Source organism: Rothia sp. P6271 (assembly GCF_048512995.1).
In the GTDB taxonomy this organism is placed as follows: domain Bacteria; phylum Actinomycetota; class Actinomycetes; order Actinomycetales; family Micrococcaceae; genus Rothia.
In genome coordinates this window covers 173,015-288,357 of record NZ_JBLXXV010000002.1, presented here as the reverse complement: position 1 = coordinate 288,357, position 115,343 = coordinate 173,015, and the positions used below count along the sequence as shown (strand labels likewise).

The window sequence follows — 115,343 nt, the reverse complement described above, 5'->3', positions numbered from 1 at the left end:
CGTAGCGGTATTTCACTATTGTTTATGAAGGTGACATCGCATCTATATGTTTTTGGAGGAATTGCCGTATGGCACTAACGGCTTCGGTTAAAGAAGAACTTGCCCGCTATGAATCGACGAAGTCTTCGGTTCGTAAGGCTGAGGTCTCAACTATTTTGCGTTTTACCAGTGGTTTGCATTTGGTGTCGGGCAAGATTGTGATTGAGTCTGAGGTGGATCTTGAATCTACTGCTTTGCGTTTGCAATATAACATTGCTGAGATGTATGGGCGTGAGTCTGAGATTACGTCGGTCTCTGGTGGTGGTTTACGACGAGGTGGCCGTTATATTGTTCGTGTCACTAGTGGCGGTGAAGCATTGGCTCGTCAGACTGGTCTTTTAGATAGTCGAGGTCGTCCTGTGCGCGGTTTGCCTCCTGCCGTGGTGAACGGTTCGTTAGCTGATGCTGAGGCTGTGATGCGTGGTGCGTTTTTGGCACATGGGTCTTTGACGGAGCCTGGTCGTTCTTCAGCGTTAGAGTTTACGTGTCCTGGTCCGGAGGCGGCTCTTGCTTTGGTTGGTGCTGCTCGGCGTCTTGACGTTATTGCTAAGGCCCGTGAGGTGCGTGGCGTGGATCGTGTTGTCGTGCGTGATGGTGAGACTATCGGCATGTTGTTGGAACGTATGGGTGCTAATGAGACGTTGAATAGTTGGCGTGAACGTCGTGCCCGTAAAGAAGTTCGAGCTACGGCTAATCGTTTGGCTAATTTTGATGATGCTAATTTGCGTCGTTCTGCTCAGGCTGCTGTTGCGGCTGGTGCTCGTGTGGAGCGTGCTTTGGAGATTCTTGGTGATAGGGTTCCGGAGCATTTGCGATATGCGGGGGAGTTGCGTGTTGCTCATAAGCAGGCGTCTTTGGATGAATTAGGGCGTTTGGCTGATCCGCCTATGACCAAGGACGCTATCGCTGGTCGTATTCGTCGTTTGTTAGCTATGGCGGATAAGCGTGCTTCTGAGTTGGGAATTCCTGGTACAGATGCTGGTCATGGTGATTTGTAGCCTGTAGATATAAGCAGGGCTCATGGGTCTGAGGTTTTGCCTCAGGCCCATTGTTTTTTGTGGGATGGGTACACACATCAATGTGGGGATGTGTGTGTATTGTGTATGTTGCTATTCCTCTTTGAGGGATAAAAACTGTAAAAGGCACGAAAAACAACAGTTGTTTTGGGGATAAAACGGAGTTTTCCAAAAATTCACCAAATAAAACTACAGAAACACACCCAAACTCACATATTTTGTCGTAAGATATTAATAGAACCGGACGGAAGCCCAAGGAACTTTAGGGCTAAACCACATAAGGTAAGGTTCTAAGGTCGAGAAAGTGAGACTTTCGCTTTCCGTCCTCTAATAATTCACTGAATAATGAGGAGTTTGATTCCCAGTGACTGTACGTGTAGCAATTAACGGCTTTGGCCGCATCGGTCGTACCTTCTTCCGCGCAGCAGCAAAAGATGGCGCAGGATTCGAAATTGTCGCAGTTAACGACCTAACTGACGCAAAAACTTTGGCACACCTGCTCAAGTACGATTCCATCATGGGCACCTTCGAAAGTGATGTTCAGGTCAAAGACGGCAACCTTGTTGTCGATGGCAAAGAAATCAAGATTCTTGCAGAGCGCGAGCCTGCAAATCTTCCTTGGGCAGACCTCGGCGTAGACGTTGTTCTCGAATCCACCGGTCTTTTCACCGACGGCACCAAAGCTAAAGCTCACATCGAAGCTGGCGCAAAGAAGGTTATTCTTTCTGCACCCGGTAAGAACATCGACGGCACCTTCGTCATGGGTGTTAACGACAGCGATTACGATTCTGAGACCATGCACATCGTCTCTAACGCATCTTGCACCACCAACTGCCTCGCACCTATGGCAAAGGTTCTCAACGACAAGTTCGGTATCGAACGCGGCTTGATGACCACCATCCACGCATACACCGCTGACCAGCGCCTACTCGATGCACCTCACCGCGACCTTCGTCGCGCACGTGCAGCAGCGTTGAACATGGTACCTACCTCCACCGGTGCAGCAGCAGCAGTTGGACTCGTTCTTCCTGAACTCAAGGGTAAACTTGACGGCTTGGCAGTTCGCGTTCCTACCCCCACCGGCTCTGTTGTTGACTTGACCTTCGAAGCTTCTAAAGAAGTTACCGTTGAAGAAGTTAACGCAGCAGTACGTGAAGCAGCTGAAAGCGAATTCGCAGGCATCATCAAGTACAACGAAGACCCCATCGTCTCCAAGGACATCGAAGGTGAGCCTATCTCTACCGTATTCGACGCACCTTTGACCAAGGTTATTGGTAACCAGGTTAAGGTCTTCGCATGGTACGACAACGAATACGGTTACGTATCACGCCTTGTTATGTTCACCAACAAAGTCGTAGCAGCTCTCTAATCTAGACTGCCTTTTAGGTACTTTGTCTCAACCAACTGTATTGGAGAAGAACATCATGGCACACGCTCTCGATGAACTCATCGCTGAAGGTGTATCGGGCCGTCACGTTCTCGTTCGCTCAGACTTGAACGTGCCACTTAAAGGCACCACCGTTACGGACGACGGACGTGTTAAAGCATCATTGCCAGTTTTGAAAAAACTAGCAGATGCCGGAGCACGTGTTATCGTCACTGCTCACCTCGGCCGCCCCAAAGGCAAAGTGGATCCACAATACTCCATCGCGCCGGCAGCTGCACGCCTTGCAGAACTTGCAGACTTCAACGTTGTTGTTGCAACTGACGTTGTTGGCGAAGACGCTCAATCTAAAGCTGCTGCTTTGAAGGACGGTGAAGTACTCGTTGTAGAGAACGTTCGTTACGACGCACGTGAAACCTCAAAAGACGATACTGAACGTGGCGCATTCGCTGACGAGCTCGTAGCGCTCACTGGCGAAAACGGAGCATACGTTGACGACGCCTTCGGTGCCGTTCACCGTAAACATGCATCTGTCTACGATGTTGCAAAACGTCTTCCTTCCTACCTTGGCGACCTCGTCAAAAAAGAAGTTGACGTTCTAGCAAAGACCCTCAACAATCCAGAGCGTCCTTTCGTCGTGGTCATGGGTGGATCCAAAGTTTCCGATAAGCTTGCTGTCATCGACAACCTCATCGGTAAAGCAGACACCCTACTCATCGGCGGCGGTATGGGCTACACCTTTGCAGCTGCACAAGGTTACAAAGTAGGTAAGTCCATCCTCGAAGAAGACCAAATCGAGAACGTTCAGCGATACTTGAAAGAAGCTCCTGAAAAAGGAACCGAAATCATCATCGCAAGCGACATCGTTTGGTCTGATGACTTCTCCAACGAAGCAAACACCGAGATCCGCCCCATCGAAGACCTCGAAGGCGGAAAACTCGGAGCTGAAGCAGAAGGCCTAGATATCGGTCCTAAAACTCGTGAAATCTTTGCTGAAAAGATTAAGGGCGCTAAAACCGTATTCTGGAACGGCCCAGTTGGTGTCTTCGAAATTCCAGCATTCTCTGAAGGAACTAAGAGCGTTGCGCAAGCACTCGTTTCCTCAGAAGCATTCTCTATCATCGGTGGTGGCGACTCAGCTTCAGCTGTTCGTAACCTCGGTTTTGACGATGCACAGTTTGGACACATCTCCACCGGTGGCGGAGCTTCCCTCGAATATATTGAAGGTAAGACTCTTCCCGGATTAGACGCACTAGGTGCCTAAAAATATCTAGAGATGGCGGGTTACCTTTGGGGTGACCCGCCATTGTCGTATAACAGCACCAGTAGATATGCTTAGAGACGTAAGCTCTTCAAAACCGTAAACTAACTCGGTGGCTCACATCTAGACGTACTTTAACATCGCCGCATTAGCGGAGAAAAGGACTCAATACTATGACCCGCAAACCTTTTATTGCCGGTAACTGGAAAATGAACATGGACCACACCCAAGGTGTGACTTTGATGCAGAAGCTTGCGTGGACTCTTGACGACGCAAACTTCAACTACGACAACACCGAAGTTGTTGTGTTCCCGCCCTTTACCGATATTCGCTCCGTGCAGACCCTCGTAGATGGGGACAAACTTCAGGTACGATACGGGGCACAAGACCTATCCGATAAAGACTCTGGCGCATACACCGGAGATATCTCCGGAGCATTCCTCTCAAAACTCGGTGCCCGCTATGTTCTCGTCGGACACTCAGAACGTCGTACCATCCACGCCGAAAGCGATGCTATCTGCGCAGCAAAAGTACAAGCTGCATACCGTCACGAACTCACTCCCGTCTTGTGTGTTGGTGAAGGGCTAGAAACTCGTGAAGCTGGAAACCACGTCGAATTCACTCTAGAACAGCTTCGCGGCTCCATCGAAGGACTCACCGCAGAACAAGCTGAAACACTTGTGATTGCATACGAACCAGTATGGGCAATTGGCACCGGAAAAGTAGCAACTTCTGCTGACGCTCAAGAAATGTCTGCAGCAATCCGAGCCGAAATGGAGAAACTCTACAACGCTGACGTCGCTGAAAAAGTTCGTGTACTCTACGGCGGATCTGTTAAAGCGACTTCTGCACCAGAAATTTTGGCAGAAAACGATGTTGACGGCGTTCTTGTCGGTGGCGCTTCTCTCGATGCTGTTGAGTTCGCTCAGATTGCACATTTCGACGCACGCTAAATAATCTCAAGGGGCTTAAACTTCTGGTGGTATATACAGAACATCAATATCACCAGAAGTTTAAGTACCTATAGATGGCGAAGAAGTTCAGAATATAGAAGAACTCATTAGCCATCGGAGCAAAAATTAGCGTATAGTTTTCTTGTGCCCTTATCGGGCTTAATACACAATTGCGGACGAAAGGCTCTCGTGGAGACTCTCAAAATCACGTTGATGGTGATTATCGCTATTGCGAGCGTACTAACAATCTTGTTGGTGCTCCTGAACCGTAGCAAGGGCGGCGGCCTTTCAGATATGTTCGGGGGTGGCATGACTACCTCCCTGAACTCATCAGGATCTGCCTCAAAGAACCTCGTGCGACTAACCATTACGGTTATTCTCATCTGGGTATTTGCTATTGTCAGCTACGGTTTGGTGCTTCGTTTCGAAAGCGCAATGGTCTAAAGAAAAGTTTTTATATAACAACATTAAAGAGTTGGGGTTCTCACTAATAGCAGTGAGAACCCCAACTCTTTTTTACTTCTTTAAAATTCTATAGGACATCTTCGCAATACCGTACCACTATTTCTGGTGAGCAGAATCTGTGATGAGAATAGTCGTTCGTTCTAATGCCCTCGCCCCACGAGCAGGCGTCTGGCGAAGCATTTGAGCCGTAATTTTCTCATACGGTAAATCTCGCGTCTCTACGAGTCGAGAAGCCGCCTGAACCTTATCTTCGCCAGAGATTAAGAACCATATCCGACGAGCATAACAAATAACAGGTAGCGTCAACGAAACTCGAGTACTTGGAGGTTTAGGAGACTGATGGATAGCAACAGCAATATTCTCGGTATCGAACACTTCATCCCGCTCAGGGAACAACGAAGCAATATGCCCATCTGGTCCCATTCCCAAAAGTAGAACATCAAAAAGAGGAGTTCTCTGATGAGCTGAAGAATGTTCTGCTAACTCACGAACATATGCCTTTGCGGCTTCTTCTGGGCTATCAAAAACATCACTAGCACCCATACGATGAATATTGCCAGAAGGAACAGAAACCTGTGAAAAGAAGGCATCATATGCCTGCTTTTCGTTACGGTCGTCATGCCCCGTCGGAAGGAAACGTTCATCAGACCACCAAAAATGCACGTTCTCCCACGAAAAGTCCTCCAAAAACTGAATATAGTGGGGGAGAGTCTCTAACAATTTAGTGCCCATACTGCCACCGGTGAGACACACATCAGCACGGTTGCGTGCACGTAAAGACTCTTGTATTACCTCAAAAAAATGCTGAGCCGCATTTTGTGCAAGTTCTTCTGGCGTTGTATAAGAAATAATTTCCGGCTTTTTAAGCATCGAAAGGCTCCGTCCATTCTACGCCTTCAGGTTTATCTTCATCGCTGCTCAGCTCAACCAAAATATTACCTTGGTGGAGAGCCTCTTGTAAGACTTCACCATAGACTTCATCGGGGTCAAGACGTCGAAGTTCCTCCGCTAAACACTCAGCAAGGGTCCGCACTGGAAGAGCAATCTGCTGATGAGGAGTACCGGGAGAGGACACTGTAGCAATATTTGTTTCAGGACGATCTATCACAATCGAACCATCTTCACGTTCTAAAACAACTCGATACAAACCACGTTCTAATTTAGTAGTTGCCAAATGGACCTGCGCATCGAGCCGATGACCAAGCCACGCACCAAGCAAAACAACAGAAGGCGATTGAGCAGAACCATAAACCACAACTCGTGTAACCTTTTGAAGTGGCACCTGATCTAGAATAGCCGCTAATTGTATTCTCCATAAGGTGAGTCTGCTCCATGCAAGATCAGTATCACCAGCAGAGTAACTTTCAGAAAGTTTTTCCAACGTAATCATCGGATCTGCCTCACGGGCAGAGTCGGTGATACGGCGCTGAGCTATCCGACCGATAGAATGTCGTGCTGGATGATCAGGAACAGAATGTGGCCACCACACAACAATAGGAGAATCTGGTAGGAGCAACCCCGAGATGAGAGATTCTGTTGCGTGAGCAGCTTGCCCCCAACCTCTCAACACAATGAGGTCAGAAGCTCCAGCTTCTCCACCAACCTCAATCTTTGCATCTAACCGGTTCTTAGCGTCTGCGTCTTCACTAATATGCATGATGATACGACAAGGATGCTCATGAGATGCTCGCTGAGCAGCTTCTAACGCGGCAGAAGAATGCCCAGGATCAGCCAAAATGACGAGGGTAAGAACTCGACCCGATGTGGTATTACCAGTCTCTTCGCGAAGACGCGAGATTTCTTTTTCAATACGAGCAGTATCTGTCTGTTCAAGATGAGAAATCATGGGCGTCTCCAAACACGATGATCGCGAGCTAATAGTAAGTGAGCAGATTCAGGCCCCCAAGAACCGGGAGCATAAGGCTCCGGCTTAACCTGGTGTTCTTGCCAATACTGTTCAAAAGGATCAAGAATTTTCCATGACAGCTCAACTTCTTCATGGCGGGGGAACAAAGGCGGTTCACCCAACAGAACGTCGAGGATAAGACGCTCATAGGCTTCAGGAGATTCTTCTGTGAAAGAATGGCTATACCCAAAGTCCATGTTCACGTCTCGAATCTCCATCTGAGTTCCAGGAACTTTAGAAGAGAACCTAATAGTGATACCTTCATCGGGTTGGACTCGAATCACGATAGCGTTCTGCCCAGCATCATCACTATTGTTAAATAGTAGATTAGGTGACTTTTTAAGTATTAACGCAATCTCCGTTACACGTCGCCCAAGACGCTTGCCTGTCCGTAGATAGAACGGCACGCCCGCCCAACGTCGAGTATTAATATTGAGCTTGATTGCAGCAAAAGTTTCTGTTCGAGAATCCGCCGGAATATCTTTTTCGTCAAAGAAACCATTTGCTTCTTCTCCACCTTGATAACCACCGGCATATTGCCCAATAGCAAAAGCCTCTGCAAGGTTCTCTGGAAGAGTCACCGCATCAAGAACTTTTTCTTTTTCTGCGCGTAGATGATGAGCGTTAAAACTAATGGGCTCTTCCATGGCTGTCAAAGCTAATAGCTGTAAAAGATGATTTTGAATGACGTCTCGAGCTGCGCCGACACCATCATAATAGCCTGCCCGCGAACCAATACCGATAGGCTCTGCCATCGTAATCTGTACATGGTCGATATAGTTAGCGTTCCAAAGTGGCTCAAACATCTGATTAGCAAAACGCATTGCCAAGATATTCTGTACTGTTTCTTTGCCAAGATAATGGTCGATACGGAATACCGAATCCTGAGGGAACACCGACTCAACAATAGAGTTAAGCTCTCGTGCAGACTCTAAATCGTGCCCAAAGGGCTTCTCAATAACAACACGACGCCACTCACGTGAGCCTTCTTGTTGCTGTGCTAACCCGTGCTTTGCAAGCATCTGAAGGACCTGCTCAAAAGCTTTGGGCGGTATTGACAGGTAGAATGCGTGGTTCCCTTGAGTTCCACGGCTCTCCTTCAGTTCGTCGAGAGTCTGTTTGAGCTGCTCAAACGCGTGGTCATCGTCAAAAGCACCTTGAACAAAGCGGATACCAGAAGAGAACTGGTTCCATACATCCTCCCTAAAAGGAGTTCTAGAATGTGCTTCGACTGATTCGCGCACTTGATGACGGAAATCATCATCTGACCACTCGCGACGCCCAAAACCGACAAGACCAAAATTAGGAGGAAGCAAACCACGATTGACTAAGTCATAAACCGCGGGCAGTAGCTTTTTACGAGCAAGATCGCCGGTAACTCCAAAAAAGACCAGAGAACTCGGGCCGGCAACGCGACTCAGTCTTTTATCGCGAGAGTCCCTCAACGGGTTAGTTTCGTGACCGTTAGGCACAGTACATATTCCTTAGAAAGATTGTTGTGTATTGGCGGCAACCTCTCCATCGTAGGGGAAGCTGCCGCCAAGAGCGAGTTCGCGCCAGTAGGGTGATGACGCCTAACGCTAGAAGATTATGCTGAAGCTAGTGCTTGACGAATAGTTTCGAGAAGCTCTTCCCACGAAATATCGAACTTCTTAAGTCCTTCGTCTTCCAAAAGCGTAACGACCTCTTGATACGAAATACCTAGAGACTCGATAGCGTTAAGGATTTTATCGGACTCATCGTAGGTAGAGGTAATGGTATCTCCCGTAACAACACCATGGTCATAAGTCGCTTCAAGAGTTTTTTCGGGGACAGTATTAACACATTGAGGTGCAACAAGACCCGTAACATACAAAGTATCAGGAAGCGCTGGATCCTTAGTTCCGGTGGAAGCCCATAGCGGACGCTGAATATTCGCACCAGCTGCGGCGAGACGTTCCCAACGCTGTGAAGAGAATGCTTCTTCAAAAACCTGATAGGCCAAACGAGCGTTTGCCAAACCAGCTTTACCTTTGAGAGCTTTAGCCTCGTCTGTGCCGATAGCCTCAAGGCGAGCATCAATCTCAGAATCTACACGAGAGATAAAGAACGAAGCTACAGAATGAATCTTTGACAGATCTTTACCATTTTCTAATGCTTGCTCTAAACCAAGCATATATGCATTGATTACTGCGCGATAACGGGATAACGAGAAAATAAGCGTCACGTTAACAGAAATGCCTTCAGCTAGAGTTTGAGCGATTGGCTCAAGACCTTCTTCTGTAGCTGGAATCTTAATCATCACGTTTTCGCGATCAACACGAGAAGCTAAGGCCTTTGCCATAGCTGCAGTTTCAGCTGACTGACGAGCTAGACGCGGGTCTACCTCGATAGAGACGCGACCGTCGCGTCCTTGAGATGATTCATAGACAGGAGCAAAAATGTCGCAGGCTGCTCGGACATCATCTGTTGTAATAGTAAAAACAGCTTCTTCAACGTCTACGCCTTCTTCTGCAAGTTCTTTAACCTGCTCAGAATAAGACTCTCCGTGGGCAAGTGCGCCAGCGAAGATGGTGGGGTTGGTAGTTACACCTGCAACATTGCGAGAAGAGATAAGTTCTTCAAGGTTCCCAGAGGTGATGCGCTCACGGGAGAGGTCATCGAGCCAAATAGATACACCAGCATCGGTGAGTTTTTGGGTTGGGGTCGTCATCAGTACATCCTAACGGTGATAGAGAGTGTCAAAGTTTATCGGGTTGCTGCGGCAGCAATAGATTCTTGAGCTGCTTGTACAACAGCTTCTGGGGTAATACCGAATTCACGGTAGAGAACGTCTGCACCAGCTGAAGCTCCAAAATGTTCTAGAGAGACAGCGCGGCCGGCATCGCCAAGGATGTCGTACCAGCTCATCGCAGATCCTGCTTCAACCGTAACTCGAGCTTTAATTTCTGGAGGGATAACGCTATGGCGATATTCTTCAGGCTGTTGAGCAAACCATTCACGAGAAGGCATGGAGATAACGCGTGCAGCTACTCCCTGTTCCTTCAACAAAGAACGTGCGCTAAGTGCAATTTCTACTTCTGAACCAGTCGCAATAAGCAGAACATCAGCAGTGCCTTCTGTCTCGGCAAGAACATAACCGCCACGTGCAGTACCTTCTGCCGAAGCAAATTTTTCACCCTCAGCTTCAGGATGAAGGTCTTCTCGTGCGATATTCACAAGATTCTGTCGTGAAAGGACCAACCCCACCGGACGATCTTGAATTTCAAGAACTTTACGCCACGCAACTGACGTCTCATTACCGTCTGCAGGGCGCACAACATCCAATTGAGGAATTGCTCGCAAAGCTGAAAGGTGTTCTACCGGTTGGTGCGTTGGACCATCTTCTCCCAAACCAATGGAATCATGAGTCCACACAAAAATATTAGGTACGCCCATCAATGCCGCAAGACGAACTGCCGGACGTTGATAGTCAGAGAACACAAAGAACGTGCCATTGAACGGGCGAGTAGGCGAAGAGAGCGCTATGCCGTTACAGATAGCTGCTGCAGCATGTTCACGGATACCAAAGTGCAAGACTCGACCATATGGGCTGGCATTCCAACTATCAGTGCTATGAGAAACAGGATTGAAAGATGACGCGCCGTCAATAGTGGTGTTATTAGAACCAGCAAGATCTGATGAACCGCCCCAAAGCTCAGGGAACGTATCAGCAATAGCATTAATAACTTTTCCAGAAGCAGCACGTGTTGCAATGCTTGAGCCAGCTTCAAAGGTAGGGAAAGCCTGCTCATAGTTTTCTGGAAGCTCACCGGCATTTAGACGCGCATAAAGTTTAGCTTCTTCAGGGTGCTCCTGCTGCCACTTTTCAAAGAGAGTGTCCCACTGCTGTCGAGACTGTTCTGCACGTTGCTGAACACTGCGGGTATGCTCAAGAATCTCATCATCAATATAGAATGATTTTTCAGGGTCAAAACCAAGAATTTCCTTTGTTGCAGCAACCTCGTCAGCACCGAGCTTAGAACCGTGAATACCGCCGGTATTCTGCTTATTGGGTGCAGGCCAACCAATAATAGTGCGCAGCTCAATAATACTAGGCTTATCTGTAACTTCTTTAGCTCGTGCAATCGCAGCATACAGCGCTTCAAGGTCTTCAACATAGTTACCGCTACTTGTCCAATCAACATGTGCAGTATCCCAGCCGTAGGATTCGTAACGCTTGAGAACATCTTCAGTGAAAGCAACATCGGTGTCGTTTTCAATGGAAATGTGGTTACGATCAAAAATAACAATCAGATTTCCAAGCTCCTGATGCCCAGCAAGAGCAGATGCCTCAGCGGTCACACCCTCTTGAATATCTCCCTCAGAAGCAATCGTATAAATGGTGTGGTCAAAAGGTGACTGACCAGCAGGAGCTTCAGGGTCAAATAGCCCGCGCATCCGTCGTTGAGCATACGCGAAACCTACAGCTGAAGCTAAGCCCTGTCCCAATGGGCCTGTTGTAATCTCGATACCGCGAGTATGACCATACTCGGGGTGACCGGGAGTGAGTGCGCCCCAAGTGCGAAGCGCTTTAAGATCTTCCATCTCAAGACCATAACCACTCAGGTACAGCTGAATATAAGCGGTAAGTGAGCTGTGACCGGGGGAGAGAATGAAGCGGTCACGCCCTGCCCAACGATCGTCACGAGGATCATGGCGCATCACCTTCTGATACAGCAAATATGCCACGGGAGCTAAGCTCATTGCAGTACCGGGGTGCCCCGAACCTACCTTCTCAACAGCATCCGCTGCTAAGATTCGGGCAGTATCAACAGCTCGTTGATCCTTCTCCGTCCAATTGAGTTTCTGATCAAGATGTGGCACGTTGTCTCCCTTTCATAGAGATAGTGATGAGATACAGCGGTTACAGGAACGACATTAGTACAAATAGTTCAGGATGTTTAGCTGCACAACTGCACATTAAGTTAGTTCTAAGGATAATTGAAAATACGGCAGGAAGAAGGACTTTCTAAGACTTCTCGTGATGTCGGTTCTGTTCCTTGATATATCGCGTGCTTTATTATGATTATTCTTCTAAAAGGTATAGCATTAGTTTGACAGTCCGCTCCTTTAACGTGCTCAAAATCGGTTGTATGTATCCCCAAAGTAGAGGCGACACCACCGAAAAGAGTTCAAGAGTGAGGACTTAATCTCACCCGAGAATATTTCACCATATGAAATAAACAACGGGAACACTAACTACACACATACAACGATTCTGGTAGGGAGCCCAACGTTAGTGAAGGGTCTAAATACACATCGCGTCACTGAAGCTCACGCAACAGCATCAGACACGCCCAAAGGATCGCACAAAGTGAGCCTTATGCGTAAGCTCATCGCCTATATTCACCTGACAAAGCCTCAGGTCATTGAACTTCTGCTAGTGACAACCGCTCCAACCATGATGTTTGCAGCGGGCGGTATGCCCCCATTCTGGCTCATCATCAACACCATGGTCGGTGGAGCTATGGCAGCTGGCGCCTCTGGCGCCTTCAACTGTTATATCGACCGAGATGCAGACCGTCTCATGAAAAGAACAGAACGTCGCCCACTCGTCACCGGAGAGGTCAGCGATAAAGAAGCACTCATCTTCGCATGGGCCTTAGCGATCATCTCTATCATCTACCTATGGGTATTAGTTAATCCTTTTGCCAGTATGCTAGGGCTCATCGCTATCCTCCTTTACGTTGTGTTCTACTCGCTTTACCTTAAACGTCGTACCACCCAAAACATCGTTTGGGGAGGACTGGCCGGATGTATGCCCGTATTTATTGCATGGGCTGCCGTCGAAAACACCATCAGCTGGGCAGCAGTAGTCCTTTTCACCGTCATCTTCCTCTGGACACCCCCACACTACTGGCCACTATCTATGAAATACGCCGAAGACTACCAACGAGCAGGAATCCCCATGCTCGGAGCTATCGCACCGGCTAAAAGTGTCTCTGTGCAAGTCGTCCTATATTCTTGGGCCATGGTTATCTGCTCCTTGCTCCTAGTGCCACTGGGTGGGGCAGGATGGGTTTATACTCTCACGGCTATTGCCAGCGGTGCATGGTTCCTCTACCACTGCCACCGTCTGCACGCTTTAGCTATTGCTGGAAAAGCAACAAGCAGAACCGCAATGACCGTATTTCACGGCTCCATCACCTATCTCACCGTACTCTTTATTGCCGTGGCGATTGACCCATTCGTCGGGCACGCACTGATTACCTTATAAAACACCACATAACAAAGGAGGGGTACCCCAGAACATCTGGGGCACCCCTCCTTTATGCATCCATCTATCTTTACACAATACGACGCTGTTGAGCTAATCTTCGTGACGGCTGAGAAGCCATAACAAGCTGACGTTCTGCAGCAGTAATAGCTGCCCACGTAAATAAGGCAGAGCCTAATAGGTGCATCTCTACCAGCCATACAGGAAGACCATTAAAGAACTGTATGTACCCAACAACCCCCTGATAGACGACAACAGCTAGAACCCAATACCAGCTACGGCGTAGAGCCTGAGACCACTGATATTTTCGTGCCAAATAGAGGGAACTAAGAATAACCATAAGATAGGTCCACACTGAGAAAGAATGCATACGAGTTACAACCCACGGATTAAACGCATGTCGGTGTGCGCTAGGATCACCGGCATGAGGTCCGGTGCCAGTTGTTACCGTGCCCATAAAAATAAGGAAACATACCAGCACCAAACTAGTCCAACCCAAATACTTGAGAAAAACTGCACCCTGAGGAAGGGAACTATCGAGAACTCCCTCACTTTCAATAACGCCTGAAGCAAAATATCGACGTACACGGTTGAGATAACATGCACCCAAAGCAATCATGATGGCAGAAAGCATGTAATGCACTGTAACCATCCATGGATTGAGTTTAAGCAGAACAGACAAGCCTCCCACAACAGCTTGAATAGGGATTCCCCAAAGCAACAAGAGAGAAAGATTAAAAAGGTCCGAATACTGGTGTCGTGAGTGAGATAAACCCGTAAAAAGTTTCTTCCACCATTGAGACAGCGAGGATGCTTCAGGCATAGCAATTCGAAGAATTGAGAGAAACGTCAATCCCGTAACAATAATTAAGACAAAGGTCAGCATTCTATTGCCAAACTCTACAAGACCATGAATACCCATCTCTGGTGTCGTTGTCCACGAACCAGAAGACGTACATTTAGGCCAGGTATCACATCCCAACCCCGAACCGGTCAGTCGCACGACACCACCGGAGACAATTAAAACGATATTAGCGATAACCACAGCATAGGCCATCCTCAGAACATAAAGATTTGGTGTACGCGGCAGGCACACAGAAGCAACACGTTCTTTTAGCTCATGAATACGTTCTGTTAACGAAGACAAATAAACCACCTTCAAAGGGGATTGCAGGGTGTGATGTATTTATGCGGACCAGCGGAAAAACTTTGTAGCTAAACCGATACAAAGTGCCGTCCACATAAGAAGTACAAGATGAGGAATCAGAGCAAACTCATGAGCTAAAAATTCGGCTCGTAGAGCATTACCTAGAGCGCCGGAAGGGAGAATATCCACCAACCTTCCCAAAACACTCGGTAAATGATGTGTAGGTAATAAAGTGCCACCGACCGCTGCAAGAACAGCCCACGCCATATTAACGATGGCCAACGTTGCTTCAGCACGCACCGTCCCCGCAATGAGCAACCCCAAAGACGTAAAAGACGCTGCACCTAATAATAATGTGGGAAGAGAAGCCACTACGGCACCCCACTGAGGAGACCAACCAAGCGTCAACGCCACCAACACAACAAGAATGTACTGAAGGCATAACACTCCTAAGACAGCACAGACTTTCCCAACAATAAGACCAGTTTTACCGAGAGGAGTCGTCGACAAAAAACGCAAAACACCATAACGGCGGTCAAAACCTGTAGCGATACCCTGTCCCGATAACGCAGTAGAAATAACACACAAGGCAAGAACGCCTGGAACCGCAATGTCAATGCGAGTGCTTTGTAGTTTTTGAGCAAAAGAATCTAAGAAACTTGTCCAGCTCATCACATAAAGAGCCATCATCGGAAACGCAATGTTGAGCATCAGCTGTTCACCATTTTTCAACATGGCAACAAGCTCATATCGCCCCTGTGCACGTAAGCGTGTACTCAAAGAAGCTGAACGCGGTGTCGAAATCATGATGAGGACGTTTCCTTTCCTGCGATATCAAGAAAGACATCTTCGAGGGTTCGTGAAGAAAGTTCCATACGTTGTGGAAGAATGTTACGGGCCGCTAAAGTAGCCGTCAACTCAGCTAAAACGGGGGGAGTAATCTCACCGGTTAGAGTATAAGAACCAGGATGCGCGGTACTTAACGTTAAACCTTTCGATAAGGTCGGTAGGAGTTGCATCATGCTCAACGATTCATCAGAGAGCGAAAAGTGAAGCGTTTTAACATCTGTTGCTGACTGCTCAACAAGTTCAGGAACAGTTCCTTCTAATACGTTCCGTCCGGCACCAATAATATAAACATAATCGGCGAGCCTCTGAGCATCATCCAGCAGATGAGTTGTCAAAACAATAGCAGTACCCCGCTTTTTCTGCTCGGTAATTAAATCAAAAACTACCTGACGAGAATGTGGATCAAGACCTGCCGAAGGCTCATCGAGAAAGAGAATCTCAGGTTTCCCAATAAGAGCTGCCGCAAAAGCAACCCGTTGGCGCTCGCCGCCTGAAAGCCGTCTAATGCTGGTGCCGTTAAAAGTGTCAATGCCTAGCCTCTGAATGAGTTCATCAAGAGGATACGTCTGCTGATACATTGTCGCGATGTGTTCAAGCAACGGAATAGGGCGCAAAGATTGAGGTAATCCGCCATCTTGTAACATGATGCCAACTCGCGCCCGAAGCTCTGCAGAAGCACCCCACGGGTTATGTCCTAGAAGATGAATTTCTCCGCTTTCGGGTTTTTGAAGCCCCTGCGCACATTCTAAGGTAGTAGTTTTTCCTGCGCCATTAGCACCAAGTAAAACGGTTACTTCTCCGGCAAGAGCTTCAAGGCAGATTCCATCTACTGCTCGAACTGTCCCTCGATGCGTTAGATGATGAGGGTGTTTTTTGCGGTAACTCTTTGAGGGCTTATATTCTTTGACTAACCGAGAAATTCTCAGTGAGGAGGGTTTCTCCCTACTGTCCCGTGAACTCTTGTCTCTATCTTGTGGCACCGTATCATTCTACGTGCTCACACTAGAGTTTTTAGGTAATCGATAACCGAAAACTCCTTAATGATGCCTGTAAAAACCTTGGAAATACCTGTCTATTTCCCTTTCATAAGTTTGCGACACTACTCTAAAAAATATTTTTCTTGTTGTGCACGGTAGTAAAAATTATTCTCAAAAAAGATTTTTAAAACAGCGTATAATTTACAAATTAGCTAGTCAAAGCACATTTTATTGCCTTTATTGACCCTTGTAAAAAGGTGGTAGCCTCATTGCTTGAGGGTGTCAAGCAGTGTCAAAAGTTCCCATCTACACCTAAGTGTGACGCTCCTCTAATCTGAAGATAGGTAAACCTTACTAGAGAACTACTCATAATTAGGACATACTTTAGTTGTGTATTCAGCGAATCAAACTTCCAAAAAGAAGGTACCTGGTACGCGCAATGCAGAGACAGAAGAAAAAACTCGAGACAGAGTTTTGCGTGGCGTACTTAATCACGGTCCAGTTTCTGCTGCTAGTCTCGGCGAGGAACTCAATCTCACTCCTGCAGCGGTGCGTCGTCACCTCGACGCACTCGAAGCAGAAGAACTCATTGTCGTAGCGCCTCTCAAACAATACGGAGCCGGCGCAGGACGCCCTGCCAGACGATACGTTATTGCACCCCAAGGGCACACCCAGCTTGGCAACGACTATCTCGACATCGCTCGAGAAGCACTCAAAATGTTGCAACAACAAGTTGGAGAAGACGCACTACGCGCATTCGCCTCAGCAAGAGCTTCAGAGATGGAACAAAAATACCGTCCCATCGTTGAAGCGGCAGGGGAGAACATCGCAAACCGTGCGCAAGCCCTTGCCGAAGCAATGACCCGCGACGGCTTCGTCGCAACCGCACAGGTGATGGAACCCCCACGCGGCAGGACACTGCCTCGCCACCTACTGGCAAGTATTCAACTCTGCCAAGGACACTGCCCAGTGCGAGACCTCGCAGAAGACTTCCAAATCTTCTGCGACCAAGAAACCAAAATTATTGCTGACTTACTGGGAGTAGACGTCCGCCGTCTATCCACCATGGCAGCAGGAGCACACGTGTGCACCACACACGTACCTCTAGCACGTGACATGAGTGAAAACAGCGAAATACAGGCAAAGAAATAAACATTCTTTCGACCATCACACAACTGATAGATTTCCTACAAGAAAGGCCATGATGACTGAACAAGTTGAACGTAACGTCAACAACACCGTCATTTCAGAGATTCTCGAGGCCAACCCTGAACTCGAAGGTATCGGTACCTACGAGTACGGTTGGAAAGATTCCGACGTAGCTGGTGCAACTGCTAAACGTGGCCTCGACGAAGATGTTGTACGCGACATCTCTGCAAAGAAGAACGAACCCGAATGGATGCTCAAAATGCGTCTTAAGGCACTCAAATTCTTCGAACGTAAACCCATGCCCACATGGGGTGCAGACCTATCAGAAATTGACTTCGACAACATCAAATACTTCGTGCGTTCTACCGAACGTCAAGCAGAAAGCTGGGAAGACCTCCCCGAAGATATTCGCAACACCTACGAAAAGCTCGGTATCCCCGAAGCAGAACGTGAACGCCTCGTTGCAGGTGTCGCAGCCCAGTACGAATCTGAGGTGGTCTACCACCAAATTCGTGAAGACCTCGAAAAACAAGGGGTCATCTTCGTCGACACCGACACTGCACTACGCGAACACGAAGACATCTTCCGCGAATACTTTGGCACCGTTATCCCCACCGGCGACAACAAATTTGCTGCACTGAACACCGCAGTATGGTCTGGCGGGTCTTTCGTCTATGTTCCTCCTGGAGTCCACGTCGAAATCCCTCTCCAGGCATACTTCAGAATCAATACTGAAAATATGGGACAGTTCGAACGTACCCTCATCATTGCTGATGAAGGATCTTACGTTCACTACATTGAAGGCTGCACCGCACCTATCTACAAGTCTGATTCCTTGCACTCAGCTGTTGTAGAAATCGTGGTTAAAAAGAACGCACGTGTACGCTACACAACCATTCAAAACTGGTCCAATAACGTATACAACCTCGTTACCAAACGCACCATCTGCCATGAAGGTGCCACCATGGAATGGGTCGACGGTAACATTGGCTCTAAAGTCACCCAAAAATACCCCGCCGTATACATGGTTGGTGAACACGCTAAAGGCGAGACACTGTCCATCGCATTTGCTGGTGAAGGACAACATCAAGATACTGGATCCAAGATGGTGCACATCGCCCCAAACACCTCTTCCTCTATTATCTCTAAATCCATCGCACGTAATGGCGGACGCTCCGCATACCGTGGCTTAGTGCAGGTTCGTGAAGGCGCATCACACTCCAAATCAAACGTTGTCTGTGACGCGCTGCTTGTCGACACAATCTCTCGTTCGGACACCTACCCCTACGTGGATGTACGAGAAGATGACGTCACCATGGGACACGAAGCAACCGTTTCTCGTGTTTCCGAAGAACAATTGTTCTACCTCATGCAGCGAGGACTAAGCGAAGAAGAAGCAATGGCCATGATTGTTCGCGGATTCGTAGAACCTATTGCTCGTGAGCTTCCTATGGAATACGCTCTTGAACTCAATCGCCTTATTGAACTTCAAATGGAAGGATCTGTGGGCTAACGATGACAGCTAAAGAAACCATCACCCATAACTCTCCTGCAATCCCCGGAATGGACGATGAAGGAGAAAAACTAGCGACTGAACACGCACATGACGACACCCTACGTGTTGAAACTCAAAGCGTGGACTCTTCACGTGCAGGTCGTAAAACCTCATATCGAGTAGAAGACTTCCCTGCGCTCACAGGACGTGAAGAAGACTGGCGTTTTACCCCTCTCAAACGTCTCAAAGGTTTACACACCGACGCACTGACTGGAACACCGGTATCAACATCTATCGACGCTCCAGACGCCGTACTGGTTGAGACTGTCTCACGAGAAGACTCTCGTATCGGTTCTGCCGGTATCCCCGAAGATCGTGTTGCAGCGAACGCGTGGTCACACTTTGCAGAAGCAACTGTGCTCACTATTCCTCAAGAAACTGAGCTAGACCAGCGCATCAACGTAGAAATTCACGGCGAACACAGCGAACCTACTGCACAACATCTACTTATCGAGACGAAGCCTTTCTCTCGGGCTGTTGTTGTACTACGTCATACCGGTTCTGCAGTGTTGAGCCAGAACATTGAGTTCGTCGTCGGCGATTCCTCCACCTTGACCGTTATCTCCCTTCAAGAATGGGATGACGACGCAGTTCACGCATCAGCACAATACGCTTCCCTCGGACGTGACAGCCGATTCAAACACGTGAGCATTTCACTCGGTGGAGACCTCGTTCGTGTCACCCCCTCAACGAAATTCAGTGCGCCCGGTGCCGAAACTGAGATGTACGGACTGTACTTTGTCGATGCCGGTCAGCACCTTGAATCACGACTCTTTGTCGATCACAGTGTTCCTCGCTGTAAATCCCGTGTGACCTATAAGGGTGCGCTTCAGGGACGTAACGCCCACTCCGTATGGGTTGGCGACGTCTTAATCGGTAAAGAAGCTGAAGGAACCGACACCTACGAGCTCAACCGTAACCTTCTTCTTGAAGACGGACCTCGTGCAGACTCTGTGCCAAACCTAGAAATTGAGACTGGTCTTATCGAAGGTGCCGGACACGCATCAACTACAGGTCAGCTCGATGAGCAGCACCTCTGGTACCTACAAGCTCGCGGTATCCCCGCAGACGAAGCTCGTCGCCTTGTCGTGCGTGGATTCTTGAACGAAATCATTCAGCAAGTACGTATCCCTGAGTTGGAAGAACAACTCATGCAAGCTCTTGAAGCAGAACTTGCAATCAGCAATAACTAACGGTTACGACGGTACAAAAGTTTTTAGGAGAACAATGTCTACTCTCGAAATTAAGGAACTCTACGTTTCTGTCATCCTTGACGATGAAAACTCTAAGCAGATTCTCAAAGGCGTTAACCTCACCATTAACTCCGGTGAAATCCACGCTATTATGGGCCCCAATGGTTCTGGCAAATCTACTTTGGCAGCAACTATCGCCGGACACCCTAAATACCGTGTAGATTCCGGTGAGATTCTCCTCGACGGTGAAGACGTCACAGAAATGTCTGTTGACGAGCGTGCTCGCGCAGGTCTTTTCCTTGCTATGCAGTACCCCGTCGAAATTCCCGGTGTAACAATGTCCAACTTCTTGCGTTCTGCAAAGACCGCTGTTGACGGACAAGCACCAGCTCTACGCACCTGGACAAAAGACGTCAAAGAAGCGATGAGCAAGCTCAAAATTGATGCAGACTTCATTTCTCGTAATGTCAATGAAGGTTTCTCTGGCGGCGAGAAGAAACGCCACGAGATTCTTCAGCTTGAACTGCTCAAACCAAAATTTGCTGTTCTTGACGAAACCGACTCAGGTCTTGACGTTGACGCGTTGAAGATTGTTTCTGAAGGTGTCAACCGTGCACACCAAGATAACGATATGGGTGTTATGCTCATTACTCACTACACTCGTATCCTTCGTTACATCAAGCCTGAATTCGTTCACGTTTTTGTTGACGGACACATGGTAGATCAAGGCGGACCCGAACTTGCAGACCGTCTAGAAGAAGAAGGCTACGTTTCCTACCTCGGTAAGTAACGAACGAAAGGGACCTACCCCATGGACGAGACAACCGCAGCTGGTCGTCCCTCACAAGAGGAACTTGAAGAAGTCCTCAAAAACGTGATTGACCCAGAACTTGGAGTCAACATCGTCGACCTCGGCCTACTCTACGGTATGCGTTGGAATGACGAAGGCATCCTTGTTCTTGATATGACACTCACAACAGCCGCATGCCCGCTACAAGACGTCATCGAAGAACAGGTTAAACAAAACCTGGAGCTTATCCTTGACGCTTGGCATGTGAACTGGGTATGGATGCCACCGTGGGGCCCTGAACGTATTACCGAAGACGGACGCGATATGATGCGCGCTTTAGGGTTTAATATCTAATGACTTCATGTATAGATTAGAAACCCATATGTGATTGCCTTGGTGTAAGAATGAAAAGTTATTCTTGCACCAAGGCAATCTGTTCTTTAACAGGGTGTTCTACAGCTCTATTATCAAAGAACGCGTAGAAGACGAGGTGTTCTTGATAAGTCGTACTAGACTAAATAAATACGTTTACTTTAGGTGAAAGGTTTTTCCTTGATTACTGTTTCTGACCTCGAGCTAAGAGCCGGAGCTCGTCTGCTCATGGAAGATGTAAACTTCCGTATTGATAAGGGCGATAAAATCGGCTTAGTGGGACGTAACGGCGCTGGAAAAACCACCATGACCAAAGTTCTTGCAGGGGCAACATTGCCAGCCGGCGGCGAGATAAAAGGCCAAGGAAAAATCGGGTACCTTCCTCAAGATCCAGCAATTGAGGACATGTCTCAACTGGCAAAAGATCGTATTTTCTCTGCTCGCGGGCTAGACGGAATATCACGTAAAATGCGTCAAGCCCAAGAAGAAATGGCCAGCGAAGACCCTGCCATCTGTGCTCGCGGAATGCGCCGGTATGACCGACTTGAAGCAGAGTTCATCGCCGGTGGGGGATACGCTGCCGAATCAGAAGCTGCATCAATTACCAATAACCTTGATTTACCTGAACGTATTCTCAACCAGCCACTGTCGACACTTTCTGGCGGTCAACGTCGACGTGTCGAATTAGCACGCATCCTATTCTCTGACGCAGATACAATGCTTCTTGACGAGCCAACCAACCACCTTGACGCTGACTCTGTGATGTGGCTTCGAGAATTTCTTAAAAACTTCCAAGGCGGGCTGCTCATTATCAGCCACGATGTGGAGCTGATGGAATTAGTCGTCAACAAGGTGCTATACCTTGACGCGAACCGTTGCCTAGTTGACGTCTACAACATGAGCTGGAAAAACTACCTAACACAGCGTGAACAAGACGAAGCGCGACGTAAACGTGAACGAGCTAACGCACAGAAAAAAGCTTCAACCTTGATGGAACAAGCCCAGAAAATGCGCGCCAAAGCAACTAAAGCAGTGGCTGCTCAGCAAATGATGAAACGTGCCGAACGTCTAATGCGTAGCGTAGAAGAAGAACGGGCTGTTGATAGGGTTGCCGCCATCCGTTTCCCTTCACCTGCACGATGCGGTAAAACCCCCATTACGGCAGAAAGTCTCTCAAAATCATATGGTTCTTTAGAGATTTTTACGGACGTAGATCTAGCTATTGACCGTGGCTCTCGCGTGGTGATTCTCGGACTCAACGGTGCCGGAAAAACTACCTTACTTCGTATGCTCGCTAAAGTCACTACCGCTGATACCGGTGAAGTGCATTATGGTCACGGCGCCAAAATCGGGTATTTTGCTCAGGAACATGAAATCCTTGACCCAGAACGGTCCGTAGTTGAAAACATGCGTTCTGCCGCACCAGATCTCGACGATACTAAGGTTCGCACTATCCTAGGATCCTTCTTATTCTCTGGAGACGATGTCGACAAACCCGCAGGCGTACTCTCTGGTGGCGAAAAGACTCGACTATCTCTGGCTACCTTGGTTGCTTCCTCCGCAAATGTTTTACTACTTGATGAGCCGACAAACAACCTCGACCCCGCATCTCGTGCAGAGATTCTTAAAGCTCTAAAAACATATGAGGGTGCAATTGTCATGGTCTCACACGACGAAGGTGCGGTAAAAGCTCTCAAACCAGAACGTGTACTGCTTTTACCAGACGGTGTCGAGGACCTCTGGAGCAAAGCGTATGAAGACCTCATTAGTCTGGCATAAGCATCGACTAAAACTTGATAAAACCGGTTAAAGATATGAGCGCCCATACCACATAGAACATCAGAGCCACGGCGAGAAATTGCTCTCGTCGTGACCCTGACGCCCCAAGAATAGGTAACGCCATATTGCCAGATTTTTTCCAGAAAATGGATGAAATAGGAGCTTTGACAGTTAACGGCCATAATAGGTTAACTCCACGTCGAGTCAGCGCGTCTCCCAGAATATGAACGCTTGAACCCACACCAATTACTAGAGGGAAAAACTCTATAGGCTGTGAAGAATAATAGGCGAAAGAAGCAACAGCAACAGCACCTATCCAACCACCTGGTGCACCAAAAGTTCGTAATGCTAGACCACCGGCATACGCAACCAGAATAATAGATACCCAAGGAACTCCCCACCACAGGTAGTGAGGAGAACTCAGTGCAAGAACCCAAAAGATTCCCACACCGATTAACGAATGAGTGCCTTGACGATGACCACCACTTATACGTTGTATAACTGCACATGTCCAACGAGATATAGGCGGTATGGAATGTGCAATAGTCCCGTTTTTATGGTCAATATCTGGGAGCATTCCTGCCCCTGCACACGCTAATGTCGTCACGAGTATGGTTGGACGATCACTGATAGGAACAACGCCATGATGGACTAACGCTAACCACACGGCTGCAGCGCTTAGAGAATGTGTATAACCCATCATAATTATCTCGCTCTCATCAACAGCAAAGATAAAAGATTAACATATTCTCTAGTCAGAACGCTATTATGGGGTAGAAATTATGGGTTATCATACATTTCTAATAAAGCATCCTCTTCTTCCTCATCACTGGGGCGAGCACGCTTTTTCTGAATTCTTGGGCGAACAATAGATTTCATATGGGCCGGCATATCATCTGCCATTTCCATTTTACGAAGAACAACTTCTTCATCTTCTTCGCCAATATAATTTCCGTGTTCATCGTAAAACTGGCGATAATATTGCTCTAACTCCGCAGCAACTTGGCGATCAATTTCGTCATTGCGTACTTTTTGACGAGCTAACCAAATAAAGGCAATATAACTCATCGCCGCAAAAACATACCATTGCACCGAATATGAAAGATTCGGTCCAACATCTAATTCTGGTTCTTTAAGTTTCTCCGGAGCAACGGGGGGAGCAGGGGATTCCGATACGAGGATTCCATAAGCGCCTTGAGCAATATCTAGCCCAGTACGTTTGGCTGCCTCCGCTAAATTAATAGACGGAATCTGCCCCGATGGAGAATCTTTACCAGTTGATAACTCACCACGATGAACTCTAACAACGACGGAAAGGTGACCTGCTGGAGCCGGAGGAACCTCAATATTTTCAGCTGCAGTATCAAAAAGTTCTGCAGGAATCCAACCACGATCCACCAGCACGACCGTCGAACTATCAGATACTCGAAAAGGAACTAACACCTCAAAACCGTTGAGACCTTCAAAAGGTCGGTTGCGCACAAGAAGCGTCTGGTCTGAAACATACTCTCCACGAAGACTTACCGGATGCCACTGTTCAGATATCTGAAAATCGTCAAAGATATGAGGTACTTCCTCAAAAGGATACGCAACAGCATGATAGTTATCTGTAATCAGAGAATTTTTATAATCTAAAGCTTCTTTACGGCTCATCTGCCATTGCGCAAGATAAAGGCACAACAACGAAAATAAGATACAAAAAATGAAACCAGCAATCCACTTACCAGAGAATAAAAACCTGTACACCATTGCCTCATGCTTTCAAGACCTAAAAGAAGGATTATGCTTGCTTCACCACTACGTAAGGGAACCTCACACTAGTCTACCTTGAAGCACAACTCTCGCAGTACGCTACAGCTCATCCTCTGCAGAAAAAGGCAGAACCTCTTTTAAAAAGGAACGCGAACTTAGAAAATCTTCTAAGAACTGGCGGTGCTCAGAACACGCCAACCACACTTTTCGCCGTTCAGAAGTATGAACTTTAGGATTATTCCACAGTAATTTCCACTGGGCTATTTCTTGGCAACCACGACGAGAACAATACGATAAAGGAGCCTCTACCGGCCCCTCCGGAAACTGTCCCGTATCCGATAACGCACCTAAAATATCCACTTAAACATCACGCCCTAGAGAATCCGAAGGAGGAATAACCTCACCATCAATAACCCACACCTCAGCTGAGTCATTCTCATCAGAGGTACGGTTCCTCGAATCCTGACCCATATCAGTACAAAGAGCTAAAGGCTCCTGACTAGGAACATGATAGGGCGAAAAATCACCACCAGCGCCACGATGATGCCCATTAGCAACTACTACAGCAAACCACGGCAAAAGAGCAGCACCTATAAAGAATACGACAGACACCCACCCGTGAGTAAGTACCGCACCAATAATGCATACCACGCGCAAAGCCATCTTAATGGAGTATAAACGCCACCGATAATCGACACTTTCTGAATGAGGACTAGGAGCGTGAGTAATGGAATACACCTCAGGCTCAGATGAACCGACATACCCTAATTGTTCGATATCTTCTGCTGTCCAATATTTCTTTGACACGGAACCTCCTTCCCTCAACCTCAGAGAGCATCATGCACACACCAGTCTAGAACTTTAACCGAAGAACACAACAATTTTTATGACACTTAAACTAGCAAGTGCAACTAAGAATAGAATTCTGCACAAAACCCCACAATATCTTCAAAAAAGCTTTTAGCCGCAAAAACAACTCCAGTAACCAAAGCCCAAAAAGCGTAGTATTACCCACAAGACACTACGACCAAACCACCAGAAAAGAAAAATAATGACCGAACAAACACCCAAAACTATCCTCGTCACCGGTGGAAACCGAGGTATCGGATACGCTATTGCACAAGCGTTCAAAGTCCAAGGGCACAACGTCTGTATTACCTACCGCAGTGGAGAAGCACCACAAGAATTCTTCAGCGTCAAAGCTGACGTAAAAGACACCAAATCCCTCAACGACGCCTACGAACTCATCGAAAAAACCTATGGGCCAGTAGAAATACTCATTGCTAACGCCGGTATCACACGCGACACTCTCCTCATGCGCATGACCGAAGAAGATTTTACCGACGTTATCGACACTAACCTCACCGGAGCTTTCCGCGTAGCACAACGAGCCGTCAAAGGAATGCTTAAACTTAAACGAGGACGTATTATCTTCATTTCCTCCGTCGTAGGACTCTACGGAAGTGCCGGACAAACAAACTACGCAGCCTCAAAATCTGCCCTTATCGGAATGGCACGCTCCATCACCCGAGAACTCGGCGCTCGCAACATCACTGCTAACGTCATCGCCCCAGGCTTTGTTAACACTGAAATGACTGCCGCTCTACCCGAAAAAGTTCAACAACAATATCGAGACGCTATCCCTGCCAAAAAATTTGCTGAACCAGAAGATATCGCACACGTGGCAACATGGCTTGCCAGCGAACAAGCCCACTACATCAGCGGTGCAGTAATCCCCGTAGACGGCGGATTAGGCATGGGACACTAACAACGCTTTATCGAAAGGTACTAAGACGATGACAGAACTACACCAAAAACACATTATTATTACCGGATCTTCGAGAGGAGTCGGAGCAGATACCGCAGAAATCCTTGCCAATCAAGGAGCAAGAGTCGTTGTTAACTATCGTTCTAAAGCTCCAAGGGCACAAAAAGTTGTGCGCACAATTCACGAAGCAGGTGGCGAAGCCACCGCCATTGGTGCAGACATCACGGTAGAAGCTGAAGCGCAGAAACTGATTCATGATGCAGTCGCAGCATACGGCCCTATTGACTACCTCATTCTTAACGCCTCAGGCGGCATGGAAAGTGGAATGCCAGAGGACTACGCTATGGTTCTTAACCGTGACTCGCAACTACGTCTAGCCCGTTTAGCCACAGAACATATGAACCCAGGATCACGTATCGTCTTTGTGACTAGCCACCAAGCACATTTTATTCGTGACGTTCCTACGATGGCAGAGTACCAGCCTGTAGCTGAATCTAAACGTGCAGGAGAAGATGTTCTTCTTGCAGAGGTGCCAGCACTGCAGAAACAAGGAATCTCTTTAGTTGTTGTCTCTGCTGACATGATTGAAGGAACTGTTACTGCGACGCTATTAAACCGTCTGCATCCGGGGGCGCTAGAACAACGCCGCGAAGAGGCAGGAAAACTCTATACCGTTCATGAGTTTGCTCAGGAAATTGCGCGGATGGTGACAGAAGATGTCCCCAGTGGGCATATTGAATTAGTCGGTGGCGCACAAGGTTTTATCAAATAGAGTTTTTATTGTTGAGTCTCTTTCGAACAGAGTAATTCTTATCGAAGGGGACTCTTCATTTTAAAGACCCATAAAATGTTGCACCGCATCTAAACGTAAGAAATTGAGCTGAACATCAGATGCTAACTGAAGTGAAGGCTTCGCGCAAAAAGCAATTCCTAAAGCCGCTTCCTCTAACATGAGAATGTCATTGGCTCCATCCCCAATTGCAACAACATGCGATAACGAAACATTCTCTTCTGCCGCCCACTTTTGAAGATATAAGCGTTTGGTTTCTGGTGTTACCACCTCACCTACGACTTTTCCAGTGAGCGTTTCATGAACAATCTCTAACGTATTAGCCTGAGCATTATCAAGTCCAATACGTTGGGATAAAGGACGAAGAATCTGTATAAAACCACCAGAAACAGCCGCAATCTTATGGCCTTTCGAGTGGAGAGAATCAATAAGGCGCAAAACTCCGGGGGAGAGCGTTAACTGGTGTGTGACCTGTTCAATGGCTTCAACGGAGACTCCAGCAAGGGCTTTCACCCTCTCTTTGAGCGATTCCTCAAAAACAAGGTGACCGTTCATGGCACGTTCGGTGATGTACTGTACGTGCTCTGCTTTACCAGCGTGCCGTGCCAGTTCGTCAATCACTTCTTCTCGGATGAGTGTTGAATCAACGTCTAAAACTATGAGCTTTTTTGCGGAGGTATAGAGTTCTTCTTGGACGACATGAACACTTAACGTTGCAGTATTCTTCACCTGCTGGTTAAGTTCTTTTCGTAGTTCTTGTATTGAACCCTCATAGTGTGCGCATACTTGTACCATCTGGTAACCGGGGCCGGACGCTTCTTGTGAATGGTGAATGGGGGAGAACACCTCTGATGTTTGGTTGGAATTTACCGATAAAGAAGGTGTGGCTGAAACTACCTGAGAGAGGTGGGAGTGTTGTTGCAAAAAGAACTCTGGTTCGGTGCATAAGGAAGTTATACGTACGGCAATGCTCATAAGAGTTAGTGTACTCAGCCTGATGAGATAGAGAGCGTAACTATGGCCATATAACAGAAGTATTGTTCGTTGAATGTCCAAAGAGAGTGTTGAGAACCGTTAGAGTTAAAGATATGAGCGCAGTTCTTGATTTTGTACAGGTAGATGTTGTCCGTCAGCAAAAGAATCTTTTGCACCATGTTAACTGGACGGTCAACGAAGGTGAGAAATGGATTGTCCTAGGCCCAAATGGCGCAGGAAAGTCTACTCTTCTTGCTATTGCTGGTGCACGTTTGCACCCAACGAACGGGATGGTAGATATTCTTGATGAGATTTTAGGCGCTGTAGATGTCTTTGACTTGCGTCCACGTATTGGTATTTCTTCTTCCTTGCTTGCCGCAACCATTCCTGATGATGAGAAAGTTCTTGACGTTGTCTTGACGGCAGCATACGCGGTCTCAGGGCGTTGGAACGAAGACTACGATACTTTAGATAACACACGTGCAGAAGAATTGCTACGTGACTGGGGTATCGCGGATTTAGCACAGCGTCGTTTTGGAACCTTGTCGGAAGGCGAAAAGAAGCGTACGTTGATTGCTCGAGCATTGATGACAGACCCGGAACTTCTTCTTTTGGACGAGCCCGGCGCAGGCATGGATATAGCCGGACGTGAAGATTTAGTGCAACGTCTACACCATCTAACACAAGACCCGTATGCTCCAGCGACTATTTTAGTAACTCATCATCTTGAAGAAATCCCTGTCGGCTTCACTCACGCTCTTTTACTCCGAGAGGGTGAAGTCATCGCTTCTGGTGAGATTGCTCAGACCATTACAGCAGAGAACTTGAAAAAAACTTATGGTATGGATTTTGAACTGACTATTAACGCTCAAGGGCGTTATTCTGCTTTCGCAAAAAATTCTTAACACAAAGTTTAAGCTGTTGTGCATGGTGTTTTAGGTAAGAAAGAACCTTCTTAATAATGGGTAGAAAAAAGCAGCTTTCTGAGCAAGATATTTATGAGCGAAAACAGCGGGTCTTCTCCTGCCCAAATGTTCTTCCTCTTCGTGAGATGAGCATCAGACACAAAGAATATTTTCATGCATTGACTGACGTTCATTTACGAAAACTAGCAGAACCTCAATGGGGCATTTATATTGCAGAATCATCAAAGGTGATTCGCCGATCCGTGGCTGTTGGGCATCCTATTGTAGCTATGGTCATGAGCGAAAAATGGGCTGACGATCTTTTAGATGTAGTTCTTTCGCACCCTGAGACGGTATGTTACGTTGGCAGTGAAGAAGAACTGGAAGGAATTGTCGGTTTTCACTTGCACCGTGGCGCTCTTGCTGCGGTACGTCGCCCTGAACCGTTGAGTATCAATTCTTTGGTTTCTGGTGCTCATCGTATTGCAATTTTAGAAGATATCGTGGACCACACGAATGTTGGCGCTATCTTTCGTTCAGCTGCCGCGTTATCGGTAGATGCGGTTCTGGTAACTCCCCGATGCGCTGATCCACTATACCGTCGTTCTATCCGTGTTTCGATGGGAACAGTATTTCAAGTTCCGTGGGGTCGTCTTCAATCGTGGCCTGAAGATCTTGAACTCCTTCATACGTTAGGTTTTCGTAGCGCCGCTTTTGCCCTATCTCAAGATTCGCTGTCTCTTTCGGAACTTTCTGCACGTGATGACGAGAAACTTGCACTCATATTTGGTTCTGAAGGTCACGGGTTGACGTCTAAAACTTTGGCTGCAGCTCAAGATACTGTGATGATTCCGATGGCAGCTCAGGTGGATTCTTTAAACGTTGCAGCTGCTAGCGCGGTGGCTTTCTGGGAGACACGTTATCAAAAGTGACGTATTTCTTAGAGTTGGTACGCCATCTTCTCGTAAGAAGTGATATCGTTATTAGCTGGTTGTAAAACTACTAAAACATTCGTTTTAGTGACTCATCATAGTTTCTGGCAAAATCCAGAGACACTAAAGAAAGTATAATTATGAAGGCTGAAATTCACCCAGACTACAATCCCGTTATTTTCCGCGACCTTGCATCTGGCAAGAGCTTCCTCACCAAGTCAACCATGACTTCTGCTAAGACTGAGAAATGGGAAGACGGCAACGAATACCCTGTTGTTGAGGTTGAAATTTCCTCTGAATCCCACCCCTTCTACACTGGCAAGCAGCGCATTATGGACTCCGCTGGTCGTGTTGAGCGATTCAACGCACGTTTCAAGAACTTCGGTAAATCCGCATAAGTTTAGATTGAGAAATCAGAATCACACCTCACACGGGTTTTTGTCACCTGTTGTGGGGTGTTTTTCTATATTCGGTAGCTACAATGAGAGTGAACGACTTTGTTTTTCGCATCGTCGTATCGCACCTGAAACACTCAAACCTTAGGAGAACACACATATGGCAGAACCATCACCGGAGACAGCCCCACAGAAAAAAAGCAAAAAAGGAAAAATCACATTGGGTGTATTGCTCACCCTTTTACTGATTCTCGGCATTGCCGGCTGCTCCTACGTCGCTTCCATCAGCTCAGCATGGAATAACGGTACTCAGAAGTTTAGTGAAGAACAGGTATTCCCCGGCGATGATGGTGCTGTCAACGAAGAAACCCTCAAAGAGTTTAAGAAAAACTATGAAGCTGCGCAGACTAAAGTAACAGAATCTGAAGACGGTAAACAGGAGGAGCAATCTAAGGATTCAGATACCTCAGATACTCGTGCTTCACACGATAAAGGAAAAGTCGTTAATTCACAGGGTATCAATAACGTTACCGAACAAGATTCTGATGGCGATGGTATCCCAGACTCTGTTGAAGGTGGGGCCGTAACTCCTCGCCCAGCCGCAACAGGAGCAAAAAATATTCTGCTCCTAGGTAGCGACTCTCGCGCTGGAACTCCAGAATCAATCCACGTGAGCGGACAGAGAGCTGACACCATCATGATTCTTCACGTTCCCGGTGGGGGAGCTGACCCTTACCTGATTTCCATTATGCGTGATACTTGGGTTAATATCCCCGGATATGGTGCTGCAAAAATTAACGCTGCACTCAACTATGGTGGCGTGGGGTTACAAATTGCAACACTCGAACAGCTCCTCGGCGTGCGTATCGACCACGTTGCTGAGATTGATTTCTCTGGCTTCAAGAGCCTTACTGATGCTCTCGGGGGTGTAACTGTACAGGTTCCTTTCAACTTTACTGCTGACTCTTATAGCTTTACTGCAGGGCCTAACCATATGAACGGTAACCAAGCCCTTGCTTTTGTTCGCCAGCGCTATGCTTTTAGCGATGGTGACTATCAACGTGTACGTAACCAGCGTGCATTCATGCGCGGTTTGCTCCAAACAATTACTTCTAAGGGAGCTTTCACCAGCGCAACAGAGCTTCGCTCCGTGATTGATTCTATTGCACCGTACGTCACCGTAGATAGTGGCCTAAACGCATCTACGCTCTTCTCCATGGGAGCACCTTATATCTCCTCTGGCGGTACTCGGATGCATATGCTCACTCTTCCTAATGCTGGAACGGGTTGGTCTGTTGATGGGCAGTCTATTGTGGTTCTTGATAGCAATGCGACAGCTGCACTTTCGCAAGCATTACGCTCTGATACCATGGGGTCATATACTGCAGTCTATGGTGAAGACTAAAATCTTGTGAATCTTTGATATAGACGATTTATGAGTAAGGCGGGTACGAGGAATCTCGTACCCGCCTTAGGTTTAAAAACTTTTGAGCATAGAAAAGGGGTTCTTTCTCCATCGCTGGCTATGGAGAAAGAACCCCGAAAATTTATGGGATAAGAAATGCTACTTGTGGTGTTCTTCTAAATCTTCTTCATAATGTTCGTATTCTTCATGATCTTCAGGAGCTCTTCCCATAAATAGAGCAAGAAGTGCTAGAGAAAAACCTAAGACAATACTGATGAGTCCAAGCATCGGATAAGAAAAAATGAGGAACACACCAAAGAGTAATACTGCTGCACCTACAACCCCCATCAAAATGGATACCCGTCGGTTAGGATTTAACTCGGTAAACGTATCGTACTCTTCAACGGATTCTTCTTCGGAATGATGACGAGCAGAACTGAACGGGCTCACAAAACCAGAACGCTTTTTCCGTTGAGGAGTTTGAGCGTCAATTTCACCTTGAGTCGGTACATAGACCGTTGTTACTTCATACTCATCAGCTGGGCTCAAGAGCTCTGGAACGTTATTAGGTAGTTCTTCGTACCATTCCGCTGGTAAATCTTCTGCACGAACGGCCTGTACCGTGAGCGACAGCTCAAAGGAATTACCACGAATCGTTCCCCACGCACTCGTGAGCTTATTCTTTTCAAAAGCATAACGAATCACGGGCGCTAATTGTTCAGACATCTGAGTGCTCAGGCGCCCTACTTTTTTGCGGTCGTGGAATACTTCTACTGAATCAATAAAGCTACCGTCTCCTTGACGTAGACGATTTGCTTCAAGCGTGAGAATGACGCGTCCTTCACCACTAGGCGGAAGAATCGAATGAAGATACTCTGCATGGTTTTTCTCGTCAAGAACCTTCATAGAAGGGCCTTGAGGAAGGAGAGCTGCTTGCGTGGGGGCATTATTGAGCGGGAACAAAGACCCCGGTGCGCTCAACGAAAGAATACCGGAACTTTCGATCATATTATGCCCAGATTTTCTTCGAGCAACGGCAGACAGCTGTAAATGCGCTACCGCATCATACCCAGAAGCGATAACGCGAGTAATGGGATTCCAATAGGTTTTAGAATCATGAGGATGCAAACGACCGATTTTAAGTTCGTCAACGTAAACAGCGATGCTACCCGGTTCATAAGGGTTATCCGGTTCTGGTACTAGACGAGCTTGTCCATTCCATACGCGTTCACGATCCATCTGGAGCTCTTCAAAGACCTGAAGAATCTCGGCATCGTAGAAGTCATGAGTAATGACTTCAACTGTTCCACGATCACCCAGTGCATAATCGGTCAAAGTGTTGCTCCTTTATCCTACAGTTTTACTCACCTAATAGCTTCTCATGAATTGCCGGTTTAGCACTAACAATTTAGCGCTAAACCGGCAACAAGTTTTTCAGATGAGAGTATTTACACAGACTCTGCGTTGAATTGCTGTGCTTTGAGGGCACGTTTGCTTTGATCAAGATGCTCTAGAATCAAACGACGTAAAGCTCCCGGCGCTTGACCGTTGTGTTCAAGCCACTGTTGGGCTCCTACGATAACAGGATTTTGCTCTACTGCTTGATCTGCTTGGAGATTAGCTGGAGGGAACAGCCCAGAAACAGTACGTGTCGCCATGCCAATTGAACGGTTTTCCCACACACCATTGAGAGCATCAAAGTACTGCTGAATCAATGACGGGCATAACCGGTATCCTCCTTGCTGGAATCCGCGTGCTGTTGCTGTGAGAATATCGTTAGATACATCAGTTTGGGTCAGAACACGTTCAAAAGCTGCCATTTTAGAATCTTGATGCGGTAAAGAAGCTTGAGCCTGAGCGTAGCTGCGTTCCGAAATGGAACCGGGTAACTGCTGCTGTTGCTGTTGAAGCTCTTCTACGGTGGTGAGCCCATGAACGCTTAGAGCGATGAGCGCGTTCCACCCTAAAGTGGAGTTAAGCTCTAGCCCGGGAATTTCAGTAGACGTGATGGATTCTTCAGAGCTAGCATAACGAGCAATATGGCGTACTAGGGATTCTCCGTTGAGACTGTGGGCGCTTGCTTCTAAGAAAGCGCGAGTAATGATTAGCTGCTCGTCACTTCCCTCCGGTGCCTGATACAAGGCTGTTTTAAGAGAATCTGTGAACTGATCCCATAGCTGTTTTCGAAGAGCCGGTTGCGCATAACTTGAAATAGCAAGGTTTGTTTGAGCTAAGAGGTTTGACAGAATGACAGAAACCGGTTCTGAGCCGAGTGTCTTTTCGACTGCTGTTAAAAACTTTTCAACTTCAAGGAATCCGTCTCTGACTTGATTCCACAAGCTGCTCCAGATAATGCCGCGTGTAAGGGGATTCTCAATAGTATGTACATGTGATAGTGCAAGTTCTTGACCGTTTTCCTTGCTAATAACAGTTTTGGCATACGTCAAATCACCACTATTGAGTACCAAAAGTTCTGCTTGCGCGACGTGTGTTCTTTCTTCCTCGTTGAGTGGCAATTCCATGTCTTCAACGGGGCCAGCTGGAATAGAACATTCGATAAGGCTCGTTGAGATAAGCTGATTCTCCTGAAGCTGGAATGTTTCTAGGAGCAGATGGTGTGGCCTTCCAAGTTCTGTGGGGACGTCTTCTGGTAGAAGCTGAGAAATCGTTAGTGATTTAAACTCTTGTTGCTGAGTGTAGTGACGTTCCACGATGAGGGTGCTTAACCCACTCGTCTGTAACCATGCTTGCGCCCATGTGTAAACGTCTTCGGTGGAGCATTCATCGAGTACTTCAAGAAAATCGTTGAGGGTGGTGTTTAATCCTGCATAACGTTGAAAATAAAGACGTGATGCTGCGATGAAGGTATCAAATCCGACATAGGCAACGAGTTGTTTGAGTGCTGAGGAACCTTTTGCGTACGTGATTCCATCAAAGTTTTGTTTTGCAGCTTCAAGGTTTTGGATATCTGCCACAATGGGGTGGGTCGTTGGAAGCTGGTCTTGAGTATATGCCCACGCCTTACGTTGGTTAGCGAAGGAGACCCAAGCATTATTAAAGCCTGCCGCCTCATGTGCGCCAAGAGTGCCCATATATTCTGCAAATGATTCTTTGAGCCATAGGTCATTCCACCATTTCATGGTGACGAGGTCCCCAAACCACATGTGAGACATCTCGTGGCAGATGACGTTCGCTCGTGCCTCATATTGAGCTTCTGTTGCTCCAGATTCAAAAATGTAGGATTCGGTGAAAGTAACAAGCCCAGGGTTTTCCATAGCCCCAAGGTTGTACTCGGGTACGAACGCTTGCTGGTATTGGGGGTAGGGGTATGGGGTGTCAAAGAGCGTCTGGAAGAAATCTAGTCCAGCTTTGGTGATGGTAAAGATATTGTCGTAGTCAAAATATTCTTTTAGCGATTGGCGACAATAGGCTACGAGTTCAAAGGATGAGTCTGAGACTTTTGTGCGTGGGCTGTAGTGTTCGTACGCTGCAAAGTATTCACCGGCGAGGATTGTCGTGATGTAGGTTGAGATTCTTTCGGTGGGTGCAAAGACTCGTTTAGTGATGTTTTCGTTTGTGGGGTCTGGTATTTCTTCTATGAGTGGGGCGTTTGATGAGACGACCCAGTCTTTAGGGGCTGTAATACGGAAATTGAAGATTGCTTTGAGGTCGGGCTGCTCAAAGTTTGGGAAGACTCTACGGCAATCTGCTGGTTCGTATTGGGTGTAGAGGTAGATTTTTCCGTCTTTGGGGTCGAGATAACGATGTAGTCCTTCGCCCGAGCGTGAGAAGAATGAGCGCCCATGAATGGTGAGGATATTTTCTGCGCGTAATTCGGTGAGCACAATGCGTGAACCTACAACACAGTCATTAATGTTGAGTGTTTTTCCGTTGAGTTTAACGCTTTCAACGGTGTGGTGGATGTAGTCGATAAATGTTTCGGCGTTTTCTGTTGCTGTGAAACGGACTGTTGTTACTACGGGGTAGGAGTCGAATGTTGTGTCTTTGGCGTAGGTAAGGTCGATGAGCACGTCGTAGCTGTCGACGGTGAGTAGTTCTGCTCTGGCGCTGGCTTCTTCTTGGGTTAGGTTTTCATTCATCACAGTTTTAATGTATCGGATAGATGGGGTCGATGAGGAGTTTTTAGGTGAAGTAAAAAAATTTATTCTCTTAAATATGTTCTTGACTAGGCGTTTTTCTGTAAATATGGCTACTGTTAGCATGTGTGTGACGAGCGTCGCTGTAAAAAATGCTGTTTCAAGTTGCAACCCCGTTTCGGGTCGTGTAGATTATTACCTGTTGTCGAGAGATGTTACGAAAAGTCAACATCACTATGTCACCTGCGCGGGTGGCGGAATAGGCAGACGCGCTAGCTTGAGGTGCTAGTCCTCGTATTAGAGGGTGGGGGTTCAAGTCCCCCTCCGCGCACAACAAATTTGAAGCCCCTACGGTTACCGTAGGGGCTTCAATGCATTTAAAAGCACTACAAACATCAGGGGAGGGGTAACCTTCCCTAACAGTTACCCGCTCAAGATATATTCGTTTGACTACCGTCTAGGGTTTTTGCATTGTTACCTCTTCTTGGTCACCATCAGGTGTTGTGACAGTGTAATGCAAGGTTCCATCTTGAGAATATCGGAAAGTTTTTGTCAGTTCACGTGAGGTTTGAGAAGACTCTGCATCTTTCTCTACTGCTGTCTGCGATACCCATGTGTAGTCACCTGTTGCCTGAGGAGCCTCAAAGCTACCTTCCCAATACAAAGTGCGCGCTCCATCTTCTTCATGAACCCAATGAATACTAATGGTGTTGTCATGAACAAGAGCTTCTAACCATATGCCGTCAGTTTTGGGGTTTCTCTGGCTCCACGTACCCGTCAAATTTGGGGTTTGAGTATTCGTGTTCTGCCTTGTTGCTGCATTAGAGCTGTTCACTGTTGTGTTGGTTGACTGGTCGGGACTCTCTGATTTTTGAGAAGAACTGCTGCATGCACACACGCTGCATGTCAGAAGAATTACAGCAAGAGATGCTGACAGGTGTTTCATATTTCCTCACATGTTATTTAGGGTTACCTAAGTTAATAAGGATAATAGGTTAGAAAAAGAAAAACAGTTGATTACTGTAGATTAAAGAAAACCCTGTTGGTGCCTCATCAAGGTGAGGTACCAACAGGGTTTTTCTGGATATGAAGGAATTTTAGATTACCAGCGATAGAGCGAAGACCCAGAGGCACGTCCATGCTAAGAGCACGACACTATATTTAAATGCTGCAGAAGTAATCTTTGACTCTTCACCAGATAGTCCTACAGAGGCAGCTGCAATAGCAATGGATTGCGGGGAAACAATTTTAGCCATCACGCCACCTGTAGTATTTGACGCAACGAGAAGGGTAGGGCTTGTTCCAATCTGTTGTGCAGTGGTTGCCTGTAACGCGGCAAAGAGGGTGTTGTTATTAACGACAGATCCCGTTACGAATACACCAATCCAGCCAATAATAGGGGAGAGCAACGGGAAAATAGATCCTGCTGCCGCAACTGCTAGAGCGATAGAAGAGCTAAGGCCTCCAAAATTCATGACATTTGCTACCGCCATAACGAGGCAAATCATCACAATAGGCTTCCATAGTTGTTTAACTGTTCCTTGGAGCTCTTGGATAGCAGCGCCGATGGTGATATTTGAGGTAACAATGGTTAGTAACGCTGCAATAAAAATAGCAGTTCCTGAAGCGGAAAGGATGCCCCAACTAAAGATTGCCGACATCGGTTTAGGTTCTGCAACAATAGGGGCTACTTGGAGAATACTCTGGTGCAGATAGGGCATAGAGAACTTAATGGTTGTGAAGTCTAATGGTCCGCCGACAGCCCAAAGAGCTTTCATAAAAGGTGTAGACCAGAGCAGAATCATTCCTGAAAGAATGCAGAAAGGGCTCCATGCTTTTGCTACTTCTACAGCTGTAAATGTCGGGGCATTTTCTGATGTAATTTCTGGTGCCCCAGATTCTCGGTAGATATGCGCAGGTTGCCAACGGCGCATCACAAGAGCGAGGATTACGAGTCCAATAAGGGGCGGAATAATATCTGCTAGCTCTGGCCCTAGCGTCCAAAGCATAAGTGCCTGTAACCCTGAGACCACAAAACCGATAATGAGTGCAATGAGCCCAGTTTCTTTGACTGCTCGAATTCCGTCTTGAACAAAGACGAGAATGAGCGGAATAAGTGCGGTCGTGAGCTGAATCGTGAGAATCATTTCGACACTTAATGCAGATAGCTCGACGGATCCCTGTTTTGCTCCAACGATAACAGGAATACCAATTGCTCCATATGCTCCGTAAGCAGCATTTGAAATAAGAGCATAGACAGAAGCTTTAATAGCATCGAATCCTAATGTTACGAGAAGTGCAGCGCAGATTGCGATGGGGATACCAAAGCCTGCGGCACCTTCAAGAAACCCTCCAAAACAGAATGCGATGAGGAGGACTTGGATACGTTGGTCAGCTGATACGGCAGAGATAGAATCTTGAATAATTTTGAAGTTTCCAGCTCTGACTGCAATGCGGTAGAGCCAGACCGCCATGAGAACAATCCACCCAATAGGCCATAGTCCACCGAGCGCACCATATGTTAGTGCAGATAAGGACGCTGTCCACGGCATATGGAAGACAGCGACAGCGATGATTAAGGCGCTGGCTAGAGAAATACTTGCTGCTTTGATACCAGTGAGTTTGAAGACCGTTAGTCCCAGAAGAAAGATGATAATTGGTAGTGCTGCGATAACGGCTGAGAGCGCACTTGAGCTGAGCGGGTCATAAATCTGTTGCCACATGCGGCGTTCCTTTCGGGTGAAGCAAGGGGCATCTTTATGTGTTGTGAAAGGGAATATATGGTGTGTGGTTAGATGCCATATTTGAAGTTATCACTGTTGTTTTATCTTTCACTAGTGAAATGTTTGGATGTTTTCGGTGGTTGAGTCCACCATAAAATTGTTGTTTTGATTGGTTTTAGTTGATTTTCTGCACCAGTTTTGACTATTAGTGTCTTAGACTCTAAGGAGAATATTGTGACGAATGGTACAAATAGTGCCGAGTAACAATCGTTCACAATGCTAGATATGGTGATCCTGTCATACTTACTAAGGGTTTTGTAATATTTTTTTCATGATAGAAAATGTGACCAATGCCAAAAAGTAACCTTTAAGCGTTGTTTTTTAGCGGGTTTTTGGAGCGATTATCAACTATTTACCCGCTAATTATCAAACGAAAACCCAAAAATCCAACATAAACCCTCATGTTTTCGTGCCATACTTGTTATGCCATGTCCCAGCTAACAAAATTGAAAGGAAAGCCATCATGGCTTCACACTCACATAAGAGAACCAAGCTTGGCGTTATTGGTGCAGGCGGAGTAGGATCCGCCGTCGCTTATGCGGCAACATTGCGTGGCACTGCAGATGAAATCGCCATCTACGACATTGCCGGAGAACGAGCCACCGCCGAAGGGCTCGATATTGCTCACGGAAGCATGTTCGCCTCCGAAGCAATTGTCTACGGTGGAGATGATATCGAAGTACTACGAGACTGCGACCTCATCATTGTCACAGCAGGAGCACGACAAAAACCAGGGCAACCACGCCTAGAACTAGCTGAAGCTAATGTAAAAATCTTTGAAGCAATGCTTCCTAAAGTCATGGAAGTAGCACCCGAAACAATGCTCATGATTGTCACAAACCCCTGTGACGTTCTAGCTATTGTCGCACAAAAAATTACTGGACTTCCCACCAACCGTTGCTTTGCTTCCGGAACCACACTAGATTCTTCTCGCCTACGTTGGCTTATCGCCAACAAAGCTGGTGTGGCTATCAAATCTGTTCACGTCAATATTATTGGCGAGCACGGCGACTCGGAATTTCCCGTATGGTCAAGTGCCAATATTGGCTTCGTGCCCCTCGACGAATGGACAACACACGGCGAGCGCGTCTTCACGGACGAGGTTAAAGCGGCCCTTGGAGAAGAAGCTATGAAGGCTGCATATCGCGTTATTGAAGGTAAAGGTTCCACTAACTACGCTATCGGCATCTCAGCTGCTCGTATTGCTGAAGCCATTTTGCAAGGGGAGCAAGCGGTTCTGCCTGTTGCGACCCAGCTGAAAGGATATTACGGCATCCACAGTGAAGCTGCCGTTTCGTTACCGTCGGTACTTTCCTATAACGGCGTAGAGCGAGTTCTCGAAATGCCTCTTAACGATGAGGAACTGCAAAAACTCAAGAATTCTGCTGACGCCATTAGCGCTTCCCTCGCTTCTTTGGGGTACTAAACATCATCAAAAATAGACGGTGGTAGAACAACTTAGCTCTACCACCGTTTACTTTTAAAAATCCGATACATTGTTACCGGTAGGTTATTTTTGCTTATTTGAGTACGATATCTCACGTTCTTAGAACTTTTCTTCCTAAATAGTACCGTGTAGCTACATTTCACGATAACGTTCTATATATGAGTAACGACCCTCGCGCTGCACTGTCAGTTTTTACCAATGCTCTTGAAGAGCATCTTACCGCTATCATTAACCGACGCGGTGAACATGACCCTGCAATCGATAACGCCTATGTGGCCATTGCTAATGCTTTTGAGCGTTATGAAGAAGTCCTCTTTGATACATATGAGGAAGTAACACCCCTTGAGGTATATATCGAAGATGACGATGATGACTATGAAGATTTTGATGACGAAGACATTGACTATGAAGAAGAAAACTAATTTTTCTTTCAACTTATAAAATACTGTTAAATTCGAGACAGCAACCCTATAGGGTCGCTGTCTCGAATTTAAAGCGCTAGAGTCTGTTAAGTGGAATGGATTCAAGCAATAATCCTTGGCTTAGTTCAAGGTCTTACAGAGTTTCTACCGGTTTCTTCATCCGGTCATATTAGATTTGTCAGCCAGCTTTTACCAAATACTTCTGATCCCGGTGCAGCCTTTACTGCTATTACACAATTAGGCACAGAATCTGCGGTACTAGTATTCTTTTGGCGCGACATCGTACGCATTATCAGCAAATGGTTTGGTTCTTTACGTGGAACAGTCGACAAAAAAGACCCAGATGCACGGATGGGTTGGTTTATTATTATCGGCTCACTTCCTATTGCGCTGCTAGGTTTAGGTCTCGAAAAGTATATTGACACAACCTTCAGGTCACTATGGATTACCGCCACAATGCTCATCGTTTTTGGAGTATTTATCGCTATCGCAGACCGCGTCGGTAAAGAACAACGAACCCTCGACAAGCTTAACGTCAAACACGGTATCATCTATGGTTTCGCTCAAGCACTCGCTTTAATTCCTGGCGTCTCACGTTCTGGCGGAACTATTACTGCCGGCCTATTGATGGGGTACACACGCGAAGCAGCTGCTCGATACTCGTTCCTTTTAGCTATTCCGGCTGTATTCGCTTCAGGCCTATACAAGCTCTACGGTAGCCTTTCGGAAGGCTTCAACGGATACTACGGTTTTGGCTCAACGATGGTAGCAACATTGGTTGCATTTGTGGTCGGATACCTCATTATTGGATGGTTCCTCAAATACGTATCACATAACAGTTACACCATCTTTGTCTGGTACCGTATCGTCATCGGTGTAACACTATATGTCCTTTTAGGCTTCGGCGTACTATCAGCGCATGCCTAAACACTGATGAGAGACTACTTTCTCAACCATAATATTGCGTGAAATATCACGAAAGACTGTACCCGCTTACCTCATTCAGAGGTAAGCGGGTATTCTTTGAACTACAACACACAACGAAAGGACATCTGATGAGAGCGTGGGAATATGCATCGGTTCCGACACTACCTGGACAAGCTCCACAACCTACTATCTTTGACAGCTCAAAGGGAGAAAAAACCCTCACCAAAACTCCTCAGAATACCGCAAGCTTATACGTCTGCGGCATTACCCCCTACGATGCAACCCATATGGGACACGCTTCTACCTACGTTGCCTTTGACGTGCTACACCGCGCGTGGCTCGATGCAAAAATTCCAGTAACATACGTCCAAAACGTCACCGACGTTGACGACCCACTACTAGAAAGAGCTGAAGCCACCGGAGTGAACTGGGAAGACCTCGCACAAGAACAAATTGAACTGTTCAGAAGCGATATGCAAGCACTGAACGTTATTGCACCCACACACTATATCGGTGCTGTGGAATCTATTCCTTGGGTCATTGAAGCTGTTACAGAACTGCTTGCAAAAAACCTTGCCTACACCGTCCCCGGATACACCGAAGAAAACGGAACAACTCACCCTGACGGTGACATTTACTTCGATATAAAAGCAGCAGAACACTACGCACCAGCAGACCCCGAACACTGGAAACTCGGAGATATTAGCGGGCTCACGAGAGAACAAATGCTCAACATTTTTGGAGAACGCGGTGGAGACCCTCAACGCCCAGGGAAACGAGACGAATTAGATCCTCTACTGTGGCGTGTTCACCGCGAAGGCGAACCAGCATGGGACAGTGCCACTTTAGGGAAAGGACGCCCCGGATGGCATATTGAATGTACCACCATCGCACAAAAATTCCTCCCTTCCCCTTTTACCGTTCAAGGCGGCGGATCTGACCTCCAATTCCCACACCACGATATGGGAGCAGGACACGCTTACACCCTGAACGATAAACCCATGGCTCACCACTATGTGCACACCGGAATGGTCGGACTAGACGGTGAAAAAATGAGTAAATCCCTTGGAAATCTCGTACTCGTCTCTACCCTCAGAAAAGAAGGCACTAACCCTAACGTTATCCGCCTTGCTATTATGAGTAACCATTATCGTAGCGACTGGTTCTGGACTGAAGACCTCCTCGAAAAGGCACAACAACGTTATAAGCTCTACCAACAAGCCCTCAGCTGCGCGTTATCTGAAGAGACTGACGAAGAAGCCCAAACACTCGTACAAGATGTTAGAGCACTGCTAGCAGACGACCTGAACACTCCAGAAGCCCTTGAACGAATTGATCAATGGGCACACCACATCTGCCACAACGGCGGTAAAGGAGGAAAACTCGTGCGTGACTTACTTGAAGCACGTTTAGGTATCTCCTGCTAAATACTTGTTTTTACTCCTCACGACGGCGAAGATATTGCTCTAATTCAGCAGCAATATCTTCGCCACTGAACTGCACAAGATTCTCCGACTGCGACTCTAACTCGCGCACATAAGCAGCGAGCTCTGGGTCTTCCTCCAATAACGCCTCTGCACCGTCTTCCCACGCCTGTACCTCCTGAAGAATACGACCGTGCGGAACCTGAATATCTAAAATAGATTCCACCGTCTGTAAAAGCGCAAAAGTCGCCTTAGGATGAGGCGGCAAACCCGCATAATGAGGGATAGACACCCAACAGCTAACATCAGTCATAGGGTAATCCTCCGCCATCAACGCAAGAACACCAACAATCCCCGTCGGACCAGAATAAGACTGCACCTGCACACCTTCAAAGGCTCGCAACTTAGAAGTATAACTACTCACTGAAACAGGAAAAGGGCGAGTATGGGGAATCTCTTCCAAAAGACTGCCCAAGAACAACAAATGATCAACAGAAAGTTGTTGCGCATACTGCAATAACGCCGTTGCAAAACTACGCCACTGAACATTCGGTTCAGGCCCAGAAACCACTAACAACTGAAGATTTTCACGAACCTGCAACGCCACACAACGAAGCTCTGGCCAAATAATTTTTCCAGTACCATCAGCAGAAGACTCCAGATGAGGACGCGACTCCGTAAAACTATAAAAAGATTCTGTATTAAATCCAGCAATAGGCTCTGCCGGAAAAACTCGCATCAAATAGTCAATAACCTCTGTCGCCGCAGAACCTGCATCATTCCAGCCCTCAAAAGCACATAACATCACCGTGCATGGCTGCTGATCAGCTTCCGAAAGAGAATAAATATTATGAGGAAATTTTTTGGCAGTAGACACAAACAACATTCTACGCCCATTATCTTCCACGACTCACACCAACGCCACGTGAGATATCACCGCATACACTAGAGTGAGAAAAGGCCTAGCACACCACCATGAGGACGAGGACAAACACCTTGAGAAGACCTTCAGAGCTCAACATCGCAACACTCTTCGGTATCCCCATCTATCTTCGAATATCATGGTTTATCTTCATGGCAATAACCATCTTTGGATACGCCACTTACCTCACCCAAAAAACAACCTACATCACAAACTGGACTGCAGCACTAACTACTTCTACAATACTGGCGCTACTTATCGCCCTCGGGGTGCTTATCCACGAATTAGCACATGCTCTTACCGCACACCTTTTCAACCTTAAAGTTCACTACATCTCAATGACCCTATGGGGTGGAATCACAAGAAGCGACCAAGGCCGCCCTCTTAGCTCCATCCTCATATCCCTTGCCGGACCAACTATCAATATCCTGTACGCCCTACTCCTTGGAATACTAGAACCCCTCATAACAGAGCACAACATCAGCCTAGGAATACTACTAGCGAGCCATATTAACCTCCTCATCGCTCTTTTCAACCTCATTCCTGTATACCCACTCGACGGAGCACACGCTCTAGAAGCGTTCATCACTCTTACCAGTAAAAAACGATCCACTGGAATTTTCTACACCGCCCTCATCGGATTACTTCTTTTACCGTTAGTCATACTCTTCCTGGTGACCTCAGAAAATATCACCTCACCCATATATCTGCTGGTGACAGCATTCTTAAGCATCACCCTTTGGAAAAATTCATACCCAGCACTACAACGCATCGTGACTCAAAAAAGTAGAAACTACCCCATCAGCGCAGCAAAACTGTCACGAAAAACCATCCGCATTTCACCAGAAACACCTATTCAAGAGTTCCTCAGCACCTGGAACCACCATGATGTACCCATCTACCAAAAACACGACACCATCTACTGGGTAGACCCCGCAGTCCTCACCTCCATCGAACGCACCGGCCCCAACGACGACCAACTACTTCAAAACCTTCTCAACAAGCCCCTCAAAACCATCTCACATCCGAGCGCACCCGAATACATACCCTATACAGCCTTACACCTAGACTTACGCGAATACTTTTACGAATACCATCGAAAACAGGTACCAGATCCCATACATGCCAGCGAACAACCTATTGCGTGGATGACAACAACACCACAAAAACAACAAAGAATCTTGTTCTATCAAGACTTCATCTAAAAACACCGCTAAATGTTAGGTCAGCCTCATTGAACAACAACATGCAACACCTCAGCCTAGTATCTGAGAGAATAAATAAAGAACACTAACCTAACAGCAGCTCATGAGCCCTATACACCTCAAGGAGAACAACTCCCTATGACCAATCATGCCCCCACCGGAAGCAACAACCGTCGTGGACCTTTCCGACCCGGAGAACGCGTACAGCTCACCGACGAACGCGGAAAGATTACTACCATCACCCTAGAAACTAACGGGGCATACCACTCTCATCACGGTTTCTTCAGCCACGAAGAACTCATCGGAAAAACCGAAGGAACCGTTATCGAAAACTCCTCGGGGCTAAAAATTCAAGCATTCCGACCACTCTACCGAGATTTTGTCCTCTCCATGCCCCGCGGGGCAGCCGTAGTGTACCCCAAAGATGCTGGACAAATCGTTACTATGGCTGACATCTTCCCTGGCGCTCGCGTTATCGAAGCAGGCGTAGGCTCTGGTGCGCTTTCTATCGCCCTTCTACGAGCTATCGGCGATTACGGACACCTCCGCTCTTTTGAACGTCGAGAAGAATTTGCAGAAATCGCACGAGGAAACGTCGAAACCATGTTTGGTGGACCGCATCCGGCGTGGGACATTACTTTAGGAGACCTTGCTGAAACTCTCGGCGACGTTGAAGAACCTGGAAGCGTAGATCGCGCTGTTCTTGATATGTTAGCTCCTTGGGAATGCCTTGACGCAGTAGCACAAGCACTAACACCAGGCGGCGTTATCATCTGCTACGTAGCAACCGTAACGCAGCTTTCTCGAGTTGCTGAAGCTCTCCGTGCAGACGGCCGATTTACTGAGCCTGAATCGCATGAGACTATGGTTCGCGGTTGGCACGTTGAAGGTCTGGCTGTTCGCCCCGACCACCGTATGGTGGCACATACTGGGTTCCTCATCACCGCTCGTCGCCTTGCTGACGGCGCAGAACGACTTGCTCCGAAACGTCGCGCTTCAAAAACAGATTTCTCAGAAGAAGACCTTAACGCATGGACTCCTGCAGCTCTAGGCGAGCGCAACGTTTCTGACCGAAAATTACGCAGGGCAGCACGAGACGCACAAAATCTTGCTGAAAAATCTGCACAATCAACAACCCATACACCATAAACCTGATTCGATAGGGGGCGCACCCTCATCTATCGTTAGAGACCTATCCGCAGAATCTGGTACGAATCATGACTGACTCAACGAACAAAACTGTTTCATCCCAAGACTACGAGAGAGTGCTACGTCAGCTCAGTGTGTCAACAGACAGCCGGCGTAACCTTGACCGACAGCTTCGAGAAGCCGGAGAACGAAACCAAAAACTTGTTTTCGCGCTTGGTAAAACTAAAGCTGAAATCGAACGGTTACGTTTGAGCCTCTCCCAAGAAGTCTCCCCACCTTTGAACTCTGCTATCGTTTTAGCCGTCAGCTTAGGGCGGATGACATACGACGACCTTGCACAGGGCGTTACACCGGCAGAAGCAGAAGAATACGTTGATGTCATGCTTTCTGGGCGGCGAGTGCGCATCACCTGCTCACCATTATTAGACATTACAACGCTTGCCCCAGGTATGACAGTCCTGCTCAATGACCAGACTCAAGCAGTCATCAGTCTCGGCTACGAAAACTATGGTGAAGTTGTTACTTTACGTGAGGTTCTCGATAATGAGCGTGTGCTCATTGACCTTGGACAACAAACAAAGACTGTTGCCCGAGTCAGCGGCGCGATACAGACACAAGAACTTTCAGCGGGGGATAACCTCACCTACGATTCACGTATTGGGATGGTGCTTGGACGAGTTCCTCGCTTAGAAGCGCAACAACTCGTTCTTGAAGAGGTTCCTGACATCACCTACGAGCATATTGGTGGTCTAAATACCCAAATCGAACAGATTAAAGATGCTGTTGAGCTTCCTTTCTTGTACCCTGATGTTTTCCGCCAATACCAGCTATCACCACCACACGGTATCTTGCTGTATGGTCCTCCCGGTAATGGAAAGACCTTGATTGCTAAAGCCGTTGCAAATTCTCTTGCAAAAAGGGCAGCAAGCGTGCACCCTAAGGAAGCGAAAACTGGGTACTTTCTCAATATCAAAGGCCCCGAACTTCTTGACAAATACGTTGGCGAAACGGAACGACAAATCCGTGATATTTTCACCGCTGCCCGTGAAAAAGCAGAAGAAGGAAACCCCGTTGTCGTCTTCTTCGACGAGATGGAATCACTCTTTAGAACACGTGGCACCGGTCGTTCCTCTGATGTCGAGACAACAATTGTCCCACAATTATTGACTGAAATTGACGGTGTTGAACGGCTCGATAACGTGATTGTCATCGGAGCAACCAATCGTGAGGACATGATTGACCCCGCAGTGCTACGACCTGGACGCCTTGACATTAAAATAAGAATTGATCGTCCCGACATTCACGGTGCCCGAGAAATTTTTAGCCTCTATATTACAGAGGACCTTCCTCTTGGAGCGACTGACCAACAAGGCGCACAAAATGCTAGCGAAACAGTGCAACACCTTATTAACGGCGCGCTAAACCAGCTTTTTGAAGACTCTGCACATAACAGGTATCTACACATCACGTTAGACAACGGCCAAACACTTTGGCTTAAACGAGGAGATTTTCTTTCGGGGGCAGTCATCCGAAATATCGTTGATACCGCAAAAAACTATGCTATTAAAGATGAACTACGAGATGGTACCCGCGGCATAACACAAGAACATATCAACCGAGCCATTGCTGCAGAATTTGGTGGGCACCGGGAGATACCCCCGTTGTCAGAGATTGAACAAGTATTAGCTCAACGCCATATTCGAGAGAACATTGTCTCCGTCGAACCTGCATACTAACCAAAGCTACGCTCAGCCGAAAAAAACAGGTAGAGCGTTACCTCAAGCATCGTCTCAAAGGAGCATATTGTGAGCGTACAGCGCATTATCGGAGCAGAAACCGAATACGGGATTATTGCCCCTACCCACCCTCACGCCAACCCGACGATGCTTTCTGCCGAAGTGGTTGATACCTATAACAAACTATTCCGCCGAGAACTTTCTGCACAAAATAGTTCAACAATATGGGAATACGACTCTGAAACACCCCTACAAGACGCCTACGGACACACCCAAGAAGAACAATCCGCTCATCCCAGCCAGCTCACCCACCAAAGTGCGGTACTCACCAGCGAAGATATTGCTGCAGAAGCATTGTTAGAGTCAGGTGCGTATGCAGAACGCCTTGACCCTGATGCCGTTACCATGAACGCTATCTTGCCAAACGGTGCACGCCTCTACGTTGACCACGCACACCCCGAGTATTCATCACCGGAAACTTCTTCACCACGGGACGCCGTACTATGGGATGCTGCTGGAGATTATCTTGCAGCACGAACCATTCAAACTCTTGAAGAAACAGCAGAAGAGACAAAACTACCTAACCTGCAACTCTATAAAAACAATACTGATTCCAAAGGTCAATCCTATGGTTCGCATGAAAACTATCTGATTCAACGAAAAATAGACTTTGATGAACTCTCTGAAGCGCTCTTACCGTTCTTTGCAACACGACAGATTATGACTGGTGCTGGACGTGTTGGCATCGGCACAGCTTCTGAAAAACCTGGCTATCAGATTTCGCAACGAGCCGACTTCTTCGAACGGACTATCGGCTTAGAAACAACGATTCGTCGTCCAATGATTAACACTCGCGACGAACCACACGCAGATTCGGATAAATATCGACGTTTACACGTCATTATCGGAGATGCAAACCTCTCTCATTATTCGAACCTTCTCAAATTTGGTACTACTTCTTTAGTATTGAACTTGATTGAGAATCATCAAGCCCCTCAAATAGCATTAGCTGACTCCGTTAAAGCCATGCACACCGTCAGCCACGACCTAACCTTGAAACAGCAATTACCGTTAACGAACGGCAGATCCCTAACAGCTATAGAGATTCAACGACTGTATCTTGAAGCTGCACAAAAATATGAACAAAACCCAGATTCGCACACACAAGAAATCTTAGATCTCTGGGAGAAAACCCTCACTCTCTTAGAAACTGACCTATTCGCTTTAGCTGACACTCTCGATTGGGTCGCAAAATACCAGCTCATACATCAATATGTTCAAAAAGGTGTTAACTGGGATAACCCCAAATTACAAGCTATCGATCTTCAATACGCAGATATCCGCCCACATAAAGGCTTGTACTATAAGCTTGTTCAGCTAGGCAGAATGAAAACGCTATTTACACCAGAACAGATTGCTTTTGCCAGCCACTACCCACCAGAAGACACCCGCGCCTATCTACGAGGCACGATGATTCGTCGATGGCCAGAAGAAATACTCAGCGCCAACTGGGACACCATAGTAGCAAGAAGCCCCTGGGATACTGTTGTTCACCGGTTGAGATTAGATGAACCTAAGGCATACACTAAAAAGAGTATCGAACATCTACTAAACGTCGATAATGCGAGTACCCTAATTGACCAACTTAACCACGAAGGAGAATAACAATGGAACGCCAACGCATACAAGCGCAGCAACAACAAAACCTTGTAGAAGAAACCCCCATCAACATTGCATCTCAGAGCACTGCGATTAACCAAGACCTCATCGTAGAAACAGATGACCTCCTAGCAGAAATTGATGGTCTTCTTGAGGAAAACGCTGAAGACTTTGTTAAAGGGTTCGTCCAAAAAGGTGGAGAATAAACACTCCATCACCCACTAAAATATCGGTGATTTCACTTATTGAGAGCACCCTCGTTGACAGAATAGAACTATGCAAAAACGAATCTTCGGAATAGAAACCGAGTACGGAATCACCTACGTACCTGACTCATTAGGTCCTATCGGACCAGAAGAAGCCTCAAGAATACTTTTCAAACCTGTTGTAGATACTTGGCGCTCTACAAATGTCTTTCTTCCGAATGGTTCAAGGCTCTATCTTGATGTAGGATCTCACCCCGAATACGCTACCGCCGAATGCGCAACAATCACAGATTTGATTGCCCAAGATAAAGCAGGCGAGGTCCTCTTCGCTGACCTCGTCAATCAAGCACAAGACACCTTAGAAGCAGAAGACCATCACGGCAGAATTTACTTATTCAAAAATAACGTTGATTCTGCGGGAAACTCTTTTGGCTCACACGAGAACTACTTACTTGAACGAAAAGTAGAGTTCGCAAAACTCACAACAAGTCTTATACCTTTTCTGATTACTCGACAAATCATTGCCGGCGCAGGAAAAGTGCACCCGCAAGGAGTACCAGAATGGGCTCCACGCCCTCTCGGGAAAGCTGGAGAACCTAGCTATTCTTTCTCACAACGAGCAGACTACATTTGGGAAGGCGCCTCTACTGCAACCACTCGCGCTCGCCCTCTCATTAATACTCGTGACGAGCCGCATGCTGATGCAACGTTGTACCGTCGCATGCACGTGATTAATGGTGACTCAAATATGTCGGAGACAACGTCACTTCTTAAGATTGGCTCTACGGATATTGTTCTTCGAATGTTAGAGGATCATTATCCTCTTCGTAATTTTGAGATTTCTGATACGGCAACTGCTCTACGCGTTGTTTCACATGATTTGAGCGCTCGGGAACCATTCCCGTTACGTGATGGTTCTTTCTGCTGTGCGTTAGATATGCAGCGTCATTACTTGGATTCTGCGAGGAACTATATTGAGCACCATGGTGCTCACCACGAGCATGTTCCGTATGTTCTGGACTTGTGGGAGCGTACTCTTCAAGCCATTGAAACGGGGGAGTACAGCAGTATTGATACAGAGATTGATTGGGCTATTAAGAAAAAACTCCTTGATTCTTATATTGCTCGAGGAGCTAGCGGATATGCTGATCCACGTATCGTCCAACTTGATTTTGCCTACCACGATATTGACCCTGACCGTGGTATTTTCAATGTCTTAGCACGCGCAGGACGAGCACAACGTCTCCTTAATGCAGAGAGTATTCAACGGGCTACCATGGTTCCTCCAGAAACTCGCGCTAAAATTCGTGGTGAGTTTATTCGTGCTTCTCGTGCAGCAGGGGAGCCGTTTACTGTGGATTGGGTACACTTACGCCTGAATAATAAGCCTCAATTTAATATTGTGTGTCAAGATCCTTTTGAGGTTTCTAACTCTGAGGTGCAGGCTCTTTTAGAAACTTTGCGTCATAATAGTGCTCAACAGTGGGCTCCTCCTTTTGTCTAGATACTGTTACAGTTTTTAGTGAGGGCTTCGTGTCTTATGAGCTCCTAGATTGTATAACCAACAGAAAGTCATATTTCGTGCCTAAGAAAATTGTATTAACTACTGCCGGAATCGTTTTATCTTTAGCGTTGTCTGCCTGTTCAGGCGGAAGTGATAATAGCCTAGATAAGGTATCTTATGATCTCAAAGATGCGACAGCCGCTCCTTCGGTTTCTTTTGCGACTCCTTTTAGCGTAGGAAAAACCGAAACGCACCTTATTTCGGAAGGTGATGGAGATTCAGTAAAAGACGGAGATACGTTGCTGATCCAAGCAACAATTTTTGACGGTAAAGAAGCTAAAGAGCTTGGTACAACCTATGAGTCAAAGCCTCTGATGATTTTGGTGGGAGAAAAGCTTAAAGAGAACGCGCCAGAACTATATTCGATGCTAACAGAACACAAAGTAGGTTCTTCTTTCTCCTATTCAACAAATGTTGTTAGCTCTGAGTCAGGAGCATCTCCTTCGACTGCTCCTGCTGATTCACCAACTAATGTTGAGGTGTATACCGTCGTTCAGAAGCTTCTCCCCGAAGCAACTGGAAAGGCGCTGGATAAAAAAGACTGGAATAAAGCTTTAGAGTCTTTTGACATTGCAGATAGTGGCGCTGGTGTCATCAAACTTAAAGATGACCGTGGAGATGCTCCTAAGGAACTTGTTACACAGGACCTCATTGAAGGTTCAGGGCGTACCGTTGAGAGTACAGACCAAGTATATGTAAAGTATGAGGGCGTCCGTTGGGAAGATGGGAAGTCCTTCGACGGCAATTATAACGGTGATCCTTTAGACATCTCATTGGGCGGCGTTATTAAAGGCTGGAAAGAAGGACTATCTGGTCACAAAGTTGGTTCTCGTGTGCTTTTGATTATTCCCCCCGAGCTTGCTTATGGAGAAAAACCAGCAAGTGGTGCTCCTAGTGGCGCTCTCGTTTTTGTTGTCGACATTCTTGGAGCCATGCCGACGCCAGAAGCTGTTATCGCTCAGCAGAAGGCCGCTGAAGAAGCTCATCAGAAGGCAGAAGAATCAAAGAGCGATGAAACGCCAGCTCCTGCGGAATCAAAAACTGAAGCTCCAACGGACAATGAACCCACTCCGGAAGCCTCTACGCCTGAAGAATCACCGGCTCAATAAAAATCTTTGAATAATTAACAGAGGAGAAGGATTACTATGTCTTTTGGTAAACGCGAACTCGATCGTACTAAACCTGAAATTGATTTCCCTACCAATGGCGCCCCAGAAGAACTGGTCATCATTGATCAAATTATTGGAACAGGTCCCGAGGTTGAGGCAGGAAACGCTATTTCTTGCCACTATGTGGGTGTTGCTTTTTCAACGGGTGAAGAATTCGATGCTTCCTGGAATCGTGGCACTCCACTAGAATTCCGTGTTGGTGTCGGTCAAGTTATTCAAGGCTGGGACCAAGGACTACTGGGCATGCGCGTTGGCGGACGACGTCGTCTAGAAATCCCCGCTGAACTTGCCTACGGTGAACGTGGCGCCGGTGCCGCTATTGCGCCGGGGGAGTCCCTCATTTTTGTTGTAGATCTTTTAGACGTTCGTCAATAATTTTAGGAGGCCCCATCTTGAGAGATAGCGTTTCAGATGGGGTCTTTTAAAAACCTTAAGCAAACTCCACGGTGTTTTAGGCAGTGTTTTTACGGTTTTAGCCGTAAATGGTTTATATACTATGAAATATGCCTTGGTGGTTTTGGATAGTTTTATGGAGTGTCTTAGTTCTGGTATCAGTTCTTTGGCTGGCATTTCACGCCTACCGAATGATTCTTAAAGGAGCTTCGGCTTTTGAAGAGTTTTTACGGTTGAGCGATAACTGTGCTAAAACCTGGGAGGAATCTGCTGCTACTGCTACTCGTTTAGTGAAACGTACATCTCCTCCGGCTATTTTTACGCCGGTATCTGAGAGCTACGCTTCGTATGAGCAAGGTAAGAAACAGCGTCAACAAGAACGAATCTCGCGTAGAATACAGAAGCGAGATACACTCGGTCAGCCACAACGCGTGGGCGACCTCTATCGAAACACACGAAAGGGTGCTGATTCTCATGGGTAGACTATTTGACAGCCCGATACACCTCCTCATCTTGGTGGTTGTTATTCTTCTAGTTTTCGGTGCTCCTAAGCTCCCTGGAATGGCTCGTAGCCTTGGCCAGTCGATGCGCATCTTCAAATCAGAAGTTGAGGGCATGAAGAAAGACTCTAAGAAGAATGCAACTCCTACTGCTACTTCTGAAGATGAGGTTGTAAGTGGCGAAGTGATTGATAACAAGCCTTCACATACTGAATCTGAGACAAAATAAAGAGAGCTGCTTCTAATTAGTAGACCCGCGCCCCTTTACTCTGTATTGAGGGTGCGGGTTTACATGGTTGTGCTGGTACAAGTTTTTTAGGGTAAGAATGGCACGGGAACATAGTCGTAAGAACAATCCTCAAGCAAATATGGAGTTGAAGGAGCATATCCGCGAATTCAAAAACCGAGTCATTAAATCTGCGGTTGCTACCTTATTGACGACTATTGCTGGTTTCTTTCTTTATATGCCTTTTATCGAGGCAATCTCTGTTCCTATACAGGAGCTGCAAAAAGAGGGCCGTTTAGCTTCTTTGAACTATGACACCATCCAATCAGGCTTCGGTCTTTTGGTGTCTGTATCGTTATATATTGGCATTGCTCTTGCCTCTCCTGTATGGCTATACCAGCTTTGGGCTTTTATTACTCCTGCCCTGTATAAAAAAGAACGTCGCTATGCTCTAGGATTTATTTTTAGTGCTGTACCGATGTTTGTTTTAGGGCTCATTGTTGCGTGGTATAGCTTCCCTGGCGTGGTAACAGCTTTCACGTCGTTTACTCCCACTAACGGCACTAACGTGATGACAGCAGAAATATACATATCCTTCCTTGTGAAGTTTATGCTTTCCTTTGCTTTGGCTTTTGTGACTCCTGTTATTCTCGTTGGTTTAAACTTCATCGGTCTGCTATCTGGTAAGACCGTGCTCAAATCTTGGCGTTGGGTTGTTATTTTTATTGCAACAATTTCTGCAGCTACAGCTCCTGGCAATGACGTTGCTACTATGTTCTATCTTGCTGCTCCATTGATTGTTTTCTTCTTTATCGCAATTCTTATCTGTCTATGGTCAGATAAGCGTCGAGCTAAAAAACAAGCAAAACTAGCACAAGGACTCACTGATGAGGAACTCAATAGAGCTACAAGCGCTGAAGAGCTTGAACGCTTGGGACGTGAAGAGCCTACTACCCAAGAATAAAATCATAATATTGAAATAAAAGAGGGGTGAACGAGAATCGTTCACCCCTCTTCGTTTCAGATGCGATAGGGTAGAAAACAACACTGATTGACTCACACAGGCTGTTACGTTGTAGAAAATGCGCCATCCTACGACGTCACTAAAAATATGATGGAGAAGATGATGGATAATGGCAGCTTTAACCTTTTAGACGATTTTGCTCATACGTTGAACTTCCCGCTGGATGGTTTTCAGCGAGATGCGTGTATGGCGATTGAACAGAATAAAAATGTTTTGGTTGCTGCTCCTACTGGTGCGGGCAAAACACTTGTGGGTGAATTTGCTATACATCGTGCACTTCATGAGAGGAAAAAGGCGTTTTACACGGCTCCTATTAAAGCTCTCAGCAACCAGAAGTATCATGATTTAGTGAAAATCTATGGTGAGGATGCTATTGGGCTACTTACCGGCGATACGTCAATTAATTCTGAAGCGCAAATTGTCGTGATGACAACTGAGGTACTTCGAAACATGCTGTACGATGATTCTTCTACTTTGGAAGAACTCGGCTATGTGGTGATGGACGAAGTGCATTACTTAGCTGATCGTGCGCGCGGTGCTGTGTGGGAGGAAGTGATTATTAACCTTCCTGAAGATATTCTTCTAGTGTCTTTATCAGCAACGATTTCAAACGCTGAAGAATTTGGAGATTGGTTAGATACCGTCCGCGGAGAGACTCAAATTATTGTTTCTGAGCATCGTCCCGTTCCTCTTCTGCAACATATGATGGCAGGCGGAGAACTTTTTGATATGTTTGCTGATGAGAAAGATCCTCGTTTAGCAAAATATCGTTCTGCACAAGAAACGTCTAAAGGGTATGTTATTAACCCGAGGCTACGTCAGCTAAAGTCTTCTCCTCGAAATAGTCATTATGGACGTGGTCGTCACGGCTATAAATCTGGGTATTCTCGTCATCCGCGGACGATACCGGGGCGAATTCCTCGTTATCAAATACTCCAGAATTTAGATAAGAATGCTCTTCTTCCAGCTATTTACTTTATTTTTTCTCGTAATGGTTGTGATGACGCGGTCAAACATTGCATTGCGCGAGATGTACGTCTTACAACAGACCGAGAACAACATAAAATTTTAGAGTACGTGACTGAAGCTACTCGTCATCTTGACCATTTAGATCTCCAAGCGTTAGATTTTTATAGCTGGAAAGACGGTCTTCTTCGCGGAATTGCTGCACATCATGCTGGCTTATTGCCGTTATATAAGGATGTTGTGGAAAAACTCTTTTCTCAAGGTCTGCTTAAGGTTGTTTTTGCTACAGAGACTCTTGCTTTAGGTATTAATATGCCAGCACGTTCTGTTGTTCTTGAAAAGTTAACAAAGTTTAATGGAGAAAACCATGTAGATATTACTCCTGGACAATATACACAGTTAACCGGGCGTGCTGGACGTCGAGGAATTGATATTGAAGGTCATGCTGTCGTGATATGGAAACGTGGTCTAGACCCTGACCATGTTGCATCACTTGCTTCGAAAAGAACCTATCCCTTGGATTCTTCTTTTAGCCCTACCTATAATATGAGCGCTAATTTAGTAGCACGATTTGGAACCTACGAGACGAAGAAAACTCTCGAATCGTCCTTCGCTCAGTTTCAGGCCGATAAGTCTGTTGTGGGGGTAGCTCAGCGTGTACGTAAAAATGAGCGCGCCTTAGCGGGATACCAGAAATCATTATCCTGTGAACGTGGTGACTACTTTGAATATGCGCAATTGGTACGTGCTGTTAGAACGGAGAAGAAGAATCTTGAGAAGAGACGTCGTAGCTATATAAAAGCTGTTGCGCTTGAATCTTTAAAATCTTTGCGTTCTGGAGACATTATAGAATTGCCCGGTGGGCATTATCGCGGTTATGCAACAGTTCTTCAATGTAGAGAAGCCCGAGACGGTGTTCTTGAAGTTGATATTATCAATGAGAAAGCTCAGCATAGAGCTTTACCTAGCTCTAAAGTTGAGGCTCCCATCGAACCTGTTTCTTATGTAAAGATTCCGCGTAAGGTACGGGGTCGAAGCGTTAAAGAGCGCCAAGATATTGCATCTCGCATGAGAACTGCTCTACACGAGGGGCGTCCTCCCCGTCGGGATACTTCGTTGTCATGGGAAGGCTTCCCATCTTCTGACAAGCTAGAAAATTTGCGTCAGCAAATGCAGGAGCATCCTTGTCACGAGTGTCCTGACAAGGAAGAACACGCCCGTTGGGAAGAACGTTGGCGTAAACTTGACGCTACCACTCAAACTCTTCGTCGGCAGATTGATACGAGGACTAATACCATTGCTAAGGTCTTTGAGCGTATTACTAGGCTACTTGAAGATTATGGGTATATGTATCATGATGAACATGATTATTATTTGACAGAAGCCGGAGAGAACTTACGTCGTCTGCATGGAGAACGGGAGTTTTTGCTATCTCTTTGTTTAGAGGACGGTTTCTTAGACGGGTTGGATTCTGCCGCGACTGCTTCTGTCATATCGGCTGTGGTATATCATTCAAAGAGTGGGGAATGCGTACCGTTAGAGAAGTACCCGCACCGTTCTATCGAGTTATCTCTCCAGAAAGTGTATTCTCATTGGGAACAGCTGAGTTCTTCTGAAAGACGTTCTCGTTTGCCGGTAACATCAGCTCCTGATTTTGGTTTTGTATGGTCTACTTACCAGTGGGCTAGGGGTAAATCTTTATCTGAGGTTCTTGAGCACGCTGATATGTCTGCGGGAGATTTTGTGCGTTGGATGCGTCAGGTCATTGATGTTCTTAACCAGATTTCTCATGTTAGTGTTTCGGACGTTCAGCTTCGTACTCAGTGTGAAGCTGCAGTTCTTTTGATTCGTCGTGGTGTTGTCATGACTGAGTTTGAGGGACGGTAGGTAAAAATGTCTTCTTCTCTTCTTTTATGTCATTCTGGTTTAGTTCATACCCCTGTTGATCCTGAAGCGACAGCTGTTCTTATTGACGGTGCAAATATTGAGTGGGTAGGTTCAGAAGCAGGGGCGCGTTCTCTTTACGATAGTCGGATGCAACGCGTCGATATGGGTGGACGCCTTTTGTGCGCGGCTTTTAGCTTGGGGATGGCGCGTGTTTCTACCGTTATTGAGGCTGAAACGTTAACGAGGCGTTTATTAGAGCACGGTTATGGGGGAGTTACTTATAATGTTCCTGCCGATATTTTTGATGAGGTGTCTTCTCTCTTATCTAGAGTAGGGGTACACGGATACCTTTATCGTGAAGTTAACTCTTTAGATGAGGTTAAATCTTTATCTAGGGGAGTTGACCGTATTTCCCTGTCTGCTACCTGTTTGGAACTAGAAGACATCCTTGAGGTTGCAGCTTCGAGAAACTATCACCTTTCAGTACACGTTGAAGGAGAAGACGAATATCAACCTTTCATCAAGCGTTTAGTAGACCAAGAACTACACCATTTCCCTTCAATACGCTGTGACGGTGTTCGCTATCTGAGCCAAGAATCCATCATGCAATGCGTAGAGTATAAAATTTCTTTAGGCTTTACTTGCTACGTTAATGAAGACGTCCATCGTTCATTATCTGCCGCAATTTCTTCAGGTGCAGTTACTTTCTGCGGTTCTGATCCGAATTCTTCTATGCCTGAAATTTTAGGATGGAATTTAATCCATCAATTCATGGAACACAACACGCCTGAGATTTCTGTGACATCACGTGGCATGTTTCATACATTAACTCGTAGCGTGTATCGCAGCTTGGGGGAGTCCTCAAGCTTTTATGGGCAGCTGGTCCCTTCTGCGCCGGCGGATTGTGCTTTGTGGGAGATTACTTCTCTTGAATCACCCCAGAACCAAGGAATAGCGCAGAATTGGAGCACCGATCCTCGTTCTCGAGTTCCTTCTTTGCCGTACCTTCAGGAAGCGAATTTGCCAGTTTTATCGTCGCTATATATTGGCGGTCAGGTTATTATTAAGTGAATTGTCTGAAAAATCATGACCTAAGTTCACTCGAAAGTACCAGAAGACCTGCACAAGGCTTGTATACTGGTATCTGAATTTTTCAAAGCGCTCTTTTAAAGCGCACAAGGAGTAATGGCTAATGCGTGTATTGACGGTGATTCCTACATACAACGAAAAAGAGAACCTTCCTGTTGTAGTAAGGGAGCTTCGTGCAGCAGTTCCAACCTGCCATATTTTAGTGGTAGACGATAATAGCCCTGATGGTACTGGTGATCTTGCTGATGAGATTGCTGCTAAAGATTCTCAGGTTCATGTATTACACCGTGCTGTCAAAGACGGTTTAGGTGGAGCATATATCGCTGGTTTTAAATGGGGTCTTAGCGAAGGGTACGATGTCCTTGTTGAGATGGATGCAGATGGGTCTCACCGCCCAGAACAATTACCTGCGCTTCTCAAAGCCATTGAAAATGGCGCGGATTTAGCTATTGGCTCTCGTTACGTTCCTGGTGGAAAGACTGAGAACTGGCCTATTCATCGTCAGATTTTATCTCGTGGCGCAAATCTTTACACCAAAATCATTTTAGGTACAAAGATTAATGATATTACTGCCGGGTATCGTGCTTTCCGTCGAGGGGCGATTGAACGTTTGCTTCTAAACGATACAGATTCTAAAGGATACGTTTTCCAGGTTGATCTTGCATGGCGAGCGGAACAAGCTGGACTCAATATTGTTGAAGTTCCGATTACTTTTGTTGAACGTGCTATTGGTACATCAAAGATGGATAGTTCGATCATTCTTGATTCGATGACCAAAGTGACAGGCTGGGGGCTAACTTCTCGTTATGAGAAGGTAAAACAATTGGCTGGTTCTTTGCTCGGTAAATCATAAGACATTTGTTATCAGGTGTGATGCGAGAAGTCGTCGTATCACACCTGATGCGTTAAAGATGATGGGGTGTTTCGCCACTAACTAGTGACGAAACACCCCATCATCTTTGGCTATAGAGGCTTTCTAGGAAAGCGAATGACGTTGTCTATAGTAGTCGATACGTTGCTGGAGGGTGTCTTCTAACTCCTCAATACTGCGACGTTCTAGAAGCATATCCCAGTGTGTGCGAACTGGTTTTTCCTGGGATTCCTCTTGATCACCTTCACCGTTGACGAGGTATGCTTCATCTCCAGATTTTGCAGTCCACGTTTGGGGAATGTCGGCTTCTTGAGCAAAGGTGACAAAAACTCGCTCACCTTTTTCTGTTCGGTATTCAACTCGCTGTCGGGGAGCTGGCTCAACGCCTGCCTCAGTTTCCATCGACTGCGAACCAAGACGCATACCACGTAGGCTGCGATCGCTCATTTAATATCCTCCAAATGTGTTGGCTGAACCTCTATGAGAAAAACAGATAGGGGCGTAAAATATGCTGACTCACGTTAAGTGGGTCAAAGAAACATTATAGACCTTTTCCCTCTGTCGAATCTACCTATGAGGGCGAACCTGGTTTATTTTCAGTGGGAACTTCGATTCCGGTATTGAGTTTATCTAGGTTTGGGTTGAGGTCTTCTGGAGTGACTTTAATGATGTCCGTTTCGACGAGGGGCTCTTCAGCATTTTGTGCAGAAGGCTCTTGAGCTGTTTCTGTAGTGGTCATAGAATTTTCGGCGCTAAAGCTCTTTGGGTCAAAAGCATTTCCTAATCCGCGGAGGGCTTCTCCTAGCTCTGTAGGAATAAACCAGAGTTTGTTTGCATCACCTTCGGCGAGTTTTGGAAGTGTTTGTAGATATTGGTAAGTGAGCAATTTCTGTGAGGGGTTAGCTCGGTGAATAGCGTTAAAGACTTTTTGGACAGCTTGAGCTTCTCCGTCCGCACGAAGGATTGCTGCTTTTGCGTCACCTTCGGCAGTGAGAATCTGAGATTGCTTCTGACCTTCAGCGCGAAGAATTGCCGCACGGGAGTCGCCTTCAGCGGTAAGAATCTGAGATTGCTTCTGACCTTCAGCTGTTAAAATAGCAGCACGACGATCTCGTTCTGCACGCATTTGTTTTTCCATAGAATCTTGGATTGAAGCTGGTGGCTGAATCTCTTTAATATCCACGCGTGAAACACGGATACCCCAACGGCCAGTTGTACTATCGAGCACGCCTCGTAATTCGCTATTAATTTGGTCTCGAGAGGTAAGTGTTTGTTCAAGGTTGAGTCCACCGACGACGTTACGTAGCGTTGCTGAAGTGAGTTCGTCGACTGCGTGGATGTAATTGGTAATTTCGTAGGTGGCAGCTTGTGGGTCTGTTACTTGGAAATATACGACCGTGTCAATTCCTACTACAAGGTTATCTTCTGTGATAACTGATTGCGCTGGAAAGGATACAACCTGTTCGCGTAAATCAATGAGGGGGAGTACGCGATCAATGAAGGGTACTGTGACGTGAAAACCTGGGTTGAGAGTAGTGTGGTATTTTCCGAGTCGTTCAACGATTCCTGCGCTGGCTTGGGGAATGATTCGTACTGCGCGTAAAAGAATAACTGCTACAAGAACAGCAAGTGATGTGAGGACAATTGTTAGCGGCATGGTATGCACAACCTTTCTCTGGTGCGTCTATCGGTGCGGTTTTAGGAGTTATATTCGCCGATATACGCTGTTGCTCCTTTAATTTTCAAAACATAAGCATTTTGAGAGGGGGAGAAACTTTTATTTTTATCTACTGAACGTGCTGTCCAAGTGTCTCCAGCTAGCTCGACAAGTCCTGAATGTGAAGTTACTTGTTCAAGGATTTTAACTTCTTGTCCGATAAGTCCTGCGGTGTTCGTCGCAATATTTGGGGTGTTTTTATTAAGTCGGTGGATGAGCTTTGGGCGTGCAGCAAGTAAAAGCACAATACTGAGTACCGCGAAGATAAAGACTTGAATGTTGAGTGATTCAGTAAAAAGTGTTGAGGTTGATGTTCCTAAGGCTGCTAATGAAAGCATAAGGAAGAAAAAATCAAGGGAAAGAATCTCGATGATTGCCAGTAGGATGGCTGCGAGAATCCAAAAAGCCCAGAGGTGGTTAGCGAACCAATCAAACATATAAAGCTCCTTTTGCGGTATATCTTCATTATATTCTTATCGGCAAAGAAGAACCTAGTAGTTTTCACTTATACCCACTTTTCTAGATAGCCGATAATCTACATTATGTAAAGTAGATATATTTTTATACTCCCCAACTGTGTACGCGTCGCAACTCTTTGAAGCTTTTTCATGCGATAAACCACCGATGAATAATCTTGACAGACGACCGGTCATAAAACAGCGCTCTACCTGTCTTGTGAAAATTAATGACACGACTGTCAATATATCTAGAAACCTTGTTATGCCAGAGAGATAATGCAGATATATATTTTTATGGAAGGATATTCCTTATGGCCACTCGTTCTCGAACTCGAGGTTCTCTGAACCCTCATCTTAGTACTGCCATCGACATCTTAACGATTCTGTTCTTTGCTGGAATTGGCAGACATAATCACCATGAGCCTTTGTCTGGAACTTTCTTGACCGCTATCCCCTTTCTTTTAGGATTCTTAGCGATTCGTTTTGTTCCATTCGTTAAAGCTCGACCATTCTCCCTTATTTCTGGTGTTGCAATATGGGCTTCTGTTCTTATTATGGGGCATTTATTGCGACTTGTTTTTGGTGGTGGAACAGCATGGAGCTTCTTTATCGTGAGCGCGATTGTCTTAGCGTTCTTCTTGGTGGGCTGGCGATGTGTGCTTCTCCTGCTTTCAAAAACAGTTTTTAAACACAAGCGTTGGAGACTTTCCTAAAAAGTTCTTATAAAGCTAAGGCTCTAAGGGTTGCAGGGATGTATCACGCTGCAACCCTTAGAGCCTTAGTTAAACTTTTACTATAAGGTTTTATTTCTTGAAATTAATCCAAGCTTCAAGCTTTTCTTGAGATTTACCCTCTGAAAGAGTTTCTTGAGCTGTCGCTACAGCGAGGCTGAATCGCTCCTTAAAGCTCGTGATCTCTCCCGGCGTTTGATACGCCATAAGTCCTATTGCTGAGTTGAGGACAACAGCATCATAAATGGCACCCTCACTAATCTTTCGAGACATTACATCTGAAAAAATCTGCGCATTGTAACGTGCGTCCGCCCCGCGCAAATCCTCTAACGGGTGGTATGTCAATCCAAAATCTCGAGGGTCAAATACCTGATGCTTAATCTCACCTCGGTAAATCTCCCAGATATCTGACGGCCCGCTGACCGTAATTTCATCTAAACCATCATGTCCTCTAAATACCAGTGCATGATGGTTTTCTCGTTGCGCAAAAACCCCCGCAATTTTTTGTGCAACATCTTCGCGAGCTACTCCAATAGCTGATGAAGTGACCTGAGCTGGATTCGTGAGTGGTCCAAGAATATTGAAGACAGATGGCACTCCCATCTGCCGTCGCACAGGGGCAACAAAACGCATCGAAGGGTGGAATACTTGCGCAAAAAGAAAAGCAATGCCGACCTCCACGCTGCACTGTTCAATTTCTTCGACGCTTAAATCTAAAGGAACGCCTAAGGCTTCGAGAACATCAGCTGAACCACTAGCCGACGATGAAGCCCTATTGCCATGTTTGACAACAGGAACTCCACTAGCAGCAATAACAACAGCGGACATCGTTGAGATATTGACCGTATTTTGCTGATCTCCCCCAGTACCAACAATATCTACCGCACGCTGGTTAATCTGCGGATGGACGGCTTTGGACACCATTCCTTGAGAAAGAAGCTCAAGTTCTCGACTACTCTCCCCCTTCATATGTAAGCCCATAAGAAAGGCTCCCATGACACTGTCGGGAGTTTGTCCTGTCATGATTTGATCCATGGCCCATAAGGCTTGTTCTTTGTTAAGTTCTTGGGACTTTTGTAAAGAGTTGAGAATGGATTTCCATGAGATTGCTGTCTGAGTCATACCCTGATTCTAGAACAAAGAACTCGATGAGCGTTTTTCTTGAGGGCAAAACAGTGCAAATGAGGTGCGCGGCATGAGAGTTACGTCAAGTTTACAGACATCGTGTCGCTATCTTCTGAAGAAAGATTTACCGTAAAACCGCGGAAAATAAGGGTTTTTTGCAACACACCTACTACTTTAAGGCCTAGGTTCTTGGTCTGAACGGTGTTTTACAGACATAATGTCTATGTGACAACTGCAACCCAAACTCCAAGTAAGTCGGCCCATCCGGCTCTTAACCGTCCGAACAAGGTCGCCGTAGGCACCGTTGTGTGGCTCGGTTCTGAGCTGATGTTCTTCGCCGGACTATTCGCAATGTACTTCACACTACGCGCTTCACGCCCCGACATCTGGGCAGAGAACGTAGTGTTTTTGGAAGTCCCACTAGCTACTTTTAACACCATTGTCTTGGTGCTGAGCTCCGTGACCTGTCAATTCGGTGTTTTCAAAGCTGAGCAGCTCAAGCCTCGCCGTACCGGTTCCCTGTTGAACGTCAAGGAATGGGGCATGGTCGAGTGGTTCCTTCTAACCTTCGTCATGGGTGCATTCTTTGTTTCCATGCAGGTTTACGAATATGCAACCCTCGTATCTGAAGGCGTAACCATCGCCTCTAGCGCATATGGCTCAGCGTTCTACATCACCACTGGCTTCCACGCGCTCCACGTGACCGCGGGACTCGTAGCGTTCCTATTCATCATCGGCCGCGCATACGTGGCAAAACGCTACGGTCACTACGAAGCAACGAGTGCCGTTGTTGTTTCCTACTACTGGCACTTTGTTGATGTCGTCTGGCTTGCGCTTTTCGGTGTTGTCTACTTCCTACGATAAGTAGAAAATACAAACGAAAAACCATAGCTCAACAGATTATTCAGCACACACAACTAAGGAACTATTCGACGTGAAGGCAATTTCTCAGAAGCGGCGTCATCCGCTTGCAGCCCTCGTGTTACTTCTTTTTGCTCTAGTTCTCACCGGTGGCCTCTATGCAGTTGCCACGGCTACAAACGAAGCAAGAGCAGAAACTAAGAACACCTATACTGCAGAACAGGTTGAAGCAGGACAAAAACTCTTTGTCTCCAACTGTGCAACATGCCATGGTGCAAATGCAGAAGGAACTGCAGACGGTCCCTCCCTCATTGGCGTAGGCGCTGCTGCTGTTGATTTCCAGGTAGGAACTGGACGTATGCCTCTGCAGATGCAAGGTCCGCAGGCTCAAACTAAACCAGTACAGTTTAATAAAGAAGAAACTGGTCAATTAGTCGCTTATGTTGCTTCCCTCGGCGTTGGTCCAGCAATCCCCGAAGACGAATACCTCGATGTGTCTAAAGGTAACGCTGCTAACGGAGCTAAAGTCTTCTTGGCAAACTGCGCTATGTGCCACAACGCAGCAGGTGCAGGCGGTGCACTAACTCGTGGCAAATGGGCGCCTTCACTAATGGGCGTCGAAGAAAGCCACATCTACGAGGCTATGGCAACCGGACCTCAGAACATGCCAGTATTCAACGACGCAAACATCACTCCAGAAGAAAAGCGTGACGTCATCACCTACCTGAAGTCTCAGGAATACAACGTCTCCCCTGGCGGCTTCAAAATTGGCTCTCTTGGCCCTGTGGCTGAAGGTCTACTCATTTGGACTGTTGGACTAGGCATTGTTCTAGTATTTACCATCTGGCTAACATCACGTTCTGCTTAAAACAACACACACATAAGATTTCGTACCAAGGAAGATTTGAGGCAACACATGGGTAACCATAGTGACGGTGTACAGGAACATTCCTCAGCCGTAGTTACCTCTCACGAGGAAAGTAAGGAGAAGTTCAGTGATCCTGGACTGCCTCCGCACGCTCCGCGCCTGACCGACGTGGACCCCAAAAAAGCTAAAGCCGCAGAACGCCAGGTTATTGCTCTGTTCATCATTTCGATGCTCGGATCAGTACTCTTCTGGTTTGCGTACTTTGGTGTTCGTATCGGCGGAGACTACTACGACGTATTGAACCCAGCCGCGACAGACCAGCTACGTCTGCAAAATCTGTTGCTCGGCTTGGGCATTGCGTTTGCAATGTTTGGTATCGGTATCGGTATCGTCCATTGGGCACGTACCTTGATGCCTGATCACGAAATGATGGAAGAGCGTCACGCCGTTCGTACCGAAGAAGATCGTGCAAAAGCTCAAGAAATCATCGAAACTGTTATCGAAGAATCCGGCATTAAGCGTCGTCCACTGCTTCGTAACACTCTCATCGGCTCTATGATCCTTGCTCCACTAACCTTCGTCACCTTCCTTCGTGACCTAGGCCCAGCAGATCCAGCTGTCCTCAAATATACTCTCTGGGATAAGGGTGTCCGTCTTGTACGTGACCCTTCTGGAACACCTATTAAGGCATCCGACGTTACTATCGGCTCTGCATACCACGTGCTTCCAGAAACTCTGGTTTCCGTATCTCACGAAAATGGATACCTCGAAGAGAAAGCAAAAGCAGTTGTTCTGCTTATGCGTCTTGACCCAGCTGAGCTGAAAGTCTCTAAGGGCCGTGAAGACTGGAACGTTGACGGCATTATTGCGTATTCCAAAGTTTGTACCCACGTCGGTTGCCCTATCGCTCTTTACGAACAGCGTACGCACCACCTTTTGTGCCCTTGCCACCAGTCCACCTTTGACGCTGCTGACGAATGTAAGGTTGTGTTTGGCCCAGCTGGTCACGCACTACCCCAGCTTCCTATCACCGTAGATGATGAAGGCTACCTCGTAGCCCGTAGCGACTTCAAAGAGCCTGTTGGTCCCGCTTATTGGGAACGTGCACAACACGTTAAAGAGATGGCAGGTGAACAATAAAAATGTCACATACTACTCAGACTGAATACACTCCAAAAACTTCAACCGGTCGTATCGCGAACTTTGTGGACTCCCGTGTTGGACTTTCTGGAATTGTTAAAGAGTTTGGTCGCAAAATCTTCCCTGACCACTGGTCCTTTATGTTCGGTGAGGTTGCTCTTTATAGCCTCGTGATTCTCATCCTCTCCGGAACGTTCTTGACGTTCTGGTTCAACCCTTCAACAGCTTCAGTAGCCTATGATGGCTCCTACCTGCCGATGAAGGGCACTGAAATGTCAGTAGCCTTCGAGTCTGCACTCCATATCTCCTTTGATATTCGTGGTGGTCTTCTGATTCGTCAGATTCACCACTGGGCAGCGTTGATGTTCATGCTCGCTATCTGCATCCATATGCTTCGCGTATTCTTTACCGGTGCTTTCCGTAGACCACGCGAGCTGAACTGGGTTGTTGGCTGTGTTCTCTTCATCCTCGGCATTTTTGCTGGATTTACCGGATATTCCCTACCCGACGATGTTCTTTCTGGTAATGGTCTACGTATTGTCGATGGCATTATGATGGCGATTCCAGTTGTGGGAACTTATCTGTCTCTCTTCTTCTTCGGAGGAGAATTCCCTGGACATTACATCATTGGGCGTTTGTACTCCTTGCACATTATGATCATCCCCGCCTTGATTCTTCTATGTGTAGCTATTCACCTGTTCATGGTTGTTGTTCACAAACACACCCAATATCCAGGTCCAGGACGTCGTGAAGATAACGTTGTGGGCTTCCCTGTCGGCCCAGTTTACGCTGCCAAAGCTGGCGGTTTCTTCTTCATCGTCTTCGGAATCATCGCGTTTTTGGCGGCGACTTTCACCATCAACGCTATTTGGAACTACGGACCTTACGATCCCTCCCCTGTTCAGGCAGGTACTCAGCCTGACTGGTACGTTGGTTTTGGCGATGGTGCATTACGTCTCTGGCCTGGCGTTTGGCCATTCCATTGGGAATTTGAATTCCTCGGTGGCACTTGGGTCCTGAACGTTCTTCTCCCCTTTGCCATGGCTGGCGTTATCATCATGTTCATGTTCGGATGGCCGTGGATTGAACGTTGGGTTACTAAAGACGATAAGGAACACCATATTCTTGATCGTCCTCGTAATGCTCCTTTCCGTACTGGAGCTGGTGTTGCTGGCGTTATCGGATATAGTGTTTTGATGATTGCAGCGTCTTCTGACCTCATCGCAACTCACTTCCATGTATCTTTGAACGACGTTGCTTATTGGCTACGAGTCCTATTCTTCATTGGTCCAGTCATTGGTTATATGATTACTTATCGTCTGTGCTTATCGCTTCAGCGTAAAGACCGAGAACTTGTCTTGCACGGTATTGAAACTGGTCGCGTTGTACAGCTTCCTCACGGTGAATTTATTGAGGTACATAAACCACTAGATGAGTTCCGCCGTTACAAACTGGTTGCCTTTGAAAACCATGAAGTTATTCCTGCCCAACCTAACAAGAAGGGTAAGATTTCTTTGATGGAAAAGACTCGTGGCAAACTATCTCAGCTATGGTTTGAAGATAGAGTTGCTCCGGTAACTCCTGTTGAGCTTGAAGCAGCACACCATGATCACGGTCATGATGAGCTGGATTCTCATTCATCAGGTGGAGCTCTCGAGAAGTAAAACATACTTCTTCTTCATAAGGGGTGGCACTGGCTAAAATAGCCAGTGCCACCCCTTATGTTTTATACAGACCGTTATGAATTTCACCGTGAGGCCTCACAATAGCTAGAAGAAGTATCACCAAAACATCAGCCCGAGCCCACTCCATCTCTTCAACACACCGCGTACGCTTCATCTTCGCAACCTGTTCCCACTCAGCAGCCCTCTGCTGTCACTTCCCCACCTCAGCTACCGGTTCCGGCGAACAACGCCCAGTGTAATCCGCCGTTACCCTTGTCTGAGGTTGCCGGAATTATCTAGAGTGTTTGTGAGAAGTTCATGCGTGAGAAGTACACCTCCGAAAACAGGCTCACAGAGCTAGGAGCCTATGACTGAGCAACTGCGTGAGTTTCATGGCTGAGATTGGGCGTAAGGGCGGGAGGCCGAAGAACAGAAGCCCAGTGCGCGGCCTTAGCGAAAGGCTCACGCGCTGGGAAGGGCGTGAAGAATGCCTTAGCCGATCGGCCGCAGAGCGCAGATTCAGGCTTTGAAAGAGGACGGGTATAAGCAATGCGAAGTTGCCGAAAAATGGGTTTAGGTATTGCCACAATCAAATGTGCGGGGAACTGAGCTGAAAGGTATTATTCCTAGCTTAGTCAGGGTATGACCGCTTTATTCCCTTTCCCCACCTTGTCCCTCACTCCTTCAACGTTCCTACCGCCTGGGCAATCGAGGTTCTTGGATGCTCCTCACGGTACCTCCTAATTTCCTTAGCAGACGGGTATGGTTGATTCTTTTCCTTCCTCGGAGGAATTTTCTCAAAACTGCCGTCTGAGGCAATAACAAAGACAGCTAGAGCCACAAGCATTAAAGCTGCTAGATGCTGCTGAAGTACAAGGTTCACACCTGCTCCAAGAAGTACTATCGAGAGGAAGCTTGTTCTTCTTCAATTGTTCGTTCTTCCTTTCGCACCAGAGCATCTTCACTCTAGTGATTGGCGACATTTAAACCCCATCACACACTTTATACAAGTCAACTTACTACATCGCAAACTGATAAAGGAAACAACAAACTCCCTAGTCAGCAAGCTCTCAAAAAACTTACGTAACATTCTTACTGTCGGGGTGCTAAGTGACAACACCACCGAGCCTTGACGGAGCAGTACTCAACCCAACCAACACCTATACACCCCTAGAAATACCGAACCACCACCCAAAACCTCAGCAGCACCCCACCAAAATGAAAACCCAATTTACTTACACACGTCTGGCACTGAGGTACAACCCGTAAAGAATCTTCCCCCTGACTTACAGCAGACCTCAAAACCGTCAATACAAAGCATGGGCGAAAACACAAAATACTGCCCCGTGTGCTCTAAAAACCTCAGCAAAAGCCAATACTCTATACCTTTATTGCTCAGGCTTATACAAAACCAAAGCCTCGATAAGCGTGATACTCAAGCGACCGGTCTATAAGCACCAATTCAGATTCTTAGAACCTCTTAGGGTAAACGATGTGGTTTAGTCGAAGATGTTTTGTGCTCAACTCCATGTTCTTCTCATAATGGAGGGCATAAAAAATGGTGTTCTAGGTTCATAATGAACCTAGAACACCATTGACAATGATGTCTATAGCCAGCTCTATTAGTGAGCGTGATCTCCACGGTTATATTCGTAGACCCAACCGACACAAGCTAGAACCGATAGCGGAAGCGCAATGCCTACAATCCACCAGCCCAAAGCTAAGCCAATCACTAATAGTGCGCAGACTGCCGCAATCACAATAGGCCACCATGACCAAGGAGAATAGAAGCCATAGTCTCCTGCAGCTTCAATAATTTCTCCATCTTCGTTGTCATTAGGCTGATCCGGATGCAATTTATCGGTGTAGAACAAGAACCCCGATAGGAACAAACACATAATGGCAGTAACCATAATTGCGGGGAAACCTGCTAAATCAGTGAACTTCGACATGAAACCGTAGACAAGTCCAACGGGGATGAGGAAGACTCCGATGATTCCAAAAAGCCAAGCAATACTCTTCATCGTTACTTCCTTTCTCCACTTGCCACAGCCTGACGAGCAGCCATCGCAACATCAACGTTAGTTGAGAGCTCTGGGTGATGCAGGTCAAGAGCTGGACGTTCAGAACGGATACGTGGCAAAGCGGTGAAGTTGTGACGAGGAGGTGGGCAAGATGTCGCCCATTCCAAGGACGCACCGAAGCCCCATGGGTCATCAACTTCAACCTTGGTTCCATAGCGTGCTGTGATGTAAACATTCCAGAAGAACGGAATCATCGATACTGCAAGAATCATGGAACCAATAGTGGAGAACTGATTCATCCACGTAAAACCATCTTCAGGCATGTAGTCTGCATAACGACGAGGCATACCTACGACACCTAACCAATGCTGGATAAGGAAGGTCATATGGAAACCTGTAAATAGGAGCCAGAAATGAATTTTACCTAGACGCTCGTTGAGCATTTTTCCAGTCCACTTAGGCCACCAGAAATAGAAGCCTGCGAACATGGAGAATACTACTGTACCGAAGATAACGTAGTGGAAGTGTGCTACCACAAAGTAGGTATCTGATACGTGGAAGTCTAGTGGAGGTGTTGCCAAGATAATACCGGTCAAACCGCCGAAAAGGAATGTTACCAAGAATCCGAGAACCCAAATAATGGGTGTCTCAAAGGTAATTGATCCTCGCCACATGGTACCAATCCAGTTGAAGAACTTCATACCGGTGGGAACACCAATCATCATGGTCATGAAGGAGAAGAACGGCAACATTACTGCACCTGTAACGTACATATGGTGTGCCCACACCGTTACAGAGAGAGCAGCAATCGAAATCGTTGCAAAGACTAGACCTTTATAACCAAAAATAGGTTTACGGGAGAATACCGGAATAATCTCAGAAACAATACCGAAGAATGGGAGTGCTAGAACATATACCTCGGGGTGTCCGAAGAACCAGAAGAGGTGTTGCCACAGAATAGCGCCACCATTTTCAGGGTCAAAGATATGCCCGCCAAGACGACGATCCATTCCCAGCGCAAAGAGAGCAGATGCTAGAGGGGGGAAGATCATAATGATCAAGATGGAGGTGATAAGTGTTGTCCATGTGAAAACGGACATACGCCACATCGTCATACCCGGAGCGCGCATGCACAAGATAGTGGTAATGAAGTTGACTCCACCCATGATAGTTCCAAAACCCTGAAGGGCAAGACCGAAGACCCAAAGGTCTCCACCAATGCTTGGCGAATAGGTTGTGCTATTCAATGGCGCGTATGCGAACCAACCGAAGGAAGCCGCACCTTGAGGAGTGATAAACCCAGCAATGGCAACAAGAGAACCAAAGAGGAAGAACCAGAATGCTAATGCGTTTAGTCGTGGGAACGCAACGTCTGGAGCACCAATTTGCAAGGGAATAAGGATGTTTGCAAAACCGGTAAATGCAGGGGTACCAAACATGAGAAGCATGAGGGTTCCGTGCATAGTGAACAGCTGGTTGAACTGTTCTTTAGTTTGCAAGAATTGCATACCAGGTTCAAAAAGCTCAATACGCATGAGTAGAGCCATGATACCTGCAATGCAGAAGAAGATGAATGATGCTATAAGGTACATGTACCCAATAGTTTTGTGGTCAGTGGAAGTTATCCAATTGACGAAAATTCGCCCTTTAGATTTAGGTACCACGCGGGGGGCAACCTGACCCCCATCCGCTGAGTATTCCAAGCTAGTCACGGGTCACCTCTTAGTTTCGGATGTTTTGATTAGGATTACGGTTGTATTCATCACCGAGAATACCCTGAGTTTCAGGGTTTGAAGCCAATTTCTTCATATAGGCTTCGTATTCTTCAGGAGAAACAACCTTGACGTTGAAGAGCATTTCCGAATGGTATTCGCCACAAAGCTCTGCACACTTACCAGCATATGTAGCTTCTTCAGCACCAGTGGTGAAGTACATGTGGTTGGTCATACCAGGAACGGTGTCTCGTTTTTCCAAGAAAGCAGGAACCCAGAATGAGTGAATAACATCGCGGGTTTTAAGAACGAGATCAACAGTTGAATTCGTTGGCAAATATAGAGTTGGAAGAGTCTCTTCGACTCCTTCGGAACCGTCAACGTTCAAATGTGCTTGAACACCTGAAGTGTGCACATCGGAATCTAGGTAGTTGAAGTCCCAAGCCCACTGCTTGCCATACACTTCAATGGTGACGTCAGGGTTATCAGATTTTGGTGCAGTGATTTGACGTTCAGCAGTATCAGAGAACGTAAACAAGCTGACAATCATGATAACCGGAATAATGGTGTAGAAGATCTCCAGAGGAGCGTGGTAGCTCAGCTGGCGTGGATAACCGGTTTCATTTTTGCGTCGACGGTAGGCAATAATGCACCAAAGCATTAGTCCCCATGTGATCAACCCAACAACGATGGCAGCAGCCCAAGATCCAATCCATAGATCCATGATGGTGTCTGCGTTATCGGTAACTCCACGCTTCGTGGGCAACCAACCCACCTCTGCCTGATCTGAACAACCTGTCATCAGCAATACAGAAGCTGAGGCAATGGCGCTAGTAGCCAGTGCCTTGAGCTTAATACTGCCGGTTCGATGCTGCGAACTCACAGACGGCCCTTCCTTTTAGCGGTGTGCGTGCTATCTAAGACGAAAACTGTGTGTGGACAGAAAACGCCTCTAAAAATTCTTTCAGTATGAGCTTACCTTGATTCTGCTCATTCTGCTGACACTGTGTCACTGAACTTGCCGCTATTTCTTAACTATTTCGGTATTTTTACTCTTTTAAGAGGGATATCGGGGTTGTTAGTAGATCTTATTAACCTCAATATCCCTCTCAAAACTTTGTCATCACGACTCTTAGTGGAAAGAATCTCCACAAGCACAAGAACCTTGTGCATTGGGGTTGTCGATAGAAAATCCCTGTTTTTCAATGGTGTCTTCAAAATCAATGGTTGATCCATCGAGATAAGGAACACTCATTCGGTCAACAATGACTTCTACCCCATCGAAAGAACGGATTGCGTCTCCATCGAGGACTCTTTCATCGAAGTACAACTGATAAATTAGCCCTGAACAACCTCCTGGCTGAACAGCGACACGTAGACGCAAATCTGTTCGGCCCTCTTGTTCTAGTAGGGCGCGTACCTTCTGTGCCGCAACGTCAGTCAGGTTGACTCCGTGTGTGGGAGTGTCGGTGGTTACTGTTTCGGTCATTACCAATTCCTTCTCTTAGTGGATTAGCTTGCAAAAGCAGACTAAAGGTATGTGCTACTCAATATCCTAGAACATAAATACTCTTATCAGTATTCCTTGAAGCTCTAACGTGTTGAGAGACATTGTTCGTTGAAGAAAACGAAAGCACTATTGGCTCAGGTGGCTAATCATCAAAGCCTCAGCCAAAATAGCGCGCTCAAAATCAGGAAGATATAGAGACTCGTTTGCGCTATGAGCGCGAGTATCTGGATCTTCAATTCCGGTAATCAGAATATGAGCCTCAGGGAAGACCTCTTTGAGGTCTGCAATAAACGGGATAGATCCGCCCATGCCTGTTTGTACGGGCTCAACATCCCAAGCGGTGTGCATTGCGGCTAAAGCAAGCTCAACGCTGTCTTCTGTTGGGTCTGCACTGAAAGGCTGTCCACTATCTGATGCCGTATATCGAACTTCTGCACCCCACGGAACATGCTTAAGTAAGTGCTCTTCAAGTTTCTGGTGCGCTTCTTGAGGGTTTTGTCCCGGTGCGAGTCTCATGCTTAACATTGCTCGAGAACTTGCTGCAATAGTATTTGAAGACTCAGCTACTGATGGAATATCCATTCCAATAATAGAGATAGCTGGCTGTGCCCATAGGCGCGAGGTGATACTTCCTTCACCTGCAAGAGTTACTGAATCAAGAATTCCTGAGTCTTGACGGAAGTCTGCTTCTGGGTATTCAACCTCAGGTTCAGGTGCATAAGTTAAACCTTCAACTGCTACTGAACCTTTAGCGTCGTGTAATGTGCTCAACAAGCGAACTAAAACAGTATGAGCATCCAACATTGGGCCACCAAACATACCAGAATGAACAGCATGATCACCCACACGAACTTCCACTGATCCACTGGCAACACCACGTAAGCCCGTCGTTAAAGCAGGAACACCCGCACGCCAATTCGCCGAGTCAGCAACCACAATCACATCGCTAGCCAACTTCTCACGATACTTCTGAATAAACGACGTAAAACTCGGCGAACCAGCTTCTTCTTCTCCCTCAATAAAGAGAGTCACTCCAGCTAAAAATTGTTCACCAAGTACCTCGCTCACAGCACGAAACGCAGACAAGTGAGCCATAATGCCAGCTTTATCGTCAGCTGCCCCGCGACCATACAACCGGTCACCTTTGCGAGTAGCCACAAAAGGCTCAGTATCCCAAAGTGCGCAATCACCAACCGGCTGAACATCGTGATGGGCATAAAGCAAAATGGTGGGATACCCTTCAGCAGCAGGCTTCGTTGCAACAACAGCAGGCATACCCTCTTTTTGATCAGGCCCATACGAGGCGCTAAGAATCTCTACCTCTGGAAAACCAGCAGCTAAAGCTAACTCCTTGACCTTCTGAGCGCTACGAGTAACCTCAGAAAGATCAAAACTTTCCCACGCAATAGATGGGATAGCAACAAGATCTGTCAACTCTTGAAGAGTCTGCTCAAAATCCTGACCAATCTTTTCTTGAAGAGCCTGACGATACGGAAAACTAAACTTTGATTCAATACTCATAGATATAACATTACGCGGTTATGAGCGTTCTTGCAGATTCTCCGATATTCTTAGAGAGTGTTTGGACGTAAAAAGAAATCTAGTGAACAAGAGCCCCTGGTAGAAGAAACCACGGTAGCTCCCAATGAAGACCCCCAAAACCCGCATTACACTGCACCCAAAGGGCGACCAACCCCTTCTCGAAAAGAACGAGAAGCAGCACGGAAAAAACCTCTCATACCGGCTGATAGAAAAGCCGCGAAACAAGCAGAGCGAGAAGCTATCCGTGAACAACGCCTACGCGAAAACAGAGCAATGCACACCGGCGAAGAACGGTATCTACCGGCACGAGATAAAGGACCTCAACGTCGCTATATTCGTGACTATGTAGACGCCCGATTCAACATTGGTGACTTCATGATTCTTGCTGTCATCTTTATCTTCGTTCTGGGGCTATTTACCCCTCAACTACGTTTCATCTCCACTGCTCTTATGTGGCTATTCATCCTCATCTGGGCACTCGACAGCTGGATGATGTGGCGTAAATTGAAGAAGAAACTCCTCGAAAAATTTTCAGACATCGAACCAGGAAGCGCATTCTATGCGGTCAATCGTGTCTTAATGATTCGACGCTTCCGTCTACCGAAACCACAGGTTAAACGCGGAGAATACCCACGATAAAAAACCTATAAAAATGCTCCGTGTTCGTTTACTTTCTAGTAAACGAACACGGAGCATTTTTATATATTAAGAGCGTAAAGCCAATAAATCCTTATTAATGCGGTGAGCCCACAACGGCCCCTCATACAAGAACGCAGTGTACCCCTGAACTAAATCAGCTCCAGCATCCAAACGTTCCTGAACGTCCTGAGCATCAGTAACTCCACCCACTGCAATAATCGACAAACGCTCACCCACATATTCTTTGAGCAAACGAATAACCTCTAACGACCGAGACTTAAGAGGCCTGCCCGAAAGACCTCCCTCACCACAAGCTGCAACTTCTTCTGCAGAAGAAACCAAGCCTAGATTCTCTCGAGCGATAGTCGTATTTGTCGCGATAATTCCGTCAAGCCCTAAATCAACAGCTAACTGTGCAATATCTTTAATATCTTCATCCGCAAGATCCGGAGCAATCTTCACCGCCAAGGGAACTCGACGAGAAGAGACAACCTTATCAGCCTCAGCCCGAACAACTTCAAGTAACGGACGTAAAGATTCCACTGACTGCAAAGAACGCAACCCCGGAGTATTCGGAGAGCTAACATTGACAACTAAATAATCAGCCTGTGGCGCCAACGTACGCGTACTAATCTTATAATCTTCTAAAGCGTCTTCCAAAGGTACAACTTTTGTCTTCCCGATATTGACCCCCACAATAGGCCGCACCTGCTGAGAATCATATTCAGCATCAATATCAGCTCTTGCACTAGCAATACGCGGACCAACTGTCGCTGCACCATCATTATTAAATCCCATGCGATTAACCACCGCATAATCTTTGACTAAACGGAAAAGACGTTTGGGCGGATTGCCCGGTTGAGCATGCGCCGTAACAGTACCGACTTCAACATGCCCAAAACCTAAATCAGTTAAAGCGTTAATAGCTCGAGCCTCTTTATCAAAACCAGCAGCCAAACCAAAAGGAGACGGAAAATCTAATCCCATGACGGTGGTCTTAAGCTGCGGATGAGGCCGCAAAAAACGACGACCCAAACGAGTCACCCCAGAAGCCCTGAGGAATCGAATACCCCAATAACCCACCCTATGGGCTTTCTCCGCGTCCATAGGGACAAAAATAACTTTGAATAAGGCAGGATAAATCCTCATAACAACCTCTTTACCATCAGCAATACAACGCTACAACAATTCTAACGTTTCAAAAAATTTAAGACTAACGCCCCGCAACCTGATCTACCGCACCACCATAACGACGATCACGGCGAGCATACTGCTCAACAGCATCCCACAGCACCAAACGGTCGACATCTGGCCACAACACATCAAGAAACACCAGCTCTGCATAAGCACTTTGCCACAACAAGAAATTTGAAGTACGTAACTCCCCCGAAGACCGAAGAAACAAATCAACATCAGGTACTTCTGGATGATACAAATACCGCGCTAACATCTTCTCATTCACAGACTGCGGTTTAACCACCCCTGCAGCAACATCTTGAGCAAGAGCTTGAGCAGCGTCTGCAATCTCAGCACGCCCACCATAGTTGACACACATAACTAACGTGCATACCGTATTATTTTTTGTCTGCTCCTGACAATATTCCAGCTGACGGATAACAGATTTCCAAAGCTTTGGCTTACGTCCTGACCATAGAACCCGAACACCCCATGACTGCAAAGTATCTAACTGACGAGTCAAAACTTCCGTCACAAAACGCATAATAAAACTGACTTCATCAATACTGCGACGCCAATTCTCTGTAGAAAAAGCATAAGCGGAAACGTACGGAATGCCCATCTCAATAGCACCAGCAACCACATCAACAAGAGAATGCTCCCCCGCTTTATGGCCCTCATTACGAGGCAAACCGCGTTGATTAGCCCAACGCCCATTACCGTCCATCACCACCGCAACATGACGCGGAACAAACTGACTCGGAATCTTCGGGGCAACAGCCCCAGAAGGGTGCGGATCAGGAAAAACAGGCATAACTACATATCCTTTTTCAACAGGGAGAACGATTTAAGAGGTTTCTCTAAATGCCATTGTACGTACCCAGAGACAAAAGAGAAGGCAGCTCGAGATAACAACTCCGTATCTAACTGAGCCAACCTCCCCCATTGAGAATGACTAACAAGTATCAAATACTGACGAACATCCTCTGACATCACAAAAACTTTAGAATGAACAATAGAACGACTACACACGTTACATACAGCACCATATTCTGATGCAAACCGCCACGGACCCTCACAACCATCACAAATAGCACAAGAATCTAGCGAGAAACCCCAGCCAGCATACCCTAATGCACGGAGCACATAAGAATTAAGAACATCATAAGGACGAAGACGCTCTTGAGCTAAAGCAGACAAAGCACCAGCTAAAAGAAGAAAATGAGACTCAACAACCTCACCTTCAAAAGAGGTTAACGCCTCAGCAACCTCGCTCAAAGCAGAAGCAACAATATAGGAAGAATAATTACCCATAATTGCACCTGTATAAGCACGCCGAGTCTGAACCTGCGTCACCGTCGCTAAATTTTTACCTGACCGTAAAGACACATCAACGTACATAAACGGCTCAAGCCGACCACCAAAAGCAGAACGTCCTTTACGCACACCACGAGCCACCGCATGAACCACACCATGAGAACGGGTCAAGAGAATGATAATACGGTCGCTCTCCCCCAAAACTTGGGTCCTCAATACTAATGCCTGATCCGTATACGAACGCGACGTTGAAGCTACCGTACTCACAACAGCCATTATCTCATATCACCGAAAGAAGAACAGAAAACCGGCACAAGAACTCTTCAAGCTCCTACGCCGGTTTCCCTAGCAATATCAGAAAAATTTTAGCCTTCTTCACGTAAAGCACGGTTCACCGCAGAAGTAAGAGCCTTTAACGAAGACCACGTCGTTGACGAGTCAATACCGATACCCCATAACACACGATTGCCAACAGCTGCCTCAATATAGCTAGCAGCCTGAGCCTCTGACGTTGAAGATAACGTATGCTCAGAATAATCAAGCACCCTCAAATCAACACCTTCAGACTGGAAAATAGACTGCATCGCATGAATGGGTCCGTTACCCGTACCAACTCGTTCAAAACGGCGACCAGCAACATTCAACCCCACACGTAAGGTCGTCACACCACCGGCTTGAGACTCTACAACCATGGAATCCAAATAGAACCTTCCCCAACGCTGAGCGACATCATGATGAGGTAAATACTCATCATTAAAAATCCTCCAAAGATTCTCAGACGTAACTTCGCCACCCTCAGCATCTGTCTGAGCCTGAACAATCGACGAAAACTCAATCTGCGCACGGCGAGGTAAGTCTAAACCAAAATCTTTCTTCATAAGATAAGCGACCCCACCCTTACCAGACTGAGAATTTACACGAATAACAGCCTCATAACTACGGCCAACATCTCGCGGATCAATCGGAAGATACGGAACCTCCCACACCAAATCGTCAATGCTCTTTCCTTGTTGCTGAGCAGCCTTCTCCATTGCTTCAAAACCCTTTTTAATAGCGTCCTGATGAGAACCAGAAAAAGCCGTGAAAACGAGGTCTCCACCGTATGGAGAACGCTCATGTACCGGAAGCTGATTACAATACTCAACGGTACGACGAACCTCATCAATTTGAGAAAAATCAATCTTAGGGTCAATTCCTTGCGTAAACAGGTTTAACCCTAAAGTAACTAAATCGACGTTACCAGTGCGCTCGCCATTACCAAACAAACATCCCTCAATACGATCTGCTCCGGCAAGATACCCAAGTTCTGCTGCAGCAACTCCTGTTCCTCGATCATTATGAGGGTGCAAAGACAAAATGACGTGTTCTCGATGTTCAAGATGTCGACTCATCCACTCAACAGAGTCAGCATATACATTCGGAGTTGCCATCTCCACCGTTGCCGGAAGGTTAATAATCACTTCACGTCCGGGGCCGATGCCTAACTCGTTTGTTACCGCGTTGCAGACTCGTGCAGCATATTCTAATTCAGTTCCAGTAAAAGACTCTGGTGAATACTCATAGGTGATTTCTGTGCAAGAAGCGTATTGTTCCTCATATTTCATGCACAAGCGTGCACCGTTAAGGGCAATGTCTAAGATGCCGTCTTGATCTTGATTAAAAACAACCTTGCGCTGCAAAACAGAAGTAGAATTATAAAAATGAACAATGGCTCGTTGAGCCCCTGCAAGAGCCTCAAAAGTCCGTTCAATAAGATGCTCGCGGCACTGCACTAACACCTGAATCGTGACATCGTCAGGGATATGTCCACCCTCAATAAGAGTACGAACAAAATTAAAATCAGTTTGTGAAGCAGACGGAAACCCTACCTCAATTTCCTTATATCCCATCCTCACAAGTAGCTTAAACATTGCTAGTTTACGTTCGCTATCCATGGGATCGATAAGTGCCTGATTACCATCTCGTAAATCGACAGCGCACCAACGTGGTGCCTGCGTCGCAACCTTATGTGGCCACGTTCTATCAGGTAAGTCAACAGCAATCTTTTCAGAAAAAGGGCGGTACTTATGTACTGGCATAGGGGAAGATTTTTGAAAATTTTTCATGGTGTATGATGCCTTAGCTTGAAGAAAAAGAAAGATCGGAAACAAAACTCCGTAACGACTCTCCGAACTCGTCAATACTGAATTTTAGGGGTCGTTACGGCAACTAAGGAGAAAATAAGAAATATGTATCACCTCTTGAACGTACCACGAGAGTGAAATTCCTCAAGAAAACAACTCTCCCCCATTCCAATATATGAAAAGGGTGTGTAGCTTTATGACAAAGCTACACACCCCAATATTTTTAACGCTCAACCCTAATATTCATAGGATTGCTGGCACTTTACCTGATCAGCAGTTTGACCAGAAGCATCACCAGCAATAGACGTTTCTTTCTGCGAAAGAACATCCCCCGACGTGAAATCCTGACCAATCACTACAGTCACAGCATCATAAGAAGCCGATCCTTCAACCGCCGTAATACCGAGTTTTTGAGCAATCTGCTGAGCTTGTCCCGCGTAACCAGCTGGATAATATACCGCTGAAGCCGCGTATTCAGTATCAGAATGTTCTGCCGTAATATGTGAATATCCCAAGGAAGCGACCACTTTTTCAATATCCTGTTCACGATGTTCAGCGCCTGAAGCGTTAAGCACCGTAATCGGAGCAGAATAATCTAAAGAGACCTGCTCCTCAGCTGCCTGCTCAGGTTCTTGAGTCTCTTCTGTTGGCGCTTGTTCCGGAGTAGGTGCAGGCTTATCCGTCAGTCCACGATCCTCGCGAAGACGTTCGAATAGGTCTTCTGAAGAAGGAGCCAATTGCAACTTATTTGCATCATAAAGATATGGCTCATGCGGAACTGTCGCAAAAACTACTTTGCTCAAATCTATGCCAGCAAACATGGTGCCAATATTGACAAGGGTTGCCGGATTCGTCAATCCTTTATCTACCGTGACGTTCTGGGTAATAGCCTCAGCAATATTAAATAACTGAGTAGGGTTCGTCAACGTTCCCTCTGATTTAACCTTACGTAGAAGAGACGCAAGAAAACTTTGTTGAGCAGCAATTCGACTGGTATCACTACCATCACTATAACCGTGACGAGAACGCAAAAATGCTAGAGCCTGTTCCCCCTCTACCGATGAAACGCCTGCAGGTAACTTCAAACCGCTGTAGGAATCATCGATAGCTTGGGTGACACATACCTGAACGCCACCAACAACATGAGAAAGAGCCTTGACCGCATTAAAATCGACAAGCATAAAATGGTCAATATTAATACCGGTCAAAGAACTAATGGTTGCTACCGTACAACCAGGACCACCGTGATTGAGCGATTCATTAATCTGCAGTCCAGAAGCTGCTGGATAGACCATTCCCGTGGTAGGGCTCGTGCATTTGGGGATGTCAACGATGAGATCTCGTGGAAAAGAAATAACCGAAACGTTTTGACGGTCTTGGCTGACCTGAACCAGCATCATCACATCTGAACGGGCCCCAGAATTAGCGTCTTCCAAACTACCGTAAGCAGCATTGTTGCCAGCTCGTGTATCTGAACCAATGACAAGAATATCTAAAGGTCCATCGCTGAGACGTCCATTAGCATATTCACCAATGTTCAGTGACGCTGTATGGACATTAGTACGCAGACGTAAAAGATTAACTCCTGCTACTGCCACCATAAAAAGAAACACTCCAACGCAGGACAAAGCAATCCATCGGTAAGGGCGGGAACGTACCGGCTCTTGACGCATGTGTCGCCCAAACCCTACAAGACGATTCGGGCCGGAAGAGTTCTGCTTCGGATGTGTCACTGATTCTCCCATCAGAAAATACTAAAAATAATGGTTTGGGTCATATCTATATACTCAATCATCGTTACCGTTGATAAATTTCATCAGCGGTCATCATGATTACTTAGAACCCTAGTCTTCCTAATGCACGCGGGTCACGTTGCCAATCTTTTGCAACCTTCACATGAATATCTAGATACACTTTAGTGCCTAATAATGCTTCAATATTTTTACGGGACTCTGCACCAATTTCTCGGAGTCGAGACCCTCCTTTGCCGATAATAATTGCTTTTTGAGAAGGGCGTTCAACGAAGAGATTGACATGAATATCAACCAATGGGTTATTTTCGGGACGACCCTCACGAGCCTGCATTTCTTCAACAGTAACTGCTACTGAGTGAGGCAGTTCATCTCGTACACCTTCAAGTGCAGCTTCACGGATGAGCTCAGCAACGAGGGTGACCTCTGGCTCATCCGTCAGTTCACCTTCCGGATATAACGGCGGGGAATCTGGTAAGAATGTTGAGAAAAGTTCAGCCAGCTGGTCAACCTGATAATCTTGAACAGCTGAAACAGGAATGATCGAAGCCCATCCGCCCTGACCATCAACAATAGGGGCATTAAGCTGAAAATCTTGCCCACGACGACGTGCTTTTTCCCGTTGTGCAGCAGGACCGCTATTCTTACGGAACGGAAGATCCTCAGTAGTGTTTTTCTTGTGGGTGGACTGTGTACGCCGTTGAGCGCGTTGGGTGCGCTGGGCGCGCTCTGCGCTCATGACCTCTTCACCTAAGGCCTGAACCGCGAGTAGATGCTCGGCAAGCTCTGCCGAAGAAACTTTATCCGCCTTAGTCACAATAGCTACGATTGGTTTATGCCCTGCAGCTGCAATTTGAGAAGCGATATAACGGTCGCCAGGGCCAATTTTTTCATCAGCAGGAATACAGAACCCAATAACATCAACTTCAGAAAGCGTCTGAGCAACCATATCGTTCAAACGCTCACCTAAAAGAGTGCGGGGACGATGTAGCCCCGGTGTGTCAACGAGAATTAACTGAAAATTATCCTTATGAACTATTCCACGAATCGTGTGACGAGTCGTCTGCGGACGGTTCGACGTAATAGCAATTTTTTGGCCTACAAGCGCATTTGTCAACGTAGACTTACCAGCGTTTGGACGCCCAACAAGAACCGCGAAACCTGCAGAAAAATCTTCCGGAAAAGTGGAAAGCTCCACACAAACTCCCTTAATCAATGAATATAACTATTCTTTATACTCTACCGTGATAAAAGGCAAGCAGCACCTAACTACTCCTGTGCCCTCCCTCTAAATCTGCTTGAGAACTACTTGAAGCACTATCTGCTATCTCTTCTGCCTCTTTGTGATCGGCAGACCATACCAATAGAGTGCCAATCTGATTACGGCGACCACGAACGCCAATAGCACGGATACCAATACCGCTGACCACAACACTGCTACCAATAATAGGAACCTTACCAAGATGCTTCGATAACAAACCTCCGGCAGTATCTACCTCTTCATCATCAAGTTCAATGTTGAAGAGCTCCCCTAGCTCTTCAACGCTAAGACGAGAGCTAATTTTGAACGTTCCATCTGATTCAGCTTTTACCTCGGGTGTTTCTTGGTCATATTCGTCAGAAATATCACCAACAAGCTCTTCAATCAGGTCCTCAAGAGTAACCAATCCAGCAGTACCACCATACTCATCAACAACGATAGCTACATGCGTAGATTCTCGTTGCATCTGACGTAACAAGTCCATGACTCGTTTAGATTCTGGCTCAAACCGAGCAGGACGTAAAAGTGAAGCAACCGTATGAGTAGAAGATTCGCCTTGCCCTGTTACCGCAGCCTCAACCACGTCTTTGAGATAAAGGAAACCTTGAATATCATCAAAATCTTCACCTAAAACAGGCATTCGAGAATATCCAGAACGCAAGAAAAGATTGATGGCATTTTCTAAAGTCTCATCAATATCCATGGTGACCATATCTGTGCGCGGAACCATCACCGAACGAATACGCGTCTCATCCAACTCAAAAATAGAGTGAACCATCTGTGCTTCTTCGTTTTCAATGGTTGATTGAGTACTAGCTCGATCAACGAACTCTTTTAACTCATCTTCGGTGAAATATCCTGCACGAGTTGGTTCATTCTCAGAATCTTTATGACGTTGAATCACCGAACCTGGTAAAGGCCCCAATACGAAACGTAAGAAATACACCACTGGATAAAAACGGCGAACATACAATTCAGGGTGTGTACGTCCTGACTTCTGTGGCGCCACGGTAAAGAAGAAATAACTGACCGCAGACATCACGAGACCTGTTAGTAGCGCACTAATCCATACGGTATTCCACAGTAATTGCAATACTGTAAATGCTGCTACTACCGCAAATGTTTCAAAAATGCCACGCCACAGTCGAACCGAAAAAATATAAGGATCAAGAAAATCAGCAATCGCAGCGAGTTTATTGGTTCCCCGCTCTTTACTGAGATGCTCCATCTCTGTTGAAGGAAGATACGTAAAAGCAGTTTCTACAGCGCGTAGCACATATGCACAGCCAATAAAAAATATCAGTAAAACAGGAAGAAGAAAGAAAGCCATAAGTTTAATACCGTGTTTCTACAGGTGCAGGACGTCCTAAGAATGCTTCGAGAATGGAACGCTGAAGAGCGAACATCTCTGCTTCCTCTTCAGCATTTGCGTGGTCATAGCCAAGACAATGCAAAATCCCATGTACTGTCAACAGGCACATCTCATCGATAGTGCTATGCCCCGCTTGTTGACCCTGACGAGCAGCTACTGTAGGGCACAAAACAATATCGCCTAAAATACCAATGGTGGGGTTCTCTGGTGTCCCAACGCTGAGCTCATCCATAGGGAAAGACATGACATCTGTTGGTCCGGGAAGATCCATCCATTCAAGATGGATACGTTCCATCTCTGCTTCACCTACAACAGCTATAGAAAGTTCTGTGTCTTCTGAAATGTGCAGATGCTCAAAAGTGTGGTGCACTAAATTTGTAATCGTCTGCTGGTCAAAGGAAGCAAAGGATTCTCTCGTCCACTCGTCAGCAGAATCCTCAAGAGATTCAATATCAAAATCAATAGGCATTAGCTGTCCTTCTCTGCTTCAAAACCAGTTTTCTCTAGCAACTTTTCTGCAGCTGCTTCAATTGTCTGACGTTTAACCTTGCGTTGACGTTTACGTTCCATAGCAGTTTTGTCTTCGTCCCAGCGGTTATAGGCAGAAACAATATCAGAGACTAAAGCATGACGTACAACGTCTGTCGCATCAAGAATTGAGAAACTAATATCATCGATGCCTTCAAGGATTTGACGTATCTGACGTAATCCGGAGGCCTGACCATGAGGCAAATCAACCTGAGTAATATCGCCCGTAACCACAATTTTTGACCCAAATCCTAGACGTGTAAGAAACATCTTCATCTGCTCAACAGTAGTATTTTGGGCTTCATCTAAGATGATGAAAGCATCGTTCAGCGTACGCCCACGCATATAGGCTAAGGGGGCAACCTCAATAGTTCCAGCTTCCATAAGTCGTGGAATAGACTCAGGGTCTAACATATCGTGTAATGCATCATAAAGAGGGCGAAGATATGGGTCAATTTTATCGTTGAGAGATCCTGGCAAGAAACCTAGCCTCTCGCCTGCTTCAACAGCGGGGCGTGTCAAGATGATGCGGTTAACTTCTTTAGCCTGTAAAGCTTGAACAGCTTTAGCCATTGCCAGATAAGTTTTTCCGGTACCAGCAGGGCCGATACCAAAAATAACGGTATTATCGTCGATAGAATCTACGTATTTCTTCTGGTTAATGGTTTTCGGACGAATACTTTTGCCACGTGAGCTAAGGATATTTTGAGACATGGCAACAGCAGGACTTGCTAATTCAGCCGAAAGCATCCCAACGATTCGTGAAATAACCTCAGTCGTAATCGGAATAGATTGCTTACTGAGATGGCACAACTCCCCTAACAGCCGAATAACGGTCGTTACGAGTTCAGAATTTCCAGTAATGAGTAAATCTAAGTTTTTGGGTTGGATTGTAATTCCTGGGAATCTATCTTCTAATAACGTCAAAAAACTATCTGAAGGGCCTAACACTGAGACCATCTCATGATCAGACGAGAAAGAAAAAGTACGTACAACAGATAAAGGACGATCTTGATGGGGATGTATTGCGGTGATAGGGTTCTCTTGCACTAGTGCTCCTTTAAACTCCACTGGTCAATAGTCTATCGGGATGCTGGTCTTCTGCGGAGTATGAAGCCAACGAAAATACTTCTTCCCTATACGAAAAAATTTAGAAGTGGGCTTCTACCATATTTGCGAAATCGTATTAATAACGCACAGTGCGGCACTTCCTGCGGTAGAAGATCGTAATACGTGTTCGCCTAAGAGACAGACTGCGGCTCCAGCTTTTTCAAATGCCTCAAGCTCCTGCTCAGATATACCACCTTCTGGGCCAACAACAAGATAAATACGTTGAGGTAAACTCTCTAACTCCGAGATGTGCTGGGTCAATAGGCGTGTTCCTTGCTCATGCAAGATAATAACCATAGCACCGTGCGTAACCTCTTGTGCGATACGTTCAGCTAAATCGTGTGAAGATACAAGATTTTCGACCTGAGGTATCCAGCTACGTCGTGCCTGCTTTGCCGCAGCACGGACGGTGTTATTCCATTTCGTGTGAGCCTTTACTGCTCGTTCTTTTTTCCAACGAACGATAGATCGGTCAGCGCTCCAAGGAATGACTCCCCAAATACCTAATTCAGTGGCGGTCTCTATCGCCAATATGTCTCTATCCTGTTTAGCTAACGCTTGAACAAGAATAATTTCGGTTGATGGTTCTTCGTGCAAAATAGTGTTTACACGAACTTCTAACCCATCCTCAAGATATGAGAATACTTCTGCTTCGGCTCGTGTACCTTTACCGTCAGCAAGGTCTATGGCCTCACCTATCTCTAAACGTTTCACGACTTTAGCATGATGCCCCTCTACCCCCTGCACAGCGATAAGCTGCCCTGAAGTTACTGACTGAAGTTCATCAGAGGAAACATAGAAAATAGGTGAGGTCACAGAATATCCTTTGTACTTTTTAACGATCGAAACGTTCTTTGAAACGTGAGAAGAAACCGTGCTTCTCACGTACTGTTTCACTAATTTTGAGGTCTTCTTGACGGCTCTGAGCAAATTGTTGAAGCATTTCGCGTTGCTCTTCAGTCAAATTCGTCGGTGTTTTGACCTGGACATGAACTTTGAGCGAACCTCGATCTGCTCGATCAAAATGAGTCACTCCTAATCCTTTAAGCGTGACAACATCTCCAGATTGAGTACCAGCTTTAATGCTTACGGTTTGTGGACCATCAAAAGTTTCTAAAGTGACTTCTGTACCTAGGGCAGCTGCCGCCATACTAATAGCGATGGTGGCATGTAAATCATCATCTTCACGTGTGAAAGTATCGTGTTGATTGACGCGAAGATCCACATAGAGGTCTCCTGCTGGTCCGCCTGCTGTACCGGCCTCACCATAACCGGCTAGACGCATACGCGCGCCGGAAGAAACACCAGCCGGAATTTTAATGGTGATGGGCTTCCGTTCTCGGACTCGTCCTTCGCCGTAACATTCTGGGCAGGGGCTTTGAATAACAGTGCCGAAAGTATTACAAGATGGGCACGCGACAGGCTGTACTACAGTTCCAAGGATAGATTGAACTTGTCGTTGCATATATCCTTGTCCACGGCAGGTGTCACAGGTGACAGGGGCTGTTCCTTCAGCGCAACCGTCACCATCACATTTTTCGCAGGTTACTGCGGTATCAACGGTAATAGGTTTTTCTGCACCAAATACGGCATCTTCAAGGCTGATACGAACCGTAATGCGAGCGTCTTGACCCTGACGTGTTCGGCTTGTAGGGCCCTGTTGCGGTTGGTTAAAGAAGGTCTCAAAAATATCCGAGAATCCGCCAAAACCTCCGAAGTTTGCGCCTCCGAATCCGCCTTGTGCCTGTCCGTTTTCGTTGCCGGTCTGGTCGTAAATACGTCGTTTATCAGGATCAGAGAGAACATCGTGGGCATGTGATACGCGTTTGAACTCTTCAGCTGCTTCTGCCGAGGGGTTAATATCGGGGTGAAGCTGACGAGCTTTCTTACGGTATGCCTTTTTGATTTCTTCGGGGCTTGCATCGGGGGAAACACCTAATGTTTCATAGTGACTGCTCACTCACATCATCCTTATCGTGTGTTGCTATGTGTTGAAAGTATTTTGTAGAAATTCTAGTCGTTGAGAACTAACTACCCAAAATTTTTGAAAGATATTTTGCTACGGCTCGCACTGCGGCTGTACTTCCTGCATAATCCATTCTGGTTGGGCCAACAACCCCAAGCTTAGCGGTACAACTAGGCGAACTATATACAGAAGTAACGATAGACGTTTCGCTCAGAGGGGCCGCACTATTTTCTGTGCCAATACGGACAGCGTATCCTCGTGGGTCTTGAGCCATCTCAGCTAGTAAATGCAGCATCGTTACTTGTTCTTCTAGAGCTTCTAAGATGGGTGCGATGCTGGTGCTGAAATCTTCTGTTGCTTGCGCCAGATACGAAGTTCCAGCAATAAGAAGTTTCGAGGTATCTTTGGGTGAAAGCAGCTGGCCTAACGCATCAAGAACCCCGTTCTCTAGGCTATGAGGAACATCACGAGAGGAAGGTAATGAAGCTAAGAGGGAACGTGCAACCTGATATTTCTGTTGCTGACATTTTTCGATGAGTCGAATTCGAAGCAGCTCAAGCTCTTCTTCCCTATACCGTTCAACTTGCGCTAGTCGTTGGGTGAGCTGCCCAGAGTTGCTAATCAACATTACCGTTACATGATGTTCTCCAACAGGTATTAGCTCAATATGTCGAACAACATTCTCTGGTGCAGAGGGGTACTGAAGAATCGCAACCTGCTGAGTTAGCTGCGACAGTATTTTAACTGTCTGTGCAAGTATTTCATCAACACTGTCATAAGAGTCTAAAAGACGGTGAATCGCACGTTTCTGCGCAGTCGAAAGAGGACGAGGATTAGAAAGCTCATCCACGAAGAAACGATACCCTTTTTCTGTGGGGATACGTCCCGCGCTCGAATGCGGTGCTGAGATGAGTCCCTGCTCTTCAAGGATAGACATATCGTTACGAACCGTAGCGCTAGAAACGCCTAAATGATGGCGTTCGATGAGCGCTTTAGACCCCACCGGTTCGCGGAAACTGATATAGTCCTCAACGATTGCTTGGAGGATCTTATGCTGACGAGATTGCGTCACGGAACCTACCTTGAAATAGAGAGAAATTAGCACTACTGCACTTTAAGTGCCAATGTAACTGTAGTACTGAAACCTATTAAAACCCTAGCGCGTACGCTCAGGGCTAATGGAATAAAATACTTACTATGGAAAATTACTATGCGTGGGGTGCTCAAGAACTCAACCAACTACACCAAAGAAGCCAACCAGAGATACAAGAAGTTCATCTGGTTCAAGGAATGCTCCTTGAAGACGTTCATAGTGGTTGGGTTGGGATTGCTAAAACGTATGAGCGTATCGGCGCTGAAGGTATGGTGGGATTAGAAGACGCTCGAGGGAAAATTAAAACTTTTCCCTTAGGATTTGGCTTTCTTCTTGAAGGAACTCCTGTCAAAGTGCTACCGCCACGGGCACATGCCACTCGTTCTGTTCCTAAAATTAGTCGCTCTGGATCTATTGCCGTAGAGAATGTGCCGGCACAAGTTGCCCGCGCCTCACGTATCTGGGTCGAAGGTATCCACGATGCAGAACTGGTTGAAAAAGTATGGGGGCATGACCTACGAGTTGAAGGTATTGTGGTAGAACCTCTACACGGTATTGACGACTTGCCTGATGCTGTTCGTGAGTTTTGCCCTGCACCACACCGACGATTAGGTGTTCTTGTTGACCATCTAGTAGAAGGTTCTAAAGAAAGCCGCATTGTGGCTCAGGCGTTACAGATACCTGGTGCTAGGAACAACGTGCAGATTGTTGGACATCCTTTTGTCGATATTTGGCAGGCTGTACGCCCTCAACGACTAGGAATAAAAAAATGGCCAGTTATTCCTCGTGAAGAAGAATGGAAAAAAGGTGTACTCAAAAGGCTAGGATTGCCCTGCACGAGTCAAGAAGATGTTGCTCAGGCATGGAAAAAGATTCTAGGACGAGTGAACTCTTATCAAGATTTAGAACCTACTCTGTTAGCTCCGGTTGAACAATTAATCGATTTTCTGATGGAATCACCTGAGTAAAGGTTTAGCTGTGCCAAAGGTCTCGACTAAAGTGAAGAAAAAGATCACAAAAGTTCTTCTACATTGAACACATCAGACCTAGAATGGATTGTAATCTTTTATCTCGTAATCATTTAGCCTGTCTCGCAACTTTTAGAAGAGTGAGTGTTTTTTTGAAAACTGTTGTATCCCCTGACTCTAAGTTTGAGGGTTCATCCACACCTATGAACAAGTTAACGGTCCAACAGGATCGCAACATCGCAACCCTCGCCCACTTTGGAGGCGTCATTGGTTGCATCCCCTCGGGTATTATTCTTTACCTCTACCGAGGACGCGGACCTTTCGCCGAACAAGAAGCTCGTGAAGCATTTAATTTCACCCTCTTGCCCTCTATCGTCATCGTGTTTTCGGTACTTTTTGCTGGAACACCTAAAATTGGTTGGCTATTTGGCCTCATCGCAGCATTGACGTGGACGTATCTTGCGTTCATGTCTTTACGCGCTGGAATTAAAGTCAACCGATCTAACCCCTACCAATACAAATTCAATACTTTTCTCTTTGAACGTATCGTCTCACTGACAGAGAAGAAAAAATAATCCTGTCAAAAATCAACTGTGGGTGGTGTGCATCGCTTATAAGCGATGCACACCACCCACAGTTTTATCAGAACACCTCGAAAGCAAAAAAATTATTCTGGAAGCAGTTCTCTGGTGACTGCATCGCCTAATAAACGCCCCTGAAGAGTCAGCCCCACAACACCGCGTTTAAGCTGCTCATCGTCAATAAGTCCCTGATTTTGCAGCCACCGAAGCTTCCGGTTGAGAATTTCAGTACCATGAACTTTGGATAACGTCTCATAGGGAATACCATCAACAGTACGGAGCTCCAACATCACCTTTTCAAAAAACTGCGTCTTTTGATCAAGAATTTCACGAGCTGCTGCCGGTGAATCTCCTTGCCGAAGACGATGCGCGTAGGTTACGGGATGTTTAACATTCCACCAGCGTGTACCAGCAATATGAGAATGTGCACCAGGGCCAATTCCCCACCAATCTTGGTTACGCCAATACGAATAGTTATGAGTACTCCGATAGCGTGGTGCCTTTGCATAATTAGAGACCTCATACCAGTGGTATCCGGCCTCTGTGAGTAGTTCTTCTGCCAAAAGATACATATCTGCCATCAGGTCTTCATCTGGCATATGATACTTGCCTCGACGAATCTGAGCAGCAAGTTTTGTGCCATCTTCAACAATGAGCGAATACGCAGAAATATGGTCAGGCTCGTAACTAATTGCAGCTTCTACAGAACGTCTCCACTGTTCGAGCGTCTCACCAGGAGAACCATAAATCAAATCAACAGAAGTCTGTAATCCCTCGTGAGAAGCCCACGAAACAACTTTCGGAACATTCTCTGGCGTATGAGTTCGTTCAAGAACCGAAAGAACTTCAGGGACAACTGACTGCATCCCAATAGAAACACGCGTAAACCCGCCTGAAGCAAGCACCGCGAAATCTTTTTCTGATACAGAATCCGGATTAGCCTCAGTCGTAACCTCAGCCTCCGGAGATAAACCAAAAAGTTCGACAGCGTGACGTAATATTTTCACTAAATCTGCTACTGGTAATTTTGTGGGTGTCCCTCCCCCAAAAAATACCGTATTCATCGGACGTTCCGGAGCCCCTGAACCTGTTAAGACCCGCTGAGCAAAGTCTAACTCTGCTATAGCGTCGTTTGCATACGTAGCTAAACCGACACCTTGCCCAAAATCTTCGGTAGCGTAGGTGTTAAAGTCACAATAGCCACATCGGATAGAACAAAAAGGTACGTGAACGTACAGACTGAACTCTTGATGCTTACTAGCTGCAACAGATTCGGCGGGTATCATTCCATCACTAGGAGCAGGAATACCTAAAGGTTGCGCCGGAGGGGTCACTTCTTAGACTTGTCCTTAGCTTCTTCAGTTGAGGATAGAGCCGCAATGAACGCTTCCTGTGGGACCTCTACCCTGCCGACCATCTTCATACGTTTCTTACCCTCTTTTTGCTTCTCCAAAAGCTTACGTTTACGAGAAATATCGCCACCATAGCATTTGGAGAGAACATCTTTACGGATAGCACGAATGTTCTCACGAGCAATAATACGAGAACCAATCGCGGCTTGAATAGGTACCTCAAATTGTTGACGAGGAATCAGTGTTCGTAGTTTTCCTGTCATCATCACACCATAAGAATAAGCCTTATCTCGGTGCGTGATAGCAGAGAACGCATCTACTTTCTCACCTTGTAAGAGAATATCGACCTTCACCAAATCAGCTTCTTCTTCCCCGTCAAATTTCCAGTCGAGGGACGCATAACCACGGGTACGTGATTTGAGCTGATCAAAGAAATCAAAAACAATTTCTGCAAGAGGAATACGGTACCGTAGCTCAACACGATCTTGAGATAGGTAGTCCATCCCACCCATGATGCCACGTCGTGATTGGCAAAGCTCCATGATTGCACCGATAAACTCGCTGGGAGCAATAATCGTACAAGCAACCATAGGTTCCTTAATCAGTGCTACTTTTCCTTCGGGAAATTCGCTGGGGTTTGTCACCCGTCGAGAAGTTCCGGATTCATCAACTACATCGTAGATAACGTTAGGCGCGGTAGAGATGAGGTCTAGATTAAACTCTCGTTCGAGGCGTTCACGCACAATTTCAAGGTGTAGAAGACCTAAGAATCCGCAACGGAAGCCAAAGCCCAACGCGGCGGAGGTTTCTGGCTCATAAACTAATGCCGCATCGTTGAGCTTGAGCTTATCAAGAGCATCTCGAAGCGCCGGATAGTCAGAACCATCAATAGGGAACAGCCCCGAAAAAACCATCGGTTTGGGGTCTTCATATCCTCCAAGAGAGTCTTCAGCTGGATGGTGAGAGGACGTAACGGTATCACCGACGCGAGACTGGCGTACATCTTTCACACCGGTAATAAGATACCCGACCTCTCCGACTCCAAGACCTTTCGACGGGATAGGCTCTGGAGAAATAACACCAATTTCTAATAGGTCGTGTTCTGCGCCGGTAGACATCATTTTAATTTTTTGACGAGGGCTTAGCTTTCCGTCAACTACACGAACATAGGTGACGACTCCTCGATAAGAATCGTAAACCGAATCAAAAATCATGGCGCGTGCTGGTGCCTCAGCGGAGCCTTGAGGGGCAGGAATCAGCTCAACAATGCGGTCAAGAAGTTCTTCAACGCCTTCTCCCGTCTTACCAGAGACTCGTAAAACATCTTCTGGTTCAACTCCAATAAGATTTGCTAGCTCTTCAGCGTATTTATCAGGCATAGCAGCTGGCAAATCAATTTTGTTGAGAACTGGAATAATTGTTAGTTCGTTTTCCATCGCTAGATATAGGTTAGCGAGTGTCTGCGCTTCAATTCCTTGAGCGGCGTCGACAAGCAGTAATGCACCTTCGCATGCTGCCAGAGAGCGAGATACCTCATAGGTGAAGTCAACGTGACCGGGGGTGTCAATCATGTTCAAAGCGTAGGCCGTGCCATCAACTTCCCAGGGCATGCGAACGGCCTGTGACTTGATGGTGATTCCCCGTTCGCGTTCAATGTCCATGCGGTCAAGGTACTGTGCTTTCATATCGCGCGGTGTAACAACGCCGGTTGCTTGAAGCATGCGGTCAGCCAACGTAGATTTCCCGTGATCAATATGAGCAATAATGCAGAAATTACGAATAATTTCTGGTGATGTTGCCGCGGGAACGGGAGCATTGGCAGCTAGAGGTGACACGTAGGGCATTCCTTTCAGCCGCAGAAACCTGCGAATAATATGATCATCAAATATCTAGTTTCCCATGTTTTCTGTTTTTCTGCTGTCTAAGACGTGATAAACACTGAAGATAATGGCGGTAATCTCAATAACAAGCAGACAACGATGGTCAAAACAGTTATGTTAAGGGAATGAAGTTTAATATTTCAACGGTGCGCCGTATCATTAGTCTTGCTCAGAGAGCCTACCGAGAATTCCAGAAAATTCAGCAAGGACCAGCAGATTCTGCACCTCGTCGAAGCTCTGGTAGCGACACAACCCGTCGTGAAGATTTTGCGGCTCGATACCCCGGTGATTATCGTGGCCCTGTACATTTTGAATATTCTCCCCATCTTGACGGAGAGCCAGACCCCGGTGAAGTGGTGTGGACGTGGGTGCCTTATGAAGAAGACCACACTCGAGGAAAAGACCGCCCCGTCATTCTCATTGGAAGAGATGGACAATACTTATTAGCTTTGATGCTAACAAGTAAAGACCATACCAACTCAACTCATCGAGATCGAAACTATATGGACATCGGCTCAGGGTCTTGGGATAAAAGCGGACGTGCCTCTGAAGTGAAGCTCGATAGAATTATTCGAGTAAACCCAGCAGATATGCGTCGAGAGGGTGCAGTGATGGATAAAACCACTTTTAATCGCATTCATCAAGCATTAGCCCATCGTAGTGCGTGAGAGGATTCTCAAACAACACGGTAAATGTGGGGAATAACTCTACTGACTCTGCCATAAGTTTCTGCTAGAGTTTCCTATGTGTGTCCGATGGTCATCGGGCACTGCTGATCGGTTGCCATAGGCATCCCCACGCCGCTCAGTCGATGATCGATCAGCGTAGCCCTCACCGACCAATTAGACAAAAAAGAAAGTTTTAATCGTGGCTAATATTAAGTCCCAGAAAAAGCGCATCCTCACCAACGAGAAGGCTCGCCTTCGTAACAACGCTTACAAGTCTGAGCTAAAGACCGCTATCCGCAAGGTTAACGAAGCTGTTGAGGCGCAGAACGTAGAAGAAGCAACTGCTGCACTTCGTTTTGCAAGCCGCAAACTGGACAAGGCTGTTTCTAAGGGCGTTCTTCACAAAAAGACCGCTGCTAACAAGAAATCAGGTCTTGCTGTACGAGTAAATAAGCTTTCCTAATTTCACTTATCGTTCTCGGACGGTAATTGTCTATTAGTGAAGTGATGAGTAGTCCCCGGTAAGTTAACTTACCGGGGACTACTCATATCCAAAGACTATACCGGAGTCGTTATGAACGACTCATCGTAAGAATTGCCTTTTCAAGCGCAAATAAGGGGTCGGTACTCTCCCCTTTAAGCTGGGCATCAACTTCTGCTAAGACACGAAAAATTTCCGCCAAATCTTGCTCTGAAAAACGTCGCGAATCACGTTGAGCCTGCTCAACCTGCCACGGAGCCATCTTGAGTTCTGCCGCTAACGCTGCAGCATTCCCACGACTTCCATAGACTCTAGCAATATGACGCATACGAGCAGCTAAAGCCCCGACAAGAGGTATAGGATCTACACCGGTTGCTAAGGCATGACGTAAAAGCCTCAACGCTAACCGACTATTACCAGAGACCACAGCGTCAGAAACTTTAAAAGCTGTTACCTCTGTTCTTCCCCCATAATACTTATGAACAAGTTCTTCAGTAACAACATCAGGAGCGTCGCTCATTAGCTGAGAACAGGCAGAAGCTAACTCTGCTGTATCAGCACCAGTAGCCGCTACCAGAAGCTGAACTGCTTTAGCCTCAATAGTTTTTCGATGATCTTTAAACTCCTGAGAGACAAACTCTAACTTCTCACGGTCTGTCTTGAGAGGTTTACACTCCACCAGAGGAAAAGACTCCGAAGCACGGAAAAAATCAACTAATTTCTTCCCCCTGCTGTTCGAAGCATTATGAGACAACACCATTGCTATATGAGTCTCAGGACGTTGAAGATAATCCATCACATCATGAAGAAAGTCCTCGCTCATCGAAGAAAGCTGATCGACCTCAATAATTTTTGAAGTACTAAACAATGACGGACTAGCAGCTGCAGCGAGTTCCCCTCGCCGATAGTCCTTTGCCGAAATCTCTACTCGATCAGCATCTGGATAATGCTTCATAAACTGCGCACGAATCCGTGTCTTTGCACGCGAAATAAAATATTCTTCACTACCCCATAACAACGTTGCTGGCGCTACCTGAGCTGACCGCCACGATACTGCAGAATTAGTAGAAGATGAACGAGTCTTCCTCGCCATAAAATGTGCCTTTCAACGTGACCAAAAGATAAAACTTATTTTCTCACAGAAGTACCTGAAGACTTTTCTTTAAACAACATCACAAAGAACGAAATAAAGGTTAGAAGCATAACAGCTCCTAGCGTAATTATCACGCTCAACATACCAGAGGGAACTTCAAGAGAACTAAACGGCAAGCTGGTAATACCCCGTGCAATCAACACTAATACATGAGCAGGGAACCAACCTATCTGTAGCAGCATATCAACAACCCAAAACCATCGACATAACCAACAACATAAGACTAATAACCCCACGACACTTAACGGAAGAACACAGATACTGGCAAACATATTTGCAAGAACCGTATATGGTGTAATTTTTTGCGTCAAAAGAACAAGCAACGGCGCACACCATAATGAAGCTGCTAAAGGAATCGCCAAAAGTTCAGACAACCATAAAGGAAGATGCCACGACAAGATATTAACCAGAATAGGTGCAAATACTATGAGTGCACTAGATGAGATAACAGAAAGAGAAAACCCCACACTGACTGATAGCTCAGGAGCATACACTAAAAGAACGATGACGCTCAACGACAAAAGATGCAACGAATACTTCATACTCCCCCGCAATACGGTATATGCCCCAAGTACACCCATAACCCATGCCCTGAGTACCGAATCTTCCCAACCTACTACGGCAGCATAAAAGAACGTCGCCATAGAAGCAACGAAAATACTATAAGAACGCACAAACCTAAAATACGTTAAAAATCGATAAAATAGCACAAAAATAAACGCAATATTTGCCCCTGAAACAGCAGTTAAATGTGTTAACCCAGCAACTCGAAACTCTCGACGATTCTGTGCGGGAAGCTGACTATCATCCCCATAACCCAATCCCAAAATTAAAGATCCCTCTGCTGGGCCGACTCTAGACGAGGCATAATGTGAAAGTCTCTCCTGAGATTCCTTAAGGAAAGAAGAGCTACCTTTCGATAACGGGTACACCTTAACCGAACTTAACTGAAATTGCGGTATGGAATTTTCTGGAACACCAATAACCTTTACAAACGTCCCCTCCTCAAACCTCTTTGAGGAGAAGAAGGTCATAGGAAGATTCAAAGATTTAACGTGCTTTAACGAAGGATGAAAAACTTTCTCCGCATGGAGGTACACCACATAACGGTGTGAAGCTATCTGGGAAGAACGCTGAACACTTCCCCAAAAACGTGCAGAACTCCCCTCAAGCTGCTCAAGAACATGAACCGAACGTGTAATATCTCTGGAAGATAGGTTTAGTCCCTGACAACAAACAGCCAAAAACACACTAGATAAAGTCAAACATATAGAGAAGAACACCCTGAAACGCTGTGGACCTAAAAAGAAGCCCCATATAAGAGAACACAACACACCTCCACCGACAACAAGAACATTATTCGATAATCCAAACCCTGCATAAGTCATCAACGTATAAACCCATATGAAAAATGCAGCTAAAACTAATCGAAAATCATGGTATGAAGAACTCACACGAATACGAGATATCATCACTAAACTCGCACTAAGGGCCGCAACCGTTCAAGAAGTGCCGGTCCGATACCTGAGACACTTTCTAATTCAGTAACATCACGAAAACCTCCATGAGCCTGCCGAAACTCAATAATTTTTTGTGCCGTGGCTGGACCAACTCGAGGAAGAGTCTCTAACTCCTCAGCAGAGGCTGTATTAATATTCACTAGAGACGATGAAATACCATCAACTTGACGATGAGACGTCGACGTCTCTGAGAACATATCGCTACTCTGCCCCTGAAAAAGAACACGTATCTGCTGCCCATCAGAGACTTTCGACGCCAAATTAATAGAATCTGAATTCGCGTCTTCTACCAACCCCTGAGCTGCTGAAATAGCATCAGCCACACGACTCTGGTCAGGAAGTTCATAGAGCCCCGGAGACTTCACCGCACCCACGACATGAACCCACACCGAGGAAACTGAAAGCGCAGAAGGACTACTTCCCGAAAGCTCTTCTACCGAAAAATCGGTTGGATGGGACGAAACTTCTTTTTCTGGAAACAATACCTCATCAGATGAGGACGAAAAGAACACCCAAGCACCAAGAACCGCCAAGACAATAGCTAAAACAACGACGATGCTCCAAGGAACTTTCCACCTTAAAACTTGCTGACCATAATGTTCGTGAGCGTCGATATCAGGCTCGCCCAGCTCCTCGTACAGGCTTATAGAACGTTCCCCACCATCAATATGACGGGCACGATAAAGCCGATGCATAGGGGCAGATTCTGACGAACATGAATCAACCTCAGCGTATGAGTTTCGAAACGACGAACCAGAAAAACTTTTCATAGAACTGAGTTTAAAAAATCACACATCAGACCGCTGACTTGATAGAAAAATGTGGATAACACTCCAGAAATATCTATCTATTCACAATATCTGGTGCACCAATATCGTCACTAATACACTACAACCGCCACAGCACCTAACCCCGCATGAGCAGCAAGAACCGTAGGCAACGGAACAAAAAAATCTGGATCAATATGATAAGAAGAAGCCCAACGCCGAGCTTCCAACTCCTGAGCACAATAATGAACGGCAACAATACTTCCTGTCGGAACAGGTGTAGCCACATGTTCAAGCTGATAGTTCTCCACCTTTTTACAAGCAGCACGTTCACACACGACCTCTGCTAAAAGAGCTTGCGCTCGCTCCAAAGACCGAGGGCGATGAAGATACATCAACCTGCCCTCACGAATGCTCCCAACCGGACGAACCTGCAACATCTGTCCCACTCTCGCAAGCGCTGGATGAACTCTCCCACTACGGCATAAAGCATCAAGAGTTGGAACATAGAAAAAGATATCCGTATTTTCAAGCATTTCCACTGCTACTTGAGATAGTTCAGAAGCACTAAAACCTTGAGAAACCATCGTGTGCAGATACGAGACAACATGGCCTAATGCCATGCCCACAGTTTGCGAGTCGATGACGTACACAGGGATTGGGCTATGTGTAGCAGCCGTACACGCAAAAGAATACGCACTTGAAAGATGACGAGACAGATGCAAAGAGATAATAGCCTCATAACCTTGGTACGCAAAAGCCTCATAAACACGTCGAAAACGTTCTGGGGAGGGAGCTGAGGTATGCACTTTTTGCCCTAAAACATGAGCAAGAACTACGGCTTCTTGTTCCTGCACAGAATGTTTATCTGACGGTGCAAACCTCTCAGAAACTCGCTGATCATCAATAAAGACATCTAAGGGAACCATTGCAAAACCGCCATAGCCCATGAGATGACGAAGGGTACGTTCATCTAAAGCCGATGACGAATCTGTCACAATAGCAATACGACGGACCATACTCCTTGTGCCTCCCTAGAACTTAAAACGTATGTGGGTGTGAAAGTTATACTTTCACACCCACATAGGTCACTCTACTAAGCGGTAACGATATTGACGAGCTTAGGTGCTCGAACAATCACCTTAACAACCTGAGAATCACCGATAAGACGTTGAATCGTCTCCGAGTTCAAAGCCATCTGTTGTAGTTCTTCTTCACTAATTTGTGGAGAGACCTCAAAACGCTCTTTGACTTTACCCTTAATCTGGACGATAGCAGTCACCATCTCATCAGCAAGTAATGACTCATCGACCTGTGGCCAACCGGCAGTCAGTACGGGAGCATCATGACCTAAAATATGCCACATATCTTCTGCCGTATATGGTGCATACAAAGAAAGCAAAATAGCAATAGTTTCAGCTGCTTCACGAACTGCAGGATCAGCCGGACCTACGCCGGAGTCAATGACCTTACGGGTCGCGTTCACTAATTCCATGGTCTTTGCAACCATGACGTTGAATCTACCGCTCTCGATATTCTCGGTAGCATCACGAACCGTGCGGTGTACGAAGTACCGTAAATCTTTATCTCCGCTCTGATAATCAATACCAGGGTCTGAAGTAACATCCGCGGCAATACGCCATGCACGAGCCAAAAACTTCTGTGCACCACCGGGAGAGACATCCGCCCAGTCAATATCATCTTCTGGTGGAGAAGCAAAAATCATGGTTGTACGAACAGCATCGACACCGAATGTATCGAGCTGTTCACCAAGGTTTACACCATTGCCCAAAGACTTAGACATGGCTTTACCTTGGTTGAGAACCTGTCCCTGATTCATCAAAGAGGCAAAAGGCTCATCAAAATCAATCATGCCCAAATCGCGAATGACCTTGGTGAAGAAACGTGCATACAGTAGATGCAAAATTGCGTGCTCTACACCGCCGATATACATATCAACCGAGCCCCACTGCTGGACGTCTTCCTTATTAAAAGGTGCTTTATCTTCATCCGGTGAGAGGTAACGTAGGAAATACCACGAAGAATCCACAAAGGTGTCCATCGTATCAGAATCACGTTTAGCGCTCTTGCCACATTGTGGGCAGTCTACAGTATTCCACTGCTCGGCTGCCGCTAGAGGAGACTGACCTTTAGGTGCAAGTTCATCACCCTTGAGGTCTTCTGGCAAACGAACAGGAAGCTGATCCTCTGGAACAAGAACTTCCCCACAGTCATCACAATGAATAATAGGAATAGGAGTGCCCCAGAAACGCTGACGAGATAGCAACCAGTCACGTAGACGGTAAATGACTTTACCCTCGCCCGTTCCAGCAGCCTCAATCATCTCGATAGCCTTCTTGATAGCTTCGGCCTTATCAAGCCCAGTAAGCTCGCCAGAATTGATAAGTTTTCCGTCGCCGGTGGTAGCGACACCTGAAGTAGCTGGGTCTTCTTCTCCCGTGTCCACCACCGTTACGATGGGAAGGTCAAAGGCCTTCGCAAATTCAAGGTCACGTTGATCATGAGCCGGAACAGCCATAATTGCGCCGGTTCCATAATCTGCAAGAACATAATCGGAAGCCCAAATAGGAAGTTTCTTTCCCGTCAACGGGTTAACTGCGTATCGTCCCGTGAAGATACCAGTCTTCTTGCGCTCTGTAGACTGACGATCAATATCAGAAAGAGCTTTAATCTGTTCACGGTATTCTTCTAGAGCTTCTTGCTGGTCTTCTGCAATGATTTCTAGAGCAAGCTCAGAATCTGCAGCAACGACGAAGAAGGTCGCACCGTATAGAGTATCTGGGCGAGTGCTGAAAACATTAATGGAGGTTTGATCTTTCCCTCCGCCTGCTTCAATATCAAAACGAATTTCTGCGCCTTCAGAGCGACCAATCCAGTTCTTCTGCATGGCCAAAACACGATCTGGCCAATGGCCTCTGATTTGTTCCATATCGTCCAGAAGCTCTTGAGCATAATCAGTAATCTTGAAATACCACTGATTCAGAGACTTCTTGGTGACCTCAGATTTACAACGTTCGCATGCGCCATCAATGACCTGCTCGTTTGCGAGAACAGTCTGGTCCTTAGGGCACCAATTCACCTGTGAGAACTTACGATAGGCAAGTCCTTTACGGTAAAACTGTTGGAAAAGCCATTGCGTCCAACGATAATATTCGGGGTCTGACGTGTGGATACGTCGGCTCCAATCCACCATAATACCGTAGCGTTTAAAAGACTCAGCCTGAGTCTCAATATTCTTATACGTCCACTCACGAGGGTGGGTATTGTTCTTGATAGCAGCGTTCTCTGCTGGCAGACCAAAAGAATCCCAACCAATAGGGTGAAAAACTTCAAAGCCCTGCTGTTTCCAATAGCGAGAAGTAACATCGCCAACAGCAAAAGCTTCTGCGTGACCCATATGAAGGTCGCCAGAAGGATAAGGGAACATATCGAGGACGTACCGTTTTTCTCGGTCTTCATCACCCGTTAGGTTAAAAATCTTAGTTTCTTCCCAATAGGGCTGCCATTTTTGCTCAATAGCGCGGAAGTCATACGACTTTTCCGTGTTTTTAGTAGCTTTCACCTCAGCTGACACAGCGATTTCCTTTGGTTGTTGAACGTCGGTACGATGAGCTTCAATGTGCTGTGTGTTATGCACATGCGACAAAACTTTAAATGCTCTTAGATTATCTTTAGTCTATCGTGAAAACACCTTATAGATGACCAGCCCATCAGTTATTGTTGCCATAGTCTTAAAGGTACAAGAATTTTTAAGAGCACACTGGACAGAAAGCGATGTAGTATCTCATGGGCGTCACCGAACAAAATATTTTTGAAGTTCCTCCCGACTCCTACCCCCATGGGACACCTCAAAACCTCACGATTAATGGAATATCTACTTGGTACTGGGAATACGGAAATCCCAAAGGAGAGCCCTTACTTCTCATCCATGGTTTTAGAGGTGACCACCACGGATTAGAGCTCATCGGTTCGTCTTTATCTGAATACCGTGTCATCATCCCCGATTTACCAGGATTCGGAAAAACAGAAGCCTTCCCCTCTGGCCAACACAACATTGATGCTTACGGACAATGGTTACATGCTCTGATGCTCTCTCTGAGCCATCAACAACGTTCTATTTATCTCATCGGGCACAGCTTCGGATCCATTATCTGTAGCTACACCGCATCTACATACCCACAACAGGTCAAAAAGCTATCTCTTATTAACCCGATTAGCCAATGCCCGCTTAAAAGTTCTGCTCAAGCGCTAACCTTAGCCGTTCAGGGGTACTACTGGTTAGGTTCCCGCCTTCCCTCATTCTTAGGGGTGCCTTTACTCCGTTCAACAATCATCACCCGCATCATGAGCGAAATCATGATGAAAACAAAAACGCCACAACTACGATCTTTTATCAATACTCAGCATCACCTATATTTTGGTTCCTTTGCCAGCGCCCAAAGTGTCTATGAGGCCTATAAAATCTCAACACAGCACACTGCCGCAGAATATATTGGTCATGTACCTGTACCAGTACACATGATTGTTGCAGAAAAAGATGATTTGGGTACACTCGAAACACAACACCTCATGTACCAGAAGATACGTCAAGGAAAAATCGATATTATCCCTGAGGTCGGTCACCTAATTCATTACGAGACACCTCGATACGCTGCACAACTCATTCGGAGTTTTATCATGGAAGAGAACGCATGAGACTCATTATTGACGCCCGTTACACCCGATACGGTTTTCACGACGGCATCAGCCGCTATACTGCGTCGTTACTTGAAGCTCTCAAAAAACTTCACGATGAACAGCACCCTCTATGCGCTAACCTCGAGATCATCATGGCAATTAGCGATAGAAGACAGCTTAAAATGCTCCCTGATTTGGACTATATTCTCGTATCATCTCCGACAAGTATTCGCGAACCGTTTATTGCACGAACCTTAAACCGATACCATCCAGATGTAGTTTTTTCTCCCATGCAAACTATCGGGAGCTGGGGTAGAAAATTCAGTTTGATACTCACCCTGCATGACCTCATCTACTATGAGCACCCAACTCCCCCCAGTTTTTTGCCTCGTCCTATCCAATGGGGCTGGAAACTCTTTCACCGTTCTTATACGCCACAACGTTTGCTCCTCAACCGTGCCGACGCCGTGGTAACAGTTTCACAGACAAGTGCTCAACTAATTCGGCAGCACCAACTCACACAAAAACCATTACACATCATTCCTAATGCTGCCGCCACAGACAGCATTGTGAGCGAAGAACAAGCACAAGAACGTATCGCTCACCGCCAAAAGACTCTCCTCTATATGGGATCTTTTATGGAATATAAAAATGTTGAAACCCTCATGATAGCGATGAAAGACCTACCGGAGTATCGACTATTATTACTCTCCCGTATTAACGAACGCCGTCAGCAAGAACTACAAAAATATGCTGCTGACAACATCGAGTTTTGTCACGGAGTGAGCGATGAAGAATACCAGCGTCTCCTCGCTCAAAGCACCGCATTACTCACAGCATCCCGAGCCGAAGGATATGGGTTACCTGTCGTTGAAGCTCAAGCTCAAGGATGCCCCGTCGTCATCAGTGACATCGAAATATTCCATGAAATTGCCCCTCATGGGTTGCACTGTAACCCAGAAAAACCGCAAGAATTTGTTCAAGCTATTAGAGCTTTAGAAGATACTCAGTATTATCAGCAAGTAGTTCACGATGGACTCTGCGATGCACAACGTTTCTCCTGGGAAAAATCAGCACTAAAGCTACTTACGGTTTGCAACCAGCATCATAAGAGCTAACGGCTAGAAAATATCAAGGCCATCGCAACGAATCTGCACAGGCTCACACTGACGTATAGATTGCGAAGCACGTGACGTGCGCAGATGATGAGTCACTTCTGGTGCAATACTAAAGTTAAAGAAAAGAATAGTTCGATACTGATGTGATTCTTGATCTTCTTCCGCCCAATAAAGACTATGATCGTGCACCTCTAAGGGTCCGCGAACAATGACCTCTTCTGGCAAAGACAACGAGGAGACAAAAGACTCTACCGCCTGTTCACTGCCAGTAATAGCTGCAGTACGAACCGCCGGAGGTAAAGAGAGCTCCTGTCGTTCTGAAAGCTCTCGAAGGGCAAAAGCTGGCGAATCCCAACGAACCAAAGACTCTAAAGCCCTCGATTGAGAAGCCGTACAAATAACGGTTCCGCCTTCAGCTGCAGAACGAACTAAAGCTGAAGCATTGAACCAAGAACGTAAAGCAATTTCTGGCGCACGCAGAGAATCCCGACGTAACATCGAATCTGCGTCAAGCAATAAAGCGGCACTATAACCGCCCTCTGCTACAGGTTCTGCCCCAGAAGTTGCAATCACCAGTGCGGCAGAAGAACCTACTGAAGTTCGGATGTGTTCTCCGCCTGAAGAAATAATGGGAACCCCCGGAAACGCTCTTCCTAATTCTTCTGCCGTACGTAAAACACCTTTAGCGTTGCTTCGCCATGTATGAGAACCACACTCAGAGCAACTCCATTGTTGAATAAGACGTCCGCACCACGTGCAATTTGGGATAGCACCAGAAGCAGTTACGGAGACGCTTCCATGACACTCAGGGCATCGAACTGGCATTCTGCAACGCTGACATGACAACGACGGGATATACCCAGAACGTGCGACTTGAACTAAGACTGGCCCCTTCTGTAACGCTGCGCGAGCTGTCTCAAAGGCAAGATGAGGAATACGAGCCTTAGCTGCTAAAGAATCACGTGCTAACTGGTAGTCGTCTCCTACTGGTACAACTCGTGGAGCATAAGCACGCACAATCTCACGGTGAGCACCCAAAAAACTAGCCCAACGTGTACGAACTAATCGAGCCGACTCACTGCTCAGACAATAGCTGGCAAAAAGAGCTGCACATTGTTCTTGAACAGCTCTTAACGTAAGAACATCACGCACATGACAATACGGAGCTCGCTGTTCTATATGGTTAGCATCACCATCGTCCCAGCACACAACTAACCCAAGACGATGAACAGGAGCATATGCTGCTGAACGTGTACCAATTACTAACGAGACTTCACCCGAGCGTACCTTAAGGAAAGAACGATAGCGCTCTGATGGCTTATCATGTGCCGTCAGACGAACAAAACTGTCTGCATCTACGTATTCTAAAAGCGCATCGCTCAGACGTTCTAAAGATTTCTTATCCGGAACAACAGCTAAGGCGCCTTGACCAGATGCAATAGTACTTACTAAAGCAACAGCAAGAATATCTTCCCACGCTGCTGAAGCAGTAGGAAGAGTATTCATAACGGCTCGGGCAGGTACAGCAGAGCTAACGTCTTCAAGGAATTCTAATCCCCCGTCATATGGTTCAAAAAGAGCAGTATTTAGCTCCTTTTTAAGGTGGATAGGGGGTGTCGTTCGATGAAAGAACTCTGGTGACTGGTTAAGAAATTTCTCTTCCACCCCAACCACTCGTGTTGGAATTGCTAAACGTAAAACATGAGGAAGAACATTTGCGTAACGGTCTGCAAGAGTATCAGCTAACTGAAAAATTTCTGGAGATACTAAAGAAACAGGCGAAATAACCTGATCAATGTACCGCATATTGCCATCATAATCAGTGCTATCTTGACGAGATTCGATATAACCCATCAAGTTTTGACCATTGAACTGAACTTTGACTTTCACTCCTGGTTGAGCAGTCTCAGCCAATGATTCAGGAACTAAATAATCAAAAGCTCGGTCAAGATGCGGGACGTCCGTTTCTAATATCACTCGAGCAACAGGGAATTGCTGGGCAAGAGGATTCTCTTGACCCATCATATCGGTGATATTGAGGGTCCCTGCAAACAAATCTGTTTGCAGGGACCCTGCAGAAGAAACGTTCGTCATAGAACCTAGTATATTTAGAGATTCGCTGCGGCGCGTAATTCTTCTACGCGATTTGTTCTCTCCCACGTAAAAGTTTCTTCTTCACGGCCAAAATGACCATGAGCAGCTGTTTTTGCGTAAATGGGGCGACGAAGCTCCAAATCACGGATAATAGCTAGAGGTCGTAAATCAAAGACTTCACGAATGGCTTGTTCAATCACCACAGGATTTACTTTTTCTGTTCCAAAAGTCTCAACATATAGACCAACGGGAGAAGCCTTACCAATGGCGTAAGCAACCTGAACTTCTGCACGATCTGCAAGACCAGCAGCAACAACGTTCTTTGCAACCCAACGCATTGCATAAGCGGCAGAACGATCAACTTTTGAAGGGTCTTTCCCGGAGAATGCCCCTCCACCGTGGCGAGCAAACCCGCCATATGTGTCAACAATGATTTTTCGTCCGGTAAGTCCCGCGTCGCCAACTGGGCCGCCCTGAACGAACTGTCCGGCAGGGTTGATAATAATTTTGGCCTGAGAACTATCAAAATCTAAATCTTGCAGTACCGGAGAAATAACATGTTGACGAATGTCAGCTTCAAGTTCACCTAAATCATAGTCTTTGGTGTGTTGGGTTGAAACAACAACGGTATCTACCGAAACAGGGGTGTTGCCATCATAACCGAGTGTAACTTGAGTTTTTCCGTCTGGTCGTAACCGATCAAGAGTCCCGTTTTTACGTACAGCCGTAAGCTGTTCAGAAAGTCGGTGAGCAACCCAGATAGGAGCAGGCATGAGTACTTCAGTCTCATTTGAGGCATACCCAAACATGATGCCTTGATCCCCTGCACCTTGACGGTCTAGCTCATCTTCAGAACCGGTACGTGTTTCCAGAGAATGATAAACACCAGCATTGATATCAGGAGACTGTTCACCAATAGATACCGACACACCGCAGAACTCACCATCAAAACCGTGGGTAGAAGAGTTATATCCAATATCAAGGATGGTCTTACGCACGATAGAGGGAATATCGACGTACCCCGTGGTTGTGACCTCACCGGCAACATGCACTTGACCGGTGGTTACCATGGTTTCAACAGCCACGTTTGCGTGAGGGTCTTCGGTGAGAAGAGCATCAAGAATAGCGTCTGAAATCTGGTCACAAATTTTATCGGGGTGACCTTCAGTAACAGACTCGCTGGTAAATAAACGAAGATGAGAAGGATGAGAATTCACGTATTTACTCTACTTAGTTAGACGGGATAAAAGGGAAATATTAATTTTTATGCACATGTTGCGCTATATGGAGTAATAAGGCTTGAGCAACATCTTCTTTTGAGCCAGTGACCTCAACAGCGGTAGCTAAATCTTGTGAAAGTAGCGTCACTGAATTGGTGTCGGCACCAAAACCGAGTGTTTCTCCGACCTGATTAACTGCAAGATAATCGCAGCCTTTTCGTTTCAGTTTTTCGCGGCCGAGCTCTAGCACAGTTTTTTCTTGGCTGCCGGTTTCAGCAGCAAAACCAACAATAATTTTTGGTGCTTTCGGATCAGATTGTTCTTTCCGCTGAACCATCTCACGTAGAATATCAGGGTTTCGAACAAGTTCTATCGTGGGAGCTTCTTGAGCGTCATCTGTTTTCTTGATTTTATATTCGGCATAATGTGCTGGACGGAAATCAGCAACTGCAGCAGCCATGATGAGAGCATAGGCGCCCTCACTATACTGATGAACAGCTTGTCGTAATTCTTCTGTTGTTGAAACGTCAACGTACTTTACGGTAGAGGGAACTGGCACTTGTAGATGGGCGCCGATAAGAGTAACTTTTGCACCCAAAGCGTGAGCTACGTGGGCCAATGCTACGCCTTGTTTTCCAGAGGAACGGTTTCCTAAGAACCGTACAGGGTCTAAAGGCTCTCGAGTTCCTCCGGCTGTGATAACAATATGTTTTCCTTCAAAAGGGCGAGAATCGGTGTCGACTTGAGCGTTTTGTTTTAGGATGTTGAGAGCTTCCTCAAAGATATCCTCAGGTTCGGGCATTCTACCAATACCTGAGTCTTTTCCTGTGAGACGTCCAACTGCTGGCTCAATAACGTGGTAACCGTATTCTTGAAGTTTTCGAACATTGTGCACGGTTGCAGGATGTTCCCACATTTGAGTGTGCATTGCAGGGGCGAGAATCACTGGCGCGTGAGTAGTAAGCACCGTTGCGCTAAGAAGATCATCTGCTCGACCAGAAGCTAACCGTGAGAGAAGGTCGGCCGTAGCCGGGGCGATGATAATGCCGTCAGCTTCCTCTGCCTGCTTAACATGGTTTACTTCAGGTACTCGCTCAAAAACAGAAGTTGCCACAGGATTACCGCTGAGAGCTTCAAAGGTAGCCTTACCCACAAAGTTCAGAGCAGTTTCTGTGGGCATAGCGATAACCTCATGCCCAGCTTTTGAAAAGAGACGAAGGAGGGACGTGGCTTTATAAGCCGCGATTCCTCCTCCGATACCAATAACTATACGCATAGTGCGTTCTTCTCAGCAGAAACCGAAAGCCTTATTCGGAGTCTTCGGCGTCTACGTATTCTACGATAGGTGCTGCCTCAGAATATTCTTCAGTGTAAAAACCACCGGTCAAGAAAGCTGAGGGAGCTTCCTCAGGAATGAAATCGCCGTTTTCGTCAAACGTTCCTTCGCTGACATGGCGGGCTTCAATGAGACCTTCATTAATTTCACGCATCGCAACAGAAAGTGACTTTTCGTTTGGTTCGCTGTCTACGAGAGGACCAACATGATCGAAAAGATTTTCGTGCATCTGAGAGTAGTATGCGTTAATCTGGCGGGCACGACGAGCGCCAAAAATCACCAGACCATACTTAGACTCTGCTTTTTCAAGTAGCTCATCTGCGCTAGGGTTGATGATTCCTTCTTCATTGTGTGCGTTAGCCACGAATACTCCCATAAGATTGACAACCAGCAAGCTTCATCGAAACGAACTTGCCTAAGACAAAAAATAAGTATATCTAAAAGCCTGATAAAAAGCACTCTAGGATAAAAAATATTATGAGGGATGAGAATACTCGTACTGAATATTCTCATCCCTCATAGAAGTTTTATGCTGAGGTTTTCGTCAGACCCATAAGCTCAATGATTTCTTGAGCAGCTTGTTCAACAGTATCGTTAATCACTGTGTGATCAAACTCTGGTTCAGCAGCCAACTCAACTTTTGCCGTATCTAGACGTTGTTGCTGTTCCTCGGCAGATTCAGTGCCGCGGCTTACCAGGCGGCGAACGAGTTCTTCCCAGCTAGGTGGAGCGAGAAAAATCAGTCGAGCTTCTGGCATGCTATTACGTACCTGACGGGCGCCTTGTAAATCAATTTCTAGCAGGACGTTCTTCCCTGACTCAAGAGCGCGAGTAACCATATTCTTCATGGTTCCATAACGATATTTATTATGAACCTGCGCCCACTCAAGCATCTGGCGATTTTCTACCATTGAGTCGAATTCCTCATCGGATACGAAATAGTAGTGTATGCCTTCTTCCTCGCCAGGTCGAGGGTCTCGTGTGGTGGCTGAAACTGAGAACCATACATCTGGATAATTCTCACGAATATACTGCGAGACAGTGCCCTTACCTACTGCGGTAGGGCCCGCTAGAACAGTGAGTCGAGGTGTAGTGTTCTCAGTCATTGAAAACCGCCTTTAGCGTTCGAGGAAATCGATTAATGCGCGTCGCTGGTGTACACCTAATCCGCGTAAACGGCGGGACGGCGCAATATTAAGTTCTTTAAGAATTGCGTTAGCGCGAATCTCACCAATGCTTGGAAGAGCCATCAGCAAATCTGTCACTTTTAGTCTACTCACAGCTTCTTCGCTATCGGCTCGTTTGAGCACTTCTGCGATAGTTGTCTCACGTTTTTTGAGAGATTCTTTAACCTCAGCGCGAATGGTGCGAGAAACTTTAGCTTTTTCGCGAGCTGCTGCGCGTTCTTCTTCGGTGAGTGGGCGGAGTGCCATACTAATTCCCCTTAGTGTAACTATTGTGGCGTGTTATGTTTGCGAACCTGTCTTTAGTGGTTTGTTCAGCACATGACGCGAATATGCATCATGTGCTGAACAAACCACCTCTGACGTGTATTAATCTAACACTTTAGGGGACGTTATCAGATATTTCTACTAGATGATGCTTAGATTAAGTCAGATTATTTAGACCAATCACTCCTAATAAACGACGAATTATTATATTCTGTCATTTAAGTTATTTTTGAGATTTTCTTGCGAACTTTCAATCGCATCGATAAGTCCCTCAAGAGACGGACCCCGAGACAAAACTCCGCGACTAGAATTGACCAAAACTTGTGATGGGCAACCAGAAAAAACCTCATATAATTGTTCAGCCGTAGCGCCTTGCGCCCCATAGCCCGGAGCTAAAATTGGGCCATTGAATCCCGACAAATCAATTGAAAGTAATTTCAAAGCATCAGCTACAGTGGCTCCCACCACCAGACCGCAAGACCCCATCCGTTGCCACGACTGCCTAGCATTTCGCTCCTGAGCAGAACGAATCACCTCCGCAGCAACAGAACAATCTCCCCCACGATGTTGAACACTCTTACCCTCAGGATTAGACGTTAACGCCAATACAAAAACACCGCGCCCCTGAGCCTCAGAAAGCTCCAAAGCAGGAGCTAAACTCCCAAACCCAAGATAAGGGCTAAGCGTGAGCGCATCACTTGCAAGAGGTGAAGAATCATCCAACCACGTGTGAGCATAAGCGCTCATCGTAGAACCAATATCCCCACGTTTGGCGTCCGATATCACCAAAAGACCCAGACTCTGCGCATACTGGACACAACGCTCCAAAGCGAGGAAACCAGCAGAACCGTAACTCTCAAAAAAAGCAACCTGTGGCTTGACCGCAGCGACCTTCCCCGCACATGCTTCAAGAACCAACCGCGCAAAACGTTCTACGCCATCGGCCGTTGCGGGAAGACCCCATTGTTGCAAAAGCTGAGGGTGAGGATCAATACCTACGCACAAGGGACCATACTGCTCCATTTTCTGAGCCAGTACATCACCAAAACCTACACGCGGATTACGCATCAACTACCTCCTCAGCCTCACCTGAACGACGGTTCTGCTCAGCCTTCAACGAAGCACTATGCTCTTGTAACGTCATAACATCCCAGCTATGCTCACGCATCGCTTGAATTGCTTGTACCGTTGCACCAAACTCCGAGACTGTTGTCATTACAGGGCAACCAACAGAAGTCGCTGCTGCACGAATCTCATACCCATCACCGCGCGCATTCTCACCGCCAGAAGGCGTATTAAGAATCAACGAAATCTCACCTTCAGTAATCATCTGAACGATAGACTTCTCATCAGCAGATGTCTCAGCAATTTTTGGAACAACCACAGAATCAACACCATTACGACGTAACACCTGTGCCGTACCACCAGTAGAAATAATTTCAAAGCCAAGACTTTGCAACATACGAACATAAATAATCGCGTGACGCTTATCCCTATTCGCAATAGAGACAAAAACTTTACCCTCCGTAGGTAGCGCCCCACCAGCAGCGCTCTCTGCCTTCGCAAAAGCCGTATCAAAATGGCGATGCAAACCCATCACCTCACCAGTAGAACGCATCTCAGGGCTTAACAACGAATCCACTACCACGCCCTCAGGAGTACGGAAACGACTAAATGGAAGCACCGCCTCTTTCACCGCGATAGCCGTATGAGACGGCAAAGAAGCTCCATCCATGGTAACCGGCAAAACACCTTCAGACTGTAGCTGAGCAATACTCTTACCCATACCAATTAACGCTGCTGCCTTAGCTAACTGAACGCCTGTAGCCTTTGACACGAAAGGAACCGTACGCGAAGCACGAGGATTAGCCTCAATCACATACAAAACATCAGACTGCACCGCAAACTGAATATTAATCAGTCCACGAACGTTGACGCCACGAGCAATCTTAAGCGTCGCTTCCTTCACCTGAGCAATAGTGTCAGGGCTCAAAGTAATTGGAGGCAAAGTACATGCTGAATCGCCAGAGTGAATACCAGCTTCTTCAATGTGCTCCATCACACCGCCAAGATAAAGCTGCTCACCATCGTATAAAGCATCCACATCAATTTCGATAGCGTCTTCAAGGAACTTATCAATCAGCGCAGGCTGTGAAGGCGAAACCTCCGTGGCGTTCTCAAGATAACGAGCCAATTGCTTAGGCTCATACACAATCTCCATACCACGACCGCCCAAAACATAGGAAGGACGAACCAGCACCGGATAACCAATCTCATCAGCGATACGACGAGCATTCTCAAAAGTAAAAGCGGTACCATTCTTTGGTGAAATCAGCTCAGCTTCTTCAAGAACTCGCGAGAATTCACCACGATCCTCTGCCAAATCAATAGCTTCTGGAGATGTTCCAAGAATTGGAACACCAGCTTCTTTCAACGCCTGAGCTAGTTTCAACGGAGTCTGCCCACCCAACTGGACAAAAACCCCAAGAAGACCTCCCGTACGACGCTCTGCATCAATAATTTCTAAAACATTCTCGAGCGTAAGAGGCTCAAAATACAGACGGGTTGAAATGTCATAATCAGTTGACACTGTCTCCGGATTACAGTTAACCATCACCGTCTCATATCCCGCTTCACGCAACACCAGCGAGGCATGAACACAAGAATAATCGAATTCGATACCCTGACCAATACGGTTCGGTCCAGAGCCTAAAATCATCACAGATGGTTTTTGGTGTGGTGCAATCTCGTCTTCCATATCGTAAGAAGAATAATGATACGGAGTAAAAGCCTCAAACTCCGCAGCACAAGTATCAACCGTTTTGAAGACCGGACGAATACCTAAGGCATAGCGGATACCTCGAACAATTTCCTCTGAGGAACCCACGATATGTGCAATCTGCGCATCAGAAAAACCATGTCTCTTCGCCAGACGTAGAGTCTGCTCATCAAGGTTTTTATGGTCACGAATCTGCTCTGCAACCTCATTCAAAAGAACAAGCTGGTCTAAGAACCAAGGATCAATACCCGTTATCTGATAGAGTTCATCCACGCCCACACCAATAGCCAAAGCCTGCCGAACATCATGAATTCGTTCTGCCGTCGGTGTAGCACAGCGACGGAGTAACTCTTCACGTTCAACACCAGTTATAGAGGAATCCTCAAAACTAAACTCCGCACCCTTCTGCTCCAAAGAACGCATAGCTTTCTGTAGAGCCTCCGTAAAGTTACGGCCTAACGCCATAGCCTCACCCACTGATTTCATGGTTGTTGTCAAAGTCGGGTCAGCTGCAGGGAACTTCTCAAATGCAAAACGCGGAACTTTAACAACAACATAATCTAATGTTGGTTCAAAAGACGCTGGAGTTTTTTGTGTAATATCATTGGGAATCTCATCTAAGGTGTACCCCAATGAAAGCTTTGTCGCAATCTTTGCAATAGGGAATCCTGTCGCTTTAGAAGCCAAAGCAGAAGAACGAGACACACGAGGGTTCATCTCAATGACGATAATACGTCCACTGTGAGGATCAACCGCGAACTGGATATTACATCCACCCGTATCAACACCAACCTCGCGAATAACGTTAATAGAAATATCACGAAGCTTTTGGAACTCACGGTCGGTAAGGGTCAACGCTGGGGCAACAGTAATGGAATCTCCAGTGTGTACGCCTACTGGGTCAAAGTTCTCGATAGAACAAATAACAACAACGTTATCGTTCTTATCTCGCATCATTTCTAACTCGTATTCTTTCCACCCAAGAATAGATTCTTCTAAAAGAACCTCACTCGTGGGGCTGTACTGAATACCAGCACCGGCAATACGGTACAAGTCTTCTTCGTTATAAGCCATACCCGAGCCTAAACCGCCCATCGTAAAGGAAGGGCGCACCACCATCGGATAACCTAGCTCTTCAGCTGCTGCCAAAGCTTCTGGCATGCTATGAACGATGACCGAACGAGCAGACTCACCACCAGCACGTTCTACGACACCCTTGAACTTCTCTCGGTCTTCACCAAGATTAATGGCTTCAATATTCGCACCAATCAGTTCTACCTGATACTTCGCTAAAACGCCTTGGCGGTCAAGGTCAATTGCGGCATTGAGGGCTGTCTGCCCGCCAAGAGTTGGCAAAATAGCGTCAGGACGTTCTTTTTCAATAATTTTTTCAATAACTTCTGCATTGATGGGTTCAATGTATGTTGCATCAGCAAACTCTGGGTCAGTCATAATCGTCGCAGGGTTTGAGTTCACAAGAATCACTCGGATTCCTTCTTCCTTGAGAACTCTAAGCGCCTGAGTGCCGGAATAATCGAACTCGGCTGCCTGCCCAATCACAATAGGGCCAGAACCGATAACGAGCACAGAGTTGAGGTCTTTTCTACGTGGCATTGTCTACAAAATCCTTTGTGAGTTTCCTAGTTCTGGTGTTGTTTCATCAAATCGATAAAGCGGTCAAAGAGATACGCCGCATCATGTGGTCCAGCCGCAGCCTCCGGATGATACTGCACTGAGAAGGCTGGAATATCTAAGCAACGTAATCCTTCAACAACACGGTCGTTGAGGCCGATATGAGAAACCTCAACACGACCAAATTCCTCACATGGAGCCAGCACCACCTCATCAAGAGGCGCGTCCACTGCAAAGCCATGATTTTGGGCTGTAATCTCTACTTTGCCTGTTGTCTTATCAAGAACCGGTTGGTT

104 protein-coding genes and 1 tRNA gene (2 of these 105 running past the window's edge) are annotated in these 115,343 nt (G+C 46.5%); 50 read left to right on the top strand and 55 right to left on the bottom strand.

Going from position 1 to position 115,343, the window contains the following annotated elements; all coding sequences use genetic code 11:
• The 6 genes from ACN08X_RS03680 to secG all read left to right on the top strand — a co-directional run.
• Positions 1–5, top strand: the 3' end of a protein-coding gene (locus ACN08X_RS03680) for a gluconeogenesis factor YvcK family protein (protein ID WP_419101772.1). Its footprint begins 1,030 nt before the window's first position; the window shows 5 of its 1,035 coding nt (coding positions 1,031–1,035); its start codon lies off the left edge, out of view; the stop codon is at positions 3–5.
• Between the two features lie 63 nt (positions 6–68).
• Positions 69–1,037: a DNA-binding protein WhiA gene (gene whiA / locus ACN08X_RS03675; protein WP_419101771.1), complete on the top strand. Its 969-nt coding sequence runs from the start codon at positions 69–71 to the stop codon at positions 1,035–1,037.
• Between the two features lie 382 nt (positions 1,038–1,419).
• Positions 1,420–2,424, top strand: a complete 1,005-nt coding sequence (gene gap / locus ACN08X_RS03670) for a type I glyceraldehyde-3-phosphate dehydrogenase (RefSeq protein WP_419101770.1) — start codon at positions 1,420–1,422, stop codon at positions 2,422–2,424.
• 52 nt (positions 2,425–2,476) lie between these two features.
• Positions 2,477–3,703, top strand: a complete 1,227-nt coding sequence (locus ACN08X_RS03665; RefSeq protein ID WP_419107935.1) for a phosphoglycerate kinase — start codon at positions 2,477–2,479, stop codon at positions 3,701–3,703.
• Positions 3,704–3,873: 170 nt separating this feature from the next.
• Entirely contained in the window at positions 3,874–4,653 is a 780-nt protein-coding gene (gene tpiA, locus ACN08X_RS03660; RefSeq protein WP_419101768.1) for a triose-phosphate isomerase, read from the top strand.
• 189 nt (positions 4,654–4,842) lie between these two features.
• The gene (gene secG / locus ACN08X_RS03655) at positions 4,843–5,097 is read left to right on the top strand and encodes a preprotein translocase subunit SecG (RefSeq protein ID WP_419101767.1); all 255 of its coding nucleotides are present in this window, start codon (positions 4,843–4,845) and stop codon (positions 5,095–5,097) included.
• A 117-nt stretch (positions 5,098–5,214) separates the two neighbouring features.
• On the opposite strand, the gene pgl is transcribed toward secG, so the two are convergent.
• From pgl to tkt, 5 genes are all read right to left on the bottom strand, one after another.
• On the bottom strand, positions 5,215–5,988 hold the full coding sequence (gene pgl, locus ACN08X_RS03650; protein WP_419106067.1) for a 6-phosphogluconolactonase: 774 nt from the start codon (positions 5,986–5,988) through the stop codon (positions 5,215–5,217).
• A complete protein-coding gene (locus ACN08X_RS03645) occupies positions 5,981–6,964 on the bottom strand; it encodes a glucose-6-phosphate dehydrogenase assembly protein OpcA (protein ID WP_419107915.1) in 984 nt (327 codons plus the stop codon). The genes pgl and ACN08X_RS03645 overlap by 8 nt, the downstream gene beginning before the upstream one ends.
• Positions 6,961–8,496: a glucose-6-phosphate dehydrogenase gene (gene zwf, locus ACN08X_RS03640; protein WP_419101764.1), complete on the bottom strand. Its 1,536-nt coding sequence runs from the start codon at positions 8,494–8,496 to the stop codon at positions 6,961–6,963. The genes ACN08X_RS03645 and zwf overlap by 4 nt, the downstream gene beginning before the upstream one ends.
• Positions 8,497–8,612: 116 nt before the next feature.
• Complete coding sequence (tal, locus tag ACN08X_RS03635; RefSeq protein ID WP_419101763.1) at positions 8,613–9,716, bottom strand: transaldolase; 1,104 nt, start codon at positions 9,714–9,716, stop codon at positions 8,613–8,615.
• 35 nt (positions 9,717–9,751) lie between these two features.
• Positions 9,752–11,869 carry a transketolase gene (gene tkt / locus ACN08X_RS03630; protein WP_419107914.1) on the bottom strand — a complete coding sequence of 706 codons (2,118 nt, stop codon included), beginning with the start codon at positions 11,867–11,869 and terminating at the stop codon, positions 9,752–9,754.
• A gap of 415 nt (positions 11,870–12,284) precedes the next feature.
• On the opposite strand from tkt, the gene ACN08X_RS03625 reads away from it, so the two are divergent.
• On the top strand, positions 12,285–13,262 hold the full coding sequence (locus ACN08X_RS03625; protein ID WP_419106063.1) for a heme o synthase: 978 nt from the start codon (positions 12,285–12,287) through the stop codon (positions 13,260–13,262).
• Positions 13,263–13,332: 70 nt separating this feature from the next.
• Here ACN08X_RS03625 and ACN08X_RS03620 read toward each other — a convergent pair whose 3' ends face one another.
• The 3 genes from ACN08X_RS03620 to ACN08X_RS03610 are packed head-to-tail and all read right to left on the bottom strand — an operon-like array spanning position 13,333 to position 16,238.
• Positions 13,333–14,409, bottom strand: coding sequence for a COX15/CtaA family protein (locus ACN08X_RS03620; RefSeq protein ID WP_419107913.1), 1,077 nt, complete (start codon positions 14,407–14,409; stop codon positions 13,333–13,335).
• 39 nt (positions 14,410–14,448) lie between these two features.
• Positions 14,449–15,216 (bottom strand): ABC transporter permease, encoded by a 768-nt coding sequence (locus ACN08X_RS03615; protein WP_419101759.1) that lies wholly within the window; start codon positions 15,214–15,216, stop codon positions 14,449–14,451.
• Positions 15,213–16,238, bottom strand: a complete 1,026-nt coding sequence (locus tag ACN08X_RS03610; RefSeq protein ID WP_419106060.1) for an ABC transporter ATP-binding protein — start codon at positions 16,236–16,238, stop codon at positions 15,213–15,215. Before ACN08X_RS03610 ends, ACN08X_RS03615 begins: the two co-directional genes overlap by 4 nt.
• 387 nt (positions 16,239–16,625) lie before the next feature.
• Here ACN08X_RS03610 and ACN08X_RS03605 point away from each other — a divergent pair, with 387 nt between their 5' ends.
• The 6 genes from ACN08X_RS03605 to ACN08X_RS03580 all read left to right on the top strand — a co-directional run bounded on the left by ACN08X_RS03605 (position 16,626) and on the right by ACN08X_RS03580 (position 23,073).
• Complete coding sequence (locus ACN08X_RS03605; protein WP_419107912.1) at positions 16,626–17,387, top strand: helix-turn-helix transcriptional regulator; 762 nt, start codon at positions 16,626–16,628, stop codon at positions 17,385–17,387.
• Between the two features lie 52 nt (positions 17,388–17,439).
• Positions 17,440–18,897, top strand: coding sequence for a Fe-S cluster assembly protein SufB (gene sufB, locus ACN08X_RS03600; RefSeq protein ID WP_419101756.1), 1,458 nt, complete (start codon positions 17,440–17,442; stop codon positions 18,895–18,897).
• A gap of 2 nt (positions 18,898–18,899) precedes the next feature.
• Complete coding sequence (gene sufD / locus ACN08X_RS03595; RefSeq protein WP_419107911.1) at positions 18,900–20,132, top strand: Fe-S cluster assembly protein SufD; 1,233 nt, start codon at positions 18,900–18,902, stop codon at positions 20,130–20,132.
• A gap of 34 nt (positions 20,133–20,166) precedes the next feature.
• Positions 20,167–20,922 (top strand): Fe-S cluster assembly ATPase SufC, encoded by a 756-nt coding sequence (gene sufC / locus ACN08X_RS03590; protein WP_419107910.1) that lies wholly within the window; start codon positions 20,167–20,169, stop codon positions 20,920–20,922.
• 21 nt (positions 20,923–20,943) lie between these two features.
• The gene (locus tag ACN08X_RS03585; RefSeq protein ID WP_419101753.1) at positions 20,944–21,276 is read left to right on the top strand and encodes a metal-sulfur cluster assembly factor; all 333 of its coding nucleotides are present in this window, start codon (positions 20,944–20,946) and stop codon (positions 21,274–21,276) included.
• Positions 21,277–21,474: 198 nt separating this feature from the next.
• Complete coding sequence (locus ACN08X_RS03580; RefSeq protein ID WP_419107909.1) at positions 21,475–23,073, top strand: ABC-F family ATP-binding cassette domain-containing protein; 1,599 nt, start codon at positions 21,475–21,477, stop codon at positions 23,071–23,073.
• A 7-nt stretch (positions 23,074–23,080) separates the two neighbouring features.
• Here the strand turns inward: ACN08X_RS03580 and ACN08X_RS03575 are convergent, their stop codons facing one another.
• The 4 genes from ACN08X_RS03575 to ACN08X_RS03560 form a co-directional block, all read right to left on the bottom strand.
• Entirely contained in the window at positions 23,081–23,776 is a 696-nt protein-coding gene (locus ACN08X_RS03575; protein ID WP_419106058.1) for a metal-dependent hydrolase, read from the bottom strand.
• Positions 23,777–23,853: 77 nt separating this feature from the next.
• On the bottom strand, positions 23,854–24,822 hold the full coding sequence (locus ACN08X_RS03570; RefSeq protein WP_419107908.1) for an SURF1 family protein: 969 nt from the start codon (positions 24,820–24,822) through the stop codon (positions 23,854–23,856).
• Positions 24,823–24,924: 102 nt separating this feature from the next.
• Positions 24,925–25,185, bottom strand: a complete 261-nt coding sequence (locus ACN08X_RS03565) for an acetone carboxylase (protein WP_419107907.1) — start codon at positions 25,183–25,185, stop codon at positions 24,925–24,927.
• Positions 25,186–25,632: a DUF3099 domain-containing protein gene (locus tag ACN08X_RS03560; protein WP_419101748.1), complete on the bottom strand. Its 447-nt coding sequence runs from the start codon at positions 25,630–25,632 to the stop codon at positions 25,186–25,188.
• A 244-nt stretch (positions 25,633–25,876) separates the two neighbouring features.
• Here ACN08X_RS03560 and ACN08X_RS03555 point away from each other — a divergent pair, with 244 nt between their 5' ends.
• A complete protein-coding gene (locus tag ACN08X_RS03555) occupies positions 25,877–26,593 on the top strand; it encodes a beta-ketoacyl-ACP reductase (protein WP_419107906.1) in 717 nt (238 codons plus the stop codon).
• 28 nt (positions 26,594–26,621) lie between these two features.
• On the top strand, positions 26,622–27,365 hold the full coding sequence (locus ACN08X_RS03550) for an SDR family oxidoreductase (protein WP_419107905.1): 744 nt from the start codon (positions 26,622–26,624) through the stop codon (positions 27,363–27,365).
• A 60-nt stretch (positions 27,366–27,425) separates the two neighbouring features.
• Here the strand turns inward: ACN08X_RS03550 and serB are convergent, their stop codons facing one another.
• Entirely contained in the window at positions 27,426–28,358 is a 933-nt protein-coding gene (gene serB, locus ACN08X_RS03545; protein ID WP_419107904.1) for a phosphoserine phosphatase SerB, read from the bottom strand.
• A 113-nt stretch (positions 28,359–28,471) separates the two neighbouring features.
• Between serB and ACN08X_RS03540 the strand changes: the two genes are divergently transcribed.
• The 4 genes from ACN08X_RS03540 (at position 28,472) to ACN08X_RS03525 (ending at position 31,995) form a co-directional block, all read left to right on the top strand.
• A complete protein-coding gene (locus ACN08X_RS03540) occupies positions 28,472–29,263 on the top strand; it encodes an ABC transporter ATP-binding protein (protein ID WP_419107903.1) in 792 nt (263 codons plus the stop codon).
• A 56-nt stretch (positions 29,264–29,319) separates the two neighbouring features.
• Entirely contained in the window at positions 29,320–30,195 is an 876-nt protein-coding gene (locus ACN08X_RS03535) for a TrmH family RNA methyltransferase (RefSeq protein ID WP_419107902.1), read from the top strand.
• A gap of 140 nt (positions 30,196–30,335) precedes the next feature.
• Positions 30,336–30,593, top strand: a complete 258-nt coding sequence (locus ACN08X_RS03530) for a type B 50S ribosomal protein L31 (RefSeq protein WP_419101742.1) — start codon at positions 30,336–30,338, stop codon at positions 30,591–30,593.
• 157 nt (positions 30,594–30,750) lie between these two features.
• A complete protein-coding gene (locus ACN08X_RS03525) occupies positions 30,751–31,995 on the top strand; it encodes an LCP family protein (RefSeq protein ID WP_419101741.1) in 1,245 nt (414 codons plus the stop codon).
• 159 nt (positions 31,996–32,154) lie between these two features.
• On the opposite strand, the gene ACN08X_RS03520 is transcribed toward ACN08X_RS03525, so the two are convergent.
• Together ACN08X_RS03520 and pepN are read right to left on the bottom strand one after the other, a co-directional pair.
• A complete protein-coding gene (locus ACN08X_RS03520) occupies positions 32,155–33,330 on the bottom strand; it encodes a hypothetical protein (protein ID WP_419101740.1) in 1,176 nt (391 codons plus the stop codon).
• A gap of 113 nt (positions 33,331–33,443) precedes the next feature.
• On the bottom strand, positions 33,444–36,095 hold the full coding sequence (gene pepN / locus ACN08X_RS03515; protein WP_419107934.1) for an aminopeptidase N: 2,652 nt from the start codon (positions 36,093–36,095) through the stop codon (positions 33,444–33,446).
• 242 nt (positions 36,096–36,337) lie between these two features.
• Here pepN and ACN08X_RS03510 point away from each other — a divergent pair.
• A tRNA-Leu gene (locus ACN08X_RS03510) sits at positions 36,338–36,423 on the top strand.
• 126 nt (positions 36,424–36,549) lie between these two features.
• Here the strand turns inward: ACN08X_RS03510 and ACN08X_RS03505 are convergent.
• Together ACN08X_RS03505 and ACN08X_RS03500 are read right to left on the bottom strand one after the other, a co-directional pair.
• Complete coding sequence (locus ACN08X_RS03505) at positions 36,550–37,038, bottom strand: hypothetical protein (RefSeq protein ID WP_419107901.1); 489 nt, start codon at positions 37,036–37,038, stop codon at positions 36,550–36,552.
• 151 nt (positions 37,039–37,189) lie between these two features.
• Positions 37,190–38,815 (bottom strand): L-lactate permease, encoded by a 1,626-nt coding sequence (locus ACN08X_RS03500; protein WP_419107900.1) that lies wholly within the window; start codon positions 38,813–38,815, stop codon positions 37,190–37,192.
• A gap of 523 nt (positions 38,816–39,338) precedes the next feature.
• On the opposite strand from ACN08X_RS03500, the gene ACN08X_RS03495 reads away from it, so the two are divergent.
• The 4 genes from ACN08X_RS03495 to mshC all read left to right on the top strand — a co-directional run bounded on the left by ACN08X_RS03495 (position 39,339) and on the right by mshC (position 43,098).
• Complete coding sequence (locus ACN08X_RS03495; RefSeq protein WP_419107899.1) at positions 39,339–40,301, top strand: L-lactate dehydrogenase; 963 nt, start codon at positions 39,339–39,341, stop codon at positions 40,299–40,301.
• Between the two features lie 179 nt (positions 40,302–40,480).
• On the top strand, positions 40,481–40,744 hold the full coding sequence (locus ACN08X_RS03490; protein ID WP_419101736.1) for a hypothetical protein: 264 nt from the start codon (positions 40,481–40,483) through the stop codon (positions 40,742–40,744).
• Between the two features lie 90 nt (positions 40,745–40,834).
• A complete protein-coding gene (locus tag ACN08X_RS03485) occupies positions 40,835–41,671 on the top strand; it encodes an undecaprenyl-diphosphate phosphatase (RefSeq protein WP_419101735.1) in 837 nt (278 codons plus the stop codon).
• Positions 41,672–41,799: 128 nt separating this feature from the next.
• Positions 41,800–43,098, top strand: coding sequence for a cysteine--1-D-myo-inosityl 2-amino-2-deoxy-alpha-D-glucopyranoside ligase (gene mshC, locus ACN08X_RS03480; RefSeq protein ID WP_419107898.1), 1,299 nt, complete (start codon positions 41,800–41,802; stop codon positions 43,096–43,098).
• Between the two features lie 10 nt (positions 43,099–43,108).
• Here mshC and ACN08X_RS03475 read toward each other — a convergent pair whose 3' ends face one another.
• Positions 43,109–43,972, bottom strand: a complete 864-nt coding sequence (locus ACN08X_RS03475) for a proteasome assembly chaperone family protein (RefSeq protein ID WP_419107897.1) — start codon at positions 43,970–43,972, stop codon at positions 43,109–43,111.
• Between the two features lie 119 nt (positions 43,973–44,091).
• Between ACN08X_RS03475 and ACN08X_RS03470 the strand changes: the two genes are divergently transcribed.
• From ACN08X_RS03470 to ACN08X_RS03405, 14 genes are all read left to right on the top strand, one after another.
• Complete coding sequence (locus ACN08X_RS03470) at positions 44,092–45,222, top strand: site-2 protease family protein (RefSeq protein WP_419107896.1); 1,131 nt, start codon at positions 44,092–44,094, stop codon at positions 45,220–45,222.
• A 138-nt stretch (positions 45,223–45,360) separates the two neighbouring features.
• Entirely contained in the window at positions 45,361–46,371 is a 1,011-nt protein-coding gene (locus ACN08X_RS03465; protein WP_419107895.1) for a tRNA (adenine-N1)-methyltransferase, read from the top strand.
• A 68-nt stretch (positions 46,372–46,439) separates the two neighbouring features.
• Positions 46,440–48,107: a proteasome ATPase gene (arc, locus tag ACN08X_RS03460; RefSeq protein WP_419106046.1), complete on the top strand. Its 1,668-nt coding sequence runs from the start codon at positions 46,440–46,442 to the stop codon at positions 48,105–48,107.
• Positions 48,108–48,176: 69 nt separating this feature from the next.
• Positions 48,177–49,772: a depupylase/deamidase Dop gene (dop, locus tag ACN08X_RS03455; protein WP_419107894.1), complete on the top strand. Its 1,596-nt coding sequence runs from the start codon at positions 48,177–48,179 to the stop codon at positions 49,770–49,772.
• Between the two features lie 2 nt (positions 49,773–49,774).
• Complete coding sequence (locus tag ACN08X_RS03450) at positions 49,775–49,972, top strand: ubiquitin-like protein Pup (protein ID WP_419101728.1); 198 nt, start codon at positions 49,775–49,777, stop codon at positions 49,970–49,972.
• A gap of 70 nt (positions 49,973–50,042) precedes the next feature.
• Positions 50,043–51,476 carry a Pup--protein ligase gene (gene pafA, locus ACN08X_RS03445; RefSeq protein ID WP_419107893.1) on the top strand — a complete coding sequence of 478 codons (1,434 nt, stop codon included), beginning with the start codon at positions 50,043–50,045 and terminating at the stop codon, positions 51,474–51,476.
• A gap of 77 nt (positions 51,477–51,553) precedes the next feature.
• Complete coding sequence (locus ACN08X_RS03440; protein WP_419107892.1) at positions 51,554–52,645, top strand: FKBP-type peptidyl-prolyl cis-trans isomerase; 1,092 nt, start codon at positions 51,554–51,556, stop codon at positions 52,643–52,645.
• Positions 52,646–52,681: 36 nt separating this feature from the next.
• A complete protein-coding gene (locus ACN08X_RS03435; protein ID WP_419107891.1) occupies positions 52,682–53,080 on the top strand; it encodes an FKBP-type peptidyl-prolyl cis-trans isomerase in 399 nt (132 codons plus the stop codon).
• Between the two features lie 128 nt (positions 53,081–53,208).
• Positions 53,209–53,580 carry a hypothetical protein gene (locus ACN08X_RS03430; protein ID WP_419106043.1) on the top strand — a complete coding sequence of 124 codons (372 nt, stop codon included), beginning with the start codon at positions 53,209–53,211 and terminating at the stop codon, positions 53,578–53,580.
• Positions 53,573–53,827 (top strand): Sec-independent protein translocase subunit TatA, encoded by a 255-nt coding sequence (gene tatA / locus ACN08X_RS03425; RefSeq protein ID WP_419107890.1) that lies wholly within the window; start codon positions 53,573–53,575, stop codon positions 53,825–53,827. The genes ACN08X_RS03430 and tatA overlap by 8 nt, the downstream gene beginning before the upstream one ends.
• Before the next feature lie 97 nt (positions 53,828–53,924).
• The gene (gene tatC / locus ACN08X_RS03420) at positions 53,925–54,788 is read left to right on the top strand and encodes a twin-arginine translocase subunit TatC (RefSeq protein ID WP_419101722.1); all 864 of its coding nucleotides are present in this window, start codon (positions 53,925–53,927) and stop codon (positions 54,786–54,788) included.
• Positions 54,789–54,875: 87 nt separating this feature from the next.
• Positions 54,876–57,701, top strand: coding sequence for a DEAD/DEAH box helicase (locus tag ACN08X_RS03415; protein ID WP_419107889.1), 2,826 nt, complete (start codon positions 54,876–54,878; stop codon positions 57,699–57,701).
• Positions 57,702–57,707: 6 nt separating this feature from the next.
• The gene (locus tag ACN08X_RS03410) at positions 57,708–58,772 is read left to right on the top strand and encodes a hypothetical protein (RefSeq protein WP_419107888.1); all 1,065 of its coding nucleotides are present in this window, start codon (positions 57,708–57,710) and stop codon (positions 58,770–58,772) included.
• A 121-nt stretch (positions 58,773–58,893) separates the two neighbouring features.
• Positions 58,894–59,643, top strand: a complete 750-nt coding sequence (locus ACN08X_RS03405; RefSeq protein ID WP_419101719.1) for a polyprenol monophosphomannose synthase — start codon at positions 58,894–58,896, stop codon at positions 59,641–59,643.
• A 123-nt stretch (positions 59,644–59,766) separates the two neighbouring features.
• Here the strand turns inward: ACN08X_RS03405 and ACN08X_RS03400 are convergent, their stop codons facing one another.
• From ACN08X_RS03400 to ACN08X_RS03390, 3 genes are all read right to left on the bottom strand, one after another.
• Complete coding sequence (locus ACN08X_RS03400; protein ID WP_419101718.1) at positions 59,767–60,108, bottom strand: RNA polymerase-binding protein RbpA; 342 nt, start codon at positions 60,106–60,108, stop codon at positions 59,767–59,769.
• A 124-nt stretch (positions 60,109–60,232) separates the two neighbouring features.
• Positions 60,233–61,318 carry an SPFH domain-containing protein gene (locus ACN08X_RS03395; protein ID WP_419107887.1) on the bottom strand — a complete coding sequence of 362 codons (1,086 nt, stop codon included), beginning with the start codon at positions 61,316–61,318 and terminating at the stop codon, positions 60,233–60,235.
• A 41-nt stretch (positions 61,319–61,359) separates the two neighbouring features.
• A complete protein-coding gene (locus ACN08X_RS03390; RefSeq protein ID WP_419107886.1) occupies positions 61,360–61,815 on the bottom strand; it encodes an NfeD family protein in 456 nt (151 codons plus the stop codon).
• Between the two features lie 332 nt (positions 61,816–62,147).
• Here ACN08X_RS03390 and ACN08X_RS03385 point away from each other — a divergent pair, with 332 nt between their 5' ends.
• Complete coding sequence (locus tag ACN08X_RS03385) at positions 62,148–62,549, top strand: DUF3054 domain-containing protein (RefSeq protein WP_419106502.1); 402 nt, start codon at positions 62,148–62,150, stop codon at positions 62,547–62,549.
• Positions 62,550–62,639: 90 nt separating this feature from the next.
• Here ACN08X_RS03385 and trpD read toward each other — a convergent pair whose 3' ends face one another.
• Positions 62,640–63,689, bottom strand: a complete 1,050-nt coding sequence (gene trpD / locus ACN08X_RS03380; RefSeq protein ID WP_419107885.1) for an anthranilate phosphoribosyltransferase — start codon at positions 63,687–63,689, stop codon at positions 62,640–62,642.
• A gap of 228 nt (positions 63,690–63,917) precedes the next feature.
• Between trpD and ACN08X_RS03375 the strand changes: the two genes are divergently transcribed.
• The 4 genes from ACN08X_RS03375 to ACN08X_RS03360 all read left to right on the top strand — a co-directional run bounded on the left by ACN08X_RS03375 (position 63,918) and on the right by ACN08X_RS03360 (position 68,225).
• A complete protein-coding gene (locus ACN08X_RS03375; RefSeq protein ID WP_419107884.1) occupies positions 63,918–64,556 on the top strand; it encodes a cytochrome c oxidase subunit 3 in 639 nt (212 codons plus the stop codon).
• Between the two features lie 70 nt (positions 64,557–64,626).
• Complete coding sequence (locus ACN08X_RS03370; protein WP_419107883.1) at positions 64,627–65,421, top strand: c-type cytochrome; 795 nt, start codon at positions 64,627–64,629, stop codon at positions 65,419–65,421.
• 48 nt (positions 65,422–65,469) lie between these two features.
• On the top strand, positions 65,470–66,561 hold the full coding sequence (locus tag ACN08X_RS03365; protein ID WP_419101711.1) for a Rieske 2Fe-2S domain-containing protein: 1,092 nt from the start codon (positions 65,470–65,472) through the stop codon (positions 66,559–66,561).
• Between the two features lie 2 nt (positions 66,562–66,563).
• Entirely contained in the window at positions 66,564–68,225 is a 1,662-nt protein-coding gene (locus ACN08X_RS03360) for a cytochrome b (RefSeq protein WP_419107882.1), read from the top strand.
• 1,622 nt (positions 68,226–69,847) lie between these two features.
• On the opposite strand, the gene ACN08X_RS03355 is transcribed toward ACN08X_RS03360, so the two are convergent.
• The 5 genes from ACN08X_RS03355 to ACN08X_RS03335 form a co-directional block, all read right to left on the bottom strand.
• Positions 69,848–70,249: a cytochrome c oxidase subunit 4 gene (locus ACN08X_RS03355; protein ID WP_419101709.1), complete on the bottom strand. Its 402-nt coding sequence runs from the start codon at positions 70,247–70,249 to the stop codon at positions 69,848–69,850.
• Between the two features lie 2 nt (positions 70,250–70,251).
• Complete coding sequence (ctaD, locus tag ACN08X_RS03350) at positions 70,252–71,961, bottom strand: cytochrome c oxidase subunit I (RefSeq protein ID WP_419101708.1); 1,710 nt, start codon at positions 71,959–71,961, stop codon at positions 70,252–70,254.
• 10 nt (positions 71,962–71,971) lie between these two features.
• Positions 71,972–72,844 (bottom strand): cytochrome c oxidase subunit II, encoded by an 873-nt coding sequence (gene coxB / locus ACN08X_RS03345; protein ID WP_419107881.1) that lies wholly within the window; start codon positions 72,842–72,844, stop codon positions 71,972–71,974.
• 249 nt (positions 72,845–73,093) lie between these two features.
• Positions 73,094–73,450, bottom strand: coding sequence for a HesB/IscA family protein (locus ACN08X_RS03340; protein WP_419101706.1), 357 nt, complete (start codon positions 73,448–73,450; stop codon positions 73,094–73,096).
• Positions 73,451–73,597: 147 nt separating this feature from the next.
• Entirely contained in the window at positions 73,598–74,992 is a 1,395-nt protein-coding gene (locus tag ACN08X_RS03335) for a dipeptidase (protein WP_419107880.1), read from the bottom strand.
• Positions 74,993–75,049: 57 nt separating this feature from the next.
• Here ACN08X_RS03335 and ACN08X_RS03330 point away from each other — a divergent pair, with 57 nt between their 5' ends.
• Complete coding sequence (locus ACN08X_RS03330) at positions 75,050–75,652, top strand: DUF3043 domain-containing protein (protein WP_419101704.1); 603 nt, start codon at positions 75,050–75,052, stop codon at positions 75,650–75,652.
• Positions 75,653–75,718: 66 nt separating this feature from the next.
• Here the strand turns inward: ACN08X_RS03330 and ACN08X_RS03325 are convergent, their stop codons facing one another.
• The 12 genes from ACN08X_RS03325 to hrcA all read right to left on the bottom strand — a co-directional run bounded on the left by ACN08X_RS03325 (position 75,719) and on the right by hrcA (position 89,328).
• The gene (locus ACN08X_RS03325; RefSeq protein WP_419107879.1) at positions 75,719–76,801 is read right to left on the bottom strand and encodes a quinone-dependent dihydroorotate dehydrogenase; all 1,083 of its coding nucleotides are present in this window, start codon (positions 76,799–76,801) and stop codon (positions 75,719–75,721) included.
• 64 nt (positions 76,802–76,865) lie between these two features.
• On the bottom strand, positions 76,866–77,642 hold the full coding sequence (locus ACN08X_RS03320; protein ID WP_419101702.1) for an isoprenyl transferase: 777 nt from the start codon (positions 77,640–77,642) through the stop codon (positions 76,866–76,868).
• Between the two features lie 2 nt (positions 77,643–77,644).
• Positions 77,645–78,412, bottom strand: coding sequence for a DNA repair protein RecO (recO, locus tag ACN08X_RS03315; protein WP_419107878.1), 768 nt, complete (start codon positions 78,410–78,412; stop codon positions 77,645–77,647).
• A gap of 98 nt (positions 78,413–78,510) precedes the next feature.
• On the bottom strand, positions 78,511–80,250 hold the full coding sequence (gene leuA / locus ACN08X_RS03310; protein WP_419101700.1) for a 2-isopropylmalate synthase: 1,740 nt from the start codon (positions 80,248–80,250) through the stop codon (positions 78,511–78,513).
• Positions 80,251–80,504: 254 nt separating this feature from the next.
• Positions 80,505–82,001, bottom strand: a complete 1,497-nt coding sequence (locus ACN08X_RS03305; protein WP_419107877.1) for an LCP family protein — start codon at positions 81,999–82,001, stop codon at positions 80,505–80,507.
• A gap of 103 nt (positions 82,002–82,104) precedes the next feature.
• On the bottom strand, positions 82,105–83,217 hold the full coding sequence (locus ACN08X_RS03300; RefSeq protein WP_419107876.1) for a GTPase Era: 1,113 nt from the start codon (positions 83,215–83,217) through the stop codon (positions 82,105–82,107).
• A 67-nt stretch (positions 83,218–83,284) separates the two neighbouring features.
• Complete coding sequence (locus tag ACN08X_RS03295; RefSeq protein ID WP_419107875.1) at positions 83,285–84,610, bottom strand: hemolysin family protein; 1,326 nt, start codon at positions 84,608–84,610, stop codon at positions 83,285–83,287.
• Positions 84,611–84,614: 4 nt separating this feature from the next.
• Complete coding sequence (gene ybeY / locus ACN08X_RS03290; RefSeq protein WP_419101696.1) at positions 84,615–85,121, bottom strand: rRNA maturation RNase YbeY; 507 nt, start codon at positions 85,119–85,121, stop codon at positions 84,615–84,617.
• Entirely contained in the window at positions 85,121–86,140 is a 1,020-nt protein-coding gene (locus ACN08X_RS03285) for a PhoH family protein (protein ID WP_419107933.1), read from the bottom strand. Before ACN08X_RS03285 ends, ybeY begins: the two co-directional genes overlap by 1 nt.
• A gap of 204 nt (positions 86,141–86,344) precedes the next feature.
• Positions 86,345–87,106 carry a 16S rRNA (uracil(1498)-N(3))-methyltransferase gene (locus ACN08X_RS03280; RefSeq protein ID WP_419106515.1) on the bottom strand — a complete coding sequence of 254 codons (762 nt, stop codon included), beginning with the start codon at positions 87,104–87,106 and terminating at the stop codon, positions 86,345–86,347.
• A 19-nt stretch (positions 87,107–87,125) separates the two neighbouring features.
• Entirely contained in the window at positions 87,126–88,250 is a 1,125-nt protein-coding gene (gene dnaJ / locus ACN08X_RS03275; RefSeq protein ID WP_419107874.1) for a molecular chaperone DnaJ, read from the bottom strand.
• A 67-nt stretch (positions 88,251–88,317) separates the two neighbouring features.
• Entirely contained in the window at positions 88,318–89,328 is a 1,011-nt protein-coding gene (gene hrcA, locus ACN08X_RS03270) for a heat-inducible transcriptional repressor HrcA (RefSeq protein WP_419107873.1), read from the bottom strand.
• Between the two features lie 125 nt (positions 89,329–89,453).
• Between hrcA and ACN08X_RS03265 the strand changes: the two genes are divergently transcribed.
• A complete protein-coding gene (locus tag ACN08X_RS03265) occupies positions 89,454–90,317 on the top strand; it encodes a DUF3097 family protein (RefSeq protein WP_419107872.1) in 864 nt (287 codons plus the stop codon).
• A gap of 203 nt (positions 90,318–90,520) precedes the next feature.
• Positions 90,521–90,892 carry a DUF4870 domain-containing protein gene (locus tag ACN08X_RS03260; protein ID WP_419101691.1) on the top strand — a complete coding sequence of 124 codons (372 nt, stop codon included), beginning with the start codon at positions 90,521–90,523 and terminating at the stop codon, positions 90,890–90,892.
• 92 nt (positions 90,893–90,984) lie between these two features.
• On the opposite strand, the gene hemW is transcribed toward ACN08X_RS03260, so the two are convergent.
• Complete coding sequence (hemW, locus tag ACN08X_RS03255) at positions 90,985–92,184, bottom strand: radical SAM family heme chaperone HemW (protein WP_419107932.1); 1,200 nt, start codon at positions 92,182–92,184, stop codon at positions 90,985–90,987.
• A gap of 44 nt (positions 92,185–92,228) precedes the next feature.
• A complete protein-coding gene (lepA, locus tag ACN08X_RS03250; RefSeq protein WP_419101690.1) occupies positions 92,229–94,085 on the bottom strand; it encodes a translation elongation factor 4 in 1,857 nt (618 codons plus the stop codon).
• Between the two features lie 170 nt (positions 94,086–94,255).
• Between lepA and ACN08X_RS03245 the strand changes: the two genes are divergently transcribed.
• Positions 94,256–94,798, top strand: a complete 543-nt coding sequence (locus ACN08X_RS03245) for a type II toxin-antitoxin system PemK/MazF family toxin (RefSeq protein WP_419107871.1) — start codon at positions 94,256–94,258, stop codon at positions 94,796–94,798.
• Positions 94,799–94,997: 199 nt separating this feature from the next.
• Positions 94,998–95,261: a 30S ribosomal protein S20 gene (rpsT, locus tag ACN08X_RS03240; RefSeq protein ID WP_419101688.1), complete on the top strand. Its 264-nt coding sequence runs from the start codon at positions 94,998–95,000 to the stop codon at positions 95,259–95,261.
• Positions 95,262–95,370: 109 nt separating this feature from the next.
• Here the strand turns inward: rpsT and holA are convergent, their stop codons facing one another.
• From holA to leuS, 5 genes are all read right to left on the bottom strand, one after another.
• Positions 95,371–96,372, bottom strand: a complete 1,002-nt coding sequence (gene holA / locus ACN08X_RS03235; RefSeq protein ID WP_419101687.1) for a DNA polymerase III subunit delta — start codon at positions 96,370–96,372, stop codon at positions 95,371–95,373.
• Positions 96,373–96,407: 35 nt separating this feature from the next.
• Positions 96,408–97,466 (bottom strand): ComEC/Rec2 family competence protein, encoded by a 1,059-nt coding sequence (locus ACN08X_RS03230; RefSeq protein WP_419107931.1) that lies wholly within the window; start codon positions 97,464–97,466, stop codon positions 96,408–96,410.
• A 440-nt stretch (positions 97,467–97,906) separates the two neighbouring features.
• The gene (locus ACN08X_RS03225; RefSeq protein WP_419107870.1) at positions 97,907–98,722 is read right to left on the bottom strand and encodes a helix-hairpin-helix domain-containing protein; all 816 of its coding nucleotides are present in this window, start codon (positions 98,720–98,722) and stop codon (positions 97,907–97,909) included.
• 110 nt (positions 98,723–98,832) lie between these two features.
• Complete coding sequence (locus ACN08X_RS03220; RefSeq protein ID WP_419106522.1) at positions 98,833–99,738, bottom strand: DegV family protein; 906 nt, start codon at positions 99,736–99,738, stop codon at positions 98,833–98,835.
• A 77-nt stretch (positions 99,739–99,815) separates the two neighbouring features.
• Positions 99,816–102,359 (bottom strand): leucine--tRNA ligase, encoded by a 2,544-nt coding sequence (gene leuS / locus ACN08X_RS03215; RefSeq protein WP_419101936.1) that lies wholly within the window; start codon positions 102,357–102,359, stop codon positions 99,816–99,818.
• 167 nt (positions 102,360–102,526) lie between these two features.
• Here leuS and ACN08X_RS03210 point away from each other — a divergent pair, with 167 nt between their 5' ends.
• Complete coding sequence (locus ACN08X_RS03210; protein WP_419107869.1) at positions 102,527–103,435, top strand: alpha/beta fold hydrolase; 909 nt, start codon at positions 102,527–102,529, stop codon at positions 103,433–103,435.
• Complete coding sequence (locus ACN08X_RS03205; protein WP_419101682.1) at positions 103,432–104,535, top strand: glycosyltransferase family 4 protein; 1,104 nt, start codon at positions 103,432–103,434, stop codon at positions 104,533–104,535. Before ACN08X_RS03210 ends, ACN08X_RS03205 begins: the two co-directional genes overlap by 4 nt.
• A 3-nt stretch (positions 104,536–104,538) precedes the next feature.
• On the opposite strand, the gene ACN08X_RS03200 is transcribed toward ACN08X_RS03205, so the two are convergent.
• From ACN08X_RS03200 to carA, 9 genes are all read right to left on the bottom strand, one after another.
• The gene (locus tag ACN08X_RS03200) at positions 104,539–106,629 is read right to left on the bottom strand and encodes a primosomal protein N' (protein WP_419107868.1); all 2,091 of its coding nucleotides are present in this window, start codon (positions 106,627–106,629) and stop codon (positions 104,539–104,541) included.
• A gap of 14 nt (positions 106,630–106,643) precedes the next feature.
• Positions 106,644–107,846: a methionine adenosyltransferase gene (gene metK, locus ACN08X_RS03195; RefSeq protein WP_419101680.1), complete on the bottom strand. Its 1,203-nt coding sequence runs from the start codon at positions 107,844–107,846 to the stop codon at positions 106,644–106,646.
• Positions 107,847–107,886: 40 nt separating this feature from the next.
• The gene (coaBC, locus tag ACN08X_RS03190; protein ID WP_419107867.1) at positions 107,887–109,125 is read right to left on the bottom strand and encodes a bifunctional phosphopantothenoylcysteine decarboxylase/phosphopantothenate--cysteine ligase CoaBC; all 1,239 of its coding nucleotides are present in this window, start codon (positions 109,123–109,125) and stop codon (positions 107,887–107,889) included.
• A gap of 31 nt (positions 109,126–109,156) precedes the next feature.
• Entirely contained in the window at positions 109,157–109,549 is a 393-nt protein-coding gene (gene rpoZ, locus ACN08X_RS03185) for a DNA-directed RNA polymerase subunit omega (RefSeq protein ID WP_419107866.1), read from the bottom strand.
• 163 nt (positions 109,550–109,712) lie between these two features.
• Positions 109,713–110,291, bottom strand: coding sequence for a guanylate kinase (gene gmk, locus ACN08X_RS03180; protein WP_419101677.1), 579 nt, complete (start codon positions 110,289–110,291; stop codon positions 109,713–109,715).
• Positions 110,292–110,303: 12 nt separating this feature from the next.
• Complete coding sequence (gene mihF / locus ACN08X_RS03175; RefSeq protein WP_419101676.1) at positions 110,304–110,618, bottom strand: integration host factor, actinobacterial type; 315 nt, start codon at positions 110,616–110,618, stop codon at positions 110,304–110,306.
• A gap of 222 nt (positions 110,619–110,840) precedes the next feature.
• On the bottom strand, positions 110,841–111,704 hold the full coding sequence (gene pyrF / locus ACN08X_RS03170) for an orotidine-5'-phosphate decarboxylase (protein WP_419106526.1): 864 nt from the start codon (positions 111,702–111,704) through the stop codon (positions 110,841–110,843).
• Positions 111,697–115,029, bottom strand: coding sequence for a carbamoyl-phosphate synthase large subunit (gene carB / locus ACN08X_RS03165; protein WP_419101674.1), 3,333 nt, complete (start codon positions 115,027–115,029; stop codon positions 111,697–111,699). The genes pyrF and carB overlap by 8 nt, the downstream gene beginning before the upstream one ends.
• A gap of 26 nt (positions 115,030–115,055) precedes the next feature.
• On the bottom strand, positions 115,056–115,343 hold the end of the coding sequence (carA, locus tag ACN08X_RS03160; RefSeq protein WP_419101673.1) for a glutamine-hydrolyzing carbamoyl-phosphate synthase small subunit. Its footprint extends 873 nt past the window's final position; 288 of the gene's 1,161 nt are visible here — the last part of the coding sequence; its start codon lies beyond the right edge, outside the window; the stop codon is at positions 115,056–115,058.

What these genes read in the sequence shown, in the direction of transcription:
- whiA (WP_419101771.1), top strand. Translation starts at nt 69, where the DNA reads ATGGCACTAACGGCTTCGGTTAAAGAAGAACTTGCCCGCTATGAATCG.
- tpiA (WP_419101768.1), top strand. Translation starts at nt 3,874, where the DNA reads ATGACCCGCAAACCTTTTATTGCCGGTAACTGGAAAATGAACATGGAC.
- pgl (WP_419106067.1), bottom strand. Translation starts at nt 5,988, where the DNA reads ATGCTTAAAAAGCCGGAAATTATTTCTTATACAACGCCAGAAGAACTT.
- ACN08X_RS03645 (WP_419107915.1), bottom strand. Translation starts at nt 6,964, where the DNA reads ATGATTTCTCATCTTGAACAGACAGATACTGCTCGTATTGAAAAAGAA.
- tal (WP_419101763.1), bottom strand. Translation starts at nt 9,716, where the DNA reads ATGACGACCCCAACCCAAAAACTCACCGATGCTGGTGTATCTATTTGG.
- ACN08X_RS03615 (WP_419101759.1), bottom strand. Translation starts at nt 15,216, where the DNA reads ATGATTTCGACACCGCGTTCAGCTTCTTTGAGTACACGCTTACGTGCA.
- sufB (WP_419101756.1), top strand. Translation starts at nt 17,440, where the DNA reads ATGACTGAACAAGTTGAACGTAACGTCAACAACACCGTCATTTCAGAG.
- sufD (WP_419107911.1), top strand. Translation starts at nt 18,900, where the DNA reads ATGACAGCTAAAGAAACCATCACCCATAACTCTCCTGCAATCCCCGGA.
- sufC (WP_419107910.1), top strand. Translation starts at nt 20,167, where the DNA reads ATGTCTACTCTCGAAATTAAGGAACTCTACGTTTCTGTCATCCTTGAC.
- ACN08X_RS03585 (WP_419101753.1), top strand. Translation starts at nt 20,944, where the DNA reads ATGGACGAGACAACCGCAGCTGGTCGTCCCTCACAAGAGGAACTTGAA.
- ACN08X_RS03575 (WP_419106058.1), bottom strand. Translation starts at nt 23,776, where the DNA reads ATGATGGGTTATACACATTCTCTAAGCGCTGCAGCCGTGTGGTTAGCG.
- ACN08X_RS03570 (WP_419107908.1), bottom strand. Translation starts at nt 24,822, where the DNA reads ATGGTGTACAGGTTTTTATTCTCTGGTAAGTGGATTGCTGGTTTCATT.
- ACN08X_RS03555 (WP_419107906.1), top strand. Translation starts at nt 25,877, where the DNA reads ATGACCGAACAAACACCCAAAACTATCCTCGTCACCGGTGGAAACCGA.
- ACN08X_RS03550 (WP_419107905.1), top strand. Translation starts at nt 26,622, where the DNA reads ATGACAGAACTACACCAAAAACACATTATTATTACCGGATCTTCGAGA.
- serB (WP_419107904.1), bottom strand. Translation starts at nt 28,358, where the DNA reads ATGAGCATTGCCGTACGTATAACTTCCTTATGCACCGAACCAGAGTTC.
- ACN08X_RS03540 (WP_419107903.1), top strand. Translation starts at nt 28,472, where the DNA reads ATGAGCGCAGTTCTTGATTTTGTACAGGTAGATGTTGTCCGTCAGCAA.
- ACN08X_RS03535 (WP_419107902.1), top strand. Translation starts at nt 29,320, where the DNA reads ATGGGTAGAAAAAAGCAGCTTTCTGAGCAAGATATTTATGAGCGAAAA.
- ACN08X_RS03530 (WP_419101742.1), top strand. Translation starts at nt 30,336, where the DNA reads ATGAAGGCTGAAATTCACCCAGACTACAATCCCGTTATTTTCCGCGAC.
- ACN08X_RS03525 (WP_419101741.1), top strand. Translation starts at nt 30,751, where the DNA reads ATGGCAGAACCATCACCGGAGACAGCCCCACAGAAAAAAAGCAAAAAA.
- pepN (WP_419107934.1), bottom strand. Translation starts at nt 36,095, where the DNA reads ATGAATGAAAACCTAACCCAAGAAGAAGCCAGCGCCAGAGCAGAACTA.
- ACN08X_RS03505 (WP_419107901.1), bottom strand. Translation starts at nt 37,038, where the DNA reads ATGAAACACCTGTCAGCATCTCTTGCTGTAATTCTTCTGACATGCAGC.
- ACN08X_RS03500 (WP_419107900.1), bottom strand. Translation starts at nt 38,815, where the DNA reads ATGTGGCAACAGATTTATGACCCGCTCAGCTCAAGTGCGCTCTCAGCC.
- ACN08X_RS03495 (WP_419107899.1), top strand. Translation starts at nt 39,339, where the DNA reads ATGGCTTCACACTCACATAAGAGAACCAAGCTTGGCGTTATTGGTGCA.
- ACN08X_RS03490 (WP_419101736.1), top strand. Translation starts at nt 40,481, where the DNA reads ATGAGTAACGACCCTCGCGCTGCACTGTCAGTTTTTACCAATGCTCTT.
- mshC (WP_419107898.1), top strand. Translation starts at nt 41,800, where the DNA reads ATGAGAGCGTGGGAATATGCATCGGTTCCGACACTACCTGGACAAGCT.
- ACN08X_RS03465 (WP_419107895.1), top strand. Translation starts at nt 45,361, where the DNA reads ATGACCAATCATGCCCCCACCGGAAGCAACAACCGTCGTGGACCTTTC.
- arc (WP_419106046.1), top strand. Translation starts at nt 46,440, where the DNA reads ATGACTGACTCAACGAACAAAACTGTTTCATCCCAAGACTACGAGAGA.
- ACN08X_RS03450 (WP_419101728.1), top strand. Translation starts at nt 49,775, where the DNA reads ATGGAACGCCAACGCATACAAGCGCAGCAACAACAAAACCTTGTAGAA.
- pafA (WP_419107893.1), top strand. Translation starts at nt 50,043, where the DNA reads ATGCAAAAACGAATCTTCGGAATAGAAACCGAGTACGGAATCACCTAC.
- ACN08X_RS03435 (WP_419107891.1), top strand. Translation starts at nt 52,682, where the DNA reads ATGTCTTTTGGTAAACGCGAACTCGATCGTACTAAACCTGAAATTGAT.
- ACN08X_RS03430 (WP_419106043.1), top strand. Translation starts at nt 53,209, where the DNA reads ATGCCTTGGTGGTTTTGGATAGTTTTATGGAGTGTCTTAGTTCTGGTA.
- tatA (WP_419107890.1), top strand. Translation starts at nt 53,573, where the DNA reads ATGGGTAGACTATTTGACAGCCCGATACACCTCCTCATCTTGGTGGTT.
- tatC (WP_419101722.1), top strand. Translation starts at nt 53,925, where the DNA reads ATGGCACGGGAACATAGTCGTAAGAACAATCCTCAAGCAAATATGGAG.
- ACN08X_RS03410 (WP_419107888.1), top strand. Translation starts at nt 57,708, where the DNA reads ATGTCTTCTTCTCTTCTTTTATGTCATTCTGGTTTAGTTCATACCCCT.
- ACN08X_RS03405 (WP_419101719.1), top strand. Translation starts at nt 58,894, where the DNA reads ATGCGTGTATTGACGGTGATTCCTACATACAACGAAAAAGAGAACCTT.
- ACN08X_RS03400 (WP_419101718.1), bottom strand. Translation starts at nt 60,108, where the DNA reads ATGAGCGATCGCAGCCTACGTGGTATGCGTCTTGGTTCGCAGTCGATG.
- ACN08X_RS03395 (WP_419107887.1), bottom strand. Translation starts at nt 61,318, where the DNA reads ATGCCGCTAACAATTGTCCTCACATCACTTGCTGTTCTTGTAGCAGTT.
- ACN08X_RS03390 (WP_419107886.1), bottom strand. Translation starts at nt 61,815, where the DNA reads ATGTTTGATTGGTTCGCTAACCACCTCTGGGCTTTTTGGATTCTCGCA.
- ACN08X_RS03385 (WP_419106502.1), top strand. Translation starts at nt 62,148, where the DNA reads ATGGCCACTCGTTCTCGAACTCGAGGTTCTCTGAACCCTCATCTTAGT.
- trpD (WP_419107885.1), bottom strand. Translation starts at nt 63,689, where the DNA reads ATGACTCAGACAGCAATCTCATGGAAATCCATTCTCAACTCTTTACAA.
- ACN08X_RS03365 (WP_419101711.1), top strand. Translation starts at nt 65,470, where the DNA reads ATGGGTAACCATAGTGACGGTGTACAGGAACATTCCTCAGCCGTAGTT.
- ACN08X_RS03360 (WP_419107882.1), top strand. Translation starts at nt 66,564, where the DNA reads ATGTCACATACTACTCAGACTGAATACACTCCAAAAACTTCAACCGGT.
- ACN08X_RS03355 (WP_419101709.1), bottom strand. Translation starts at nt 70,249, where the DNA reads ATGAAGAGTATTGCTTGGCTTTTTGGAATCATCGGAGTCTTCCTCATC.
- ACN08X_RS03340 (WP_419101706.1), bottom strand. Translation starts at nt 73,450, where the DNA reads ATGACCGAAACAGTAACCACCGACACTCCCACACACGGAGTCAACCTG.
- ACN08X_RS03335 (WP_419107880.1), bottom strand. Translation starts at nt 74,992, where the DNA reads ATGAGTATTGAATCAAAGTTTAGTTTTCCGTATCGTCAGGCTCTTCAA.
- ACN08X_RS03325 (WP_419107879.1), bottom strand. Translation starts at nt 76,801, where the DNA reads ATGAGGATTTATCCTGCCTTATTCAAAGTTATTTTTGTCCCTATGGAC.
- ACN08X_RS03320 (WP_419101702.1), bottom strand. Translation starts at nt 77,642, where the DNA reads ATGCCTGTTTTTCCTGATCCGCACCCTTCTGGGGCTGTTGCCCCGAAG.
- leuA (WP_419101700.1), bottom strand. Translation starts at nt 80,250, where the DNA reads ATGAAAAATTTTCAAAAATCTTCCCCTATGCCAGTACATAAGTACCGC.
- ACN08X_RS03295 (WP_419107875.1), bottom strand. Translation starts at nt 84,610, where the DNA reads ATGGCTTTCTTTCTTCTTCCTGTTTTACTGATATTTTTTATTGGCTGT.
- ybeY (WP_419101696.1), bottom strand. Translation starts at nt 85,121, where the DNA reads ATGCCTATTGATTTTGATATTGAATCTCTTGAGGATTCTGCTGACGAG.
- ACN08X_RS03285 (WP_419107933.1), bottom strand. Translation starts at nt 86,140, where the DNA reads ATGGTCTCAGTGTTAGGCCCTTCAGATAGTTTTTTGACGTTATTAGAA.
- ACN08X_RS03265 (WP_419107872.1), top strand. Translation starts at nt 89,454, where the DNA reads ATGGAAAATTACTATGCGTGGGGTGCTCAAGAACTCAACCAACTACAC.
- ACN08X_RS03260 (WP_419101691.1), top strand. Translation starts at nt 90,521, where the DNA reads ATGAACAAGTTAACGGTCCAACAGGATCGCAACATCGCAACCCTCGCC.
- hemW (WP_419107932.1), bottom strand. Translation starts at nt 92,184, where the DNA reads ATGATACCCGCCGAATCTGTTGCAGCTAGTAAGCATCAAGAGTTCAGT.
- ACN08X_RS03245 (WP_419107871.1), top strand. Translation starts at nt 94,256, where the DNA reads ATGAAGTTTAATATTTCAACGGTGCGCCGTATCATTAGTCTTGCTCAG.
- holA (WP_419101687.1), bottom strand. Translation starts at nt 96,372, where the DNA reads ATGGCGAGGAAGACTCGTTCATCTTCTACTAATTCTGCAGTATCGTGG.
- ACN08X_RS03230 (WP_419107931.1), bottom strand. Translation starts at nt 97,466, where the DNA reads ATGACCTTCTTCTCCTCAAAGAGGTTTGAGGAGGGGACGTTTGTAAAG.
- ACN08X_RS03225 (WP_419107870.1), bottom strand. Translation starts at nt 98,722, where the DNA reads ATGAAAAGTTTTTCTGGTTCGTCGTTTCGAAACTCATACGCTGAGGTT.
- ACN08X_RS03220 (WP_419106522.1), bottom strand. Translation starts at nt 99,738, where the DNA reads ATGGTCCGTCGTATTGCTATTGTGACAGATTCGTCATCGGCTTTAGAT.
- ACN08X_RS03210 (WP_419107869.1), top strand. Translation starts at nt 102,527, where the DNA reads ATGGGCGTCACCGAACAAAATATTTTTGAAGTTCCTCCCGACTCCTAC.
- ACN08X_RS03205 (WP_419101682.1), top strand. Translation starts at nt 103,432, where the DNA reads ATGAGACTCATTATTGACGCCCGTTACACCCGATACGGTTTTCACGAC.
- ACN08X_RS03200 (WP_419107868.1), bottom strand. Translation starts at nt 106,629, where the DNA reads ATGACGAACGTTTCTTCTGCAGGGTCCCTGCAAACAGATTTGTTTGCA.
- coaBC (WP_419107867.1), bottom strand. Translation starts at nt 109,125, where the DNA reads ATGCGTATAGTTATTGGTATCGGAGGAGGAATCGCGGCTTATAAAGCC.
- gmk (WP_419101677.1), bottom strand. Translation starts at nt 110,291, where the DNA reads ATGACTGAGAACACTACACCTCGACTCACTGTTCTAGCGGGCCCTACC.
- mihF (WP_419101676.1), bottom strand. Translation starts at nt 110,618, where the DNA reads ATGGCACTCCGCCCACTCACCGAAGAAGAACGCGCAGCAGCTCGCGAA.
- pyrF (WP_419106526.1), bottom strand. Translation starts at nt 111,704, where the DNA reads ATGCGTAATCCGCGTGTAGGTTTTGGTGATGTACTGGCTCAGAAAATG.
- carB (WP_419101674.1), bottom strand. Translation starts at nt 115,029, where the DNA reads ATGCCACGTAGAAAAGACCTCAACTCTGTGCTCGTTATCGGTTCTGGC.